This is a genomic window from Methanospirillum stamsii (assembly GCF_003173335.1).
GTDB lineage: Archaea > Halobacteriota > Methanomicrobia > Methanomicrobiales > Methanospirillaceae > Methanospirillum > Methanospirillum stamsii.
Genome location: NZ_QGMZ01000001.1, coordinates 57,672 through 147,779, shown reverse-complemented (window position 1 = coordinate 147,779; position 90,108 = coordinate 57,672). Strand labels below are relative to the sequence as shown.

The 90,108-nt window shown below is 42.1% G+C and carries 87 protein-coding genes and 1 pseudogene (1 of these 88 cut by a window edge); 43 read left to right on the top strand and 45 right to left on the bottom strand.

Annotated features, from left to right (window positions below; all coding sequences use genetic code 11):
- The first annotated feature begins 51 nt into the window (after positions 1-51).
- The 5 genes and pseudogenes from DLD82_RS00635 to DLD82_RS00615 all read left to right on the top strand — a co-directional run bounded on the left by DLD82_RS00635 (position 52) and on the right by DLD82_RS00615 (position 10,754).
- Positions 52-636 carry a hypothetical protein gene (locus DLD82_RS00635; RefSeq protein ID WP_109939167.1) on the top strand — a complete coding sequence of 195 codons (585 nt, stop codon included), beginning with the start codon at positions 52-54 and terminating at the stop codon, positions 634-636.
- A 244-nt stretch (positions 637-880) separates the two neighbouring features.
- On the top strand, positions 881-6,613 hold the full coding sequence (locus DLD82_RS00630; RefSeq protein ID WP_109939166.1) for a PAS domain S-box protein: 5,733 nt from the start codon (positions 881-883) through the stop codon (positions 6,611-6,613).
- A 90-nt stretch (positions 6,614-6,703) separates the two neighbouring features.
- Positions 6,704-7,072 (top strand): hypothetical protein, encoded by a 369-nt coding sequence (locus DLD82_RS00625; RefSeq protein WP_109939165.1) that lies wholly within the window; start codon positions 6,704-6,706, stop codon positions 7,070-7,072.
- Positions 7,069-9,504, top strand: a complete 2,436-nt coding sequence (locus tag DLD82_RS00620; RefSeq protein WP_109939164.1) for a PAS domain S-box protein — start codon at positions 7,069-7,071, stop codon at positions 9,502-9,504. The genes DLD82_RS00625 and DLD82_RS00620 overlap by 4 nt, the downstream gene beginning before the upstream one ends.
- Before the next feature lie 114 nt (positions 9,505-9,618).
- Positions 9,619-10,754, top strand: a pseudogene (locus tag DLD82_RS00615) (IS630 family transposase).
- A 49-nt stretch (positions 10,755-10,803) separates the two neighbouring features.
- Here DLD82_RS00615 and DLD82_RS00610 read toward each other — a convergent pair.
- Entirely contained in the window at positions 10,804-11,505 is a 702-nt protein-coding gene (locus DLD82_RS00610) for a hypothetical protein (RefSeq protein WP_146199644.1), read from the bottom strand.
- 357 nt (positions 11,506-11,862) lie between these two features.
- On the opposite strand from DLD82_RS00610, the gene DLD82_RS00605 reads away from it, so the two are divergent.
- From DLD82_RS00605 to DLD82_RS00595, 3 genes are all read left to right on the top strand, one after another.
- Positions 11,863-12,285 carry a hypothetical protein gene (locus DLD82_RS00605; protein ID WP_219968274.1) on the top strand — a complete coding sequence of 141 codons (423 nt, stop codon included), beginning with the start codon at positions 11,863-11,865 and terminating at the stop codon, positions 12,283-12,285.
- Between the two features lie 188 nt (positions 12,286-12,473).
- Positions 12,474-13,154 (top strand): hypothetical protein, encoded by a 681-nt coding sequence (locus tag DLD82_RS00600; protein WP_146199643.1) that lies wholly within the window; start codon positions 12,474-12,476, stop codon positions 13,152-13,154.
- Positions 13,155-13,237: 83 nt separating this feature from the next.
- Positions 13,238-15,955 carry an ATP-dependent helicase gene (locus DLD82_RS00595; protein ID WP_109939160.1) on the top strand — a complete coding sequence of 906 codons (2,718 nt, stop codon included), beginning with the start codon at positions 13,238-13,240 and terminating at the stop codon, positions 15,953-15,955.
- Between the two features lie 52 nt (positions 15,956-16,007).
- Here DLD82_RS00595 and DLD82_RS00590 read toward each other — a convergent pair whose 3' ends face one another.
- Entirely contained in the window at positions 16,008-16,316 is a 309-nt protein-coding gene (locus tag DLD82_RS00590) for a nucleotidyltransferase family protein (protein WP_109939159.1), read from the bottom strand.
- Between the two features lie 177 nt (positions 16,317-16,493).
- On the opposite strand from DLD82_RS00590, the gene DLD82_RS00585 reads away from it, so the two are divergent.
- A complete protein-coding gene (locus tag DLD82_RS00585) occupies positions 16,494-17,036 on the top strand; it encodes a hypothetical protein (protein ID WP_109939158.1) in 543 nt (180 codons plus the stop codon).
- An 18-nt stretch (positions 17,037-17,054) separates the two neighbouring features.
- Here DLD82_RS00585 and DLD82_RS00580 read toward each other — a convergent pair whose 3' ends face one another.
- The gene (locus DLD82_RS00580; protein WP_109939157.1) at positions 17,055-18,944 is read right to left on the bottom strand and encodes an SWIM zinc finger family protein; all 1,890 of its coding nucleotides are present in this window, start codon (positions 18,942-18,944) and stop codon (positions 17,055-17,057) included.
- 32 nt (positions 18,945-18,976) lie between these two features.
- Between DLD82_RS00580 and DLD82_RS00575 the strand changes: the two genes are divergently transcribed.
- The 5 genes from DLD82_RS00575 (at position 18,977) to DLD82_RS00560 (ending at position 24,612) form a co-directional block, all read left to right on the top strand.
- Entirely contained in the window at positions 18,977-19,264 is a 288-nt protein-coding gene (locus tag DLD82_RS00575) for a UPF0158 family protein (RefSeq protein ID WP_109939156.1), read from the top strand.
- 80 nt (positions 19,265-19,344) lie between these two features.
- Positions 19,345-22,500, top strand: coding sequence for a DEAD/DEAH box helicase (locus tag DLD82_RS00570; protein WP_245920325.1), 3,156 nt, complete (start codon positions 19,345-19,347; stop codon positions 22,498-22,500).
- Positions 22,497-23,381 (top strand): SWIM zinc finger family protein, encoded by an 885-nt coding sequence (locus DLD82_RS00565; RefSeq protein WP_109939154.1) that lies wholly within the window; start codon positions 22,497-22,499, stop codon positions 23,379-23,381. Before DLD82_RS00570 ends, DLD82_RS00565 begins: the two co-directional genes overlap by 4 nt.
- A gap of 174 nt (positions 23,382-23,555) precedes the next feature.
- The gene (locus DLD82_RS18335) at positions 23,556-23,693 is read left to right on the top strand and encodes a hypothetical protein (RefSeq protein WP_181391169.1); all 138 of its coding nucleotides are present in this window, start codon (positions 23,556-23,558) and stop codon (positions 23,691-23,693) included.
- 244 nt (positions 23,694-23,937) lie between these two features.
- Complete coding sequence (locus DLD82_RS00560; RefSeq protein ID WP_109939153.1) at positions 23,938-24,612, top strand: IS1096 element passenger TnpR family protein; 675 nt, start codon at positions 23,938-23,940, stop codon at positions 24,610-24,612.
- Positions 24,613-24,683: 71 nt separating this feature from the next.
- On the opposite strand, the gene DLD82_RS00555 is transcribed toward DLD82_RS00560, so the two are convergent.
- Both DLD82_RS00555 and DLD82_RS00550 read right to left on the bottom strand, forming a co-directional pair.
- Positions 24,684-26,468, bottom strand: coding sequence for a glycoside hydrolase family 3 protein (locus DLD82_RS00555; RefSeq protein ID WP_219968273.1), 1,785 nt, complete (start codon positions 26,466-26,468; stop codon positions 24,684-24,686).
- Between the two features lie 310 nt (positions 26,469-26,778).
- On the bottom strand, positions 26,779-27,030 hold the full coding sequence (locus DLD82_RS00550; RefSeq protein ID WP_109939151.1) for a hypothetical protein: 252 nt from the start codon (positions 27,028-27,030) through the stop codon (positions 26,779-26,781).
- Here DLD82_RS00550 and DLD82_RS00545 point away from each other — a divergent pair.
- Positions 27,029-28,015 carry a hypothetical protein gene (locus tag DLD82_RS00545; RefSeq protein WP_146199642.1) on the top strand — a complete coding sequence of 329 codons (987 nt, stop codon included), beginning with the start codon at positions 27,029-27,031 and terminating at the stop codon, positions 28,013-28,015. The two genes, DLD82_RS00550 and DLD82_RS00545, sit on opposite strands and share 2 nt — an antisense overlap.
- Positions 28,016-28,027: 12 nt before the next feature.
- Here the strand turns inward: DLD82_RS00545 and DLD82_RS00540 are convergent, their stop codons facing one another.
- From DLD82_RS00540 to DLD82_RS00505, 8 genes are all read right to left on the bottom strand, one after another.
- Positions 28,028-28,201 (bottom strand): type II toxin-antitoxin system RelE/ParE family toxin, encoded by a 174-nt coding sequence (locus DLD82_RS00540; protein WP_109939149.1) that lies wholly within the window; start codon positions 28,199-28,201, stop codon positions 28,028-28,030.
- Between the two features lie 7 nt (positions 28,202-28,208).
- The gene (locus DLD82_RS00535) at positions 28,209-28,490 is read right to left on the bottom strand and encodes a type II toxin-antitoxin system Phd/YefM family antitoxin (RefSeq protein ID WP_109939148.1); all 282 of its coding nucleotides are present in this window, start codon (positions 28,488-28,490) and stop codon (positions 28,209-28,211) included.
- Between the two features lie 83 nt (positions 28,491-28,573).
- A complete protein-coding gene (locus DLD82_RS00530) occupies positions 28,574-29,392 on the bottom strand; it encodes an ATP-binding protein (RefSeq protein ID WP_109939147.1) in 819 nt (272 codons plus the stop codon).
- A 38-nt stretch (positions 29,393-29,430) separates the two neighbouring features.
- Positions 29,431-30,255: a 2Fe-2S iron-sulfur cluster-binding protein gene (locus tag DLD82_RS00525; protein WP_109939146.1), complete on the bottom strand. Its 825-nt coding sequence runs from the start codon at positions 30,253-30,255 to the stop codon at positions 29,431-29,433.
- Between the two features lies 1 nt (position 30,256).
- Entirely contained in the window at positions 30,257-31,948 is a 1,692-nt protein-coding gene (locus DLD82_RS00520) for a NuoF family protein (RefSeq protein WP_109939145.1), read from the bottom strand.
- Positions 31,945-32,427: an NADH-quinone oxidoreductase subunit NuoE family protein gene (locus tag DLD82_RS00515; RefSeq protein WP_109939144.1), complete on the bottom strand. Its 483-nt coding sequence runs from the start codon at positions 32,425-32,427 to the stop codon at positions 31,945-31,947. Before DLD82_RS00515 ends, DLD82_RS00520 begins: the two co-directional genes overlap by 4 nt.
- Before the next feature lie 26 nt (positions 32,428-32,453).
- On the bottom strand, positions 32,454-34,340 hold the full coding sequence (gene cooS, locus DLD82_RS00510; RefSeq protein WP_109939143.1) for an anaerobic carbon-monoxide dehydrogenase catalytic subunit: 1,887 nt from the start codon (positions 34,338-34,340) through the stop codon (positions 32,454-32,456).
- 18 nt (positions 34,341-34,358) lie between these two features.
- Positions 34,359-34,964: a 4Fe-4S dicluster domain-containing protein gene (locus DLD82_RS00505; protein WP_109939142.1), complete on the bottom strand. Its 606-nt coding sequence runs from the start codon at positions 34,962-34,964 to the stop codon at positions 34,359-34,361.
- A gap of 186 nt (positions 34,965-35,150) precedes the next feature.
- Between DLD82_RS00505 and DLD82_RS00500 the strand changes: the two genes are divergently transcribed.
- Positions 35,151-36,218 (top strand): class I SAM-dependent methyltransferase, encoded by a 1,068-nt coding sequence (locus DLD82_RS00500; protein WP_109939141.1) that lies wholly within the window; start codon positions 35,151-35,153, stop codon positions 36,216-36,218.
- Between the two features lie 67 nt (positions 36,219-36,285).
- On the opposite strand, the gene DLD82_RS00495 is transcribed toward DLD82_RS00500, so the two are convergent.
- Complete coding sequence (locus tag DLD82_RS00495; protein ID WP_109939140.1) at positions 36,286-37,140, bottom strand: nitroreductase family protein; 855 nt, start codon at positions 37,138-37,140, stop codon at positions 36,286-36,288.
- Between the two features lie 82 nt (positions 37,141-37,222).
- On the opposite strand from DLD82_RS00495, the gene DLD82_RS00490 reads away from it, so the two are divergent.
- Complete coding sequence (locus DLD82_RS00490) at positions 37,223-37,630, top strand: winged helix-turn-helix transcriptional regulator (RefSeq protein WP_109939139.1); 408 nt, start codon at positions 37,223-37,225, stop codon at positions 37,628-37,630.
- A gap of 5 nt (positions 37,631-37,635) precedes the next feature.
- Here DLD82_RS00490 and DLD82_RS00485 read toward each other — a convergent pair whose 3' ends face one another.
- From DLD82_RS00485 to DLD82_RS00475, 3 genes are read right to left on the bottom strand one after another with little or no spacing between them, the layout of a single operon-like run.
- Entirely contained in the window at positions 37,636-38,310 is a 675-nt protein-coding gene (locus DLD82_RS00485; RefSeq protein ID WP_109939138.1) for an ABC transporter ATP-binding protein, read from the bottom strand.
- Positions 38,311-38,313: 3 nt separating this feature from the next.
- The gene (locus DLD82_RS00480) at positions 38,314-39,519 is read right to left on the bottom strand and encodes an ABC transporter permease (RefSeq protein ID WP_109939137.1); all 1,206 of its coding nucleotides are present in this window, start codon (positions 39,517-39,519) and stop codon (positions 38,314-38,316) included.
- Positions 39,520-40,737, bottom strand: coding sequence for a COG1361 S-layer family protein (locus tag DLD82_RS00475; RefSeq protein WP_109939136.1), 1,218 nt, complete (start codon positions 40,735-40,737; stop codon positions 39,520-39,522).
- A gap of 186 nt (positions 40,738-40,923) precedes the next feature.
- On the opposite strand from DLD82_RS00475, the gene DLD82_RS00470 reads away from it, so the two are divergent.
- The 4 genes from DLD82_RS00470 (at position 40,924) to DLD82_RS00455 (ending at position 43,877) form a co-directional block, all read left to right on the top strand.
- The gene (locus tag DLD82_RS00470) at positions 40,924-41,574 is read left to right on the top strand and encodes a helix-turn-helix domain-containing protein (RefSeq protein WP_181391167.1); all 651 of its coding nucleotides are present in this window, start codon (positions 40,924-40,926) and stop codon (positions 41,572-41,574) included.
- A 110-nt stretch (positions 41,575-41,684) separates the two neighbouring features.
- Positions 41,685-42,542 (top strand): metalloregulator ArsR/SmtB family transcription factor, encoded by an 858-nt coding sequence (locus tag DLD82_RS00465; protein ID WP_109939134.1) that lies wholly within the window; start codon positions 41,685-41,687, stop codon positions 42,540-42,542.
- Positions 42,543-42,582: 40 nt separating this feature from the next.
- Positions 42,583-43,074 (top strand): flavodoxin family protein, encoded by a 492-nt coding sequence (locus DLD82_RS00460; RefSeq protein ID WP_109939133.1) that lies wholly within the window; start codon positions 42,583-42,585, stop codon positions 43,072-43,074.
- Positions 43,071-43,877 carry an EFR1 family ferrodoxin gene (locus tag DLD82_RS00455; RefSeq protein ID WP_109939132.1) on the top strand — a complete coding sequence of 269 codons (807 nt, stop codon included), beginning with the start codon at positions 43,071-43,073 and terminating at the stop codon, positions 43,875-43,877. Before DLD82_RS00460 ends, DLD82_RS00455 begins: the two co-directional genes overlap by 4 nt.
- Positions 43,878-43,898: 21 nt before the next feature.
- Here the strand turns inward: DLD82_RS00455 and rsgA are convergent, their stop codons facing one another.
- Positions 43,899-45,002, bottom strand: a complete 1,104-nt coding sequence (gene rsgA, locus DLD82_RS00450) for a ribosome small subunit-dependent GTPase A (RefSeq protein WP_109939131.1) — start codon at positions 45,000-45,002, stop codon at positions 43,899-43,901.
- Between the two features lie 157 nt (positions 45,003-45,159).
- Here rsgA and DLD82_RS00445 point away from each other — a divergent pair, with 157 nt between their 5' ends.
- A complete protein-coding gene (locus tag DLD82_RS00445) occupies positions 45,160-45,909 on the top strand; it encodes a 4Fe-4S double cluster binding domain-containing protein (protein WP_109939174.1) in 750 nt (249 codons plus the stop codon).
- On the opposite strand, the gene DLD82_RS00440 is transcribed toward DLD82_RS00445, so the two are convergent.
- From DLD82_RS00440 to DLD82_RS00420, 5 genes are all read right to left on the bottom strand, one after another.
- Positions 45,884-47,182: a tetratricopeptide repeat protein gene (locus tag DLD82_RS00440; RefSeq protein ID WP_109939130.1), complete on the bottom strand. Its 1,299-nt coding sequence runs from the start codon at positions 47,180-47,182 to the stop codon at positions 45,884-45,886. The genes DLD82_RS00445 and DLD82_RS00440 overlap by 26 nt on opposite strands.
- A gap of 82 nt (positions 47,183-47,264) precedes the next feature.
- Positions 47,265-47,822, bottom strand: a complete 558-nt coding sequence (locus DLD82_RS00435; protein ID WP_109939129.1) for an HdeD family acid-resistance protein — start codon at positions 47,820-47,822, stop codon at positions 47,265-47,267.
- Positions 47,823-47,924: 102 nt separating this feature from the next.
- Positions 47,925-48,815 (bottom strand): glycine betaine ABC transporter substrate-binding protein, encoded by an 891-nt coding sequence (locus DLD82_RS00430; protein ID WP_109939173.1) that lies wholly within the window; start codon positions 48,813-48,815, stop codon positions 47,925-47,927.
- Positions 48,816-48,853: 38 nt separating this feature from the next.
- The gene (locus tag DLD82_RS00425) at positions 48,854-49,744 is read right to left on the bottom strand and encodes an ABC transporter permease (RefSeq protein WP_109939128.1); all 891 of its coding nucleotides are present in this window, start codon (positions 49,742-49,744) and stop codon (positions 48,854-48,856) included.
- Positions 49,741-50,949 (bottom strand): quaternary amine ABC transporter ATP-binding protein, encoded by a 1,209-nt coding sequence (locus DLD82_RS00420; RefSeq protein WP_245920324.1) that lies wholly within the window; start codon positions 50,947-50,949, stop codon positions 49,741-49,743. Before DLD82_RS00420 ends, DLD82_RS00425 begins: the two co-directional genes overlap by 4 nt.
- Positions 50,950-51,271: 322 nt before the next feature.
- Between DLD82_RS00420 and DLD82_RS00415 the strand changes: the two genes are divergently transcribed.
- Genes DLD82_RS00415 through DLD82_RS00405 form a run of 3 tightly spaced genes read left to right on the top strand, consistent with a single transcriptional unit; the run spans position 51,272 to position 52,544 of the window.
- Complete coding sequence (locus DLD82_RS00415; RefSeq protein WP_109939127.1) at positions 51,272-51,667, top strand: GerW family sporulation protein; 396 nt, start codon at positions 51,272-51,274, stop codon at positions 51,665-51,667.
- Positions 51,668-51,679: 12 nt separating this feature from the next.
- Positions 51,680-52,330 carry a DUF2953 domain-containing protein gene (locus DLD82_RS00410; RefSeq protein ID WP_109939126.1) on the top strand — a complete coding sequence of 217 codons (651 nt, stop codon included), beginning with the start codon at positions 51,680-51,682 and terminating at the stop codon, positions 52,328-52,330.
- Positions 52,311-52,544: a hypothetical protein gene (locus DLD82_RS00405; RefSeq protein WP_146199641.1), complete on the top strand. Its 234-nt coding sequence runs from the start codon at positions 52,311-52,313 to the stop codon at positions 52,542-52,544. Before DLD82_RS00410 ends, DLD82_RS00405 begins: the two co-directional genes overlap by 20 nt.
- A gap of 7 nt (positions 52,545-52,551) precedes the next feature.
- Here DLD82_RS00405 and DLD82_RS00400 read toward each other — a convergent pair whose 3' ends face one another.
- Positions 52,552-53,508, bottom strand: a complete 957-nt coding sequence (locus DLD82_RS00400) for a hypothetical protein (protein ID WP_146199640.1) — start codon at positions 53,506-53,508, stop codon at positions 52,552-52,554.
- Positions 53,509-53,742: 234 nt separating this feature from the next.
- On the opposite strand from DLD82_RS00400, the gene DLD82_RS00395 reads away from it, so the two are divergent.
- Positions 53,743-54,756, top strand: a complete 1,014-nt coding sequence (locus DLD82_RS00395) for an ABC transporter substrate-binding protein (protein ID WP_181391166.1) — start codon at positions 53,743-53,745, stop codon at positions 54,754-54,756.
- Here the strand turns inward: DLD82_RS00395 and DLD82_RS00390 are convergent.
- The 5 genes from DLD82_RS00390 to DLD82_RS00370 all read right to left on the bottom strand — a co-directional run bounded on the left by DLD82_RS00390 (position 54,749) and on the right by DLD82_RS00370 (position 59,916).
- The gene (locus DLD82_RS00390) at positions 54,749-55,795 is read right to left on the bottom strand and encodes an ABC transporter substrate-binding protein (protein WP_181391165.1); all 1,047 of its coding nucleotides are present in this window, start codon (positions 55,793-55,795) and stop codon (positions 54,749-54,751) included. The two genes, DLD82_RS00395 and DLD82_RS00390, sit on opposite strands and share 8 nt — an antisense overlap.
- Before the next feature lie 113 nt (positions 55,796-55,908).
- The gene (locus tag DLD82_RS00385) at positions 55,909-56,700 is read right to left on the bottom strand and encodes an ABC transporter ATP-binding protein (protein ID WP_245920323.1); all 792 of its coding nucleotides are present in this window, start codon (positions 56,698-56,700) and stop codon (positions 55,909-55,911) included.
- The gene (locus DLD82_RS00380; protein ID WP_109939120.1) at positions 56,700-57,764 is read right to left on the bottom strand and encodes a FecCD family ABC transporter permease; all 1,065 of its coding nucleotides are present in this window, start codon (positions 57,762-57,764) and stop codon (positions 56,700-56,702) included. Before DLD82_RS00380 ends, DLD82_RS00385 begins: the two co-directional genes overlap by 1 nt.
- Before the next feature lie 2 nt (positions 57,765-57,766).
- Positions 57,767-58,912: a hypothetical protein gene (locus DLD82_RS00375; protein ID WP_109939119.1), complete on the bottom strand. Its 1,146-nt coding sequence runs from the start codon at positions 58,910-58,912 to the stop codon at positions 57,767-57,769.
- Positions 58,909-59,916: a radical SAM protein gene (locus DLD82_RS00370; RefSeq protein WP_109939118.1), complete on the bottom strand. Its 1,008-nt coding sequence runs from the start codon at positions 59,914-59,916 to the stop codon at positions 58,909-58,911. The genes DLD82_RS00375 and DLD82_RS00370 overlap by 4 nt, the downstream gene beginning before the upstream one ends.
- 216 nt (positions 59,917-60,132) lie before the next feature.
- Between DLD82_RS00370 and DLD82_RS00365 the strand changes: the two genes are divergently transcribed.
- Positions 60,133-61,107 carry a BMP family ABC transporter substrate-binding protein gene (locus tag DLD82_RS00365; protein WP_109939117.1) on the top strand — a complete coding sequence of 325 codons (975 nt, stop codon included), beginning with the start codon at positions 60,133-60,135 and terminating at the stop codon, positions 61,105-61,107.
- Positions 61,108-61,374: 267 nt separating this feature from the next.
- Here DLD82_RS00365 and DLD82_RS00360 read toward each other — a convergent pair whose 3' ends face one another.
- From DLD82_RS00360 to DLD82_RS00320, 8 genes are all read right to left on the bottom strand, one after another.
- On the bottom strand, positions 61,375-66,504 hold the full coding sequence (locus DLD82_RS00360) for a PAS domain S-box protein (RefSeq protein ID WP_109939116.1): 5,130 nt from the start codon (positions 66,502-66,504) through the stop codon (positions 61,375-61,377).
- Between the two features lie 270 nt (positions 66,505-66,774).
- Positions 66,775-67,386 (bottom strand): DUF2115 domain-containing protein, encoded by a 612-nt coding sequence (locus DLD82_RS00355; protein WP_109939115.1) that lies wholly within the window; start codon positions 67,384-67,386, stop codon positions 66,775-66,777.
- Between the two features lie 251 nt (positions 67,387-67,637).
- Positions 67,638-68,201: a hypothetical protein gene (locus DLD82_RS00350; RefSeq protein WP_146199639.1), complete on the bottom strand. Its 564-nt coding sequence runs from the start codon at positions 68,199-68,201 to the stop codon at positions 67,638-67,640.
- A gap of 316 nt (positions 68,202-68,517) precedes the next feature.
- On the bottom strand, positions 68,518-70,320 hold the full coding sequence (locus DLD82_RS00345) for an ABC transporter ATP-binding protein (protein ID WP_109939113.1): 1,803 nt from the start codon (positions 70,318-70,320) through the stop codon (positions 68,518-68,520).
- Entirely contained in the window at positions 70,317-72,092 is a 1,776-nt protein-coding gene (locus DLD82_RS00340; RefSeq protein ID WP_109939112.1) for an ABC transporter ATP-binding protein, read from the bottom strand. Before DLD82_RS00340 ends, DLD82_RS00345 begins: the two co-directional genes overlap by 4 nt.
- A gap of 671 nt (positions 72,093-72,763) precedes the next feature.
- Entirely contained in the window at positions 72,764-73,489 is a 726-nt protein-coding gene (locus tag DLD82_RS00330) for a winged helix-turn-helix transcriptional regulator (RefSeq protein WP_181391164.1), read from the bottom strand.
- 1 nt (position 73,490) lies between these two features.
- Positions 73,491-74,066 carry a hypothetical protein gene (locus DLD82_RS00325; protein ID WP_109939109.1) on the bottom strand — a complete coding sequence of 192 codons (576 nt, stop codon included), beginning with the start codon at positions 74,064-74,066 and terminating at the stop codon, positions 73,491-73,493.
- A gap of 85 nt (positions 74,067-74,151) precedes the next feature.
- Positions 74,152-74,529, bottom strand: coding sequence for a hypothetical protein (locus tag DLD82_RS00320; protein ID WP_109939108.1), 378 nt, complete (start codon positions 74,527-74,529; stop codon positions 74,152-74,154).
- Positions 74,530-75,102: 573 nt separating this feature from the next.
- Between DLD82_RS00320 and DLD82_RS18815 the strand changes: the two genes are divergently transcribed.
- The 5 genes from DLD82_RS18815 (at position 75,103) to DLD82_RS00295 (ending at position 78,611) form a co-directional block, all read left to right on the top strand.
- Entirely contained in the window at positions 75,103-75,252 is a 150-nt protein-coding gene (locus DLD82_RS18815) for a hypothetical protein (protein WP_219968272.1), read from the top strand.
- Between the two features lie 31 nt (positions 75,253-75,283).
- Positions 75,284-75,559: a hypothetical protein gene (locus DLD82_RS00315; protein WP_109939107.1), complete on the top strand. Its 276-nt coding sequence runs from the start codon at positions 75,284-75,286 to the stop codon at positions 75,557-75,559.
- 146 nt (positions 75,560-75,705) lie between these two features.
- Complete coding sequence (locus tag DLD82_RS00310) at positions 75,706-75,906, top strand: hypothetical protein (protein WP_109939106.1); 201 nt, start codon at positions 75,706-75,708, stop codon at positions 75,904-75,906.
- Between the two features lie 295 nt (positions 75,907-76,201).
- Positions 76,202-77,632 carry a hypothetical protein gene (locus DLD82_RS00300; protein WP_146199637.1) on the top strand — a complete coding sequence of 477 codons (1,431 nt, stop codon included), beginning with the start codon at positions 76,202-76,204 and terminating at the stop codon, positions 77,630-77,632.
- A gap of 160 nt (positions 77,633-77,792) precedes the next feature.
- Positions 77,793-78,611, top strand: coding sequence for a hypothetical protein (locus tag DLD82_RS00295; protein ID WP_109939103.1), 819 nt, complete (start codon positions 77,793-77,795; stop codon positions 78,609-78,611).
- Between the two features lie 306 nt (positions 78,612-78,917).
- Here DLD82_RS00295 and DLD82_RS00290 read toward each other — a convergent pair whose 3' ends face one another.
- Together DLD82_RS00290 and DLD82_RS19275 are read right to left on the bottom strand one after the other, a co-directional pair.
- Positions 78,918-79,571, bottom strand: a complete 654-nt coding sequence (locus DLD82_RS00290; RefSeq protein WP_109939102.1) for a Shedu anti-phage system protein SduA domain-containing protein — start codon at positions 79,569-79,571, stop codon at positions 78,918-78,920.
- Between the two features lie 279 nt (positions 79,572-79,850).
- Positions 79,851-79,976, bottom strand: a complete 126-nt coding sequence (locus tag DLD82_RS19275) for a hypothetical protein (protein ID WP_281267949.1) — start codon at positions 79,974-79,976, stop codon at positions 79,851-79,853.
- A gap of 32 nt (positions 79,977-80,008) precedes the next feature.
- Here DLD82_RS19275 and DLD82_RS00285 point away from each other — a divergent pair, with 32 nt between their 5' ends.
- The gene (locus DLD82_RS00285; protein WP_109939101.1) at positions 80,009-80,287 is read left to right on the top strand and encodes a hypothetical protein; all 279 of its coding nucleotides are present in this window, start codon (positions 80,009-80,011) and stop codon (positions 80,285-80,287) included.
- Between the two features lie 123 nt (positions 80,288-80,410).
- On the top strand, positions 80,411-80,611 hold the full coding sequence (locus DLD82_RS18185) for a hypothetical protein (protein WP_146199636.1): 201 nt from the start codon (positions 80,411-80,413) through the stop codon (positions 80,609-80,611).
- A 131-nt stretch (positions 80,612-80,742) separates the two neighbouring features.
- Here DLD82_RS18185 and DLD82_RS19475 read toward each other — a convergent pair whose 3' ends face one another.
- Positions 80,743-80,862, bottom strand: coding sequence for a type II toxin-antitoxin system RelE family toxin (locus DLD82_RS19475; RefSeq protein ID WP_369333087.1), 120 nt, complete (start codon positions 80,860-80,862; stop codon positions 80,743-80,745).
- A 226-nt stretch (positions 80,863-81,088) separates the two neighbouring features.
- Between DLD82_RS19475 and DLD82_RS00270 the strand changes: the two genes are divergently transcribed.
- From DLD82_RS00270 to DLD82_RS18325, 3 genes are all read left to right on the top strand, one after another.
- Positions 81,089-82,141: an ATP-binding protein gene (locus tag DLD82_RS00270; RefSeq protein WP_219968271.1), complete on the top strand. Its 1,053-nt coding sequence runs from the start codon at positions 81,089-81,091 to the stop codon at positions 82,139-82,141.
- A gap of 230 nt (positions 82,142-82,371) precedes the next feature.
- Entirely contained in the window at positions 82,372-82,524 is a 153-nt protein-coding gene (locus DLD82_RS18330; protein ID WP_181391163.1) for a hypothetical protein, read from the top strand.
- Between the two features lie 110 nt (positions 82,525-82,634).
- Positions 82,635-82,784 carry a hypothetical protein gene (locus DLD82_RS18325; protein WP_181391162.1) on the top strand — a complete coding sequence of 50 codons (150 nt, stop codon included), beginning with the start codon at positions 82,635-82,637 and terminating at the stop codon, positions 82,782-82,784.
- A 537-nt stretch (positions 82,785-83,321) separates the two neighbouring features.
- Here the strand turns inward: DLD82_RS18325 and DLD82_RS00265 are convergent.
- Positions 83,322-83,786 carry a type II toxin-antitoxin system VapC family toxin gene (locus DLD82_RS00265; RefSeq protein WP_109939097.1) on the bottom strand — a complete coding sequence of 155 codons (465 nt, stop codon included), beginning with the start codon at positions 83,784-83,786 and terminating at the stop codon, positions 83,322-83,324.
- A gap of 30 nt (positions 83,787-83,816) precedes the next feature.
- On the bottom strand, positions 83,817-83,978 hold the full coding sequence (locus DLD82_RS18320) for a hypothetical protein (protein WP_181391160.1): 162 nt from the start codon (positions 83,976-83,978) through the stop codon (positions 83,817-83,819).
- Positions 83,979-84,123: 145 nt separating this feature from the next.
- Here DLD82_RS18320 and DLD82_RS19270 point away from each other — a divergent pair, with 145 nt between their 5' ends.
- Positions 84,124-84,246, top strand: coding sequence for a hypothetical protein (locus tag DLD82_RS19270; protein WP_281267948.1), 123 nt, complete (start codon positions 84,124-84,126; stop codon positions 84,244-84,246).
- A gap of 30 nt (positions 84,247-84,276) precedes the next feature.
- Here the strand turns inward: DLD82_RS19270 and DLD82_RS00260 are convergent, their stop codons facing one another.
- A complete protein-coding gene (locus DLD82_RS00260) occupies positions 84,277-84,567 on the bottom strand; it encodes a YkgJ family cysteine cluster protein (protein WP_109939096.1) in 291 nt (96 codons plus the stop codon).
- Positions 84,568-84,741: 174 nt separating this feature from the next.
- Between DLD82_RS00260 and DLD82_RS00255 the strand changes: the two genes are divergently transcribed.
- Both DLD82_RS00255 and ribB read left to right on the top strand, forming a co-directional pair.
- Positions 84,742-85,407, top strand: coding sequence for a DUF120 domain-containing protein (locus DLD82_RS00255; RefSeq protein ID WP_109939095.1), 666 nt, complete (start codon positions 84,742-84,744; stop codon positions 85,405-85,407).
- Positions 85,404-86,123, top strand: coding sequence for a 3,4-dihydroxy-2-butanone-4-phosphate synthase (gene ribB, locus DLD82_RS00250; protein WP_109939094.1), 720 nt, complete (start codon positions 85,404-85,406; stop codon positions 86,121-86,123). The genes DLD82_RS00255 and ribB overlap by 4 nt, the downstream gene beginning before the upstream one ends.
- An 18-nt stretch (positions 86,124-86,141) precedes the next feature.
- On the opposite strand, the gene DLD82_RS00245 is transcribed toward ribB, so the two are convergent.
- Positions 86,142-87,182, bottom strand: a complete 1,041-nt coding sequence (locus tag DLD82_RS00245; protein WP_281267953.1) for a flippase-like domain-containing protein — start codon at positions 87,180-87,182, stop codon at positions 86,142-86,144.
- 147 nt (positions 87,183-87,329) lie between these two features.
- Between DLD82_RS00245 and DLD82_RS00240 the strand changes: the two genes are divergently transcribed.
- Together DLD82_RS00240 and DLD82_RS00235 are read left to right on the top strand one after the other, a co-directional pair.
- Positions 87,330-88,064, top strand: coding sequence for a glycosyltransferase (locus DLD82_RS00240; RefSeq protein WP_109939092.1), 735 nt, complete (start codon positions 87,330-87,332; stop codon positions 88,062-88,064).
- Positions 88,065-88,106: 42 nt separating this feature from the next.
- The gene (locus DLD82_RS00235; RefSeq protein ID WP_109939171.1) at positions 88,107-88,550 is read left to right on the top strand and encodes a PPC domain-containing DNA-binding protein; all 444 of its coding nucleotides are present in this window, start codon (positions 88,107-88,109) and stop codon (positions 88,548-88,550) included.
- On the opposite strand, the gene cofC is transcribed toward DLD82_RS00235, so the two are convergent.
- On the bottom strand, positions 88,542-89,204 hold the full coding sequence (gene cofC / locus DLD82_RS00230) for a 2-phospho-L-lactate guanylyltransferase (protein WP_109939091.1): 663 nt from the start codon (positions 89,202-89,204) through the stop codon (positions 88,542-88,544). The genes DLD82_RS00235 and cofC overlap by 9 nt on opposite strands.
- A 79-nt stretch (positions 89,205-89,283) precedes the next feature.
- On the opposite strand from cofC, the gene cofG reads away from it, so the two are divergent.
- Positions 89,284-90,108: the start of a 7,8-didemethyl-8-hydroxy-5-deazariboflavin synthase CofG gene (cofG, locus tag DLD82_RS19645; protein ID WP_394339578.1), read on the top strand. 873 nt of this gene lie beyond the right edge of the window; the window shows 825 of its 1,698 coding nt (coding positions 1-825); its start codon is at positions 89,284-89,286; the stop codon falls past the right edge of the window.

Genomic DNA, 90,108 nt, shown 5'->3' with positions numbered 1-90,108 from the left:
AGATCCTGATCCGATTTGAGGGTTTTACCCTCTTAATGGATCCGGTTTTTCATGGAAAAAGAGAAAGAGAAAAGAGAAAGAGAAAATATTGAGATCTGGATAATTATTGTATACACTGCTTCATGTGCTGTTGTTTTTTCTGCAGTTCCGTTATATGCATTTCATCTCTCGGAAAATTGTTTTATCAGGCAGTTATTTTATATTGGTGCAGCCGGAGGTCTTGGGGGTGTCGTCTATAGTATCCAGGGCCTTATATATCACTATGAGAAAGATAATTTTAGCCTGAAATTTAAATGGTGGTACTTTTTCAGACCGATAACTTCGGTAATTCTTGGAATTATGGCGTATCTCTTTATAGCCGGAGGTTTGATGACATTTACCGGTATAACTCCGGATTATACATTATCTTCCTGTATACCGTCTAAAAGTGTTATGTTTTTCTGTGCCATGGCGTTTTTAGTGGGAATCTCAAACAATGCCTTTGTAAAGAAATTAAAAGACCTCGCCAAGGCCTTCTTCCTGAATGATACCGATGTAGAAAAGAAATTTAAAGAGAACCAGCCGTCTGTTCCTTCGTCAACTTCAACAGAAGAAGAGGAAATTGAATTCACTTCGGGTCAGTCAGAAAAAAATTGATGGAAATTATCAAATCAATTTTTCAATGTAATGGGATTAGGAGGTCATAGTCGGGGTCTTTTTCTTGCCTTTACGATAATTTTTCATCATAACCTGATCATATCCACTGCCTGATATCAATTACCTTTAAATATCTCTCCGCAGTATTCTGTACCATTGTAACTAGTAATATCGCAGTATTTTCAGCCGGATTACATTGATCAAACAGGTGATTTGAGTATGCTGTCACTTAGGTCTGAATGAGATGGAAGAAAAAATTCAGGTTTTGTATGTTGATGACGAGCCCGATATCTTACTCCTGGGAAAACGATTTTTGGAGAAAACCGGCATTTATACTGTTAAAACATCCAATAGTGCAACAAAAGCCATAAAACTCTTAAAAGACCATTCTTTTGATGTCATTGTATCAGATTATAAGATGCCCGGGATGGATGGCATCGCTTTTGAAAAATATTTAAAGTCAATAGACGATAAAACTCTTTTTATTCTTTTTACCGTTCGGGAACGGGAAGAAGTTATCATTGAAGCCCTGAATACCGGAGTGGATTTTTTTCTGCACAAAGGAACCGATACAGAAAAAATATTTGATGAATTATCATGTGCGATAAAAAATCTGGTTTCTCAACGATTAGAAGAACTAAAAAGGCTTGAAGAACAGAAAAGAATCGCAAATATTATAGAATACCTTCCTGATCCCATGTTTGCGATTAATAATGACGGGATTGTCATTGCCTGGAATCGAGCGATGGTCGAAATGACCGGGATTGAACAATCCGGGATGATAGGCCTGTGTGATCATGCATATTCTGTTCCTTTCTATGGGGATCGCAGAAAACTACTCATCGACCTTGAAGGTTTAAGTGATGATGAACTGGCATCACATAATCCCCCGGTACAGAAGAAAGGATATACCCTCTCATCAGAAGTTTTCACTCCTGCATTATACAATGGCAGAGGTGCATATGTTTGGGCGGTAGTAACTCCTCTCTTTGATGAAAAGGGGAACCGGGTTGGAACTGTCGAGTCCATCCGTGATATTACCGAGAGAAAAAACGCAGAATATGAACTCCTGGCAAAAAACAATGATCTTCAGGCAGCATATGAAGAAATTTCCGCTTCAGAAGAAGAACTCTGTTCAAATCTGGATGAACTGATAAAAAAAGATAAGCAGCTTCAGGAGAGCAGAGAGCGATATCTTGCATTGTACGTTCATATGGTCGAAGGGGCAGCCCTTCATGATATTATTTTCAATGAACGAGGAGTTCCGGAAGATTATCGTATCGTTGATGTAAATCCGTCTTTTGAAAAAATCCTGGGTCTTAACCGGGAACAGGTTATTGGTAAGACAAGTCGTGAGGCATATGGAGTATCTATTCCACCATACCTTGATATCTATGCAGGGGTTGCAATTTCCGGAGAACCCCTCACGTTTGAGGTATTTTTTCTTCCATTGCAAAAACATTTCTCAATTTCAGTGTACTCTCCCTACAAGGGAAGTTTTGCTACGATTTTTACTGATATTACTGAACAAAAACGATCAAATGAAGCGTTACAGAAGAGTGAAAAACGTCTGAAGGAGGCTCAACAACTTGCTTTAATCGGGAACTGGGAGTTTGATTACAGTAATAACCATCTGGAATGGTCTGATGTTATCTATAAGATTTTTGAGAGAAATCCGTCCGGTTTTAAACCCTCATATGAGGCGTTTTTGAGTATTGTTCATCCTGATGACCGTGAAGAAGTAGACCATGTCTATGCTCTGTCTCTTGAAACCCGAAAACCTTATTGTATAGAGCACCGGCTTTTAATGGATGATGGAAGAGTAAAATATGTGTTTGAACAGTGTGAAACCTTTTTTGATCCCATCGGAAAAGCGGTGTTCTCGTTAGGAACAATTCAGGATGTTACCGCCAGAAAAAAAATAGAAAATTCTCTGAAAGAGACGAATGAATACCTGGAAAACCTGATAAACATTGCAAATGTTCCAATTATTGTCTGGGATTCATCATTTCATATTACCCGTCTGAATCATGCTTTTGAGGAACTTATCGGAAGGTCAGGCAAGGAGATAATTGGTTCATCTGTTGAATTGTTATTTCCACCAGACAAAGCAGACCGTTCCATGCAACTGTTAAAAAGCACTCTTACAGGGGTCAGGTGGGATACAACAGAAATTTCCCTGCTTCATAATAACGGATCTATCCGGACGATTCAATGGAATTCAGCAACACTTTTTTCTTCAGACGGGAAAACCCCGGTGGCAACCATTGCCCAGGGTCATGATATTACTCGTGAGCGTCAGCTGGAACAGGAAAGAGATATTGCATTATCCCAGATAAAACACAATCTTGCCTGCCTTGCTATTCTGAATGATGGAATCAGAAATCCTCTCAATATAATTTTAGCATTCTCTGACTTATTAGGTGATCAAAGGCTCATTGAAGAGATTTCACTTCAGATAGAAAGAATAGATATGATGGTCAGTCAACTGGATAAAAGGTGGATTGAGTCTGAAAAAATTCTGGATTATCTGCGAAAACACCATCATCTCAGTTTTGAAGAGGAAGAGGGAATAAAGAACCACCGGACAGGAGAGATTGCAGTATTAATCCAGGAATCAGAAAAGACTCCAAAACCAGAAACAGAGTATTTCGTTGAAGATACGCAATCTTTACTGTATACCCTCCTGGATAGTATTGACTCTTGTATATATGTCGCAGATCCGGATACCTATGACCTCATTTTTATGAATCAGTGTGGTCGTGCAATTTTTGGAAATATCACGGGTAAAAAGTGTTATGATTATTTAAATTCCGGAGGAGATGGGCCATGCTCGTTTTGTTCAAATCACATCCTGAATGAACAAAGAAAAATAAATGAGTCGTTTGTATCACATCATGATGAATATAAAAACCCCTGGAATGGACGATGGTATAAATCGCATTCCAGACTTATTCGGTGGATTGATGGCAGGATAGTAAAAATCGGAGTGGCCCACGATATTACGACCGGTAAAGAGATGGAGACAGAACTCCTTATTGAAAAATCTCTCATCAGATTTATTGAAAAAGTTTTCCCATTGGGTGTCTGGCGATATTCGTTTGAAACCCGGAAATTTACCTGGTCTGAAGGGATGTACGCCCTTTTCGGTCTTGAAAAAAACAATCGTCATTTTGATGAAGACGCCCATATTTCCTCTTTTATTCATCCGGAAGACCGGGATCTGGTAAAAAAAGCCATTGATGAAATTTCCCAGGATAAAATCCCCCGAACGCTGGATTACCGTATCATTAAGGCTGATGGTTCAGTCTGTCTGATTCATTCAGAGAGCAGACGGGAATATGATGAATCCGGAAAGGTTACTGGTATAACAGGATTTTCTACGGATAATACCCGGGAAACTCTTGATAAATCAGCCTTACACGATACGGTACTAAAACTTGAGACTATTATGTCCGGATATCATCTTGGAAGCTGGGAATCAAATATCCTGACTGGTAACTGCGAAATAAGTGAAGGATGGGCTAAAATTTTAGGATATTCCATAGATGAACTGGCACCAGTTTCAATGAATGAATGGTTATCTTTCATTCATCCAGATGATAAAAAAACCGCAGTAGATACCTTTCATGATCATATATCCGGTAAAAATCCGTTCTTGGTATGTCAAGTCCGGATGAAGCATAAAGATGGAAGTTGGAGATGGATCGAGGTCCGGGGACGTGTCATATCATGGACTAAAGAAGGAGATCCTTTTATCCTGTTTGGAACTCACAAGGATATTTCGAGGCAGAAACTGGAAGATATCCGGCTCCGTGAGAGTGAGATGCGGTATAAATACATATCTGACTCAACTTCTGATTTTGTTTTCTCATGTACACGAAAAGAAGAATGCCCGTATGAGATTGATTGGGTTGCCGGGGCGGTTTTGTCTATCACCGGGTATTCTCTGGAAGAAATATTGTCTCTTGGATGCTGGAGAGTGATTGTCCATCCTGATGACCTCCCCTTATTTGATGAAGCCATTATAAATCTCATACCTGGTGCATCGAAAAAGACTACTCTCCGGCTCGTCAGGAAAGATGGAGAAATCAGATGGATTGATGTACATTGTACCCATGTTTCTCTGGAAAGTTCTGATCTTCATCATCGGATATACGGGGGATGCCGTGATGTTACTGATTATAAGATTGCTGAAGAAGAACTTGAAATCGTTCAGGAAAAGTACACGAAAGCGTTTCTTTCCAATCCAGAAATAATTACCATTAGTAATCTTAAAAGCGGACTTTTTATAGAGGTAAATGATGCCTCCACCCGGCATTATGGATATTCTCGACAAGAGATGATAGGAAAAAGTCCCCTTGACTTAAATCTCTGGCAAAGCAGGGAATATATGGAAAATTTTCTCAAAAACCTTCTCTCTCAAGGTAAAGTTACCTGGTATAAAGCGGTTCATTGTAGAAAATCAGGTGAACTGTTCGATGTTGCAATATCTGCAGATACTATCATGCTACAAGGAGAAACCTGTATAATATCTACGGTCAGGGATATTTCCATTTTGAAAAAGACCGAGTCATCACTTCGGGAAAGTGAGGAGCGGTATCACAACCTGGTCCAGAATCTCCCCGGATATGTACTAGTTCATCAAAACGGGATTATTCTTTTTGTTAACCAGAGTGGAGCAACTGCAATGGGGTATACCCCTGATGAGATTATCGGCACATATCTGTTCGACTATGTCCCTCCCGAATCACAACAGCAAATATCTGAAGCAATTTGTCATAGGATGAATGAATATTCTCTTATCCCCTTTGAGATAACTGTGAAGACTCGTCATGGCAGGTTATGTACTGTTGAAGTCAGAAGCGTTAAAATTGAATATGAGGGTTCAGCTGCAATATTAAGTGTATTTTCAGATATCTCCGAGCGAAAACAGATAGAAGAAGCATTACGAAAAAGTGAGACTAAATATCGTCAATTCGTCGAATATGCAAATGATGCGATTATTGTAGCTCAGAACGGGTATCTGACACTTGTCAATCCCCGTATGGCTGAGATGGCAGGATATTCTGTTGATGAGCTTCTATCAGTTCCGTTTTCAAATTTCATACATCCTGATGATCGTGAAAAGGTTGTAGAAATGCACATGAAACGATTGAAAGGGGAACATCCTCCTTCACGATACCAGTTCAGGATGCTCAAAAAGAACGGGGAGATAATGTGGGTTGAAATTAGTGCTGTTCTTTTTGAATGGGAGGGTGCTCCGGCGACATTGAATTTTCTGGTGGATGTTACTGAGAGAATTCAGGCTGAAGAAGCGATTCGTGAATCCAATCGAAAACTTCGTCTTCTTACCGGACTTACCCGCCATGATGTCTTCAATCAGCTCTCCACGATAGATCTTTTCCAGACGATGGCTCTGGAGTCATTAGACATTGGGAAAATTCATGAATATGTTACTCATGCACGCGCAGCAGGGAAGAGAATTGAGAATATTATCAGTTTCACCCGGGAATATGAGGATTTTGGGATTGTTGCAAGCGGGTGGAAACATCCGTATGACATAATCGAATCAGCTCTCTCTGAAGTAACCCCCGGATCAATTTTGGTAGAAAATCATGTTCCCGGATCCCTGGAAATATATGTTGATCCAATCATCCGGAAAGTATTCACAACCATTTTGGAAAATGCAGTGAGGCATGGGAAAACACTCTCCAAAATAAAATTTTATTGTGAAACAAGCGAAGAATTTTTAATAATAGTCTGCGAGGATGATGGGATTGGCATTCCTCCGGAAGAAAAAGACATGATTTTTGAACATGGATTTGGGACACATACTGGTATAGGTCTTTTTCTAGCAAAAGAGATTTTATCGATTACTGGTCTTTCAATCCGTGAACAGGGCATCTTCGGGAAGGGGGCACGGTTTGAAATTATCGTGCCTGCCGGAAAATTTAGGTCATGCAATCTTATTTAAATTGATTCATTACTGTCCGGAAAAACTCAAAGGGCAGATTTATCTCCTATAAGTTTTTAATGGTAGTTCTATTAACCAGCCGGAGCTTCCATGAACCGAACCGATTCATTACGTGATGTCAGCGATAATGAGGATTCGTCAGCAGATACTCAAAAAATTTCTGGAGTACAGCAGTTCATTGGAAGATTCCGGTTACAAACGGTTTTAATAATCTCCCTGGTAATTGTTGTTGTCCTGGCAATGGGGATAACCGGCTTTTTAAGTTTCTTCAATGGACAATTGGCCGTAAATGATATGGCCAACCAGGTCCAGAATCAGGTGTCAGACCGGATTTTTTTCATCTTTATACCTATCTGGATGTTCCTCATCATATCAACCGTCTTTGTTCTGATTGTATTCATCGTGGGGAGATATCTGTCCGGAATAATTCGGCTCTTCAAAACCATTTTCAGGGAATGATATCCCGGTATCGTCACGCAGAGGCAATATGTTATGGAAATGAAGCAGAGGGAAATTATACCATCATTTCCAAAGTGGGAGCTCCGGGTATTGCCAACGGGACCGATCTTTATTTAGGGTATTCACGAAAAGAGACGAACTTCTCTTTTGAGGAGTATCTCATCTCCCATGACGGGCAGAAAAATAAGCAGACTGTATCATTGGAACATTATGATCCCAGAACAAGACCCTGGTATAAATCTGCAACTGAGGCCCGTGGCCCTGTCTGGACTCCCATTTACATGTGGCTTGAGGGTGTTGTTGGAATTGATGCAGTACTTCCGGTTTATTCACAAAACGGAGAATTACTGGGAGTATTAGATACCGCCCTTACTTTGACCGGAATTGGTGACTTTTTACAGGATTTAGACATAACAGAAAACGGGCAGGCATTTATCATCGATGAAGAGGGATATCTTGTCGCTTCATCGATTATTAAAGAACCCTATATTCGTAAGAATGATGAACTGGTCCGTTTTTCAGCTCGGGAAATGAATAATGCGGTAATCAGAAGTGCAGCAGAGTATATTTCCACTCATAATCTGACCGGAAATCAACCGATAGACCGGTGGCAGTTTACACTTGATATTCCAGAAGAAGGGGGAAGACAACTGGTTCAGGTCACTCCTTTTCAGGACCGTTACGGACTTGAATGGCTGATTGTTGTCGTTGTTCCGGAATCTGATTTCATGGAGGGAATTAATAATAATAATAAGACAACCGGAATCTTGATTATTTCCTCTATTATTTTTACGATAATTATCTGCATATTACTCGCCCGATGGGTTACAAAACCACTTGCATCAATGAATAAATCTGCAAAAGCATTTGCAAATGGAGACTGGTCTGCCTGGAAAGAACTGAACCGGCGTGATGAACTGGGTCAGTTATCTCATTCATTCAAACAGATGGCAGATCAGTTAAAGAGTAGTTTTTCCTCACTTAAATCCAGTGAAGAACGGTATATGGGTCTTTTCCATTCGTCTGCAGATGCAATACTGGTATTTAAATTTCATAATCTCGATAAAATCAATCATGCCGGAGAAAAAATGTTCGGTGTCACAGAAGCTGAGGCAACAGGAAAAGAGGCCCGGACACTTTTCGGAAATATCGGAACAGCCATTGCTGATATGATAGATGAATCTACCTCAACTCAAAATGGCGGGTACCTTGATAATACTGTTTCTGTAGTTCGTGATGGAAAAGAACGGTTTATGAATATCCGTTTAACACGGTTTTTTGAAAAAGATTCTGTTATGAGTCTTGTCCATATCCGGGATATCACTGATCAACGACTTGCAATAATTGCCCATGCAGAACAGGAGGCTCTTCGTGAATCTTATGTCAAGATCCAGATGATCCTCCAGCATCTCCCTGATTCAACTTTTGTTGTGGATAAAAAAGGTGATATTTTATTCTGGAACCAGGCATTTGAGAATCTGACCGGTATTACTGCAAAGGATATTATTGGAAAAGGATATGATGATTATTCTGTTGCAATTTTTAATGAAAAAAGGCCCCTTCTGGCAAATCTGTTATTAGATGATTCTCTTTCCGCAAATGGGCTATATGATGATATCACCCGGTCCGGGGATACAATAAAGACGAGTTACTGGATAAACTTTTCAGGTGAGATGAAATACATATCGGTGATGGCTTCTCTTTTGTATGATTCAAATGGAGAAGTCATCGGTGCAATTGAGTCTCTCCGGGATATAACCTCTCATAAACAGGCCGAAGAAGCCCTGCTCATCGCAAATAAAAAATTAAATCTACTCTCAAGTATTACCCGCCATGACATTATCAATAAAATTATGGTTTCAAAGGGATTCATGGCTTTGTTAAAAGATACTAAACTGGGCTCAGATCAAATCAGCCTTATTGATGGAGTACTCCGTTCGATGGAAGACATTGATCACTTTGTGGCATTTACTCGGATGTACCAGGAAATTGGTATGAAGGTGCCGGTCTGGCAGGATGTGAGGGATGTCTGCGATCATGCAATTGCCGGAGTAAATGCAGGTCCGGTGCAGATCAATAATAGTATCTCTGACATCTCTATTCTGGTTGATCCATTGTTTGAGAAGGTATGTTACAATCTGGTAGAGAATGCAATCCGTCATGGTGAAGGTCTGACCCGGATAGATATCAGAGCTCATGAGATAGATAACGGTTTACGGATTTCAATTGAAGATAACGGAGTCGGAGTTCCTGATGATCAGAAAGAACTAATTTTCGAGAGAGGCTTTGGTAAAAATACCGGATATGGATTATTTTTGGTCCGGGAGATCCTCTCAATTTCCGGGATCTCAATTGCTGAGCATGGACAATATGGAACAGGAAGCAGGTTTGATATTGATGTCCCTACTGGCAGGTATCGGAAAAATGAATAATACTAACAGTCAATAAAAAATAATCTTTAGGTTTTTCTAGTGTTTAGGGACCGTTAAATTTATAAGTTGAAGTTAATCAAAAGTACTTTATAATAGTACATACTATAAAAATCAATGAATAAGAAATATATCGTTGATTTATCAGATAATGAAAGAGAAATGCTCCTTTCAATAGTAAATAAAGGTAAAGGGCCCTCTTATCGCATAAAACATGCATAAATTCTTTTAAATTCGAATATTAATGATAAAAATTTGAGTGATCAAGAAATATCTGAATTATTACATTGTCATAGTCAAACAGTTGTAAATGTCCGAAAGCGATTCGTAGAATTTGGGCTAGAATCTGCATTAGAAAGAAAAAAACGAGAAAATTCACCGATTCCTAGAAAATTAGATGGTGATAAAGAAACTCGTTTATTTGCAATTGCATGCAGTCAACCTCCGGAGGGAAGGCGTAGATGGACTCTGCAGTTACTCGCAGATGAACTCGTCATTCTTAATATTGTAGATGATATCTCCGCAAAAACCGTGGGACGCACTTTAAAAAAACAGAAATAAAACCCCATATAAAGAAGTGTTGGGTTATCCCACCATCTCAAAACGAAGAATTCGTTGCACATATGGAGGATATTTTAGATTTATATCATCGACCATATGATCCTGATTTTCCTCTTATCTGTATGGATGAACAACCGATTCAGTTAATTGGAGAAACTCGAATTCCAATCCCTGCAACAATAAACCATCCAGAAATAATCGATTATGAATATAAGAGAAATGGGACTGCAAATATTTTCATGTTTACAGAGCCTTTAAACTCTTGGAGAAATGCTACTGTTCGAATCACTAAAACGAAAACTGATTGGGCATTAGAAATTAAAGAACTTCTGAATGTCTATTACCCAAATGCCAATAAGGTAATTCTGGTATGTGATAACTATTCAACACATACCATGGGAGCACTTTACGCAACATTTCCTCCTGAAGAGGCTTCAAGATTATTGAAACGTCTGGAAATTCATTATACTCCCAAACATGGGAGTTGGTTAAATATTGCAGAATGCGAACTCAGTGCTTTGACTAGACAATGTTTAGATAGAAGAATGGGCGATCTTGAAACTCTTAAAAGAGAAGTGAATTTTTGGAAGGTAAATAGAAATACATTACAGAAAGGAGTTGATTGGCAATTTACAACTGCTGATGCACGGATAAAACTGAAGCGACTTTACCCACAAATTAAGATGTCTTGAACCACTAGGTACTATAAGACCGAAAACCCGGGTATTAGGAAAAAAAGAATTAAGATGTCTTCCTGCCAACCCAGGGTTTTATTACCGGAGATTCAGTAAAGTTTGTCCCTTGTGTTCCTTCAATGGTTTTCAGGTCATCAGAGATGACAAATGAAAATTTACCTGTTTCTACCCATTTTCCAGAAATTTTGGTTCCATCTTCGGAAGCCTGGGCTTCGATAATACCGGGTTCATCTTCAATGTCTTTTAGAGGTGTATATGATCCGGTAACAACTGTTCCATTCTGAATGATGGTATAATCCGCTTTTTTTGTTTTATATGATCCAGTCCAGGGATAATTTGGATCTACCGCACTGCCTATCCTTGTTCCATTTGCCGTGAAAGGGTCTGATTCGGTTACCTTTAATTCGGGACGGTTTTTTGACACTCCGGTAAAAGTCATTTTGTCCGGAGACAAGACCAGCAAAAAATTGCCCGCTTCTGTCCAGATTCCAGAAAATTCTCTTCCATCTTCAGAGAGTTGTCCTTTTAAGAGTCCTGGATCATGGATTTTCGGATCCTTTGGCTCATAGCTTCCGGCGATAGACTTTCCATTCTGGATTATGGAAATTGAATAGTTATCTGATTCCCATGTTCCATTCCAGAGGTTTCCAGTAATGATAGAGTTATCAGAAGATTTTTCAGCTGTACATAATCCAATGCTAAACAAGGTGAGGGTGATGATGATTCCGGTCAGAATAATTCTCTGCAATTCCAATCCTCCTGATAGGTAATTCTTTTTCCGGAAAAGATAATGATTTCGGTATTTCTTTAATTCGGAACCTGAAAAGTATGAGTATTTTTCCATACTTCCAATACATTTCATCAGACTTCAGATAAAGAATGTCAGAATCACTACTAAAAGTTACTCTGCAATTAATGGATAATATGAGACACTTTTCTATCTATTCTGAAAAGAAAGAATTATTGTAATTTTTGATAGGAAAATCATATATGATAATTGCACAACAATTATTTTGGACATCCAGATGTAACACTCCGGGTGTTGGTGTTATTTATGAGTCTGAATAAAAAAATTCACATTATAATTTTAAGTTTCATTATCGGCATGCTTTCATTGGGTGTTTTCTGTGGGGTGGCCGCTGCAGAAGAATCAGTAGTAAATGTCCAGGGTTCAAGTGATGTCGTTACTGTAGCGGTTACTGATCTTAAAACTATTGAAAATACCGATGAGGTAATCTTCACTGAGGATGAAGAAGTAGAGGAATCAAATGACTTTTCTCCATCATCTCAGTTAGCAAAATTACAGGCAGCAATAGAGGCAGCGAATGCAGTAGCATCTGAACAGTATGATACACTTATTAATACTCTGGCAGATTCTGAAGAGATCAATGCAAACATCTCAGCAACAATTGCCAAAATTGAAAACGTTACTGTGCAGGCAGCAGAAGATAAAGCCGCTCTTGATGCTGCACTCTCCGGAACGGTAACTGAGGAAGTCTCCTCTGATGAAATAAATCCTATTGTGTAGTTGCGTAATTGCACCGATACAATTATATCTCTTTTTTCGTTCAGAATATTTTTCAGATAACAAACCTGAACTATTCTGGTTTTGAATCATTCATAGACGGGTTTCTTTACCGGGAAAGGAAGGCATAGTTAAATCGAAATATTCATCAGTCATTGCCTGTGATTATTCTATGCATCTGGAGTTTTTCCATGAAAATAATTACGTATATAACCATGGTAATGGTTCTTTTTCTTTCCTGTGTCTTTGTTTGCGTGGCTGAAGAAGAGATGGATACAAGTTCTGACATTATCTCCGACTGGTCCGGAACCTGGAATTGCGATGTAAATACGTTAAATCTGACTCAGGACGGGAATGTGGTCATAGGTACATATGAAAAACCAGAAGATATGGTAGTCCTGAAGATGGAAGGAAACGTATCAGAGGATGGAAAGGTATTCTCCGGCAGTTGGTCTGACACCGGGAAAATTGAGTTTATCCTTTCTGATGATGGGAAATCCTTTAACGGCACCTATGTTTCCTCAGGTTTGAATAATGTTGATTATGATTCTGACAGCACCTGGAACGGAACACTTTTAGATGAGGCAGATCCTGAACATCCATGGTCCGGTTCCTGGGATTCTGGCATGAATTCCATTACAAATCTTACCCAGGACGATAATGCCGTCTATGGTTCATATGTCACCCCGGGAGATGTCCTTCTTACTATTGATGGATTACTTTCAGAGGATGGAAAAATTCTGACCGGAACCTATTCTGATGGGGGGTTGTTTATATTTACTCTTTCAGAAGATGGGAATTCCTTTAACGGCACATTCGGCTATGGATCAGAGGATTCGACGAGCAACTGGAACGGGACACGGGCTTTATAATTTTCTACCCCGTTTTTTTCTTTTTTATAATCGTAACATTGCCTTTCGCTGGAAGTTCATATCTTTCGAAAAAATCCTCTATCATGTCTGAAGAGTATACAAGGAGAATTCTCCATGAACCGTTTACTCTTTCTCCGTCCCAGGAGGAGGCAGTCCTCTCCCCGGCTCGTTATACCCGGATTATTTCCGGAGCAGGATCTGGAAAGACTGAAACATTGACCCGGAGAATCCTGTATCTTCTCTTCTGCCGGAAAGTTCTCCCAAAGGAAATTGTTGCATTCACGTTTACCGAAAAAGCAGCGACAGCCATGAAAACCCGGATATATGACCGGGTTCTTGCCTTAGGGGATACTTCCCTCTATCACCAGCTTGGTGAGATGTTTATCGGGACCATCCATGGGTATTGTCACCGGCTTTTAGAAGAAAAGTGCGGGTATGAAAACTGGACAGTCCTTGATGAAAACCAGGAGATGGCATATCTTATCCGGGTGGCTGACCCTATCCAGATAATTAAGGGAAATACCCCTACTCAAAAGGCAACTCTCTTCAAGCAGAGCCTGTCGGTGATGTATAATGATCTTCTTGACCGGAATGTCTTAAATGAGAAGGCCCCGTTTTTTTATGAATCGGTCCAGCGGTATGAAAAAATTTTACAAACCGGTCATCTCCTGACCTTCGATAGGATGGTGGCCCTTGCCCTTTCCCACCTGCAGAGAGAGCCTGAACTCTCCGGCGATGTCAGGCATTTGATCGTTGATGAGTACCAGGATATCAACCTCGCACAGGAAGGCCTCATCCGGGCAGCCGGGGCACTATCTTCGATATTTGTTGTCGGAGATCCAAGGCAGACAATCTACCAGTGGCGGGGTTCGGATGAAGGATGTTTTGAGCGGTTTTCAGAGGTATATCCGGATGTCCGGGACATTTCCCTTGCCGATAACCGGAGAAGTACAAAAAAGATTGTCCGGCTTGCAAATATACTGGCCGGACATTTTAAAAGACACGAGTATGAATCCATGGAAGGAGTCCGGACTGATGAAGGTTCATCGGTCCTCATTCTCTTCCCGGACCCGGTAAATGAAGCGGAAGGAATTGCAGAGGTCATAGTATCCCTTGTTTCGTCCGGGTGTTGTCGGTATTCTGATATCGGTATCCTGCTCCGTACCGTCCAGGGGTCTGGAACACCGTTTATCAACCAGTTCAGATTATTTCATATTCCCTTTACCCTCTCCGGACAGGTTGGCCTTTTCAAACGACGGGAGATCCTCTCACTTGGTAAGTTCTTTGCCTGGCTTTATGAAAAGGGATTCTTTCCCCGGACGGTTCACTCCCGGAAAGATACTGTCTCCGGAGAGGAACTTCTCCGGTCCGGAATTGATGACTGGCTGCCTGTGGTCCCGTCCGGACAGACCGAGGCAGTTCTCCTTGAAAATATTCATAACTGGAAAGAACGGGTACTTGCCCGGGAATATGTGTCCATTACCACTGCATATTATAACCTCCTCTCCATTCTTGGATTTCAGTCCCTTGACCCGGAAAATCCTGAACATTCAGTGATGATGGGAAACATGGCAAGTTTCGGGAAAGTGCTCGTCGATTTTGAGAGTTCCCAGCATATTGGCGGGAGAACAAGTTCTGACCCGGACTTTTTCTCATCGCTTTTCTGGTACCTGTATCTCTATGCATTCCGGAGGTACGAGGAGGTAGCAGGAGAGCGAAATACCCATGTTGATGCAGTTACCCTCTCCACCGTTCACCAGGCAAAAGGTCTTGAATGGCCGGTTGTTTTTATTCCGGCGATGGTAGACGGGAAATTCCCGTCGTTTCTGACCGGAAAGATTAATGAATGGCTCATTCCCCGGGAACTTTTTGATGCTTCCCGGTACGAGGGGAATGTGGAAGGTGAGAGACAGCTCTTCTATGTTGCAGTAACCCGGGCCAGAGATCAGGTTATTCTGAGTTATTATGATGAAGACCGGGATTTTTTGACTCTTCCTTCACTCTTTGTGGAAGATGAGATCGGAAGCGGTGAAGTGACACTGGTTTCAAATCCCGGTAGCGTTCCCAGAATGAAGTGTAACGCTCTTGCCAGGGAAAAAGAACTCCTCTCATTTTCTGCAAAGGATTTGGTACTCTTCCGGCAGTGTCCGTACCGGTACAGGCTCAACAAGGAGTGGGGATTTCTCCCCGGCCTTTCTCCGGACCTTGGATATGGTAATGCCCTTCACAAATGTCTCGGAGAGATTTCGGTCCGGCTCAAGAATAACTATCCGGTGGAATCTGCCGTTGACGAGGTGGTAGATACCTGCTTTTTCCTTCCCTATGCAGAAAAAAACCGTTTTGAGGGGCTGAAAAAAGTAGCCCGGGAACGTCTTTTGTCTTTTGCAAAGGAACGTGAGGCGGATCTCCGGTCGGTCAGGGGGACTGAATACCGCATCGAATATCCGGTTAGGAATGGGACAATTATCGGAAAGATTGATGTGATGCTTGAGCATCCGGAAGGGTGTGAGATTCGGGATTACAAGACATCTGACGATGTAATTTCCCCATCTGATGCAGCCATGCAGATCCAGATTTATGCCTTTGGAATGAAAATTCTTGGAAAACCGGTTTCTTCCGGTTCGATTGCATATGTCGAGGATGCCCGGGTGGATCCGGTCCCGGTCTGTCCGGAAGAAGTTGACCGTGTCCGGGGAGTGGTCGAAGGAATAATTGATGAGATAGCCGAAGGAAAGTTTCCGGCAAAGCCCGGGAAGCAGTGTGAGCGGTGTGATTATTTCCAGTTGTGCCGGTATCGGTAATTTTTTTGTTTATTTGGTATTCATTCATCAGGGTAGGATAATACCCATCATCTTATAGAGGAATTGCCTCCTGCATAATGGCATCCTTAATGTACCAATGAAGACAACCCGGTTCTACAAGATCCACCTTGATATTCAGGAGTCCTTCCAATTCCCTGATAATTGCTGCCTGATCGAGTAGACTTTTGTCCGGATCAATATCAGCAAGGAGGTCCAGGTCACTGTCCGGGTTTTGCTCTCCCCTGATGAATGAACCAAAAACCCGAATATTATGTGCTCCATGAGATTGAGCGATTGTAACTATTGTATCTCTTAAAGCCTGAATGTCCTCTAATTTCTCTACTTTCTGAATATCTACCATAGTATCATGTACTGATTATAGAAAAATAACAGGTTTTTTATTCGATCGTTTTCTTTGTCCTGGATAGATATGGTTAATTATTTTTTTTATATTCTTTATGTTTCTTTAAAATAAAACCCACTCGCTTCGAAGAGAATTATCCGGACTTTTTTCTTCTTTGATAACCAATATTCTCTGATGACAAAAAAAGATGATCTCTTATTCCTTTCCACCATTACTGATGACCAGGCACGGAGAGTTCTCACTCTTCTTCTCCAGGAAAACCCCAAACTTATTTCAAAAGCCACTGCGATTGCAAAGGACCTTCTATCCGGAACCGATGAAGAAGAGATATCAGAGAGTGTTTGTGACGCTTTGTCTGATCTGGATGTCCATGTTCTCTGGGAAGAATCCGGAAAAACCTATCATGGATATGTAGATCCCTATGAACATTCCTATGAAATGATGGAAGACAAAATAGAACCTTTTTTAGATGATATGGAGCGGTACCTTGACCGGAACATGGTTGATGATGCATTTTCATACTGCAAAGGGATAATGAAAGGAATCTGTGTTTACATGTCAGAAGAAGCCGGAGAATTTGCTGACTGGGCTGTGGACAGTGATGATGGGCTGACATATGATGTTATTGAACGGTGGAAAACAAAAAATAATAATCCGGATATCATCACCGGGCTTGAAGCATGGCGAAAAGAATGTCTGAAGATGAAATCCAGGTAAAATGATTCTCAATAAAATTCATATATCTTCGAGTATGGTCCTGCCTTCAAGGACAGAAAGCTCCTGAATGAATCTTTTTTTCCGTGCGTGTTCTGTCTTAATGTTTTGTAAATATTCAGAGAATTCAGCGGTTTTACCGGTTTTTACTGATATATCCCGGATTTTCATAAGGTATTGAACTGCAAAATGATAATGGTCCGGGACTTTCATATTTATTATCTGGGTCGCCTGTTTTTTCCAGATATCAATAGCATTCTCCGGATATTTTTCTGCAAGTACATCTGCAATCCTATCATCCGGACTAGTTATTGAGCCATACCTGATTCTACTCTCATTCGGATCATACCATTCCAATACCCCATCAGGATCATTACTATCCAATGCTATTTCAAGAAGGATTGGCTTTACCGGAGGGTTTACACGAGCATACCGATTCCCTAACACAACACCGGTTTCCGGGAGTACTCCCGGGATGATACTCCCATTTTTCGCAGAAGATGGAATAGTACCTTCTTTTAGATAATCTTGGATATATGGCATGAGTGAGTCTGCAATATCTGCTTTCTTTGCTGATGCTATCATTTGTTTATAACCGCCGATCCTTGGATCACGGAAAAAATCTTCAGTATCCAGAGCGGTCATCATGAGCCAATCACCTGACTCTTCAAATATTTTTTTCATCTTATGAAGGAATAGGACAACTCTATGTGGATCTTGAGGCTTTTGGTTAACCGTTTTTTTGATCCATTCAATTGCTTCTCTCTTATGGTTCGTATGGTCAAGTAATTCGATAAATTCAAGAATTCTACCCTCTTTTTCAGCAAGAATCCTAGAAAAACCAATCGCCTCATTAGTTCTTCCGGATTTCTCAAGTGCCATTTCTATCCAGTCAGCCTGAGATTTTTTTCGATAACTGGGCGGGTATCCTTCCTTTATTTTTTTAGAATTCTGCTCTTTCAGGAGTTTATCAGCAACCTTTGACCACTCTGATTCCGGATGCGAACGATTGAAAAAATCCCTGATGTCATCTGCCAGGGAATATTCATCTGCCTGAAGAAACTCAATCGCATATAATAATTTTTGATATTGAGGAAGATCTGATGATTCAATTGCTTCTGCGACTACTGCAATACAATCATAAATCCGGGAACTAATAGTTCCATTTTCATCATCCATCTCAACCTGATGATTGGCTTTTTGAAGAAGAATCAGTCCGAGTCTGATGAGATCAGCATATCGTTTCTCTTCTAACAGAACATTGAAACTTTCCAGGATCCCGGAATAATCAGGTGCATCATCTTCATCCATATCATACCAGTCAGAATAATCCAATTCCTCCGATGTCACTTCATCTATCTCTGCGATAATCGCATCGATTGAAGATTCCGGAGAACTTTTTTCCATCTTCTGTCTCCGGTCAAGATACACTTCAATATTCCGGGATCCCTCGATACTTGATAGAATGATATCAATTAGTTTATCCTTTGAGAGTGTTTTTAAATAATCCTTTGTTACCGGTTTTTCATGTTGGAAAGATAGAATGGGAAGATCATGGCTCTCCGATTCAGATGAAAGAAGAGGTTTATATTTTTTGGCATATTCGTTAGAAGGCGGTTTTGATATCGTGGTTCCCTGCTTTATCTGGTTTAGATATTCAAGGATCAATGCTACTCCATGCTTGCAATCAATCTCCACCGGACATGAACAGGTTGAGGTACGATTGCCTGATAAAGAAACTACTGTATGATATAATTCGCTGCCCTGAACTTCCCCGCAAAGTACGTCATCCGCAATCTGATATACATTTACCACCTGTCCGCCTTTCTGGTATGATTTCCCTCTTGAAACAGTCTTTTGCCCAAACCATGTGTTGAGATCTTCATACGTGAGATCCCTGAAATGTTTCATATAAGAGGATCAATACCGTGATATAAGAATAGATTGATCATGACACCGGGAGATATGTATTGTTTCCAATCCGGACCAACTCACAGGATGGGTATACAAACATGGAACTCTTTATTGATGAGATAAAAGATCCGGTTATCCAAAACCTCGCTTCCCAGACCATCAAGGGTTCAGGAGCCTTTCGAAGATTCAAAGATTTTATCCGGGCATATCTAAATCTCGAACAAGAATGGTATACCTGGAAAGATGACCGGTCTCAAAGCAGAGCCTGGGATTGGCTGGAGGAAGAAGGATTAGTCCTGGTAAAAATTAAACCCTGAATTTTCACGTTATTCCATCTCATAACAATTCTATTATGAGAGCAGGAGGATACCTTGCTATACCAACTGAGGGCCAAGGTGTGAGTTACAAATCCCTATCACCAGTTCAATATAAGCATAAAGAAGAATCATCAATATCTTCACTCCCTGTTCTACATGCCCTGACAAATCCGGCGGTCAGAGAAGTTGCGCTATTTGCAGAATATATTACCGATAATCCGGAAGCGTTCCGGAAAAAACCAAAGAATGATCCGGACAAACCGGGTGAATATCCTCATGCCCTTGATCATCTCTCTTTAGAGACACTTATCCGTGAAAGTTTTGATACCACTGAAGAGTATAAGAAAACCAGGTGGATCCTTTACCTCCCTGTATCAGATAAGGTTCCTCCTTCATCGGTGTTCTTAACAAGCGGCAAAAATTCAAAAAAAGTTGAAAAATTACCTCTGGTTCCGGTGTATGTGCCTGTAATTCTATTTTCCTATGATTCATTCTTTGATCTCTGGAAAAATCACCAATCCGGACAGGACCGGTTTATCGCAGGTGATTCGTTTCATTATCTTACCGTTCTAACTGAAAGTGCCGTAAACCTTGTAAAAGGAGGAAAGTTCAAACCAACTAGTGACCGGACTTTCTATGGATATCATGCATCCTGGATTCCTGCACTCTCTCCTGAAGATTTCGCATGGGTAACTGAGATATCAGGTCGTATGCCAAAAGTATGCAGGTATTCTCTGCCTCGTCTCTCGAAAGAACCCTCGTTTCCAAAGCCGGGAGAAAGAGTCCAGAATGTGCTTTTGGAGATGATGCAGGTAATCATTCGTCGTGCTTTTACAAATTTTTCTTTGGATGAAGAGCAGGAACCACGGTATCAATCAGAACTGAACTGTTTGCGATTTATTTCGGACCTTACCGGATGTACCTATTCCGGACAGGAAACCGGGTATGATAGAAATTTTTCCCGTGAGTTAAGGGAATGGCTGACATATGCCCGTGTAGACAGGTTTCCAGAATTTCAATGCTGCATTCTTGTCAGAGATCCCCCGGAGGGAGAAACAGAACCCTGGGAGGTCAGTCTCTTTCTGATATCTGAGGTAGATTCATCCCTTATCATCCCTGCTGAAACAATATGGAATTTACCAAACGAACATGGAGGATTACTTCCGCCGGCGGCATATCTCCGGAATATGCTCATTGCAGGAATAGGCAAAGCAGCCGCATCTTCCTCGGTACTCTGGAAATATCTCTCCATCGAAAAACCCACCGGAGCCAAGTTAACCCTCACTGAAGCAGCAGAATTTTTAGGGTCAGACCTCGAAAAAATCCGCAGAAAAGGAGTAATTGTTCTTCTTCCTGCCTGGTGGACAGATAAAACATATACACCACGGCTTGAACTCCATGCCGGAAGGAAAAATCCTGGTTATCAGACCGGAATGCTGGGCTTTCATGAACTTTTATCATTTGATTACCGGATTGCAATCGGCGAAGAATCATATTCTTCGGAGGAATTCTGGGAAGCAGTGAAACTGAAAGCTCCCTTTGTCAGAATAGGTGGCAGATGGATAACTTTTGATACAGATGCAATACAGCGTGCTCTTGACTATTTTCATAAACGAACTACAAAAGGTGCGAATTCAACCGAAGATTTGCTTCGTCTCTCGCTGATTGGGATACAGGATCCGGATTTGTCAGTTTCAGTTCATGCTAAAGATGACTGGGTCGCAGACCTTTTGAATTTTATTAGAAATGACAGGAAAGAGCATTCATGTATTGTTCCAGACACCTTTCATGGAATTCTCCGGCCATATCAGGAGGAAGGCTTTTCTTTTTTGTTTAACTGCAACCGGAGAGGCTTTGGTGCCTGTCTGGCAGATGACATGGGGCTTGGAAAGACCCCCCAGACACTTGCCTGGCTACTCTATCTCCGGGAACTTGATCCCGGAATGAATACGGCACTTCTTGTCTGTCCTATGTCTGTTGTTGGAAATTGGGAACGTGAAATTAACCGGTTTGCTCCATCACTGAAGACATGGGTTCATCATGGAACTGACCGGTGCAAGGGAGATGAATTTGTCAGACTCATAAATTCATATGATCTGGTCCTGACAACCTATCACCTGGCAGCCCGGGATCTTGATCATGTAAGCCAGGTTACATGGTCTGCAATTATTCTTGACGAAGCACAAAATATCAAAAATCCCCATACAAACCAGACAAAAGCGGTTAAATCTCTCTCCGGGGAGAGGCGGGTTGCACTTACCGGCACTCCGGTAGAAAACCGGTTACTTGAACTATGGTCAATCATGGACTTTTTAAACCCCGGATATCTTGGAACAGAGCATGCGTTTACGTCCCGGTATATCCGGGCTATTGAGCAGGAAAAAGATCCTGAATTGACAAAAGAACTTCGCTCTCTTATCAGTCCTTTTATTTTACGGAGAATGAAGACTGACAAGAATGTTATCTCCGACCTTCCGGAAAAAATGGAGTCTCGGGAGTACTGTACTCTTACAAAGGAACAGGCAACCCTGTATCAGGCCGTAGTCGTGGAACTTGCAGAAAATGTCGATAAGGTAGAAGGTATTGCCCGGAGAGGAGCCATACTTGCTGCAATAACCCGCCTTAAACAGATATGTAATCATCCCGGACTTGTTACCGGGGATAACAAGAAAAAGTCAGATCGTTCCGGAAAGGTCCGGCGATTATTTGAGATGCTTGACGAGATTCTTGCAGAAGGAGATTCTACTCTCATTTTCAGTCAGTATGCAACTTTTGCACAGGAACTGGCGGAGATGATTAAAAAACACACCGGTGTTCCTGTTTTACTTCTTACCGGATCAGTAACGCGAAAAAATCGTGAACAACTGATAGATGAGTTTCAAAATACTGATGAACCATCCGTTTTTGTAATCTCACTAAAAGCTGGAGGGACTGGTCTCAATCTGACTCGTGCAACTCATGTATTTCATATTGACCGGTGGTGGAATCCGGCAGTGGAAGACCAGGCAACTGACCGGACGTACCGGATTGGTCAGAAAAGGAAAGTCCAGGTTCATCTCATGATTGCAGCCGGAACACTTGAAGAACGTATTGATGTGATGAATCAGGAAAAACGAACACTTGCCCGGGAAGTGCTGGCTCATGGAGATGAGTATCTGACAAATCTTTCAACACAGGAACTGCTGGAGATTGTTTCACTTCGTGATAGTGTTTTTTCCGATGAGGAGGATAAATGAGACGGAAAAACCGCTGGTGGATTAAAACCATCAATGATGTTCCTCCTGAAAGAAAACTTAAACTCAAAGCTCAGATTGAACCGGTAGGTAAAACATGGTGTTCACGGGAATTTATCCGGATAATGGAGTCTTCAGCTGAGAACAAAAGACTTTCAAAGGGGCTTTTATGTGCAAGGAAAAGAGAAGCATGCAGACTGATTATTGAGCCCGGACGGATTAAGATCGGTATCAGTTGTTCCGGATATACTATTCGTGACGTTGATTTTGTAGTATCTCAGTTAAAAGACGCAGAGTGGGTAAATCTGGTTAGAATCATCGCTGCAGATACGGCACTTAGCGGGGCATTGATCTCCGGAGAGTTATCAGAGACTTTTGTCCGGATATTACAAGATCACAAATTTTATTTTATTCCCTCAATCTCTACCGGTTTTTATGCCTATTGTAGTTGTGGTGATGTGAATAACTCCTGTATTCATGTCATCGCTGCATGTTACTTTATTGCAGAGGCCCTGGATGAAAATCCCTGGCTTCTTTTTTATATCCGGGGGAAAAGCAGGGAAGAGATAATCCAGGCGGTGAAAAAGATCCGTCCCGGATCTGATTTGCCAAAGATAAGTGTTCCTCAAACTGTGCAATCCGGGTTCCTTTCTTCAGGAATCACGATACCAAAAACAGAAAATCCTGTAGGATTTTTTACTTTTGAAGGAGATGGGCCGGTTGAGCCAGTTCAATGTAATGGTCAGGAGGTTATTCCGATAAGCCTGCTTGGGAAAGCTCCCTACTCGTATGGACAGAAAAACCTAGCAGATATAATCTCCGGACTGTATCCTCGTATTGTTTCATATGCCAATTCTGTTTGTAATAGTGATGAAAGAAAATGAGTAATATTGGTCTTTATATGTTCACTCCATTTTTCTGAATGGTTGAAGTCAATTCCGGATCAGGAAGTGATAGGTGAATCAGAGAAACTGATTTCATCTGATTCCATAACCCGAATATATTGTGAAGAGGGATAAAACCAAATACGATCAGCCTAAATCCTAGTGAGAAGTAATATGCCAACAAGTAAAAAACAACTGGTTAAGCTCAATAGAGAGAAAAAGGTTAAGGCAGAAGAACTTGCGAAGCAGGCGGCAGCAGGTAGTGATTCAGCTAAGAAAAAACTCAAAAAGCTCGAGAAAAAATTAAAGTAAACTGCTTTCCATTACTTAACTTTTTTTACTCTCCTATTTATGGTCAGAATTGCATCAATCTTGCGTCTCTCCATATTCAGCGGTTCAGTTCACCGTACTGAAAAAGTTTAGATATGAGCTTTTAAAGGACAATAGCAACGGGGAGCGATTTTCCGGGTTATGATGTCAGAGGTCGTGACGGCCAGGAGAATCAATGATAAGAAATCTCGAAAATTCAAATAACTTATCAGCCATATAATTTACTATGGCAAAACAGATCCCGACACCCGGAAGATGTTATCTCTGTGAGGAGCCATTAACGAAACGAACTTCTGCGACACATCTGAAGAAAAAACATGCGGTGACATCAGGTGAAGAACGGTTCATCATTCTGGTTGATACTCCTTATTCATCTCCCTATTGGATGATTCTTCTCGCAAAACCCAATGCAATCCTTGCAGATCTGGACGAGGCATTACGTGACATATGGGTAGAATGTTGTGGTCACCTTAGTGCTTTTACTATTGAGGGAATTGAATACCAGGCACCATCTTCAGATCCGGATGATTCATTTTACCCGACAAAATCTACAAAAGTAAAACTCGAGAAGGTTCTCTGTCCGGGGATGTTTTTTTCCTATGAGTATGATTTTGGCACTACAACTGAACTCAGGCTGAAAGTTGCCGATATTATTCTCTGGGAAAAGGATCCGAAAAAAATGCTCATGTTAGCCATGAACATTAAGCCGGAAATCGCCTGTTCTGAATGTGGAAAACCTGCGGTTTATCACTATCTTGAAAACGATGATGATACGGTCCTGTGTCTTGATTGCAGCTCTGACGAAGATCTTGATGAATGCTATCTGCTCCCGATATGTAATTCTCCCCGGACAGGTATGTGTGCATATGAAGGTGGGTCATATGATGAGGACCTGGAATAGTCTTTTTTTAAACAATTCATATGTCAGATTATCCAGCTGTATTATACCTCGACCGAATCCAAAAAAAGAATTTATTCAATGATTCCGGAGTTCATTGGATAAATTATGGTCCCATTTTCCTCTGAAATATCAACCGGAAGAGTGCCGGTTATTGGGATCTCACCAAATATTGCCCTGACTGCAGACCGGACATTCTGACCTCCGGTTCTTCCTGCATAGGTAGCAAAATACACCGGGATGTCCTGCATATACATGATATCATAAGGCTGGTTTAATGAAAGGCCTATTACCGGAAGATCATAGTCTCTGGCGAAGTCAAGTAAATCACGTGAAAACAGTGGGATGAAATAGTTATCAGTCCGTTGTGTTGCATTGGATGAACTTGTTCCAAGAATTATTAGTGAAGCATTCGTCACAGCAATTTTCTGGTCAGTTGAAAGATTTACCTGGTTCTGGTATGTAAATGAGAATATTTCCGGGGAATAACCCTGACGTTGTAAAGTTTCATTCACAGCCTCTGATGTTTCATTAGTAAATGAGGTTGTCGGAGAGAATATGATGATACTTCGGAGATTCTCTCCGGAAAGGGGGATGAGATTATTTTTGTCTGAAACGAGGGTGACGGTTTTATCTGCTTCCTCCTGTTCGACCATAAAGGCCTCTTCTCCCAGACATATCTTCTGTGCATATGCAATTCGTGAATCGTTATTCAAATCACTGGTATTGCCGGAACGTGAGAGATCAATAATTCCATATTTCTCTTTCATGGCAAGGATTCGTTTTACCGAATCATCTACTCTGGTCCGTATCTCCGGATCTGATTTATATGATGTAAGAACTGCAGTATATGCCTCAATAGCCGGGTCCGGGAAGAGGATGATATCTGCTCCGGCCCGGATGGCCCGCACTGCTGCATCTCCGGTTTTGAAATTATCTACGATGGCCTTCATCATCATGGCATCGGTGATGATAAGTCCGTCAAAAGAGAGTTCATCCCTGAGCAGTCCGGTAAGGATGGGTTTTGAAAGAGTTGCCGGAGTTTTGGCTTCTGTGCCGTCTTCGAGAATGTTGGTGGAATTATCATACGCCGGGAATATGATATGGGCGGTCATGATGGCATCCACTCCTGATCCAATGGCAGATTTGAACGGGACCAGTTCTACCTCGTTCATCCTGGCTTTTGTATGGTTCTCAAGTGGAAGTCCGAGATGGCTGTCGATATCAACGTCACCATGACCGGGAAAATGTTTTCCACTGCAGATGATTCCTGCATCATGCATTCCAGTGATGTATGCATCTCCAAGTGTTGAGACCAACTCCGGGTCAGCACCAAATGATCTGATCCCGATAACCGGGTTGTTCTGGTTTGTTTCAACATCAAGGACCGGAGCAAAGTTCATATTGATTCCTAGTGAAGAGATTTCATCCCCAATGGTCCGGGCAACTTCCCTGGTGGTTTCTGCCGACCGGCTGGCACCAAGGGCCATGTTTCCGGGCATCCGGGGACCAAAGGGAAGTCTGGTAATCTGTCCTCCTTCCTGGTCAATTGAAATGAATAACGGAACCTCTTCTCCGCTTTCAAGAAGTGATCCAGCATTCTGGAGATTATCGGTGAGAGTTACCAGTTGTTCTACTGAAGAGATGTCCCGTGCAAACAGGATAACTCCTCCGGGATGGACTTGGCTTAGCATTTCTTCTAATTCCGGAGTCATCTCCTGTGTTCCGTTTGAGGATCCGGATGATATTGCTGGCATGAAGAGTTGTCCTACTCTCTCTTCCGGGGTCATATTCTGGAATATTTGTTCTGTTTCGGGTGAAACCACTGATACGCCCAGTACCGGAGATAAAAAAACCATATAAAAAATGAGTGATATTATTCCTATCCAGGAGTGCCATTTCATGATAGAGAATAACCGGGGTAATAGATAATTGTGTATGTTTTTGGTAAGGTTTCAGAGATTTTGGAATAAAAGCGATAATAAGAGGAATTTTATTTTAAGCAATATTTGAATTTGAGGTAGATATTTTCTGTAAGTATTCGATAATGAAGAGCAAAAATTAGTAATATATATAACTTGTGGCTGCAATGCTCTATCTATGTGTTGTGATCTTTTGTCCGGCTTTTATTTTCATTTTTTAAAATCTGTAGTGCATTCATTGCTTTTTTTAGGAAATTTCCCTGATATGATGAATTAAGATCAGGATGATGGTTATCGGTGTTTTTTGAGGCACATTTATGATATCAAAAAAGATTACCGTGATTATTATTATGTTATTCCTGTTTGTGGGTATGACCATAAACGTAGCGACTGCCACGGATACTGGATCATCTTCACCAATTTCCACCAGTGTTTCATTAAACATACCAAAACCCTCGATACCTTCTTCACAAACACCAACTATTTCAAAACCCTCCATGGATAAGTCCGTTCCGGTAGTATCTCAGCCACTTGTGAGTGATCTTATTACAGATCCGGTTTCACCGACAATAACTGATACAAATCAGGTAACTGCTTTCAGCACAACTTCCGGACCATCAATTCAGGGAGTTTCGATATTTCCAAGTGACAATATCTGGAATGTTCCGATTGACACTCTTCCGGTCGATGATCGTTCGGTAGATTATATCCGGACTATGGGAGGAGAAGACCAGACGGTAAAACCACAATTTTATTCAGGATTCAAAAATGGTGTCCCCTGGGGAATACCCTATAATGTAGTATCAGGAGATCAGCCAAAGGTCGATGTCAGTATTCATTATTATACTGAAAGTGATTGTGGGCCATACCCGATCCCGGAAAACCCGCTCATTCAACAGGATCATGATTATCATATGCTCATTATTGACAAGGATAATGCAATCCTGTATGAACTCTATAAAGCAATTCAAAATCCTGACGGTACCTGGACCGCAGGAGCCGGAGCAGTCTACGATCTCTTAAGTAATACGCTCCGGCCGATCTGTTACACTTCGGCGGATGCTGCTGGTCTGCCCATTCTCCCGGGCCTTGTAAAATATGATGAAGTAGCTTCCGGAGAGATCAGACATGCTATTAGAACAACAGCAATATCAACACAGAAAGCCTTTGTCTGGCCGGCCAGACATTATGCTTCTGACATTACAAGTCCCGAATACCCGCCTATGGGACAGAGATTCAGATTGAAGTCATCATTTGATACCTCCGGTTATCCGGACCAGGCAAAAGTCATCATGGAGGCAATGAAGAAATACGGAGTCATTGTTGCTGATAATGCAGGTGGATCATGGGATTTATCTGGTACTCCGGATGAACGGTGGGATAATGAAGCATTAAAGACACTCCGGGATATCAAAGGGACGGATTTTGAAGCAGTCGATGTTTCTTCACTGATGATTAATCCGGATTCCGGCCAGACAAGCTAAGTTTCACCTGTTTTAACAGTCACTCTGACGAGTCTTTACCGGAATCTGTTGACACCGGAAAGGAAATTGCTCTAATGAAGAAATATGCTTTTCAAGGGTATGGATGAAGATTAGTGCTGCTTCTGGATCAGTCTGTTGGATGTATTCCCAGATATTTTCCAAATCAGTCTTTGTTGATTGAGTGATTTCAACATTAAATGTTTTTCAGACATTTGAACTCTTGGATAAAGGATTTAAACGGCCTGGTTTTATCCTGTTCAATATCTTCTTCAGCAGCTTTGAGTAATCCGGCAATAGTTCCTGCCTGGACTAATTTTTCGTATTGCTTTACATCAAGTAGTACTGAGTCGGCACGGCCGTTTACGGTAAGAAAAATTGGGCGGCCTGTTTTATGGATTTGGTCTAAAATTTCACGGGTATGATGTTTTAGATCTGTAATTGATCGAATGTCATCCGATGGAGAGATGAAGGACATAAGGTATCAAATATAATACCTCTCATGATATATGATTTCATCTCATTTAGAATTCCATTTAATCCACAATCTGAAATCGATTTTTAATTTCTCATCAGCCCATGCATCTCAAGCGTCATCTGGAGTTCCCTGACTCCGTCCACAAATTCAGACTGCTCGCTGAGCATGGGACGGACATCCGGATCATACATAATCATCATCTCATCATAGGGTATGAAGTATTTTCCTGAAAATAACTCTTCGAAGCCTGTTAATAACTGGTTCACTTTCCTGATATCACCCGGAGACCTGACCCGGTTTATGACAAGGTGAATATCCGGAATACCAAGTTCCCTGGCAAGTTCTGCGGCATGTTTCACGACCTGTAATGAATTAAATGTCGGGTCGGCAACCAGTATCGCCTGGTTAAATCCTTTTGCAAGTGCTCTTCCAAAATGCTCAACCCCTGCCTGGGTGTCCATCAGAATAATCTCTCCTTCCCGGAGGTTGATATGCCTCATGACTGCATCCAGAAGGGTGTTTTCCGGACAAAGACAACCGGTTGCAGCTTTTACCACCGTGCCCATCACCAGGATATTCACCCCGTCCGGACCTTTCATGCCAAATCTCTCCACTACGTCTGATACGTCCGGGTTTAGGGAGAGCATCAGGCCATACCCGGAATCAGGTCTTGCTCCCGTTTTTTCTTCAATGTAGTCAAGGTTCTTTGAGAGCGGAACAATTAATTCAGTATCTTCAGCAGGAACACCAAGAGCATAGGGAAGGTTCATCTGGGGATCTTCGTCCACTGCAAGGACTGAATATCCTCTTTGTGCAAAAAGATGAGAGAGGAGCGAGGTGATTGTGGTTTTACCGACTCCTCCTTTTCCGGTAATCACTACCCTGAATCCCTGTCCGCTCATCTATATTTGTCTCCAAGTAGTGGTTGAATCGTCAATCTTCATGCCTGACCTCCATTTGTTGGTATCTTCCGGATTTCTCTTAATGTAAAATATTTTCTCCTGCATTCAGGACACAGGTCTTTTATTTCTTCGATCAATCCGGATTCAGGTTTTGTCAGAACCTTTTCCATCAGCCGTTGTGGTGCAAAGGGTTTTCCACATTCCGGACAGATCATCAGGGGAACCGTGGTATCTGACCAGGATTGCATGACCCGGTTTGTTCCGATGTCTTCAAAAACGATTGCATTCGTGGGGCAAACTTTGGCACAGGCAGCACACCCTTCACAGTCCGGATTATGTTCATAAAACGGGGTGTTTATTACCGTGTATGGCCCCCGGTTAATGAAACTAATGGCACTCGCTCCCATTATCTCCTCACAGACCCGGACACAAAGCCCGCAAAGGATACATTTTCCCTGTAGAGGATCATCATGGACGATTTTTTTCAGGAACCGTGTTTTTGTGACACCATATTTTGCAGCCATCTCTTTGATGACTTCTGACTTTGGAGCCTCTGCCAGGTAGAGTTCGAAAAGCAGATTTCTATGTTTTATGATCTGCGGGGTGTCGGTAAGAATCTCAAGGCCGTTTTGGACACGAATCGTACATGCCGGAGTCATATCGGTCTTTCCACAGGTCACCACATCAACCATGCAGAGCCGGCAGGCTCCATAGGGTTCAAGGGCTTTTTCATAGCAGAGGTGAGGAATGTCAATACCAAGTCGATTAGCAGTGAGCAGGAATATTTCGCCCTCCTCTGCCAGGTACTGGTTTTTATTGATGGTTACCGTAACCATTCGTTTGCCATTTCCGAGCAGTGACATGTTACTTCCCCTCCGGTGCAATGAGTTTTTCATACTCTTCTCCAAAATACTGGAGCGTTGTCAGGACCGGGTTTGGTGCGGTCTGGCCTAATCCGCAGAGGGATGTTTTTTGAACGGTATCAGACAATTCTTTCAATATTTCGATATCATCACGTGTTCCTTTTCCGGATACGATCCGGTTCAGGATGAGGAGCAGATGCTTTAATCCTTCACGGCATGGGACGCATTTACCGCATGATTCACTTGAAGCAAAGTTGATAAAATACCGGGCAATATCAACCATGTTGGTATCCTCGTCCATAACAACGAGGCCACCGGAACCCATCATAGTACCCACCATGTTCAGGTTTTCAAAATCAACCGGGGTATCAAAGAGCCTGACCGGGATACATCCTCCAGACGGCCCTCCGGTCTGGACCGCTTTTACTTCTTTACCTCCTGCACCCCCGCTTCCAATATCATAAATGATAGTCCGAAGAGAAGTACCAAGAGGCACTTCAACCATGCCGATATTTTCAACCTTCCCAACAAGGGAAAAGACCTTGGTACCGGTGTTCCCTTTTGCCCCGATATCAGAATACCAGGTTGCTCCTTTGGTGATGATAACCGGAACATTGCACCATGTCTCAACATTATTGAGATCAGTGGGTCTCCCAAAGACTCCTTTCTCGGTAAGTCTTGGGGGACGGAGCCTTGGTCTGCCGGTTTTTCCTTCGATGGATGCTGCAAGGGCTGTCGATTCGCCACATACAAATGCTCCTGCACCGGTTGCGATCTGGATATCAAAATCAAACCCTGAATTCAGGATATTTTTTCCAAGCAGTCCGTATGCCCGTGCCTGGTCAAGAGCAAGGGTGAGTCGCTCGATAGCAAGCGGGTATTCTGCCCGGATATAGATAAGTCCCTCATGGACATCCATCCCGTATGCCCCGATCAGCATACCTTCAAGGAGCATGTGGGGATCACTCTCCATCTCGTTCCGGTTCATGTAAGCACCGGGATCTCCTTCGTCGGCATTGCACACGATGAATTTTTCAGTTCCGGGGGCCTTTTTTGTGATCTCCCATTTCAGACCTGCAGGAAAACCTGCACCTCCCCGTCCCCGAAGCCCGGATTTTTTCACTTCTTCGATGATAGTATCCGGATCCATACTGTTGAGGGCTTTAAAGGCAGCAGAATATCCGCCAATGCCGATATATTCATCGATATCCTCAGGGTTAATGAGCCCGGAATCCCGGAGAATTACTTTTTTCTGGTGGGAAAAGAATCGTATCTCTCCATAGTCCGGAACTGATTCAAACCCGTCTCCATATACCAGGTTTCCGGTGATATGATCCCAGTCAGGAATTCTGCAAAGAGCAAGATCTTCCGGGATTTCTCCTTTTAGTGCAAGGGCGATTATCCGTTCAGCATCATCCGGCCGGACTTTGTGAAGCAGTACCTGTGATTTTCCCGGGATAGTGACCGAGACAATCGGTTCCTCTTTGCAAAAACCGATGCATCCGGTCTTTACAAGCGTGATATCATAGCCTTCTTTTTGTATTAACTCCTGCATCCGGTCAAAGATTTGCATGCCTCCGACTGCTATCCCGCATGATGAAGTGCCGACTCCTATTCTCGGGTGTTTGGGCTGAATTTTTGTAAGTCCTCTCTTCCGGACAGATTCGAGGTCTTCATGTGATGTGATGATCATCGTTTCCACCCGTATTTTTCCAGGATTTTCGGGATCATCTCGGGTGTTACATACCCGTGGAGTTCTCCGTCTACCCGGAGGACCGGAGCCATGCTGCATGCACCAAAACATCGTGCAATCTCGACCGTGAACTTGTTATCCGGCGTCGTCTGCAGATACTTACCATCCTGTGTATCTTCGGATATCCCAAGATGCTCCTCCAGGGACTCCAGGATTTTTTCTGCTCCTTTCACATGACAGGGAGTGCCCATGCAGACGGTAATCAGGTGTTCACCGACCGGTTTGAGACTGAAGAATGAGTAAAAGGTAACAAGTGCGTAGAGCCTGGATAGCGGAACATCGATTTTTCCTGAAAGCAGTTTCAGGGTGTCCATCGGAATATGTTTCTCCCTGATCTGGATTTCCCGTAATATTCCGAGGGTTTTCCCGGATTGGGATGGATAGTGTGCAATAATCTCGTCAAGGATCTTTTCATCCATTATTTTCTCCAAAAGGGGAGAGAAGGTCAGATGTTCAGTGCCTTTCTCTTCCGGTTGATCTCAGCTTCAAGCAGGTCTGCAGCTTTTACCGGGTCCGGTTCCACCGCAAAGGCAGAGTTGGTGATTCCTTTAAGCCCGTCTGCAAGCAGGTTCAATACATTGCTGCTTCCGAAGATCTTTGGAGGGATTCCAAGGACCGTGTACACTCCGGAAGAGACAAAGTAGGTCCCGATTGATACGGCTTTTTGTGAATACCATTCCGGAGCGGCTCCGCCAATGGGGAGATCCCCGATTCCTACTCCGAGTTCTTTTGCAATATTTGCAGCAAGCACCAGGATTCTTGAACAGTCAACACAGGATCCCATGTGAAGGACCGGTGGAATTCCCAGGAGTTTACATACCGATGCAAGCCCTTCTCCTGCAAGGGAAGCAGCTTCAGGGACTAAGAGGCCTGCTTTTCCACAGGCAATTGCAGAACATCCGGTCTCAACAACCAGAATATTTCGCTTAATAAGTTCTTTTGCAAGGGTAATGTGTCCATAGTCCTGTTTAATCCGTGGATTGTTACAGCCGACAATTCCGACACATCCCTTGATGGTTCCGGCAACAATGGCATCAATCAGTGCTTTATATGAACCTCCGAGAGCTTTCCTGATAGTCTCTTCGGAGAATCCTGCCATCAGTTTCATGGGCCGTTCCGGGATCCTGACCCGGTCCGGATTTCTGTTCGGGAAGTTCTCAATAGCCAGCTTTATGATACTCTTTGCAGTATCCACGGCATTTTCCGGGTTGAACTCCATGTAACTGGCCCCGATTATCTTGGCCTTGGAACTGGTGGTAATCACTTTTGTATGGTAACAGCTTGCAGTAGCCGGAACCGAGGGGAAAATACACTGGTAATCAACGATCATTGCCTCGACTGCACCGGTTGCAATTGCAAGTTCCTGGTCCAGGAAACTTCCGGCAATAGGGATACCACTTCTCATCAGGAGTTCATTGCCCGTGCAGCACATGCCGACAAGATTGATGCCTTTTGCACCTTTTTCTTCGGCAAGTCGCTTCAGCTCAGCATCCTCTGCAGTGTTAACAATTATCTGAGAGAGCAGGGGATTGTGGCCATGAAGGACAATATTGACTTTATCCTTGCTGAGTGTTGCAAGGTTTGTGATGGATGTAATGGGTGTAGGTGTTCCAAAGAGGATGTCTGAACACTCTGTTGCAGCCATTGATCCCCCCCATCCGTCGGAAAGTGAGGTTCTCATGGCGTGAAGGAGGATGTTTACATAATCAGCATCGACTCCCATGTGAATCCTGTGCATTGCCTCCACGATTTCTCGGTCAATACTCCGGGGCATGACTCCTGCTTTTTTCCAGATTTCCCTGGTCGGTTCTGGAGCTCTCTCGGAGAGCTGGAGCCTGTTTTTAACCGTTCCAAACTCTTCCAGTATTCCGATTGCAAGATCTTTTGCAACATCCTTTGGATCTCTGCCATCGGTTTTTATGCCATATTCTTTTGCCAGTACCGTTAGTTTTTCAACATCGGTAATTTGGTATCCTTGTGCTTTTCCTTCAGCAGTCTCAAGTAAAACCTCCACAACTTCTCTTCCATGGTCGGAGTGAGCAGCAGCTCCGACACAGAGATCATCGAGCAGGTTTCTTGCAACAATGGTATCGACATCTGCACCACAGACTCCCCGTGATGTTTTTCCTCCGAAAGGATCAATCCTGCATGGTCCCATGGCACAATTGTTACAGCAGACACCAAGTTGTCCGAATCCACACTGGGGTTGTTGTAATGCAAACCGGTCCCATGCAGTTTCCACTCCTTCTTCAATCGTCTTTGTGATGATCTCCTGGTCGGTTCTGTCCATTGCTCTCTGCTGTGCTATCTCAATACTCTCCTTTCCAGTCATGTTTTTTCCCTCCCCTGATTATGATAATGTTGCAAGTTTTTCCATTACTGCCTGAAATGCCTTGATATTTTCCGGAATTACGGGAACTTCGGTTTCAGCTCCCCGTGAGGTAATAATCCGGGTGGTAAAATCAGTTCTGGCTACCCGGATTAGGTCATTTACCTCGCCAAATTCAAGTGCAGATGTTTTACATGCCTCTGCACATGCCGGAATTTGTCCTTCCTCAAGTCTGCCGATGCAGTTGTCACATTTTGCATTGACTTCCCGGGAAAGTTCCAGTCCCGGGACTTTTCGAAACTGGATGATACCAAAGGGACATGCCATTGCACAGACGGCACATCCGATACATTTCAGGTAATCTACAAGGACAGAACCGGTATTTTCGTCCCGGTGTAGTGATCCGGTCGGACAGACCTGCATACAGGGGGCAGGGTCGCAATGTCTGCACCGATTTGGGAATTTTTGGTAATTGTCGATGACCTCTACAAAGATGCGTGGGTTTGACTTTGTTTCTTCATGGATTGCTGAAAGCAAACTCTTTCCATGAGAGTGTTCAATAGCACAGGCTACTTCACAATGTCTGCACCCGACACACCGTTCCTGCCGGACATAGATGGTTTTCATTCATGATCCCTCGATACTCGCCCTATAAAATGTACAGAAACCTAGAAATCCCATTTTTTACGTGAGAATATGTTCAATCTGTTATGAGGCACTATAAAGTTTTTTGCATATAGAAAATCATGATTGTGAAAACCGGATCTTTGATATCGGTGATAATTCATATTCTGAAATGGGAATGAATACATCATGTTATTCTTATCAGATCGTGAAAGAACTCTCTGGAATGAATATGCACAGGGCATTCTTCAAAATTCCAAAGCCCCATCGGATTATGAATCGTTGATCCGGTCAAATCTTCGTTCTGCATTTTATTATTATATCGGAACTCTGCTTGCAAGTAAGGGACAATATGACCGGACCGGAGATTGGCTGTATGCCGGAACATTGTGTGAAGAGGCCGGGCTTTATTCGTCTACCTTTTTGCTCGGGTTTTTAAAACGTCATAATGGGATGATGAAAAAACCTGCCGTGGCATTTGAAGATCCACGTCCGTTTATTCATTTTTCTACTGTTCCGGTCATGGAACTGGCCCGGACTAACATGATAAAACAATTCGCTCATTCATTGCCGGAATATTCTGAGAAAACCCGGTATATGGATATCGGGTGTGGGGATGGAGCCCTTACGGTCCGGCTTTTAAAACATCTTTTAGAAACAGGAAAAGTTCCTGGTTTTTTAGAAATTCTGCTTATCGATCCCTCATCAGCCATGATTTCAATGGCACGGGAAAAAGTATCCGCTGCATTTCCTGATGTTTTAATTACAACTGATAATGCACGAATTCAGGACTGTTCAGAATCAATAGACCGGCATTTTGATATTGCGATGAGTTCTCTTGCCTATCACCATATGCCCATAGAAGACAAAAAGGTCCATCTTTCAAGACTTAAACCCTGGATTGATAATTTTCTTCTTTTTGAAATGGATGCAAATAATGACACTCCGGATTTAGATTCTCCTGAACTTGCATTATCTGTATACCAATCGTATGGCAGAATCATGGATTTTGTTTTCTCCTATGATGCTCCGGTAGAAATCGTGATTGATTGCATTGATTCGTTCCTGATGACAGAACTGGTTTCACTATTGACTGAACCACGGGGCACAAGAACTGAATATCACATGCTCCGTTCACAATGGATTGAGTTATTTAAAAATGTCTTATGTCCTGATTTTACACTCCGGTCTGATTCAACCTGTTATGCGGATGAGTATTGTGGGCTTTTCACCCTGCATTATGGTAGGGAAATGTAAATCTTCCTTTAAAGGCTTTTTTCCTTTCAATGCATTCCTGGCATAAAATGGAATCTAAAAGGGTATGTTATTTCCAAGTTATTGATACTGGTTTTCGCTTTGGAATATTCACAGGCTTTAAACGGGGATATCCCAGCATCATGATGGTGTGAGGAATGTTATCTTGTGGAAGTCCCAGGGATTTCAGGACATCAGGGGAATTATCTGCTGCTCTTTTTATGAGTCCGGCCCAGCATGTCCCTAAATGAAAGACCGGAGCTATGAGATCAAGATAACTGGTCGCAATAACTGCATCCTGGAACGCGGTTGTGATTTCCTGTGGTGAATGTGTAACAAGGAGATGAGGTGCATTATGGGTTACTATGTTCTCTCCCCTGTCATACCTCTCTACAAATTTTGAGAATAATTCTCCGGCTTTGAAATCACCTGTTCGTTCCTCTGAAATGAGTTTTCTCATCCAGTTGACTGTATGAGAAATAATTTCATCCTTTGTTTCCTGCTCTGAAATCACGTGCCATCTGACTTCCTGCAGATTCATTGCTGTTGGGGCATACCGGACGATATCAAGTATAGATTCTATGGTCTCTTTTGGAACCTGTTTATTCATGTAATGTCTGATGGAACGTCTGTTTTGCACAAGTTCCCGGATCTCTTTTTCTTTTGGTAAAAGGGCATAATCTGTTCTTCTTATTTTTTCATCAGGAGAATCAGAGATTATTATAGCGGAATTTGGACAAAATGCTTCACATTGCCCACACCTGTTACAAGCCTTATCAATCGGTGAGGTTACTTCCGGAAGATGAGTATCCGGATTCATGGTGATAATCTGAAACAGACATACGGTGCTGCATATTCCGCACCCATTACAAAGATCTGTTGAAATTTTTACCAGTTTTTCTTTATCCGGTACGTTGTTTATCATTACTTATTATGTGTGAAGCGGTATGAAAAATTGAGTGGTCTGCAATTTCATATATACACTGCAATATCATACTAATTATAGTATGAGTTCATTTCTTCCAAAAGATGAATCTCCTATCAGAATTTCTTTGTCAGTAATCGGTGGGAAATGGAAACCGCTGATCCTTTGGCATATCAGAGATAATCCTCAGCGTTTTTCAGAATTGCAGCGGTGTATCCCAGGTATTACTCAGATGATGCTGACAAAACAGCTCCGGGAACTGGAATCAGATATGATAATTATCAGAACCATGTATCCGGAGATCCCTCCACGGGTGGACTACCGTCTTACTGATTTGGGAAAAACGGTGTTTCCGGTATTATGTGCTCTTTTTAGCTGGGGTAAAACCTACCAGGATGAAATAGAAAAAATTGCTTCAGAAGAAAAGAGTAAAACTGGTCCGGTTGATCAACGGGTGAAAGAGCCTGTTAAAAGAAAGAAAAAAACCTAAAAATTTTATCTTTCTCGGTTTTTCCCGTCAAATATCCGGATTACCCGGTCAAAATACTCAATATCTTCATCTTCATGTGAGATCATGACAATAGTCTGACCGTTTTCCTGGTTGAGTTCTTTGAACAACTCAAGAATTCGCTTTGAATTCACACTGTCAAGATTTGCACAGGGTTCATCAGCAAAAATAATATCCGGTTTATTTACCATGGCACGGGCAATCGCAACCCGCTGCTGCTCTCCGCCGGAAAGTTCACGAGGCAGATGTGACAGCCGGTTTGAAAGTCCGACCTTTCCAAGTATTTCCCTGGCTGTATCAATACTTTCAGTATCCGGTTTTCCCTGGGCCATGGGGAGGAGGTACACATTTTCTTCGGTTGTCAGTTCCGGAACAAGGGCATAATCCTGGAATACATACCCGCAATGGTTTAAGCGGAATCGCGTTCTCTGGTGATCAGTAAGTCCTCCGACATTCTTGCCCTGTATGGTAACTAAGCCTGATGTCGGCCTGTCAAGCAGACTCATCTGGTAGAGAAGGGTGGATTTTCCGCTTCCGGAAGGCCCCATAATTCCGACGAATTCGCCTTCTGTTATGTCAAGGGTAACTCCGTTTAATGCATGTACATCCACTTTTCCAAGTTTATACACCCGGTAGAGATCTTTAACAGATATTACTGCCATTCTCTATCCCCTCATGGCGGTAAGTATCTCTTCTTTGGCAATCCGTGAAGCCGGAAGATATCCGGCGATAATAGAAGCTATGATAAGCAGGACAGCACTTTCAATCATGATCCCGGTTTCAACATAGAGTGATACATTTCCGTCCGGAAATTCTATAGGGTAGGCAAGGAAATATGCAATAAGTGTCTGGATGATACAAAACCCAATGGTAATGCCTAGTATTCCGATGATTAGTGTCTGTATTACATAACTCTGGATGATGATGTCTTCATCAATTCCGATTGCCTTGAGCACTCCTATCTCTCTTTTGTTGTGGAGTGTTTTTATCATGATGATGATAAAGAGGACAATAATTGCAATGATAAGGCTGACAATCAGGGTAATATTATTTATTATCTGGAAACTTTCAATAGATTCATCAAAAAGACCACCTGCCTGTTCTTTCCAGGTTTTCACTTGTTCCTGTATCCCATAGGAAAGCATGGTCCTTTTTACTTCCTTTTCAGTTGTTCCTGCTTCGGTTTTTACCAATAGTTCGTTTGACTGGTCAAGGGGATACCCAAGGACTTCTTCCATTTCATTCCAGGAGATGAATACCTTGTAGTCGGTCTGGTATGATTTTGTCTGGAATATTCCTTTAATCCGGTAATCCTTCGACACTCCGTTCACAAAACTGACTGTAATCGAATCTCCGGTTTTTACTCCTCCGAGTGATTCAAAAAAGTCTTTGCTTTCATCCACGTTTCCGGCGACATAGTTCCCGATGATTACCTGACCCCTGTCTTCCCTGGTCAGGAACTGGCCTTCTTTCATCATCTCATGGATTTTAGTTACCAGTTTCTCATCATCCGGATTAAATGCTATGACAGGAAGAGCTATCTCGTTTGACTTATGGTTTAATGATGCACCAAGTTCATACCTGGCAGATGCATGAGAAACTCCCGGAATCCGGTTCACTTTTGATACAAGACTTGATGTATTGTCAATGAACCGGATATCTTCTTTTGGTTTGATAATAATATTTGAAATATAGAAATCTACTGTCTGTTCGTTCATGAGTTCAATAGAACCTCCGATCACCGAGGACAGGAAGATCATGTTGGTAAAGACCATCGCGATAATAAAAATGGTAAGCAGGGTGCCGGTCTTACTTGAACGCCTGAGCATCCGGACAGCCAGAAAAAAAGAAATTTTGAAGTCGGTGAGCATTCACACGTCTCCTCTCCGTGACCAGAACCGGTACCCGACAAGGCATGTGATAACCAGAATGAGGAAAATTATATACGATACTGTGTTGTCCGGGGGCTTTATGACCGCTAGTGTCAGGTTTTCTGTTCTCTGGTGTTCTCCCCAGTCGTCTTTATACTCAATATTCAGGTTATAGGTATAATCTCCGGGTTCTCCGGATTCGAGGACAAATACCGCCGGAGCATCATTGTATGGTTCAATTCTTCCTACAAACGCTTCTTTTGTTCCCTGAAACGGAAGGTCAAGAGAGGCACGAACCGACTCTGCATCTCCTGTCCCTGAATTGTCCAGCCTGATTACCAGATCGAATGGAGAGTTTTCCTGTATTCTTTCCGGGTCGGTCTCCAGTGACATGATGGAGACATCAGCTTCTCCCCTGATATCAAGGGATATGGTTTCGGTGACCTGGGTTTCACCTTTATCCGGAGTGGTGAATGCAATTTCAACTGGAATCTTGTGTATACCTGATGTAGTTTTTTTATCTGTGTTAAAGGTAATTTCTCCGGAAGATTCTTCTCCCTGACGGAGTTTTGCAATATGAAATGCATTTGTCTGCAGGGGAGCGATATTTAAACCGGTTTCTTTGACCCGGAGGGTGATATCTTCTGCCTGACTGATGCCCATATTTGTCAGGGTAATTTTCACCGGAAATGATTCTCCTGGTTTAATAGGTCCTGAAGATGATTGAGAAAGGATGAGTGCCGGTTGCCTTACAGTGGAAATCGGAGTATTGACATTTATTGCAATTGGATATTTTATGTATTCATGGTCTCTGATCCTAATCAGGAGCTGAGTAAAATAAAGGCCACTTTGTGGTGGTGCCCGTATCACAAAAGATATCTTAATTGATTGTCCTTCTCCTATCTTACCTTCAAACTGGCCGTTTCCGGCAAGAACATCAATATCTTTTTTTCCATCAAGAAATACGCTGTCAATTATCGAAGATGAAGTAAGATAACTAAAATCCGAATCTGATTCATCTGGTGATAAAACCGGAGTGGTTCCGGTGACTTGGGTGTTTGAAAGTGTTACTGTAACAATACCTTTTTCATCCGGCATAAGAACCGAAGGAGTCACTTCGTAATCGGTGATGACAATAGCAGGGTCTGCTGCCTGCACCGGAAAAACTCCCATGAGGAAGAGGAGAGCAATACTGATTATACAAATTTTGATATACATTTTAAATGTCATACTCCTGGTCGTTTTGGGGTGGTTATTCGATAAATGGAAGTATCAGCACCAGTATACAAGAATCTATGCTCCGGATACATAGGGGCTTTGCCATACATGTATGGTTCAATTACCATGAGGTACAATGAACATAGTATATCCGTGAGGAAACCCTGAAGGGATTTTATGAGGAAGATGATAGTAGAATGCCAGTTATCCGGCATTGTAAGAAGATTTTATAATAAAAAATTTTTCGAGGTGGTAAAATCAGTTGAACTTATCAGAATCATAAGACTTGATGTAGAAAAAGGAACCAAACTTGGCATTGCAAAATTTATCTGTAATCCGGGATACTCCTTAAATGATATTGAATTTCCTCCCGGAGCTGATATTCTTTCGGTATTTCAGGAATCAGGAGAAGAATCCATCCTCCTGTTTCGTGGAACCGCCCCTTCTTCATATCAGTATTTCAGCGGTTTTTTACTCCATGAAATTATCTGGACAACTCCAACAATCCTGACGAATGATAGAATTATTTACAGCGTGATTGGTGATGAAAAATCTTTGAATCATATGCTCCGGCTTACAAAAACATTACTCGGTGAGATCAGGGATATTTCTTATGAAAAGGCAACATTCGGTCCCTATGATCTCATGCAGACACTCACAAAAAAACAACAGGAAGTAATTATGCTCGCAAAGAAACAGGGATATTATCAAAATCCCCGGAAAATTACCCTGGAAGATATTTCCCGCCTATCCGGTCTTTCAAAGGCAACGGTTGCCGAGCATCTTCGTAAAGCTGAAAACCGGATCATGAATTCCTTACTGGCCGGATATTCATAATTTTTCAGAGGATATTTCAAAATTTTGTATTGGCTGGTTTTACCTGAATTTTTTTCTGTTTTAGATCAAAAACATATTATAAGATTATAAGTAATTAGCTATAAGCCTTTATGACTGAGTTACCATATCCGGAATCATGTCCTGATGAATGCCGGGTAGCAAAAAAAATGGCACCGGTATTCAAAGCCCTCGGTGATTACAACCGACTCTGTATTGTGTATCTTCTGGCGATGGATGAGACCGGAAGACTTGGTGTCGGGGACCTTGCCAGAGAGCTTGGGATCTCCCAACCTGCGGTATCCCAGCATTTGAAAATTCTAAAAAATGAAGGTATCGTGGAATCGGAGAGGATAGGATTTCATGTCTTCTTCTCATTTAACCGGAGTCGTCTGGCAGAGATTGACGGTCTTTTTCATGACATGCAGTCGCTGGTGCAGTCCAGGTGTGATAAACAGATTATTCTGGAGAAGAAGATTGAAAATCCTTTGAACATTGTGTTTATCTGTTTCTCTTATACCGGGACAACAAAAGCCTTGATGGAGGGATTTCATGCAGTCTGTGGAGGTGATTTTGTTCTTGTTAAAACAAAGAAAAAGTATGGGACTTTTACTGCTTATACCACCGGATGTATCAGTTCACGAAAAGAAGAGCCGGATCCGGTTACTCCGGAATCAATCGATGTCTCGGATTACGATCTTTTAGTTCTTGGAGTTCCGGTATGGGCATGGAAACCGGCCCCTGCTTCCTATAGCATTATTTCAGGCCTTATCGGATGTGAAGGAAAAAAAGTGGTGATATGTACAACCTGTTGCAATAATCCAGGTGATTGTCTTCCTATCCTGAGAAGAAGTTTAGAAGAACGGGGAGTTACGGTTGTGGATGAAGAGGTGTTTCTTGGAAAAGATGCCTTTGATCATGAAAAGCGTAATGAATTTGTAAGCCGGATTCTTGATGTATACAAATTTTGACGAAAAAATCTTATGAATAATTTGCTGTGCAGGTGACTATATGAAAACGATTATAATTTATCATTCCTATTCAGGAATTACAAAAGCTGTTGTGGAAAAAATTAAGAGCATTCTTTCTGCTGACTCTATTGAAATAGTGCCAAAACATCCCTATTCATCCTTAATGGTTTATCCGAAAGGGTGCTATCGGGCTATGAAAGGAGAGGTGGATGAAGTGACTCCTGAAAAAATTGATGTCTCCGGGTATGACATGGTGGTAATGGCATCTCCGGTCTGGGCAGGAAAACCAACTCCGGTAATAAACGGAGCTATCCGTGCTCTTAATGGGTGTAAAGGGTCACAGGCATTTCTTTTTTTGACATGTGGGGCAAAAAATAGCGGACTGGAAGCAGTTTCTTCATTCAGAGAACGAATGAATGATATGGGTCTTCAGGTATCAGGAGATGCAGTTCTTGATAAAAAAGATGTTCAGAATCCTGAAATGATAGAAAATCTGAGTTCCCTTATTCGGTCTGCCGGTGAAAAGACATGAACACCACTCTTTATTACTTTTCAGGCACCGGAAATTCTTTTTCAGTTGCCAAAAACCTTGCGTCAATTCTTGGAGATACCAATATTATTTCCATTCCGTCGGTAATGAAAGAGAGTTCTGAAGTTATTCCTCCTTCCGGGAAAGTTGGTATTATCTGTCCGGTATATGATGCTGGAATACCTGTTCTGGTGAGAGAATTTTTATCCCGTCTGAATATCCGGAATTCATCCTATGTCTTTGGCATTGCAACATTTGCAGGAACAGGGGGTTCTGCTCTTAAGATGATGAATAACGACCTTCTCGAACATAATACAAAAGGTCTTGATGCAGGGTTTCTTGTAAAAATGCCAGGGAATTTTCCGCCGCTCTATGTTCCTCCATCCGGACTAAAAGTTACAAAGATCCTTCAGGATGCAGATATCCGGATCAAACGAATTGCAGAAAGCATCCGTGAAGAGAAACATCAGAAGATTGGGATGTTTATTCTTTCGTCACTCATGCAGGCTGCATTATACGGAGGTTTTGCAAAAAGTGTTCACACCCTGGATGAGAAATTTTCAGTGTCAGATGCATGTACCGGATGTGGAGCCTGCGTGAAAGTCTGTCCGGTGAAAAATATTTCATTTGAGAATGAACGGCCGGTTTACCATCATCATTGTGAACTTTGTTGTGCATGCCTCAATTATTGTCCGGTCCAGGCAATTGATCTCTCACTCCTCCGGGGAACAAAAGGAAGGGGAAGATATCACCATCCGGAGGTGAGTGTTACTGATATGAATCAGGGACAAGGTGAATTTCTCTAAAAGCCTTGAAAGTCCCTGAATTTACCTGTTTTGAATCCATCTTTTTTTCTCACGATAATTTTTCCCTAGTTCACAAATTCCCTGCCATCTTTCTTTTTCCATCCGTTTTAATCCGATATTGGCCTTGTCCTTTTCAAAAGCAATCTCTTTTTGTATCTTCAGATATTGTTCCAGGCGACCGGGCATCAGAGTTCCTTCTGTTATTGCCTGAATAACCGCACACCCCGGTTCATTCTGATGAGTGCAGTCAGAAAATTTACATCCGACTGCAATACTTTCAATATCTGAAAATTCTTCACTCAGATGTTCTCCGGCAGTCCATACCCTGATTTCCCGCATACCTGGTGTATCCACGATGCAGCATCCGGAGGGAAGTGTTGTCAGATGTCTTACCGTCGTGGTATGTCTTCCTTTCCCGTCATCTTCACGAATTTCTCCGGTTTTCTGATCCGTGGATCCGGTCAGGGCATTCATAAGGGTGGATTTTCCAACTCCGGATGAACCAAGGAATATCACGGTTTTTTGTGAACCCAGGTAGGGCTTTAGTACATCAAGACCCGAGGACTGTAGGGCACTGACCGGAAAAACAGAGACATCTCCTATTTCCCGTTGAATTTGATTAATAAAGGGTGAGATATCATCACAGGTATCGGCTTTATTAAGGAGAATCACCGGGTGTGCTCCTGATGCCCTGACGATGAGCATGTACCGAAGCAGTCGGGGAATACTGAAATCATGTCCGGGATCAGTAATGATAAAAACCATGTCTATATTTGCAGCGATTACCTGTTCTCCGGTATGTTCACCAGAGCCGCCTCGTGAGATTGTAGTTCTTCGCTCCAATATCGAGACAATCATCTTTGTTCCGGTATCCGGGTCCGAGAGTACCACGACGAAGTCCCCTACAACGGGAATCATCTTTTTGGTCTTCATCGCTCCTGATATGGGAAGTGATATGATGCCATCAGGAGTTATAACATCATACCTCGTTTTATGGGCAGTGACTACTCTTCCGGGAATATATGGCCCTTTAAAGGAAGAGAAAAGAAAATTCCAGTCTTCATCCCATCCCAGATCTTTTAAAGTAATTGGTGGGTTTTCAATAATTTCTGATGATTTATTCATATAAGTGGTTTCATAAAAAAACTATAACAGATTTTGGGAATTTAGTTCCTTTCTTGCACCAGATGAAAGGAATGGGTAATAAGAACCGCGGGTTAATCATCCGGGTATTACCAATAGAATGATTTTACTTAAAAACAATAGTTCTTTTAGGGATATTATGGAAGAACTACATGATCAAATATTATCCCTTTGCAGGGATCATGACGCAACATATAGTGGAATTGCGGATCTTGTTCCTCTCCGTGATGAAGTAATAAGACAGGGAGGGGAGATACTCCGGGCATATTCAAAGGCTGTGGTCTTTGGTATCGTCCTGCAGAATAGCCTTGTGGATATGCTGCCCCTGAAAAATCCGGGGTTGAAAAATCTCTATAGTCATCACGGATATCAGGTAATCAACAACCGGATTGATCTTCTGAGTTCACGAATCGCCGATATAATACAGAATAATGGATATACTGCATTCCCTCTTCCTGCATCCCAAAGGTATGACAAAGAAAATATCTCTTCAATATTTTCCCATAAATTAGCAGCTAGGCAGGCCGGATTTGGATGGATTGGGAAAAGTTGTATGCTTATCACTCCCGAACATGGTCCGCGAGTCCGGTGGGGAAGTGTTCTGACAGATGCACCGCTTCCTGCAATTTCTGCACCAATGAAAGAAAAATGCGGGAAATGCCGGGCATGTGTTGATATCTGTCCGGTCGGGGCATATACCGGAGAACCATTCCGGGAGCGAGAACCAAGGGAAGTCAGATTTAACGCACAGTTGTGTGATAAATACTTTGATGATCTGAAAATCCGGAATGAAAAACCCGTCTGCGGTTTGTGTATGTATATCTGTCCATATGGACGAAAAAAACGAGGAAAATCTATCTCTTCTAAAAACCTTGAGATTCAAAGGTAATATTGCCTTTTTCATCTCTCTTCTCTTTAAAACTAACTCTATTTGGTCTTTTCTGCAAAGAAAGATCCGGCATCTGGTTTTCAGATCCCTGAGCTGCCATATTACTACCCGCAATTATACGATCGATGAAAGAGGGATTAATTTTTGCAATAGTTTCCATTAACTTAATACCTTCATCTTTTTTCCCTAATTGGCTTAAAGCAATAGCTTCCCCAAGCAGAGCTCCAAAATGAACGGGATCATTCGCTAATATTTTTGTATAAATCTGATGAGCTTCTTCATATTGATGCAATTCCATGAGTATTGTTGCTTTTTGCAGAAGGAACGTATTGTCCTCAGACATGATAGCCTCTGCTTTTTTGACAAATGAAAGAGCTTCATCATATTTCTTGTTTTTTACCAGTAACTCAGCCATAGCAAGGGTTGCGTAAACATGATTGGGATTTTTTTGAAGAATATGTGTAATGGCTGATTCCAGTTCATGTATTTCATCAGATTCAAACGTTCTTTTTCTCAGTAACGTAAGGACAATACGATAATATGACGCAATTAATTGTTCTTGATCATCTCCGGAGTACTCTCCGATATGATCGTAATTCATACTATCATCAACGATTGGGAAATGAAGGCCGAATTTCTGAGTTTCCTCTTTTAAACGAATGATTACATCCGAATATAATGTACGTGCCCTGGAAAAATTACCAACTTCAAAATAGCAATCAGCAAGACAGTGAAGGAGATTAATTTCAGGTTCGATAAGTTCAAAAGCCTGCTCTCCTGCGGATATTGCTTTATCATATCTCTCTTTTTGGTGATGCATTGTAAACAATGTGACATACCCAATCTGATAATCCGGCCTGATTTTTACTGATTGTTCAAGGAGCGAAATTGCTTCATCATCTTTTCCAGATTGAAAAACAAGGGATCCAAGATTGTGGAGTGCACGATAATTATCCGGTTCTAATTTAATGCATTTTTTGTATGCATGTTCTGCTTTGTCATATTCACCGGCCTGAGAACATACAATACCATGGCTCATCCAGAAATCTGCATTTTCCGGAATTAATTTTACCAGTTCATCACCTTCTTTAATAGCATATTTGGGTGGGTTTGTGGCAATAAGGCATTTGTATCGGTTTAAAAGGGCTGTTTCATGGTTCGGTTCAAGCCGGAGAACATGTTCGTAGAGAGTCAGGGCACGGTCATGGTGTCCCCTGCTTTGAAATTTCTCTGCGTCCTGAATCCTTCGTTTTATTAACTTATCCTTATTCATTCCATGTCTCCGGAGAGTCTCTTATAATTATATTTTATGGTAAATAAGGGTGCAGAGCTTTAAAAAAAGAAAAATGGTAAAATTAAGCCTGAGCTTTTTTAATCTGGAATGACATAACCGCTGCACTAATTCCGCCAAGAAGTGCAAATACACCGGCAACAAGTGGCAGGGCTAATGCCGCTCCATAGGGGAAGATGAGCAGGATAATACCGAAAATGATACTCAGTATACCCAGTATACCTGAACCTGCATCCTTTGACCGGTATGCTTCATAGAGCTTTGTTCCTCCGATCAAAAGACCCCAGAACCCGATGAGGAATACGAGCATGGTCAGGACAATTACCTCACCCCATAATGGATATGACATAATGGCAATTCCGGCAAGGATACTGATAACCGCCAGAAATATCTTCCATCCCATGTTTGATTTGTCCTGGAATAAACTGACCAGAGTGAAAATTCCTCCGACAAACCAGTAAGCCCCCATGAACAGGACCAGGTAATATGTTGTAATCACCGGAGTTGTGATAAGCATGATTCCGATGATAATTGCCATAAGGCCCCAGACAAGTACAAGCCACCAGGGCATACTTCCTACTGAAGCAGCGATTTCTGCATTCGATGGTACTTCATTACTCATAATATCATGGAAATATCCATGAGCGAATGGATAATAGTTTCCATTTTTTTTGTTACCGCAAGGTTTCTGAAACAGTTTTTCAGATCAAAAAAGAGAGAAAAATTACTGGAATTTATCCTTTACACTATTCAGTTCATCAATGGAACTGATGGTCACATAATCAGGAACAACAAGCCCTATCTTTGCTCCTTCAAGAGTTTTACCTACTTCAACCAGGTCATCACCATATTTATCCATGTAATTTGCCTGGGTTTTGGGAAGCCATGCTGATATAGTGCAGTCTATATCTCCGGTTGAAACTGCCTGGTAAAGTGGTCCGGCATCAACTGCGATGAGTTCTGTTTTGTATCCTGCCTGTTCATAAACTTTTTTGAGGACATTGGTACTTGCGATTTCTGAATCCCACAGGACATATCCGATCTTCACGAGTGAACCGTCTCCGGTAACATTACCTATCCAATTGGATACCTGGTCAGGGTGAGTAGTAATATATTCATTTGCTGCTTCTTCATCGGTTTTTCCATCTTCGATAGCAAGCATTACTGATTCCATTTCATCCGGAGTCCATTTAAATCTAAACAATATCTCGTATGCACCCGGATTATCAGCTTCAAATCCTTTTCTTGCAAGAGCCCCGATGTATTCCTCACCGCCGTAGATACCTTTTGGATCGTCTAAATACTTGAGATTAAATCGTGCAAACTTCCAATGCGGTGTCCATCCGGTAACGACTATCCATTTGTTGTCTTTGATTGCCTTTGTCAGTTCGGATGCCATTCCGGCACTGCTGCTTGAGACAAGGGTGTAATCAAGATCATAATCGGTGATGGCATCTTCGGTGTTCTGCATGATGCCGGCACCTGGTTCAATCCCAATGATTTTTCCTTTCTGCATTGATGCTGATTGTTCACTCCCGGTACATCCTGCCAAAAAGATAAATCCGGCAAGGAATATTCCTGTTAATAACAAAATTGCCTGGTTTGTAAATTTCATGTTTTTCCTCCTATAATATAATTTTTTCCTAAATTCATTCATCTCTCTCTGACCGGCACGAGATTCTGACTCAGCCGGTCAAGAATTATTGCAATAATTACAATGGCAAGGCCTGCCTCAAATCCGGAACCAATGTCCACACGCTGTATTCCATAAAGCACCTGGTATCCAAGACCTCCTGCTCCAATCATGGAAGCAATAACCGTCATGGATAACGCTAACATAATACACTGGTTTACCCCGGCCATAATGGTGGGAAGGGCAACCGGAAGTTCAACTTTTACAAGTTTCTGGATTGGTGTAGCTCCGAAAGCATCTGATACTTCAATAAGTTCTACCGGGATCTGCCTGATGCCAAGGTTCGTGAGCCTGATTGCAGGAGGCATCGCAAACACCACGGTGGCGATAATTCCCGGAACATTTCCAAGCCCAAAGAAGATAACCGCGGGGATAAGATAGACAAATGAAGGCATTGTCTGCATCAAATCCAGAAAAACCCTTATAATCTGGTTAAATCTGTTTGAATGTGAAGCAATAATTCCTAAGGGTATTCCAATGATAAGGGCCACCACAGTTGACACAATAACAAGTGACAGTGTCTCCATTGAATGGTCCCATAAATCCAGGTCCCAGATTAATAAAAGGCCGGCAATACAGAGAATGGGAAGGTCCAGAGATCCCAGGATTCTCTTTTTAATATGTTTTTTCTTTGAAATTGCCTTGAATTTAAGGGCAAATGCAATAATTGAAATGAGAATGATGAGCACAGTTGGTGGAATCGCACTAAGAAGTCCATATAATGTGCTTACCATTGCACTGAGAATATCAGTAATGGCATCAAGCAGCCAGCCCAGATTATCACTAATCCATTCTACCAGTTCTTCGATAAACGAACCAATTGGAAGACGTGGGAAAGGCGAAGGTGTCATAGCGATGCTCCTGTCCGGCCAAGAGCTGCAAGAACTGATCCTCTTACAATAACCCCTTTCAGTCGTTTTTCTTCATTAATTACGGCAATTGGGAATTTACTGTCAGCAATAACCGGAATGATATCTGCCACCGGTGTGTCAAGAGAAAGTGTTACAACATCCGGAATGATAATGTCCTGAAGTGTCAGTCCTTCTTTTCCTGCACGTAATGCATCATCTGCAGTTATGATACCTTTTAGTTCACGATTTTTTGCAACTACGAAAATCGTTGAAATTCCGGCTTCCTTCATCATTCTTAAGGCAACATGTGGTCCTGATGATGCATGGATCATGGGATCCGGAACTTTCATGACATCTTTCGCCGTAAGGACACGTGATAAATCCACGTCCTCAACAAATCGTTCAACAAATTCATTTTTCGGCTGAGTTAAAATTTCTTCAGGCGTTCCTATCTGAACAATTTCTCCAGCCTTCATAAGACCGATTCGTGTTCCCAGTTTTAGTGCTTCGTCAAGATCATGGGAGACAAAGATAATGGTTTTTTCAAGACGATCCTGAATGTCAAGAAGTTCATTCTGCATATCTCTTCTGATCATGGGATCGAGTGCTGAGAAAGCCTCATCCATTAGAAGGATATCCGGTGAACTTGCAATAGCTCGTGCAAGACCCACCCGTTGTTTCATTCCGCCTGATAACTGGTCCGGGTACGAATTCTCATATCCTGAAAGTCCGACAAGGTCTAATGTCTCTTTTGCAATACCGGCCCTCTCTTCTGCTGAAATTCCCTGGATCTCAAGGCCAAAAGCAACATTATCCTGGATATTTTTATGAGGGAGAAGTGCAAAACTCTGGAAAACCATTCCCATCCGGGATCTCCTGATGGTTCTCATCCGCTCGGTTGATACTGAAGCGATATCTTCACCATCAAGAAGAATTGATCCGGCTGTAGGGCTGATTAGCCGGTTCAGGCATCTGAGTAGTGTGGATTTTCCACAACCGGAAAGCCCCATTAATACAAATATCTCGCCCTTTTTTACAGAAAATGAGATATTTTTTAATGCTACGACATGACCTGTTCTTTCCCGGATCTCTTTTGTTGTACATCCTTTCTGCAAGTGAGTCAACATTTTCTGGGGTCTTGGACCGAATATCTTTGTAAGGTTTCTTACTTCGATAATTTCTTCTGATGTATCATCAGTCTCCACGTTATCTTACCGTCCATGTTAAGAATCTTCCCATTCCTGTTACACTTAAGGGTTGAGGTGATATAACTGTTTTGTAGGCTCATTTTTGCAAATAATCTCTTTAAAATGAAATTTTAGGGGTGTGGGGCTTTAAAATCAAAATTGAAATCCTCTTGACTTCTTAATCTCAATTTTAATCTCATATTTTTTAAAAATAGAGATTTAAAGGGGTAATTAGGATTTTTAAGATAGATGTCTGTGTTCAGTTTTTTCTCTATTCTATCTTTTCATCTGCTTTTTGGAGAGACAACTTTATGTAATAAGAAATATACTCATCTCTTATATGACAACGGAAGAAATTCTTCACGAGGCAGCAGATGAGCTGAGTAAACTCATGAATGCAAATAATATTCTTGGAGAGCCTGTGGATCTTGGTAATAAGGTAGTGATTCCTGTCACCCGGTTTGGCGTAGGTTTTGGAGTTGGAAGCGGGAAGGGCAAAGATGGCGATGGGAGCGGGGCAGGTGTTGGTGGTGGCCTTGAACCGATTGCATTGTTGGTATCTCATAAAGAGATCACCGGAGCAGAAGGGGTTCAGGTCTTTTCATTACGGAAGGAAAACCCGGTGGCACAGGTGATTACTGCTCTGAGTGAATCACTGGTTCCCCAGGTAATCGGTCTTATCAAGGACAAAGATTTTGCTGGCAATGAAACAAGCAAAGAAGAAAAAAGTGAATAACAGGAATATCATATGATCCAGACGACTGGTGCAATACTTATACCGGTCGGTATTGTTTTTTTCTTTATTTTTATATTTTGGTTTTTGTTTACGATTCCTATTGCGTTGTCGTTATTTTTCAGTCGTGATAATCTTCACCTGGCTGGAAATGTTGCGATAAAGTTTGGTGTTATCCGGTTTATTTTACCGATAAATAGATCCATGGAAGGGACAATTGAGTTTTTTTCCAAACCTCTCTGGTCTTTTCCTGTGAGTTCACCGGAAGTTCCGGAGAAAGAAGAAAAATCTGAAACCAGTATGTTTGATAACTCTGTTGGTGATGTAATTGATTGGTTACCTCTTTTTATCAGATACATCCGAAGGATTATCCGGTTTATCTCCATTGACCGGTTATCCTGTCATGTTTGTTTTGGATGTGGAGACCCGTTTACAACCGGAATTACCTATGGATATATCCAGGCATTCGTTCCGATACTTGGGCAAAAAGGCCATGATATTTCTATTTTCCCGGATTTTGAAAAGCCTGCTCTTCGAGGTGAGGTTGGAATGAATATTCTGATACGAACTCCTGTTTCTTTGATAATTTTTGCCTGTCGTTTATTTATCCCAGCAATAATCAGGACTCGAGTAAATGGTAAATCAGATGAAAAATGTTTGTCATGAAATCAGGATAATACAACATCCTGTTTTTCTTGGTGAAAGGGAGATCTATCCGGTTGTCAGAACCACTGTGTGGTCTTTAGAGAATGGATTTTTCTTGTCAGGAAATCCTCTTGCATTAATTATTAAAGAAAAAGAAAATTGGTTTTTTGTTTCAATGGATCAGGACATTCCTGATATTTTCACATTATTGTCGGTGATGAAAAAAGAGAAGTAAAATGGTGTTACAACACTGTTAATTCTACAATTTTAATTCCGTTCTCTAAAGTGACCGGGGGAACTCCGACAAGATATGTAACGACATCTCCGCTCATAAGTGGTAACATGTTGTAAAACTTTTCAGTATCTGTTCCCCAATCTTCTACGATTTCTCCATTAATTGCAACAACAAGGTCAGATGTATCCTTTTCCCATCGGTTATCGTTGATGGCATCTAAGAGAAGAATTTCCCGGTCTTCATAGGAATGATCTGCAACCTCAAAGGTATATCCTCCATCCTGGGCTGCTTTAGCAAGGGCTCCAAGAGGAGTTTTTTCATTTACATCATAGGTTTTTCCGGATCCCGTAATTATTGCAATGGTTCCATCAGATAATTCGATCTCTCCTGCAAACATTGTGCTGTTATCTTCTGAAACATCTTCTTCATCATTCAGTTCAGGTTCAGAAACTGATATGCCTTTTAATTCGATAACCGCAATATTTCCAACGCTTTGTCCCATGGTGATATCAGCGCCATACACTTTAAGGGGATATGGAGGTACATCACTTGAGGCAAAGGATTCGTTGTTCTGGAGATTGCATACAATTATTTCTGCTTCTTCAGAGATGTTTGCACTTTCAATTTCTGCAGAATATCCGTCTCCCCCAATAATTTCCACGGTATATCCTGTTTTTGCAGCGTCACTGTTAAATGATGCATCTCCTTCTCCATCATCAACAAGACCAATCAGAGTGATCAATGGAACTCCTGAAAAAATGTCTCCTGCTTCATCGGTGAATGACGCTGATGATGTAGCAGCCAGTTCTTCGAAATCTGATTTGGATAATGTCTTATTAATCACTCCTATAAGATCAATTGTCCATTCTTCATTCTCATCTGCAATAACCGGTGAGATAAGAAATACACCTAATGTGACAAGGAAAAGTAATTTCGTGGTCACACTCCAAAACACTTCGTACATACATGGTATTGTTATCCTTTCTTAAATCTAAAAATATCTATTTCATTGTAAAAGTCACAAAGATTCATTAGATTGATATATCATCTGGTATATCAGATAATTCGCAGAACCTTTTTCATATCATAGATAAATTCAGAGTGCATATTGGATCATATGAATTCTCAAGGAAGGGTATTTGTGTACCCCTTCTCTATCAAATCATTGATTTCATTTTTACTTCTGTTGAGTATAGTGATGGGAGTTTCCTGTTGCTTCGCTGATAAGACGGTAACAGATCTGGGCGGCACTGAGGTTTTTCTTCCGGATTCCATCGAAAGAATTGCGACTATTGAACCGGTTGGTTATCAGTTTTTAATTATTATTGATGAGGAGGATAAACTCACCGGTGCCTGTACCGGATGGGCGAACCGGACACTTCTGAAAAAAATAAATCCGGTTTTTTCAAAATTGCCCTGGCCTGGTGATCCAAATAGTGTTAATCTTGAAGAACTGTTAAAGGAGAACCCGGATCTTGTCATATCAAAAGTCGGGTACGATGAAAGTACTCAATCAATGCGGGATATCGGTTTAGATGTAGTGGAAATTTATCCGGAAAATCCTGAAGAACTGTTAAAAAGTGTCTCTTTATTAGGAGAAGCATTGGATAAGGAAGATAAAGCCAATGAGTATATCTCTTATTTTGAAAAAACCTTGAATCAAATCCGGGAGAAAACAGAAAAAATCCCCGAGAACGATAAAAAGAAAATATATCTTATGGGCAGCAGCCCTCTTGATACCGCGGGTTCTGATTATTATCAGCATTACATGGTTACCGCAGCCGGAGGTATCAATGTTGCTGGCTACCTTACCGGAGGATGGAATAGTATATCACTAGAAGAAGTCTATTCCTGGGATCCGGATGTAATAATCATGATGCCTTATACCAGTGCAAACCCTGAAGAAATTGCACAGGATCCTGCCTGGCAAAAGGTTGATGCAGTAAAAAATAATCAGATTTACCGGTTACCTGAATATATTATGGCATATGATATGCCTGGACCTGAGTCGATACTGGGAATTATGTGGATGGCAACCATTCTCTATCCGGATAATGTTCAATATGATTTGAATGAGGAGTTTAAAGATTTTTATTCCACATTTTATGGATTAGATTTAACAAATGCAGATATCAAACAAATTATTACCGATCAGTCCAAAATGCAAAATTTTTTTGAAGAAATTCCAGGACTAGGAGAAAAAATTAATTGATGATGGTTGGATTTACATCCAACAGATCCTGTTTTTCAAGTATGGATGCGATTGTTGCATCTGCAATATCGTACCCATAGTATTTCTTATAAAAAGATCGCATTTCATCTTCAATTTCAAAATTTACTTTCTCCGGATAAATTTTTTCAGAAAGCCACATCATTCCGAGAACTGATTCGGGTGCTGGAACATCCCATGATGAGATATATTTGGGCATCCGGTACACCTTTCCTTCTTTTACTGCACTCAGTTTCTGCCATGACGGATCAGCCTGGAGATCGTCAACAGAAATTTTTGAATACGGAGCAAAAAGAATTACATCCGGATTCCAGGTATATAACTGTTCTAATGATACATCATTCCAGCCTCCTGAAAATTCTCCGGCAATATTTTTTCCACCAGCATTTTCAATTAAATAGTGCTGATAATAATCTGCTCCAACCGTTGAGAGAGGTTCAAGCCCCCCAATATAGACCGTCTTAAGTTCTTCTTTTGGAATATCTGCTGTCTGGTTTTGTATGTACTCCATCTTTTCAGAATACCATGAAATGAAATCATCGGCCTGCTCTTCTTTTCCAATCGCATCTCCGATAAGTCTGATGCCCTCAATCAGTTTGTCCGGTGATTCTGAATCTATCTCAATAACTGAATAACCAAGATCACGGATATTCTGATTCATCTCATCACTCCCAACCTGGGAGATTACCAGGTCTGGTTTTATTGCGGTGAGTGATTCAAGATTTGTCCCAGAAGGGCCTCCAACACTTTTCAGTTCGGCAACTTTTGCATTTACTTCATGCAGGATTTTTTTATCCGCAGGGCCTAAAAATATCGAAGATAAGAGTTCTCCGCCATTAATTGTAAGAACCATCTGGGTGGCAAAGGGATCCAGACATACAACAGATGAGACCGATTCAGGAATTTTGACCTCGTTCCCACTCATATCAACAACAAATTTTTCCGGATTATCAGAAGAAGAAACCGGAAAACTGAGAAGAATAAAGCATAATATGACACACAAACCAACTTTCATTTTCATATTCATTCCCTCGAAATATCCAGCAGTAAAGTATAATCTGCTGGTATAGCATCATCACATTTTACACATATTTAAATATTGAATTGAATGACGATTCCAATTGGTATAACAGGTCAATTCATTACCTGATTGTTTTTCCTGACCGGAAGACAGACAGTGCGCCCGCATTCTGAAACGGTGCTGATTACTACATCAATACCATACGCTTGTTCCATCAATTCCTTTGTAATTACTTCGTCTGCAGTTCCAATACCAATAAACCTGGTCTCCTGCATAACTGCTACAAGGTGGGATATCAGAAATGCATGGTCCGGAAAATGAGAACTCATAACAACTGACAATCCTTCTCCGGCTAATTCCTCAATAATTGATAAAACTTTAAACTGGTTTCCAAAATCAAGATGAGAGGTAGGTTCATCAAGAATCAACAAGGATGGACTCTGAGTAAGAGCCCGTGCGATGGAAACCAGTTGGAATTCTCCTCCGGAAATTTCTGATATTGGCCGGTCTGCCAGATAATCTACACCAACCTTTTTTAATGCCTGCATTGCCTTCAGGTAGTCTTTTGATCCAGGCTGTCCAAAGACCGGTAAATGAGGTGATCTTCCCATCAGTACATAATCCAGGACTGGAAATGGAAAAATTATCTGATGAGCCTGGGGAACATAGGCCATTATTCGTGCCTGTTTACGATGTGATATTGATTCCTTTTTTTCACCTGAAAGGTGAATATCTCCGGATTCAGGTGAAAGAAGTCCCACCAGACATTTTATCAGGGTGGATTTTCCAGTTCCATTCGGTCCAAGAATCGTAAATATCTTCCCTGGTTGAAGATGAAAGGAAATATCTGAAAATACTGGTTTATCTTTTTCATATGCGAAAGAGAGATGATTTACCTCAATCATCAGGCCCACCCTACTTTTTTTCGGCTTAGCAAGTATGCAAAAAAAGGAACTCCGATGACTGATGTAAGAATTCCAAGTGGTATCTCCTGAGTGGTGAGTGTTCTGGCTAAATCATCAATTACAACCAGGTATGAAGCTCCAAGGATTACTGATACTGGTAGGAGATGTCGGTAATCCGGTCCGACTATCATTCTGCCAAGATGGGGAATAACCAATCCTACCCATCCGATTATTCCGCTGATACATACTCCAGATGCAGTAATTACTGTACAGATGATGATAATAATCTGGGCCATTCTGGTGGTATTTATGCCAAGTGAATGAGCTTCCTCTTCTCCGGATGCAAGAATTGTTATCCGCCACCGAAGGAGAATCAGAATTATCAATCCACTGATGATAGGAATTGAAACGGCATACACATCCTTCCAGTTAGTTGATGACATACTGCCCATCAGCCAGAAAACAATAGCAGGTAGTTTCTGATAGGGATCTGCCACATATTTCACGAGTGATATCATGGCTGAAAAAAACGATCCGACAATTATTCCTGCCAGTACCAGAATCAGGGATGATCCTCCCTTGTACACTCTGCTCAGTCCATATGCAATACCAACTGCAATAACACCCCATACAAATGCCAGTAATTGGATAATTATCGGATCTCCGGAGATCAATATACCGAGTGCTGCACCAAAACCGGCTCCCGCTGCAACTCCCAGAATATCTGATGAGACCAGAGGGTTACGAAATAATCCCTGAAAGGCTGATCCAGATGCAGCAAGTCCTGCTCCGACAAGCATAACTGCTATCACTCTTGGCAATCGGATCTGAAGCAGAACAGTCTCCTGCACATCGGTCCATGTGACCGGAAGAGAACAGATCTGCGATATCATTATCATTGCAGCAGTACAGGGTGATATGTCATATCTTCCAAGTGAGAGGGAAACAAAAAAAAGAGCCGCAGGAATCAGACAGAGGATTAATAATTGTTTTTTTTGAGATTTTTTTATATGTTCAATATGATTTGTGAATGTTTCTTCGTTTGTATGTGGCAATTTTTTCATGGTTATTCCTGTTGGGATATTCCTTTTTCAGAGAAGATTGCCATGGTACCGTGGTTATATTGATTACATACCTTACATTCAATTGTTATATCCGCTCCGGAACTGACATGAGTAAATACACTTCTGGTTCCAACAGCTGCACTTTTTCCTGGCCAAATTTCTCCGATGGTTCCATGAGGAATTTGATCTATTATGCCGGAGAATGGATAGGCTTTTTTCATTCCGTCGTGAATGAATCCCCTGTATCCCGGAGGCCAGGGCTGGCTACTTATATGTTTACCCGTCGTTATTGCCAGGTATTGCTCACAGGACATGGTGTACCGGTACCAATGATCGGAGTTAGATACCATTCTGCAGGGAAGATCATCGGTACCTAATCCTTCGATTATGATAAGAGCAGTTTTTTCTGATTCAAGTGATCGTAATACCCCTCCGGAAATATCCGTGATATCATGCACAGAAGAATCAAGTCCAGATATCGGAATTTTTTCATTCTGTCCGGGTAGAAAATGATATGGCCTGATGCAGGATCCAAGAGCTCTGAACGTATATCCCGGTTTTGCAATTACGAGAAGGTCAGGGATGTCTTTTTTATTTTCCAAGGACATTTGGAATGTTTCCAAAATTTCTTCTCTTGAGTATACTCCGGAAACATGTGGATGAGCATGGAGATAATTCAGGTCCTTACCAGAGGGTTCCATGATCGTTGCCAGGTGATGAACTGGTCCTCCTGCGTCTGCTAGTCCGGATAATCCCGTCAGATCAATAATTCCCTGGTGCTTTATCATCGCTCCGGTACCTACAATTACCGGGTTATATCCATTTATTTCGCAAAAACCAGACACATGATCCAGAAGTCCGGAAATCATTTCATTCCATTCATTTCCCTCCATACCTTCATTAAACCGGAGAAAATAAGGGGTAGCATAATCGAGCATGAGGAATTCTGGTTCATAGGCATTCACGATCTCTTGAGCAACATCGGTTACCCAAGGGATGGCACCAGAATCCCTGTCTCCCGGATACCGGTGAGATTCCAAAATAGGGCTGAGAAGTGAAGGCAGATACCCGGATAATGATATTTGCCTGCCGGATTTCATATCTACATGAGTCTGCCACCCTCCTGCATTGATAATTCCTGCTCTCATGAACCATTCTCCAAATGTTCCCAATCTACATAATTTCCGGTTATGGGGATTTTGGTATTACAATGAGGACATTTTCCATTCGATAAATTATACCCGATAAGTCTTCCACCACAGGTTCCGGTGTTTATCCGTTCTATGACAATATTTCCACATACCGGACATATCGTAGAGAGACCCTGAGCCCCTACATAATTTCCAAAATAGGTGTAGGGGAGCATTTTTCTAAGATCATGCAAAATTTGTTCAATTTTTTGAATGTCTGGCGGTGGAGCATCTTTAAGCATATACTCCGGAAGGAGACGCAATACATGCCATGGTATTTCCGGATTAATTTGTGCGATGAAACGGCAGATTTTCCCGAGTTTTTCTGATGAGATCGGCTCTAATACCGGGGTTGTAATTTCCAGATGGCAGACAGAGGATGCATATGTAATTGAATTACAAATTGGTGATATTGATGTAACGCCTGTTAAATCAGCATATTCCTGGTCTGTTAAAGCTTTTAGGCTGATATTCAGAAAATCACATGCTTCACATAATTTTTGCAATGAAGTATTAGTCAGGTACCCATTTGTAAGGCATCCTACCAGAATTCCCTCTTTTTTTGCGGTAGCTGCAAGTTCGAGAAAGGAGGGAAGACTTACTGTAGGTTCATTTATTGCAAAAACAATACTTTGACAGCCTGACTTTTTTGCGATGGTCACAACCTTTTCCGGAAAGAGGTTCATTAATGGAACTTCTTCAACCGGACATTTGGCGATGTATGCATTGGAGCAATATTTACAATCCATGGTGCATCCTGCCGTTCCAATCATGAGTGACCGGCTTCCCGGATAGACATGAAAAAATGGGAATTGTTCAATATGACTCTGGTTTAGCCCTGACCATGAATAAGGAAACCGCTCAATGATTACTCCGTTCTGAACGGTATACATCTGACAATATCCGGTTTTATTTTCTGAAATACTGCATCCTCTTGGACAGTATTCACATTGTATTGTCATGTGACACCTTTAGAAATAGTGATGCATGGATCGGAAGATATCTGCTGCTATATCAATTGTGTTTTCAAAATAAGGTGGATACTTACTCATCTCTACTTATTTCATCTTGGGGATTGATTATACCTGTCGATTGTATTAAATTGCCATGAAGAAAAATCCGTTCCATTTTTCTCTTTATATCACTGATTATATGTACAATTTCAGGAGCATATTTCCATGACAGTACGGTATTACTCTTTTTCTGTTTTCCTCATGTGCCTTTTCCTATCTATATTTATCATTTTCCCGGTATCCGGGTCAGACCCAACAATTGTCTCCATGGTCTATGTCGGAGATAAAGGTGATTACAGTTATCTCTCGAAGGCGTTTTCAGGTCTTGAAAAAGCGAGGGATGGTTTTAATCTCACCGTCAGAGAGATTCTTTGGAATTCTTCAGCCCCGGAAGATCCGGTTATCGATAGGGCCGGAAACAGATCCTCAATGGTTCTTGTTATGGGGGACATCATGAACGGGTATGAACAGGAAATCTCACAAATAAACCCTGATGTTCCTGTTGTAATGATAGACGGGCCGGAGATTTTAGATTCGTCAGTTAAATCTATATCCTTTTCTATGTACGGGGCTAGTTATCTTGCCGGAGTTCTCGCTGCAAATCAGACAACAACCGGAAATGTCGGAGTGATTGCTGGTGTGAATGCTCCGGTCATTCAGAGTTTTACCGAAGGATTTCAGGATGGAGTCAGGGCTGAAGATCCTGATGTGAATGTTACAATATCCTATATTGCTGATGATTATTCCGGATTTTCCATGCCGGAAAAGGCCGGAGAAATTACCCGTGAAATGTATCGGAATAATACCGATGTGATATATGCTGTTTCCGGAGGTTCCGGACTTGGAATAATCAGCACGGCACAAAATCTCTCCGGTCTTTTCATCATTGCAACCGATGCCGACCAGTCCGGACTTGCATCTGATACGGTGATTGCCTCTGCAGTAAAAAGTCTTGACACCGTAGTATACAATGAGATAGAAGAATGTGTATCCGGGAAATTCTCTCCGGGATCAGAGGCTCTATCACTGGTTGATGAGGGTACATCTCTGGTGCCAAATATTCGGTTCGAAAATGTAAGTTCCCTGATAGATGTCCGGATAAATGAGGCGATAGAGAAAGAAAAAATATATAGTGATTAAATTTTCTATCTCTAAATGTCAAGTAAAAAAACGTATTCAGATTTATATCTGGTGGGTTACTCGAAGAAAAATTACAGTTTTTATGGAAAATCCATTAAACCATTTTTTTATTCAATTGTTACCCACGCGATGAAATTGCCTGTGATACTGCTACTCAGTTCAACAATTGTGTGAATTTAAGATCTGCCTGATATCATCAACAGGTATCTTTCGGATCATCAGATGAAAAATATGGTGACCTATTGTATGAGGAGTAATATCCTGGGTTCATACCCCATTTCCCGGACTGTGGTATGATGGAGTATCCGGATCAGAAAACCTGAACTTATCTGCTGGAACGAAAATCTCAAATCTGGCACCTTTTCCAAAAACTCCTCTCTCACGAATAGCGAGCCGTGTAATTGAGAGAATTTCCTGTGAAAGGAAAAGACCAATTCCGGTATTCATCCCGTATCCATGATCAAATATCAATTCTTTCTCTTCTTTTGGAATTCCGATTCCGTCATCTTCACAGACAATAATAAGATTTCCTGATTCCAGGACACAGGAAATAGAAATACGGGTGATTTTTCCTCCATGACGGATTGCATTCTCAAGAAGCGTAGTAAATACTTTTCGTACGATCGGGTCTGCATAGATGGTAAGGCCTTTTGGAATCTGGTTATCGATAAAAATGTCACCAGGAGTAACCTCTTTTTTTGCTGATTCGATAATCGGCCTTACATGATACCACCCTGCAGAGACAGTTCCAAACTCTTCATATTCCCGGGTAAATCCGATAGTCTTCTCAATTATTTCCTCAGCTTCAAGAGCATATGATATGTTCTTATGAATGAAGGCAATATCCGATGATTGAAGAGCCATATCCAAAAGGAGCTGTACTGCAGAGAGTTTGTTTAAAATATCGTGACGCGTCAGCCCGGTCAGAAGACGAAGTTTCTGATTTGATTCACGAAGAGATTCTTCAACCCGTTTTTGATCGGTAATATCAATAATGGTCCCGACAAGTCCGGATACCTGGCCGGTATCGTCAAAAAACGGTGCCTTGTAAAACATCACCTGGTGAACTGATCCGTCAGCGTACTGCATCTCCGTCTCATACTGTTGAATATGGGGGGAATTAAAAACAGACATATCTGCTTTATAAAAAACATCTGCTTCACGTTTAGGCCAGAATTCATAAACCGTTCTACCGATTACCTGATCTCGCGTTCTTCCGAAATATTTTTCAAAAGCAGCATTGCATCCGGAATACACACCATCACGGTTTTTGTAAAAAATTGGTACCGGGAGAGTATCTATGAGAACCTGAAGGAAGGAAGACTGCTGCTCAAGTGCCGATTGGGCAAGCTTCCAATCAGTAATATCAATCCCGATTATGGCATATCCGGTAATATCTTCGGTATCATCACGAATCGCATTCAGATTCCAGGAAATTATCTTTCGATCTCCATCAATTGTCCGGATAGCAGCCTCAAATTGATCCACACCCCTTTCAGAGTCAATGCTCTCTTTTGCAATCTGAATAATCTGTTGTAAATTTTCTTTATCCGGATTCAGGAGAACCCATATCTTATCATTTCCCACTACCTCATCTGAAGAATACCCGCTTATCTCTTCTGCAGCAGCGTTCCATAAGAGGACTACTCCTTTTTTATCTACCGCCATGATCCAGACCCGTGCATCAGAAATAACCGCATTCTGAAACTCATGTAATTCCTGAAGTTTTTTATCAGAACGTTTTCGTGGGGTAATATCTGTTGCTATCACCAGTCTGACCATCCTGCCGTCATTCCACCGGATTATCCGGTTTCGGCAGTCATACCATAATTTATTGTGAGGATTGAAAAATTCACATTGGTGAATCTTATCCGGAGCATCTAATTCATCTGATGAAGAGTTCATACACGAAAGAAAAGATTTCTCACGACCTATGGTGATATCTGAATAATAAGGAAGATCGGAGAATTTTCGAAGATGATCCTTCCCATATGAATTGATATACAGGATCTCATTGGTATCCATATCCGCAATATAAATCACCGAAACAAAACTATCAAGAATTGTGTACAGTTGTGCCTGGACTTCTTTTACCCCTCTCTCATCCAACTTACCCGATTTCAGAAAAGTTTCAGGAGAAATCCATCTGTTATCAACCTGAGCGTTGACATTTTTATCATCCAAAAAAGGGATATGAAGATTATAATGTTTACGAATTGCATTCAGAACCTTTTCAGATTCCATCCAGCGTTGGTCCAGATGTCCAACAATCTGATCAATCCGGTGGACTTGTTCGGTTATAAGATCAAGGCTCTTCGAATCATCCAGCATTTCTGTATACGCAACAATAATAGAGAGAGGATTTCGAATCTCGTCATTGAGGATTGCAAGGTATGCAAGATTTTTCTGAATCTGTTTTAATGCCGTATTTTTTTCCTGTTCAAGCAGTATTTCCTCAGTGATGTCATGACCCTGAGCAATGGTTGCCACCGGAGTTTTTCCATCCGGAGAAAACAAAGTGGCTGAATTCCAGATCAATGTCCGGAGCGTTCCATCCTTACATATGACATCTATCTTTGTGGTATCCCAGCGAACTCCTTTAAGAGTGGAACGTAAAAGTTCCATGATATGGTCTGCCTGGTCAGGAGGAAAGAGAACCCGGATAGACTGACCGATTACTTCTTCTGCGGTTCTGCCGGTAAGAAGTTCAAAGGCATGATTAAAACGGGTAATACGGAATGAGGGATCCCAGATAACAATCGGAACATTTGCAATAGCGAACAGGTTTTCAAGATAGGCATTTGTCTGACGCAGGTTCTCTTCAGATATGGCTAAGGCATCATACTGGTTTTTGAGTTCCTGCTCTGTTCCAAGCAATGATTCATATGTTGCACTGAGTTCTTCGTTTGTTTCCCCGAGATCTTCGATGAGCCGTTCTCGTTCCTGTGCCACTTGTTTCTGTTCGGTTACATCCTGACAAACGCCGATTATTCGAAGTGCCGTACCATCTGCATCCATCTCAACCGAACCATTTGCATTTACAAAGTGAATGGAATTGTCAGGATATATCACCCGGTACTCTTCAGGCCTGAATAATCCTGTCCTGATAGCATGTTCAAGCACAATTTCATGATCTTTTTGATCGTCCGGATGAATTCGTGCCCTGATGATTTTAAGATCAAGAACAATTTCTCCCGGTTCAAAACCGAATATCCGGTATAACTCATCTGAACAGGTAAGGGTACCGGATTTCAGGTTCCAAATCCAGCTACCCACCCGGGCAATCTTCTGAGCCTGGATAAATGCTTCATTGATCTCTTTCAGAACCAGTTCTCTCTTTTTCCTCTCGGTAATATCCTGGATAACTCCCATCACCCGGATGATATGATCATCTGAATCTTTCTCGAGTCTTGCCACCGAATGAATAAACCGGGGAGGAGAACCGTCTGCAGGGTTTATTTCATATTCAAGATCATAGGGTTTTTCCCGAATGAGAAGGTCTACCAGGGCCTGGTGAACCCGTTTTCGATCAGGAATGCAATCTTCTATCTCCTCAATAGGAAAATCGCCGGCTACTCCGGGAAATCCAAAAATAGAGAGTCCTTTTGCAGAACCCCAGATCTTATCAGTTTGTAAATTATACTCCCAACATCCGGTATTTCCGATATCCTGGGCCATGAGAAGTCTGGTCTCATGTATCCGGATGGTCTGCTCACGTTCCACGAGTTCATCAAACTGGGCTTTCAGTTCTTCTTCAGAAGCTGCCAGTTGTTCATATGATGCAACAAGATCCTGGTTTTTTTGTTCCAGTTCACGAGCTGCCTGCCTTCGTTCAGTAATGTCCCTGAAAAACCAAACTCTCCCAAAATTGGCCTCGTCCTCTCCTGTCATCGGGGAAGAAAACCGTTCCAGGGTCCTTCCATCAGTGAGAAGTATCTCCTCGAAACTTTTTTCCTCTGGATGTGAATAGAGATACCTGACTCGTGAGAGGAATGCTTCATAATTGAGTGTTTGAGAAGCAACGAACAAAAGCACTGTTTCATCTTCACCTGATGCCAAAATTTCTTCAGGAATGTTCCATATCGTAACAAAATTCCGGTTATATCCAAGAATAATTCCGTTTTTGTCAACAATGAGAATAGCATCCGGAGAGACCTCCTGCTGGGTAGTAAGGATGAGATTTTTAAATGCTAATTCATCTTCAGCTTGTTTTCGTTTGGTGATATCCTGGATAACTCCGATTATCCGGGTGGCATTTCCCTGTTCATCCCTTTCAACACGGGCAAGGGAGTGAACAATCCGGGGAGGTGAACCATCAGCCGGAACCACAGTGTATTCAAGATCGTACTCCGAATTCTCTCTGATGAGATCTACTAATGCCATGTTCAATTTTTCATGGTCCGGAATACAACGATAGATTTCATCAAGCTGATTCTCTTTTATATTGGGAGGAAATCCAAATATGCTGAGAGCTTCGACAGAACCACGGTAAACCTCTGTTGCAGGATTATATTCCCAGGATCCAATATGACTGATCTCCTGAGCAAGGGCGAGTTCATGGACCGTTTTCCTGAGCTCTTTCTCGGCTTTTTTTAGTTCGGTGATGTCACGTATGGATTCTATGGCACCAGAGACCTCACCGTTTTCATCATAGAGCCTGCTGACCTTAATGAATACACTTATCCGGTTTCCTTTTACTATGATCAAATCGGTCTCTGCCATGAGAGCGTTGTCAGTCCTTCTGACATTTGAATAGTATTTCTGAATATGCTCTTCTGATTCATCAATGAGGTTAATCAGTAGCGGACGGTGTGAATTATAAAAAATAGAAGCTACATCTCCACTATTTTTCAGAAGGACTTCATCGGGAGATATACCGGTCATTTCAACCATTGCCTTATTCCAGGAGATGATTTTTCCTGATGTATCAATAACAAAAGTAGGGTCCGGGAGAAAATCAATGATATCGTAGAGGCGTTTTTCTGATTTACGGACGGCTCGTTCTGCCTGCTTTCTCCGTACTGCCTGCCGGATTTTATGGGCTAACTCGGCAAACTGAGACTTTGGTTCCCCTCCTTTCTGGAGATAAAAGTCAGCACCATTATTTATTGCCTGGATTACGACTTCTTCCCGCCCACGCCCCGTAAACAAAATAAAAGGGATATCACCAGGCATTCTTCTAACTTCCTGTAAAAATGCAATGCCATCCATTCCGGGCATGTGGTAATCAGATATAATGGCATCATATGATCCGGACTGTAAAAGTTTCAAGGCATCTTTGGCAGAAGGCGAAATATCAACACGGATATCTTCATTTTTTTCCAAAAAAATCTTCCCGATACGCAGAAGGTCAGATTCGTCATCTACATATAATACTGATATTGGGCTGATTTCCATAATAATTCGCTGAATTTTTTCTTCTCACGGAGAGGAGATTTAGGTTCTAGATAGTGAATATCCCTATGTATCTGGAACGGTAAAATATTTCTGAAAATCTATTTACTGGAAAGGTCCATATGAGGGGAGACCTATTTCTGTTACTTATAAAGAAAAACTGATGTTTCATTGAGTCAGGAAATATCACTGATAATTATGGTTTTTGCAGATGAAAATCAAATTTCCCTCTTAATTATATTTTTATCCGGCCATTATTATGTGTGCCTGGTTTTATCCGTTAAAATGGTGATAATCGTACATATCTTTTATGTACTCCTGTTTTCTATGTTTACTTCCCTTTACCGGAGGTTTCAGATACCCAACCTCCGGAGTCTGCTTTGCCGGACAAAAAGGACAGAGGGCTGCATCAACATCATGGGCTTTTGTTCTGACCGGACAATAATATACCCCGTCGATGTAATTTACCTTGTCTCCTCCGGGAAAAGGCATACCAACCGGATGACCGGGTATCTCCTGGACAAACATACAAAACCCGGAGAGCAGATATTTTAAAAACCGAATCCTGGATCCGATATCATCACCCGGACATTTAATAGCCACCATCCCCCAGTACTTTTTTGCATGCTCTGAAACTGCTGTATCAAGTGTAGAAAAACTACCCTGTTGCTTCATGAGCCGGATCTTCTGATATGTGCCGTCTAAAAAAGATGCTATTGTTTCTTCCAGTTCTCTTTTATAATCATCCGGAAAAGAATCAATCTTATCAGAAAAATTTACCTTCATTTTTGTCAGGTATCTTGGGGAGTAATCAAGAACCAGATCTGCAATTGCCTCTCCAAGGTCACGTCTGGACTCTAAACCTGAAAGCATGTCACAGGTCATCGGTATTAAAATTTTATCAGGTTTTTTTCCGGTAACTGATGAGAATATGCTAATAATACTCACGTCTTTTGTCTGGTTTGTATATCATTATCCTGGAACAGATTTATCATCATTCTTTGAACCGGATGATAAGTGAAAATATACCCCTCCTTCATCTATAATTATTGCTGGATATATTAGGATTTTTTTTAGTCCCATCAGGAAAAAACTTTGCCATTTCGAGAAGATGAGGTTTATTCTCTCCTCTGGCCTTAACCACATTCTCCTAAACAAGCTTTCATATCATCGGCGTTCAGACATGCAATTTCCTGAGCCAGACAGTTATTATTTTCAGGTCCTGTCTCGATTATTTCAAGATAAAAACCAGTGGTTTCAAACTTTTCGACATTGATAGCATCAAGTTCATTCTTTTCACTAGCAAAAGATTTCAGAGCCTCTCCTTCGTAAAAACCGAGCGGATTTACGCGAAGTGTAAGATCCTTGTTTTCATAAGACAACGACAGATTAGATATCCCTATAAGAGATACTGATTCACCGCCAGCACCGGAAAAGACAACCGCTGCATTTACCGGACAGGTGATATACCGTAATAGTTTATCAGGAATCAAAAGACTTTTCTTTCCATCTGAAAAATGGGCATATGGAATGATATCCTTCACAATAATATCCGTTATCCCTTCTGATCCATGAATGATGGAACTTTCACCGCCCTGAACGTATATTACGTACCGGGGAGATTCATCAGCTGTACAGACTCCTGCCAGTAAAACCAGGATGAATAAACATATGAATCCAGATGATAGGTAACGATTCATTATTCTTCTCGCTCTGTATACGATATGTTTTTTTCGATATGAATCCATGTTAGATCCTCCGTTTGCCACTTTGACAATAGACTCTCAACGAGATCATCCACAATCGTGCTATTATTTTTTATTTTGCTCGATTCATACGTCACGAAGAACACATTAATTTTTTGTTAGTGGCAATGTTGGGTTCTATTTATTTAGTAGAAATAGAATGAATCTCAAGAAAGTATCTATTTTTGAATTATTAGGGTTCAAATAACCTTTAACGGTTTTTGATTCCCTTAATCGTATGAAGGCGATGATAAAAAGATATGCTGGGAAATTATGAGATACCGGTAATAATACTCAGTTTCCCTCTGAACTGACTCATGAAAAGGTTATAATAAAACCCTTCTTTTTTCATGAGTTCATCATGGGTTCCCTGTTCGATAATTTCTCCCTGGTTAATAACAAGGATACAGTCTGCATGCCGGATTGTTGAAAGACGGTGAGCAATGATGAATGACGTTTTTCCCTCCTGCAGGTGCAATAGTCCATTCTGGATTATCTTTTCGGTTCTGGTATCCACATTACTGGTTGCTTCATCAAGAATGAGAAGTCGTGGATGGGCTACCATGGCCCTTGCAATGGTCAGCATCTGCCGTTGACCCTGAGAAAGATTAGCACCGCCATCACTGAGAAATGTATCAAAACATTCAGGTTGAGCCATGATGAACTCGTATGCCCCGGCTTTTGTTGCAGCAGAAATACATTCATCGTCCGTTGCACCCTCCCGGGCATATCGGAGGTTTTCCATGATTGTCCCTGAGAATAGGAACGGTTCCTGAAGGACCTGGGCAATCTGGGACCGAAGACTGTCCTGTTTCACCGAATCTATACTGGTTCCATCAACCGTTATGGATCCGGACATGATATCGTAATACCGGGTCAGGATATTAATAATGGTACTTTTTCCTGCTCCGGTAGGTCCGCATAGGCCGAAAATTTGTCCGGGAAGAGCATTGAATGTGTTGTTTCGGAGAATGGTCCGGCCAGGAACATATGCAAAATCAACGTTATCAAATCTGACATCTCCCGTGATTGATGGCATTGGTCCTGCTTCAGGTTTATCTGCAACCACGGGTTTTTCATCAAGGATTTTAAATACCCGCACTGCTCCGGCGGATGCATTCATGATGACTGCATATGATGAGAAGATCTGGGAGAGAGGCGAAGATATACTTGATGACAATCCAAGAAATGCAACTAGTTCACCAAGAGTGATATTTCCATGAATGATCATGGCTCCACCTACTATCAAAAGAATGATCATCTGGAGGTTTGCCATGATGGTTGCAGCAGGCATGGAGGTAAGTGCAACAAATTCAGCCCTGCCTCCGGTCCTCGCAACATGTGCAGAAAGAACTGAAAAAGCGCTGACAGATGACTGTTCCTGCCTATACGCAATAGCCACCTTCTGTCCGGCCAGGTGCTCTTCTGCATAGCCATTCATTTCACCGAGTTGTTCCTGCATGTGTTCAAATGCCGGGCCGGAAACCCTGGCGATGGTTGTAGAGATCCAGATAATACAAAAAACCGCCAGATATACAAGTAAGGCCAGGAACGGGTTTATGATAAGCATTACAACCGTCAGAACGGTTATCGTGGTTAGGGATTGGAGGACCTGCTGGATACCGTTTGAGAAGAACTGATCAATAACATCAGTATCATTGGATATCCGGCTCATCAATTCTCCGATTGGCTGACGATCAAAAAATCCCAGGGATAATATCTGTAAATGGGTAAACAGATCATTTCGCAGGTTATAGAGGGCATCCTGGGATATGTCGGAGAGGAGTTTTTGTGAAAAATGACCACAAATCAATAGTGCTACGGCATCAAGGATAAATAACAGGAAAACCTTCTGAAGGTCAGCAATGGACTGTTTTTGGGTGATAATATCGGTTGCAGTTCCCATTAATGTCGGAAGAAGACCCATGGCGATGGAAAAACCAAGCATCAGAATGAGGGCATAGATAAGTCGATACCGGTAATAGGTGAGATATGAGAGCATTCGCTTTAGTGTCTTTATCATGGAACCGGATTCTGATTCGGTTTTGTCCGCTGTTCCAGCATATGTTTTCATGAAGCACCTCCGGCACGAAAACCCCTGCCCAGTTGTGATTCATAGATCTCCTGGTAGAGGGCATTACTCTCTAGTAACTCTGCATGTGTTCCGGTGGCAATGATTCTGCCATGCTCCATCAGGACAATCTTATCTGCCGTGATGACCGAGCTAATCCGCTGGGCAACGATGAACTTTGTTGCGGTTTTCATCATGTCTACAATTGCATCCTGAATCCTGGCTTCTGTAGCTACATCACAGGCACTGGTACTGTCATCCATGATGAGTATTTTTGGCTTTGTTGCCAGAGATCGTGCAATGGCAAGTCTTTGTCTCTGCCCTCCGGAAAAATTCGATCCCCTTCTGGCGACCTTTCCGTCATATTCTTCCGGTATATTTTTTACAAACCCATCCACATCTGCAGCCATTGATGCAACAAGCATATCATCATCGGTCATTTCCCGGTTTCCGAATGTGATGGTATCTCTGATGGTTCCGGAAAAGAGAACTGGTTCCTGCAGGCAGATTCCCACGATTTTTCTGAGAACACTTTGTGTAATGTCCCTGACATCAACTCCGTCTATAGTGACTTTTCCTTCAGTTACGTCATAGAACCGGGGAATGAGTGATATGAGTGATGATTTCCCAGAGCCGGTAGCACCGAGAAAACCTATTGTCTCTCCGGGGTTTACCACCAGGTTGATATCTTTGAGTACTTCTCCTTCAGGCTCACCAGCATTATTCCGGTATGAAAGAGATACATGCTCAAAGACCACTCTCCCCTTTACTGTTTCGGGATTAAGCAAGGCAGGGTTTTCCGGATCCCTGATCTCCGGAGTTGAGTCCAGTACTTCGAAAATCCTAACCAATGAAGCATTTGCCTGGGTGATAAACGGCAGCACGATTGCAATGATTAGGAGCGGCATCATCAGGATAAGGATGTACTGGGCTGCAGATGTTACATTCCCTATCTGAAGGCCGGTTCCGGTAATAACTTCCATTCCACCAAAATAATACACCGCTCCAAAACCCATGATGGAGATGGCAATGATGGCCGGCATCAGGTACGCCATGACATGCTGGGGGCGAAGGGCTGCAGTCCGTAATTCTTTTGTTGCATTTTGGAATTTTTCGATTTCATAATTCTGCCGGACAAATGCCTTTACTACCCTGATTCCGGTGAGTGTTTCCCGGAGGGCATTATTAACGCCATCTATCTTCTTTTGTTTCTGTGAAAATGCAGGCTCCACGATTACAAAATAGATGAGAAGTGATATGGTGAGAAGGATAAGGAGGGTTATCATGATCCACATAAGGCTTGGTGCCATGAAGTGCAGGATGATAATGGTCCCGATAAGGAGAAGTGGTGCCTGCATCAGTTGCATAATAGACTGCATGACCGCTGTTTTCACGTTCATGATGTCGGTTGTCAGTCTGACCAGGAGATCACTTGCCCTGAACCGGTCAATATTCCCAAACGAAAGGGTCTGGATCTTTTCAAATGTCTGTTTTCGCAAAATGTGAGAACAATATCCTGCAAACCACACTGCAATGGATGCGTTTGCAATCTGGCAAATTCCGGCGATGATTGCCGCTATCAGCATGAGAAACCCTATGTCCAGGACATTTTCAAAATCTCCGGTGAGGATTCCATAATCTATCAAGGCAGCACTGAGGGCAGGAATTGCCAGGGTGCCTCCGGCAACGATGATATTCAAAATAATGGATAGAAGCAGCCATCGCCTGTATCCATAAAAAATTGTGAATAATCGTTTGTAATTTGATATCGTCATACGATCACAAAACTCTGTGAATCTTTCCGGTTCAATAGGAGATAAATGGATCTGAAAAATCGTCAGTGTAACTTTATGGAATCTGATTTATTGAAAACCACAATTCGGAAACTGGCGAGAAGGAAATTTAGGTTATTATCATAATCAACTGGTGAATGAAACAGTAATAAATTAAGAAGAGTATGGTCAATATGTGGTCAGAGGTACATATCTGAAATACCCTAAATTTACCTTAATTTGTGAAAATACCTAAATTTTCTACCTATCTGTCGGGAGGAAATATTTATCTTACTATTTTGGGCTTCATTTTCGGATTAGGTGTTAAAAATCGATTTCTCAAGGGGTCGCTATTAATGCCTGTAGATGAGGCAATGGATGGCATGATGATTACAATGATAGGCTCTTTTAGGGGGTATATTAGAGACATCTCTATCTATTTAAACTGGGGGAAAGTACGTCGAAAAATGTTGTGAAATCATGGAGATCCTGGAAAGAAGGGCGGGTGTGTCGATTCTGATTGAATATTTCGCAGCAGGTCTGACAAAAATTGGAGGTGTGAAATCAATTGATATTTTTCGGGGTGTAATTCTCCGTATCTTTGTGGTATCATTGCTGGTTTACGTAAACAATCAGCAATTAATATTCCTCTTTGCGTATCACCATATATTCTGTCATATGGTCTGTGGTGGGCACACTTTTCCGTCTTCTCTTTTTGTCCGGAACGCAGGATCTGATCCTTCTGTTACCTGGTATTTCACGGTTCTACCGGTTTTTTGTGTCCGTATTAATTCTTCATCCAAAAGTTGTGAAAGGTGCCAGCCTGCAGCCTGGGCTGAAATTTTTAATCTCTCTCCTATCTCCTGCCTGGTAAGACCCGGACTCTCCTTTAACATCAACATAATCCGGTGCCTTGATGGGGAAGCGGTAAGGTTTAAGGATCTTTTCTCATCCGCAGAGTATCCGGGTGGATAATATCTTGCAAACCCTCCGGAGTGGAGTTTTGTCACCTTGGAAAACCGTGTCAGTTGATCAAGATGATACCGGACAGTTCCAAGTTCCATTTCCATAGTTGTAGCAATTCCCCGAAGGTGAATTCCCGGGTTCTGAACGATAAATTCATAAATCTCTCTTCTCGACCTGGATTCAAACAGGGTATTTCTACTGATTACCCGGTACCCAAGAAAGAGGATCTGTTTCATTAACATAAAGATGGGACTTAAGAGCACAACCTGGGTAATAAATAACCAGAGGGGAAGCTCCCATATCTGAACCTTATCCGGATTTTTTGACTGTGTATCCGGCAAATCCTCGTATGCACTGGTAACGATGTACCGGTCTGCCATGACCTGGACCGGAAGGAGAAGAAGTATGAACAGAAAAATGGGTAAAATTCTCATGTTACTCATCCCATGATTCTATCTGAAAGGATGCCGGGCTTGCATCATCCGGCAGATGAACCTGGTAATACCATCTTCCCGGATCAAGGCCGGTTTCTGAATAAATTCTCATGAATATTGCGTTGTCTTCGATACCATCATCGATATCAGAGTATGTTCCGTACTCACCATCCGGGGTTAAAATCTGCAGTGATACCGGTGCAGGTTTGTCATATGTCACCCGGACATATTGTTTAGTCTGATCCTTTGATATGATATCAGAAAAAAACCTGGTTTCTCCGGGATTTAGTAGTTCATACACGGGAGATATGTTTCCGGTTGAGAAAGGTTCATCTGATATAATTGTTATAACAATATTCTCTGTTCCAAAAGAGGTTGCCTGAATGGTCCCATATTTTATTTGCGAATTGTTATCTTTGTCTCCTATTGCAATGACGGTTACTTCATTACTATTAGTATCTTTAGAGGCAAAAGCATAGTTTGAATCAGAATTAGCATGAACAGGAGAGATAACGGCCAAACTGATAAGGATCAGGAGTATGAGGAAAGATAATGTTTGCCGGTTCCTGAACATCATGTTTAACTAATTTGTCCTATTTATATTGAATTGTTCTGGCACATCTCTTTTCCCTGAAAAAAAAGGGGGAGGGCTATTAAGGGAATTACCCTTTATATCCATAACCAACCGGTTTTCCAGTTTGTTTATCGTAAAATGTGAATTTTCCGCTTGCATCCGGACCTTCTATCCGGAAATCTTTTTTTGTTTCAACTACCTGAATTTCTAACTCGGCAGGAGTCATCGTTTCCAGAATTTCTCCGGTGTCAGCATTGCTGACGGTGCACAATGAATCAGTACATTCGAGCTTGGTTGTTGCTGTTATAGTAATCTCTTCTTCTACTGTAGCCATTGCAACGCCTGTAAGTGCTGCTCCAATGGTTAAAAGAATTCCAAGAATTATGATCCTGGTAATCTGTGGGGTTGTTTTTGTTTTCATATCAATCCGGGGATGATGGGGTTTACTGGTTTCATCCCCGCTCATAAGGTCAGTGTCCGGATAAAAGCTGTTTTTGGCACAATCATTTTCTGTTTGACAAATTCTCTATTGATGTTTGAAATTGATGGATCATGGTTTAATATTCAGGACAATTTGTTTAGAATTTTAGAAATAAACAGTATTCATTATGTCCGGACAAGTTTCTCTGATGTCTTCCAAGACGTAAAAGATCAAACTATTTCATTATAAATCCGGTTCATATGCCTATTCCATTTCGAACGCTTAACCTCCATATTATTTAATGAGAAAGATGCGAAGGGATCCGCTCATTCTCCATATTCTGCTCTCATAGATCCTTCTTCTTCAAAAGCAGAACAAAGGAAGCCTGAGCCATATGAGGTAGATTCGGTTGATTTTAAGAAGCTTGATGTTCCTATCCGGGAGCCATGTGACCGGTGCAATGCCCGGTATGTCGAGTATATTGAACGGATAACTCCCGGAAGGCTTGCCAGGAAGAACGAACCATCCCGGCGAATCTGTAAAAAGTGCTACAAGAACGCTGAGAAGAAGAAGGAGAGATCATTCCGGACTCTTCCAGGAACCCTGAACACCGCCGGGATGGAGCGGATCTTCGTGGATGTAGGTCGGTGTTCTGTTTGTAATACCGGGAAAGCTGTCTGGAAAGATCCCGAGAACCAGATCTCGATCTGTGATTCCTGTTATGCAAATGCCGGAGGAACCGGGACCATCCCGGAGGAGTCTCCATGAGTACCTCTGCTATTTTCGGGAGGATGTGAGTATGGCACGAGATGTTTCGGTGTATTCATACGAGATTGATGAAGCGATACGGAGTGTTCAGACCATGAACCGGACGATTATCCCCCGGTATGTGATCGAGGAGGAGATCCGTGAGAACCGGCATAAGTACCCGAGAGCCGGAGAACTTCCGGAGATTCCACTTCGGATGGTGATCTCTGAACTGGTGAACCGGCGACCTGGCACCAAAGTTTTTGGAAAGTATCCGGTTTCGTGGGCATTTGATTATATTTCCTCTGCCCAGGGGGCCACATCATGAGTGAGGTACAACGGCCCCGACCTTGATATTGAAATCCAGAATTGACAAAATTTTTCATGTTACCATAATTCGGGGAAAAATATGAGTTCTATAATTGTGAACACGATGGATAACTGTCCAAACTGTGATAAATTGAAGGCAACCTGATGGAAGTGGATATCCCATTTGAGGAACTGAACCTTGAAACAAAAGAGGCTATTGTTGATCTCCGGTGTCTCGGGTGTTTCACCCAGGAAGCCCTGGTACTTCGGTACATGAATACTTGTTTTGAATCTCATGTGATCTTCGGTGAAGATGGTGCCGTGAACCGTCATATTATTCACTGGATTTCCGGTAAGGCGGTATAGAATGGGATCGCCAACAACAGACCTCAAATATATTTTATGAACCGCGTCAATTCCTCTACCTTTTAATGAATCCCCTGGAGATATTGCCGCATATATTATTGCTGAAAATCCATGGGGGTGTATTCCTTATACAGATGGTACCGGACCACAAGAAGCGATAAAAATTCTTTCTGATTCGAATGACCTATATGCAGAAATTAGTAAAAAAATATTAGAGGCCACAACCGGAGCGAAGAGGGCTTCTGCTACAACAAAACGGAAGTTTCGAGCACAACAGACAGATCTTGAAAAGAAAATGAACTCCGGGCTCGTAGTGCTTCGATGCAATGATCCGACATCCGGAATGTATTATGCCGATATTTCTCCGACCGAAATACGATTAAGAGGGTATTCCTGGAGTTCTCCCGTAGCCGCTGCAGCTTCCCAGGTAACAACATTATCGGCACTCCCCCCAACGATATCGGGAGTTTCCCCTAATATCGTGACAGAAAATGAGACCTCAACTCTTGAGATATCAGGAACTAATTTTAAATCCGGTGTTGTCACTCAAATTATTCATGATACAAAGCCGCCTTTAATGCCAAATTATGTTGAGATCGTTTCACCAGGCAAAATGAGCGCAAACTTTAGTTATCCTGCCGGGTATGCGGGAGTTTGTGATATCAAAGTAAAAAACAAGAACAACGGACAATCGATACTTTCTGATGGATTTACGATTCTTCCTCCGGCAAATCCGGCAGTAGGGTTTCTCTTAAAGCGAACCATCACCATAAACGGTGTTCCAGGTGCAACCTTAAAAAATCATCTTGTACCGTTTAAAATTTATTTAGGATGGCAGACTGGATACGATTTAGATCCAAAGAAGGGAGTCTCAACAATTTTTGTGAATACCGGTAATATGAAAGCGAGTTTTGACGATATCAGAATTGTCGGTCCTGGTAATACACTATTTAAAATTGAACGGGAAGAGTTTAGCTCTTCCTATTGGGGAAGGTTTTCCGTTGTGGTCCCCTCCCTCCCTCCGGAAGGAATCACTGCAACCCTGTACTACAATAATCCAAGTGCTCCGGCGTTGTGGAGCGATGCCGATACTAGTCAGTGCGGGATAACAACGATATTTACCCAACCGCTCCCGGATTGGGATCTCTCGGGTGTTGCATCTACAACGATAAATGGGGATAGATTGGATCTCATCCCGAAAGAAGGAAGCATTAATTATCCGTGGATAAATGGAATTTCTAAAAATCTTCTACTTCCAGATAATTTTCTTCTTGAATTTGTATCGGGATATTCATCCTCGAATGCAAATCAGAATATGGGCGAAGCCTTCGTCATGTTAGGGGATGGGACCGGAGCGAAGATTATTGTAGGCATGCAGGATTACGCGGTAGGAAGTGGAAGCCCTACTGGCCCGCTCTTAATCACAAATATCGAAGGAAGAAAGAATACTGCAATGAGATTAACCGGAAGCTGGAGCAGGAATCAGTACTATATCACCCGGTTAAACGGAACCGTGAAAATCTATCTTACTAACTCAGCATCACAAGATGTTGATCACAAGTTGATCTGTACTGATACCTATTCGGGAAATCTGAATAAGATCGTTCTCTCAACAACAAAGAGCGGAGCGAATCCCCCACTTATTCACAAACTAAAATTTATGCGATTATTTGAATGGTATGGAAATTTTCCATCCCTGGCCTTTGGTCCAGAAACAGTTGTATAATTGATTAAAAAATGAGTGCAAGTTAAGTTACTGTAGCTGCGAACCTGAACATTGCCCGGCAGAGGGTTTCCCGGCATGTCGCCCGGTTGCTTGAAGATGGGAGGCTGGAGAAAGATGGGAATCAGTTTGTTATCCCGGATCGGGATGGCAGGGGGTATGCATGAAAACAGTATTGCGTCTTATTTTTATTAATCAAAAAAGGAATAATGTTATGCACCTTTCTAATATATGGATGAAATCCTCTGCAATATGGAATTTAATTATCTATCTAATTGTGATATTCATTATTTTGGGATTGTACTATTTCATTACATATCATTTATTTACGATAGATCAAAATGCTCGCGAAATTCCTAATTTAGTAATCCAGGTTCTCATTACCGTTACTTTGTCGCTTGCATTCATAAACTATACTTTTTCTAAAAACCAAGAAAAAGAATTTTTTGAAGCTTTGTCTAATCTTGTCGATGAATTATTCGATAATTTAGAACGGTTATCTGATGAGGGATTAAATCATCAGTTTGAAAGAGTTAGGGATAGAGCAACAAATCGCGATTGGATTGGATTTGATAAATTATCATCGTTCACTAATTGGGGGTCTGGCAATAATTTCTATCTTAAATATCTCCCAAATACCGCGTATTACTATTTTATCACTAAGGGATTCTTTGGATCTGATATGTCTGAAGGGTTTAATGAAGGAATGCGGGAGATTGTTGCTAAAACGTATTTCAAGTTTGATTTACTTAACATTAAAATTCAGGAGTTAGAGAATCAGTATTTAGGATATGGTCGAGAATTACCTGATAATTACAGAGAAATCTATATTGAGAGAATAACTCCAGTCTTAAAAATTTATCATACTGAAAATTTCTTTTTAGAATCGTTAAATCTGGTTAAATTGATACAAAATGCCTATCCATCTCTAAAGAATCAAGAAAAAATTCTAAATTTAGAAAGAAAAATTCAACCTACTTAAAGAATCCAAAAATTAGGAATAAAATAATTGCCCTATGGAATTGGTCAAGCGATTTTACTCTTCTTCAAATCCATAGACACTTGGATTTTTTGACCATTCATTCCAATAATCAAGTCTTTGAATTAAGAACTCCTTTCGTGCTTCTGGTATGTGGATATTATCAGAAATTGCAGAATCTAAATTTGAATAGTATGATCGTTCTTGAGCGAGTCCAGGAGACCATGTTAAGGTAGCGGGAACAGATATCGTTTTGTAGATTTTCTTCCCGTTTACCTCAAGTACTTTAAGACAGACACATTGACGAGTTTAATAATGTGGTGTTAATCTATCAAATGTCATAATCTTGAGATCATCCTTTTCTTTTTCGTGACGCTTTTTATTCCAATTTGGATTCGATGTGGCTTCCTCCCTCCGCCCATATATTAATACGAAATATGGGACAAAAGCTCTCTCATTATATGGATATTTATCTAATCCATAAAATGATTTGAAAGAAATCTGGTTAATGGGTTCTTTTATCCACACTCTCCAATCTTCTAATTGACCTAATGCTTGATTAAAATCCTGTGAAAAAGTCCCACTGTTTGTGAACCATCTTTTTTTAGGGGATTCAATTTCAATAAAAACAGGCTCAACACATGAGCTATTATGAGATATCCACAGAAAATCAGGTATGTAACTATGATAGGATGGAAGCGTTGGTTGAGAAATTAATCCATGAGGGGTAGGTGGGTGTCCGCTTTCACCACCAACAATATTGTATGCACCAGGGACCAAAGAAGGATATTGTTCTAAAAATGATTGTATTTCTATTTCTGATGGTTTAGGATTATGATTGAGTAATTCTTGCCATTGAGTGAAAATAAGGTTTTCATATTCTTCCCATCTCATTGCCATTTCCGGAGGAGTAGCCATGTTATATGTTTTACTTAATAAATTTCGTTGATTATCATTTTGCATAATATCTTTTCAATTTCACATTCAATATAAATACCTCATTCTTCAACAATATCGTTCAATTTCAATGGGAAAGCAAAGAATTGAATTTGTGAGATGAATATGACGAAACACCCCAAACTATCGTGACACAAAAATGGGATCACTTTCTGTTGCATGTTCAATTATCTCAGCTACCCACACATACACGCTATCCGTTCTCTAAATTAAAAACAAACTCTCCTCCTTTCTCTCTTCTTTTTTAGGTATTTAAATACTTAAACCAAATCTACTATCACCGGTTTATCCGGATGGAGGAAGGCAAAAAGGGTCAGACTTTGTTGCAAAGAGCACCGTAAAGAGTTCTGTACGGATGCTCACCGCACCGATTGAGAACATGACCACGTTCCAGAATCTCATCACTGACATTATCACCAACAACCCCTGGGGTTGTATGGATTATGTCATACGGGGCAACCATTGATGGTTGTCTGAAAAGAACCGAGCGGTATTCCGGAAAAGTGGTCTATGAAAATGCCCTGGCCAAGACGGTTGGAGGGATCAGTGTCACTGACAATACTTTGGCAGGTTTAAACACTCATATCAGAACCGTCTTCAGGACCGCAGTCCTGAACTCGGCAATGGTTTATTCCATCCATGACAATTATGAGGATGGGTTCAGTGTTCAGATCAAGTTCAATCACCCGAGCGGGGAGAAATATACCGTTACGGATACGTGATTCTATCACCGTCTACTTACGAAGCAGATGCAATTGTCACTGCTATCGAAACCTGTGCCAATACCTGACAACGGTGGTATTCTCGCATAATCCCTTTTCTTTTTTCAGAGCCGAGGCGGGAAAATGAATTGGAAATTTGTTGTTTCCGGGGGTTTGCTCCTGGTTCTCGCCGGTCTGTTCGATGCTGCTGATTATGTCTCTACTATTCACCACCGATGGATCTTTCCTGTTTGCGAGTTCAGGGCAGACCGACAACGGGACATATGCCTCTCGGGTTATGGCTGCGGATGCTTAAGAGATCACTCGGTCTATGAGGGGAGATGATTCTCTTACTGCCGATATCTCTGTAACAAGTTCCGGTCCCATACTGGTCTCGGATTTATACCCGGAAATAAGGTCAATTTACCTCGTATCAGAGAGTATGAAGATTACAAGAGATAAGAAAGATTGTCCAATCAACTCTGGTATTTACGGTATATCGTCTTCCGGCGATCTGCTTCGATGACCAGGAGCACCAGTTTCTCGTCTATAATCTCTAATATCGCTCGGTATTCACCGGTCCGGATTGAGTACAATCCTTTTCCTTTCCCTTTCAACGGTCCCAGTTTTTCTCTGGAATTGTCTAATTAGTTCCAGTTCCGCAAGGGTTGATTAGAGGGTCTTCGTGCAGGTCCAAGGAAGCTTTGCCAGGTCGTGCTTTGCTCCGGGAGAGATAAAAACCGTGAACTTACTCAAAAGAGTCTCCAAGTTCTGCCATTACTTCCGAAAGTGTCTGACATTTCCCTTCCTTGTAATCCTTTCGTGCTTGATTCACCCGGATCAGGGTTTCATCTCCATGATGGGCAACGGGTGGAAGATACCCCGGCAGAGGCAGCCATCCGGGAAGCATTAGTAAATGCTCTCATTCATGCAGACTATTCAAGTTCAGTCTCTATCCTTGTTGAAAAGCGGGTGGACCGGATCATATTCAGAAATCCTGGAACAATGCGGATCCCTCTCGAACTGGCAGCTCATGGTGGTACAAGTGACTGCCGGAACCGTGCATTGCAGGTCATGTTCCGGATGGTAGGATTTGGGGACCAGGCAGGATCAGGTATTCCCAGTATCTTTTCAAACTGGGCACAGGAGCAGTACCGCAATCCTCATTATGTCGAGTCATTCGGACCGGATACGACGACCCTGACCCTCTGCATGATACACCTCTTCCCAGAGAATATTCTGTCATATCTTGATTCTACTTATGGAGTATTATTTCATGCACTCTCCCATGAGCAGAAGATCGCTCTTGCATTGGCCTATTCTGATGGTGAAGTAACTCATAAGCGGATCCGGAAGATGTCAGGGATCCATCCTTCTGATCTGACAAAAGATCTGAAGATTCTGGTGGATCAGGGGTTTCTCGTTCCGGAAGGAGAGTCACGAGGAAGAGTCTATTATCCGAAGAAACGGCCTCAGGGTACCATCACCATGAGTCATCTTACCGATGATAAAGGGGAGTCCGGCTTGTCACATTCAGAGGGGAGCTTGTCACATTTGGATCCCAGCTTGTCACATTCAGAGAATGCCCTGTCTCTTTCGCTCATAAGTACCGGTTCTGTTCCCTTGGCAGAGAGGATTGAAAAAGGAATGAGGGGGCGGAAAAATATCCCCAAGGAAGAGATGGAATTATTCATTCTTGATATCTGCTCTGATCATTTTCAGACCCTTGGTGATATTGCATTGATATTAAACCGGAGTGAAAGAGTGATTCGGAATAATTATATCCGGACCATGGTGCAAAGGGGCCTTCTGGTTCCCCGGTATCCTGAAAAGAAGACTCATCCGGATCAGGCGTATATTCGTAAGTCATCGTGATATGTGTATTAATTAACTGATATCCTGGGAGATTGCATGTTATATGGCCCATGCCTGTCTTTTCCCTTTTCTGTCAGGACTTGGTTTTCCATCCACGTATCCAATTGCCCGAATTGACCTAAAATTCTTCATCTATCAAAAGGATGAGAGGAATGAATTAATGTATTACAATACATAAATAATGTAAATTTCAGGTTTTTCGAAATTTCATATCTGTTAGGAGGTAGAAAATGGCAGAACCTTTCAATACATTAATAATTCTCACAAAGGATGATGCCCGGCGTTTTCATGAATACGATAGTGATCCGTTTAAATATGAAAATGACCGGAGCAAAGCTGCAGCCAGACGGGCCCGACAAATTGCTCAAAATCTCAAAATCTAATAAATGGATCTTGATTCTACTGGGATTGTTTTAATATATTTCTCCTTTCCTTATCAGATCAATTATTTATTCTTACAATTCCTATCATATCTTACAGGGGGTGAGTATTTATGGCAAAACCAATAGATATCGGCCTTGTCCTGGAAGGGGATGATGCGAAAAAGTTCTATAGATACATGGAAAATCCAACAATAACCAATAAGGGCCGTGAACTCATCAGAGAAGCGATCCGCCTGTATCGGTCACATCCAAGCGAATGAGTCAGATAACTTATCGGGAACTTTGTTTATCACACATACTGTCTGATATTTTCAATGTCAGGCCTGTTGAGATTTTTCAAGATTTAAATTAAATATTGACCCTGACATCCGAAGGAGAAGGAATTGGTCAGGTTCTATAATTCTTGTACTAAACTGTTTCATCGAACACGGAGTTCTGGATGGGCTCGATAATGGGCTGTTAGAGTGGGATTATAGGTCCAGCAGAGAAGTCCCTGGTTATCAATAATCATTTTATTGGTCCGGATTAGTTCATTTAGGGTATTGAACAAGGGACAACTCTCAACCCCTGCTGAAATCAGATACTCGGATATCTGGGTGATGGTAACCTCACCACTCTGTTTTTTTCGGCTTCAATTACCCTGGTTTTTTGTTTATCCGTCATAGGTATATCCATTACACTCACAATTGCATTTTTCAGGAAAAGCGGGTATGAGATTTACTGATCAGTAGGGTGAGTTTGAGGCGAGTGACATTTTTTTATCAGGATATTTCATTGAAATCTTTTCTCCGTTGGATTCAGGGTCTCCATACGGTTAAAAATGGAACTCTTGTAAAATCGAGATCATTTGTCGCAATGTTGCATATTCCTGTTTCCTGTGCAATCGCTGCGATTGCAGCATCTTTCGCAAGGAGCTGACAGGTACGTGAGAGATGGAAGGTGCGATCCGGCGTGGTCGGGCTATCGGGTATCAGTTCAAATCCGATACTCCTCAGGACAGAGAATACATCCCATGCCAGGGTCATGTGTTGAATCGCTTCAGGTTTATTTTTCAGGTATCTCACCGCTGAAATACCTTCAGGTGCCTCTCCTGACCTGATTATCTCTTCTATCATCAGGCGGTGCAGGATTTCATACACAACCGGATGAGGAATGTACCCTTGAATATCTCCGGTTTCAACACGATAGACGAGATCTCTGCAAACTGGTCCCAACCGTGGGTGAGGAGCCGTGAGGTACACAAAAATGTTGGTATCAACAATTACCCTGGGCCGGAGGGCAAGTCTCTGATATTATTCAAGGATGTCACTTTCAGCAATCTCTTCAATTACTGATTCGTCCTGAATCTGAAATACCCCATAAATCCGGTTGGTAAGGCTTGAACTGGGAGGTATCGGGTACGAGACTGGATCTTTTAGGGCAGCGGGGGCGTTCGTAATTCCTTCGCCAGTCATAGTATATTCCTATTAGTTCTGATATGTTATCAATCTCCTGTGAATCTGATCTCTGCAAAAGGAGATTTCGGTATCCTCATCCGGATTCTCGGGCAATAGCATTATAGTATGGAGTAGGGATTCTCTCCGTCCGGATGAATTTCTGATGGATCCGGAGCAGAAGAAGATCCGCTGCCCGCTCTGTCTGAACCTTTGGCATATTCTTGAAGGATATTATGATGCTGACGATGTCTGGCATGCTGGAGATCTGGAGCAGCAGCTCAACTGACTCGGGGTCGGGTGGGAGTAAGAATTTAGATTATCTCCCACAAAAATACATCCGGCAGAGATCCGTTCTTGTTTGATGAACGGTGCAGACAGCAAGGTTATCACCATCAAATCGGAGAAAGGGACATGCAAGTGGACGTTTATCGTGGATGGTCGTATTGGTAAAAAGATCTTTTTTATCCGGATCGATGGTGACAATCTGCTCTACTCCGGTTATAAGATACTGTATCCGGTATTCAAAGGGGCCCGTCTGCTCCACAATACCAAAAACATCGGCCATGTAACTGCAGCAATACCCACATCTATTGCAAATATCTTTCATTATTATCCCGGATCAGCGTTTTTATCCAGACGTTTACAACTACTCCATATCTATTATCTTTTCAAAGTAAAATCTGAATCTCCCCGATGACCAGTGATACCTCACCTTCCATTTGTGGGATCTCTTCCATATATGGAAACACATTAATAGGATCCATCCCAGATATGATATTATATGGTTGCTCCGGAGGATCTGGAATGTATCAAACGGATTGCCCTCATGGGTGGTCTGAATGCTCCTGTTTTCCTCAAAACATTAAGTCTTGGATCCGAATTAGGCTTTAGTCCCCAGACCGCATCCCGAAGATTACGCTCGTTAGAGCAGCAGCAACTGATAACCCGGGTGCTTGGAACCGACGGACAACAGGTAACCATTACAAATACCGGAGAAGATGCACTCCGGCAGGAATACTGTGATTATTACCGGCTGTTTGGCAGACAGGAAAAGACCATTATTCTTTGCGGGATAGTCCAGTCCGGACTTGGTGAAGGTGCATATTATATGAGCCTTCCTAAGTACACTGATCAGTTTCAGGGATTACTTGGGTTTACTCCCTTTCCCGGAACCCTGAACGTCAGACTACATCAGACTTCAACACTCCAGCGAAAACGACTCTCCGGAGCTGACTGGAAGATAGCCCAGGGGTTTGAATCAGAAGGCAGGACATTTGGGAATGTTAAATGTCTGCCCTGTTTTTTTCGGGATGTTCCGTGTGGAATTGTCATTCCTGGCCGGACTCATTACCCGGAAGAACTCCTTGAAATTATCTCCCCTGAAGGGCTTCGAAAGAGGTTCTCTCTTGAAGACGGGGATGAAGTATCAATAGAGGTGACATTATGAATATTGACGCATATTCTGCACTCAGGCAGGGTGAAATGGTCCTGCTGTATGATTTTGATGACCGTGAACGTGAAACAGATCTCGCCATCCGTTCGGATATGATAACCGCTCCGGATATCTGCCGGATGAGAAATGAAGCCGGTGGGCTTATCTGCACTGCAATTCCGTTCCTTGCAGCACAAACCTTAGGTCTTCCCTTTGCACGGGAAGTCCTCCGGAATTGTGCCATGGTCGAAAAACTCGGAGACATCCCGTACGATCCTTCTAATAATTCGTCCTTCTCACTATGGGTAAATCACCGCGATACCTTTACCGGAATTACTGACCGTGACCGGACAAAGACGGTGACCTCTATCGCAGAAATAGTTCAGGCGGTTCTGAGTGGAGAACGACCATCTTTCAAGGAGCAGTTCCGGACTCCCGGACACATGCCCATCCTGATTGCAGCAGAAAAGCTCCTTTCCCAGCGGCATGGTCAGACCGAACTCTCAGTTGCCATGGCCGAAATGGCGGGAATTAACCCAACCATAACAATTTGTGAGATGCTTGACGATGAATCCGGGTATGCCCTCTCCAAGGAAGATGCAATGAGATATGCACACCGGCACAATCTTGCATTCATTGAGGGTTCTGAAGTCCTTGACCGGTGGGAAAAGGCATCGTTCCCGGTATCAGAATCCCCTGTTTCTGCATCTGTGGCAGCAAACCGGATTTAAATTTCTTCGTCACCTCTTTTACTTAGTCTCTGGTTCTGCTTCTTCCTGTTCTTCTTCATTATTATCTGCCCTGGTTTTAATCTCCCGGTGGACGATAAACATGCCTGCTATCGTCCCCAGGATAATATTCAGGTAAAATGTAACAAACCGCCAGAGCAGGACAAATATTCCGAGCATTCCGGCCGGAACGATAAGAGCATAGAGGGATGATGTGGATAATTCTGTGATACCTGATGATCCGGGTGTTGTTGGTATCATCATGATAATTGCTATCAGGATCTGGAAGAAGAATGAGAGGACGATATACGGCTCAAGTCCAAGGCCCATCAGGATGACTGAGGCTACCAAAAATTCGGTAATCCAGAAGAGAGCCGTTGCTCCTCCCCCTGCAATAAGCCCCCATCCGGATGATCCGGTAAACCGGGTGATGCTCTCAAAAAAATTATCAATTTCTGTATCGGCACAGGCACAGATCCTGGATGATGAAAGTCTTGTCTTTGAAAGTTTTCCGGTTATCCATGAAATGAAACGGAGGATGAGGTATTTCATTTTGGATGGGTACCTGATTGCAAGGAAGGGGATAAAGAGAAAACTCATGAGAAATACCCAGGCAACAATGATGAGGATGATAAGACTGGTGCTAAAAGTGCTCCACATCTCTCTTGTCATGAGCATGATGATAATTCCCATGATGGTGAGAATAATTCCATCAAGAACCCGTTCCATAATGACAACCGCAGTTGCATCCCCAATCTTTACTCCGGCCCTGAAGAGTTCATGCACCCTCACCGGTTCACCGCCAGCCTGACCCGGAGTAATCGTTCCTGCAAGGAGCCCAGCTAATACCATATTCAGAGAATATAAGAGACCTACTCGGTAACCAAGTGACCGGGACATCAGAACAATCCTTAGTCCCCAGAGTATCAGGGCCAGAATTCGGAATCCTATCGCTAAAAGGAGAAAGAAAATATTAAACGAAAGGATGTAACCGATGGTCTCTTCGGTAAATGTTGTCGCAAAAACCAGCACTATTACAGAGAAACTAAAGAGTAATGAGATAGCAAACAGGGTGCGGGATGAGAGTTTCAGGATTTTTCAGCTCCAGATGATAAATTTATGTTCAGAAATGGTATTATTGGTAAACCTTCTATGTAAGGGGATATCAGTATATAAGTATTCTATCTGACTTAGGTAATTTTCTGCTTTATGATATCGATTGTAATTCCCGCATATAACGAAGAAAAACGTATCGAAAGAAGCCTTATTGCACTGACAAACCAGACCATTCCCCGTGACCGGTATGAACTCATAGTCGTGGATGGAGGTTCAAAGGATAAAACCCGCGATATTGCAGAAAAATATGCAGACCAGGTCTTTATCCAGGAGTCCTCCCGGGTGGCTGGAGCAAGAAATGACGGGTTTCTCCGGGCACAGTACGACCTGGTTGCAACAACCGATGCTGACAGCATTGTTGCGCCGAACTGGGTGGAAGAAGCAATCGGGGCATTCTCAAATCCGGATGTGGTCCTTTCTTTCGGTCCGGTAATTCCCATTGAAAAAACTGAAACTGACCGGAGATATGCCCTTCTTTTTAACGGTCTGATTCGGCTTGGTGCCCATTCACGATTGTATTACTATACACTCGGATGTAATACTGCTTTTAGAAAAGCTGCACTCCTGCGTGCCGGGATGTATCGGATCATGGATGCCGGTGATGACCTTGAGATTGCAGTCCGGATGCGAAAAGAAGGTGCAGTGAAATTTGCCCCGGATATGAAAGTCGGATTTGATTTTCGGCGGTATCACGAATTCGGATTCTGGAAGACAATTTACGAGTGGTATTATATTGTGCTTCAGGGAGGCATTTCTGATAAATATTCATATACCCGGAGGGATTATGGGATTGATCCGGCAATTCCGGGTGATGGGAAAAAGACCTGACCTACCACATCCCTGATGTACCTTAAGGGTCAACCTGTGGGTATGAAATATGCAGCCGGAACAGCAGGCCGGGTATTTTACCTGCACATTGAACATGGTGAAGATCCGATAAAAATTATCAATTCATTTGTCCGGGAAAATGAGATCCGGTCAGGTGTTATTCATCTTATCGGAGCGGTAAAGAAGGGAACTCTTGTCACCGGGCCAAAAGAAGATGTTCTGCCTCCGGATCCTCATCGTGAAGATATTGGTCTGGCCCATGAAGTAATCGGGACCGGATTTATCCGGTCAGGAGATGATGGCCCGGCAATTCACCTTCATGTATCTGCCGGAAGGGGAGGAAAAGCCCTTACCGGATGCCTTCGGGAGACTGCTGAAGTTTATATTATTATTGAAGCGGTCATCATGGAATTTCTCGGAATCGATATTCCGGTTGTTCCTGATGAAAAGACTGCGATGATGCTTCCTGACCCTGTATCAGTCTGAAAGAGAAAAACCGGGCCTTTTTACCCCGATTCTGCTTTTTTTCATGGCAATTTCAAAACCATGCCCGACAAGCCAGTCCCTGGAATGGCCCTGATTATGGATAAACACCTCGATGAGATCGTCCTGCTCATCAATATCACAGTACAGCCTGAATGAATCGATAATTTTTATCATCAGGCTGTTGTCATTACCATATTTTACATGTTTTTCATAACTCATTCCATAATACTGGGCCTTGAATGTCTTTGCTGACCTGACATAGATAGCGTTGGTTCCTCCTCCCCGGCCGGGAGCAATCGCGAGATCCCCTCCTGAAGTGAGAAGGGAGATGATAGATGACCGGTCTGCAAGAGCAAGATCTGCCATGACAATAGCAAGAGGGTCATCATTTCCCTCACAAAATCCGTTTATAGTTTCATTGAGCCCTTCTTCAAGGATCTGAACCGGTACATCATCAAGCTCTACTGGTGCGGTTGCGAGGATGAGCGGAAAGCACCCGGCATCTTTCACCGCATCAACGACATCGCGGAGCATCATATATGCAAAGTTCTGTCGTTCTTCATCTGTCAGGATACAGGAAAGACGGGTCTTTGGGTTTATTGGTTTATATGGTATAACTACAGGTATTCGCATCTTTGAAACAAACGTTGCCATCAGGAATGGAAAAAAGGATCGACATCAACTGTCTGACTCAAAACCACCATATGGATCCCATGCATAAAGCACTGGTACGATGTCACCGGTAATCACGTATTCGCGGAATGTTTTTCTGCCGCTTACCTTTGTCTGCAGAAATGCGTGCGGGTACTGTATCTTCCGTCGCCCGCCCGGAGAGGGGTGTGTTCTTTCACCTGAAGAGGTTATGAGAATACTAAAGCGCGGAGCTGAGGCCGGGTGCACGGAAGCACTCTTCACTTTCGGAGAACATCCTGAAGAAGTGGCAGGATTTATGCCTTTTCTTGAGAGGTACGGGTACTCATCCATCCTTGAATACTGTCATAACATGGCTGAAGAGGCCCTTCGTCTGGGTCTTCTCCCTCATACCAATGCCGGAATTATGACCGCTGATGAGATGAGGTATCTGTCTGATGTGAATGCCAGTATGGGTCTGATGCTGGAGACAACCGCAGATATTCCTGCTCACCGGAACTGTCCGGGAAAAGTCCCAAGCCGGCGGATTGCCATGATAGAGGATGCCGGAAGACTGAAAATTCCGTTTACTACCGGAATTTTACTTGGAATCGGGGAGACTATCGCTGACCGGAGGGAATCGTTAGAGGTTATTGCTGCCCTGCACCGGAAGTATGGACATATTCAGGAGATTATTATCCAGAATTTCTGTCCAAAACCCGGAACAGATATGAGTTCTTTTCCGGGTGCAACCCTTCAGGATATGCAGGATACGGTTCGGATGGCAAAAGAAATTCTTCCTTCTGATATCGCGATTCAGATTCCTCCCAATCTTGCAGATGCTGCAGAAATTCTGCCATGTGGAGTTACTGATCTTGGCGGGATTTCCCCGGTGACAATTGACTATGTAAATCCTGAGCACCCATGG

Coding starts and splice junctions, on each gene's coding strand:
- DLD82_RS00635 (WP_109939167.1), top strand. CDS start 52: ATGGAAAAAGAGAAAGAGAAAAGAGAAAGAGAAAATATTGAGATCTGG.
- DLD82_RS00630 (WP_109939166.1), top strand. CDS start 881: ATGGAAGAAAAAATTCAGGTTTTGTATGTTGATGACGAGCCCGATATC.
- DLD82_RS00625 (WP_109939165.1), top strand. CDS start 6,704: ATGAACCGAACCGATTCATTACGTGATGTCAGCGATAATGAGGATTCG.
- DLD82_RS00620 (WP_109939164.1), top strand. CDS start 7,069: ATGATATCCCGGTATCGTCACGCAGAGGCAATATGTTATGGAAATGAA.
- DLD82_RS00605 (WP_219968274.1), top strand. CDS start 11,863: ATGCTTTCATTGGGTGTTTTCTGTGGGGTGGCCGCTGCAGAAGAATCA.
- DLD82_RS00600 (WP_146199643.1), top strand. CDS start 12,474: ATGAAAATAATTACGTATATAACCATGGTAATGGTTCTTTTTCTTTCC.
- DLD82_RS00595 (WP_109939160.1), top strand. CDS start 13,238: ATGTCTGAAGAGTATACAAGGAGAATTCTCCATGAACCGTTTACTCTT.
- DLD82_RS00590 (WP_109939159.1), bottom strand. CDS start 16,316: ATGGTAGATATTCAGAAAGTAGAGAAATTAGAGGACATTCAGGCTTTA.
- DLD82_RS00585 (WP_109939158.1), top strand. CDS start 16,494: ATGACAAAAAAAGATGATCTCTTATTCCTTTCCACCATTACTGATGAC.
- DLD82_RS00580 (WP_109939157.1), bottom strand. CDS start 18,944: ATGAAACATTTCAGGGATCTCACGTATGAAGATCTCAACACATGGTTT.
- DLD82_RS00565 (WP_109939154.1), top strand. CDS start 22,497: ATGAGACGGAAAAACCGCTGGTGGATTAAAACCATCAATGATGTTCCT.
- DLD82_RS18335 (WP_181391169.1), top strand. CDS start 23,556: ATGCCAACAAGTAAAAAACAACTGGTTAAGCTCAATAGAGAGAAAAAG.
- DLD82_RS00560 (WP_109939153.1), top strand. CDS start 23,938: ATGGCAAAACAGATCCCGACACCCGGAAGATGTTATCTCTGTGAGGAG.
- DLD82_RS00555 (WP_219968273.1), bottom strand. CDS start 26,468: ATGGTTTTTTTATCTCCGGTACTGGGCGTATCAGTGGTTTCACCCGAA.
- DLD82_RS00545 (WP_146199642.1), top strand. CDS start 27,029: ATGGATAAGTCCGTTCCGGTAGTATCTCAGCCACTTGTGAGTGATCTT.
- DLD82_RS00550 (WP_109939151.1), bottom strand. CDS start 27,030: ATGGAGGGTTTTGAAATAGTTGGTGTTTGTGAAGAAGGTATCGAGGGT.
- DLD82_RS00535 (WP_109939148.1), bottom strand. CDS start 28,490: ATGTCCTTCATCTCTCCATCGGATGACATTCGATCAATTACAGATCTA.
- DLD82_RS00530 (WP_109939147.1), bottom strand. CDS start 29,392: ATGAGCGGACAGGGATTCAGGGTAGTGATTACCGGAAAAGGAGGAGTC.
- DLD82_RS00525 (WP_109939146.1), bottom strand. CDS start 30,255: ATGTCACTGCTCGGAAATGGCAAACGAATGGTTACGGTAACCATCAAT.
- DLD82_RS00520 (WP_109939145.1), bottom strand. CDS start 31,948: ATGATCATCACATCACATGAAGACCTCGAATCTGTCCGGAAGAGAGGA.
- DLD82_RS00515 (WP_109939144.1), bottom strand. CDS start 32,427: ATGGATGAAAAGATCCTTGACGAGATTATTGCACACTATCCATCCCAA.
- cooS (WP_109939143.1), bottom strand. CDS start 34,340: ATGACTGGAAAGGAGAGTATTGAGATAGCACAGCAGAGAGCAATGGAC.
- DLD82_RS00505 (WP_109939142.1), bottom strand. CDS start 34,964: ATGAAAACCATCTATGTCCGGCAGGAACGGTGTGTCGGGTGCAGACAT.
- DLD82_RS00500 (WP_109939141.1), top strand. CDS start 35,151: ATGTTATTCTTATCAGATCGTGAAAGAACTCTCTGGAATGAATATGCA.
- DLD82_RS00495 (WP_109939140.1), bottom strand. CDS start 37,140: ATGATAAACAACGTACCGGATAAAGAAAAACTGGTAAAAATTTCAACA.
- DLD82_RS00490 (WP_109939139.1), top strand. CDS start 37,223: ATGAGTTCATTTCTTCCAAAAGATGAATCTCCTATCAGAATTTCTTTG.
- DLD82_RS00485 (WP_109939138.1), bottom strand. CDS start 38,310: ATGGCAGTAATATCTGTTAAAGATCTCTACCGGGTGTATAAACTTGGA.
- DLD82_RS00480 (WP_109939137.1), bottom strand. CDS start 39,519: ATGCTCACCGACTTCAAAATTTCTTTTTTTCTGGCTGTCCGGATGCTC.
- DLD82_RS00475 (WP_109939136.1), bottom strand. CDS start 40,737: ATGTATATCAAAATTTGTATAATCAGTATTGCTCTCCTCTTCCTCATG.
- DLD82_RS00470 (WP_181391167.1), top strand. CDS start 40,924: ATGATAGTAGAATGCCAGTTATCCGGCATTGTAAGAAGATTTTATAAT.
- DLD82_RS00465 (WP_109939134.1), top strand. CDS start 41,685: ATGACTGAGTTACCATATCCGGAATCATGTCCTGATGAATGCCGGGTA.
- DLD82_RS00460 (WP_109939133.1), top strand. CDS start 42,583: ATGAAAACGATTATAATTTATCATTCCTATTCAGGAATTACAAAAGCT.
- DLD82_RS00455 (WP_109939132.1), top strand. CDS start 43,071: ATGAACACCACTCTTTATTACTTTTCAGGCACCGGAAATTCTTTTTCA.
- rsgA (WP_109939131.1), bottom strand. CDS start 45,002: ATGAATAAATCATCAGAAATTATTGAAAACCCACCAATTACTTTAAAA.
- DLD82_RS00445 (WP_109939174.1), top strand. CDS start 45,160: ATGGAAGAACTACATGATCAAATATTATCCCTTTGCAGGGATCATGAC.
- DLD82_RS00440 (WP_109939130.1), bottom strand. CDS start 47,182: ATGAATAAGGATAAGTTAATAAAACGAAGGATTCAGGACGCAGAGAAA.
- DLD82_RS00435 (WP_109939129.1), bottom strand. CDS start 47,822: ATGAGTAATGAAGTACCATCGAATGCAGAAATCGCTGCTTCAGTAGGA.
- DLD82_RS00430 (WP_109939173.1), bottom strand. CDS start 48,815: ATGAAATTTACAAACCAGGCAATTTTGTTATTAACAGGAATATTCCTT.
- DLD82_RS00425 (WP_109939128.1), bottom strand. CDS start 49,744: ATGACACCTTCGCCTTTCCCACGTCTTCCAATTGGTTCGTTTATCGAA.
- DLD82_RS00415 (WP_109939127.1), top strand. CDS start 51,272: ATGACAACGGAAGAAATTCTTCACGAGGCAGCAGATGAGCTGAGTAAA.
- DLD82_RS00410 (WP_109939126.1), top strand. CDS start 51,680: ATGATCCAGACGACTGGTGCAATACTTATACCGGTCGGTATTGTTTTT.
- DLD82_RS00405 (WP_146199641.1), top strand. CDS start 52,311: ATGAAAAATGTTTGTCATGAAATCAGGATAATACAACATCCTGTTTTT.
- DLD82_RS00400 (WP_146199640.1), bottom strand. CDS start 53,508: ATGTACGAAGTGTTTTGGAGTGTGACCACGAAATTACTTTTCCTTGTC.
- DLD82_RS00395 (WP_181391166.1), top strand. CDS start 53,743: ATGGGAGTTTCCTGTTGCTTCGCTGATAAGACGGTAACAGATCTGGGC.
- DLD82_RS00390 (WP_181391165.1), bottom strand. CDS start 55,795: ATGAAAATGAAAGTTGGTTTGTGTGTCATATTATGCTTTATTCTTCTC.
- DLD82_RS00385 (WP_245920323.1), bottom strand. CDS start 56,700: ATGATTGAGGTAAATCATCTCTCTTTCGCATATGAAAAAGATAAACCA.
- DLD82_RS00380 (WP_109939120.1), bottom strand. CDS start 57,764: ATGAAAAAATTGCCACATACAAACGAAGAAACATTCACAAATCATATT.
- DLD82_RS00375 (WP_109939119.1), bottom strand. CDS start 58,912: ATGAGAGCAGGAATTATCAATGCAGGAGGGTGGCAGACTCATGTAGAT.
- DLD82_RS00370 (WP_109939118.1), bottom strand. CDS start 59,916: ATGACAATACAATGTGAATACTGTCCAAGAGGATGCAGTATTTCAGAA.
- DLD82_RS00365 (WP_109939117.1), top strand. CDS start 60,133: ATGACAGTACGGTATTACTCTTTTTCTGTTTTCCTCATGTGCCTTTTC.
- DLD82_RS00360 (WP_109939116.1), bottom strand. CDS start 66,504: ATGGAAATCAGCCCAATATCAGTATTATATGTAGATGACGAATCTGAC.
- DLD82_RS00355 (WP_109939115.1), bottom strand. CDS start 67,386: ATGACCTGTGACATGCTTTCAGGTTTAGAGTCCAGACGTGACCTTGGA.
- DLD82_RS00350 (WP_146199639.1), bottom strand. CDS start 68,201: ATGAATCGTTACCTATCATCTGGATTCATATGTTTATTCATCCTGGTT.
- DLD82_RS00345 (WP_109939113.1), bottom strand. CDS start 70,320: ATGAAAACATATGCTGGAACAGCGGACAAAACCGAATCAGAATCCGGT.
- DLD82_RS00340 (WP_109939112.1), bottom strand. CDS start 72,092: ATGACGATATCAAATTACAAACGATTATTCACAATTTTTTATGGATAC.
- DLD82_RS00330 (WP_181391164.1), bottom strand. CDS start 73,489: ATGAGAATTTTACCCATTTTTCTGTTCATACTTCTTCTCCTTCCGGTC.
- DLD82_RS00325 (WP_109939109.1), bottom strand. CDS start 74,066: ATGATGTTCAGGAACCGGCAAACATTATCTTTCCTCATACTCCTGATC.
- DLD82_RS00320 (WP_109939108.1), bottom strand. CDS start 74,529: ATGAGCGGGGATGAAACCAGTAAACCCCATCATCCCCGGATTGATATG.
- DLD82_RS18815 (WP_219968272.1), top strand. CDS start 75,103: ATGGAGCGGATCTTCGTGGATGTAGGTCGGTGTTCTGTTTGTAATACC.
- DLD82_RS00315 (WP_109939107.1), top strand. CDS start 75,284: ATGGCACGAGATGTTTCGGTGTATTCATACGAGATTGATGAAGCGATA.
- DLD82_RS00310 (WP_109939106.1), top strand. CDS start 75,706: ATGGAAGTGGATATCCCATTTGAGGAACTGAACCTTGAAACAAAAGAG.
- DLD82_RS00300 (WP_146199637.1), top strand. CDS start 76,202: ATGAACTCCGGGCTCGTAGTGCTTCGATGCAATGATCCGACATCCGGA.
- DLD82_RS00295 (WP_109939103.1), top strand. CDS start 77,793: ATGAAAACAGTATTGCGTCTTATTTTTATTAATCAAAAAAGGAATAAT.
- DLD82_RS00290 (WP_109939102.1), bottom strand. CDS start 79,571: ATGCAAAATGATAATCAACGAAATTTATTAAGTAAAACATATAACATG.
- DLD82_RS19275 (WP_281267949.1), bottom strand. CDS start 79,976: ATGTCAGTGATGAGATTCTGGAACGTGGTCATGTTCTCAATCGGTGCG.
- DLD82_RS00285 (WP_109939101.1), top strand. CDS start 80,009: ATGTCATACGGGGCAACCATTGATGGTTGTCTGAAAAGAACCGAGCGG.
- DLD82_RS18185 (WP_146199636.1), top strand. CDS start 80,411: ATGAATTGGAAATTTGTTGTTTCCGGGGGTTTGCTCCTGGTTCTCGCC.
- DLD82_RS18330 (WP_181391163.1), top strand. CDS start 82,372: ATGGCAGAACCTTTCAATACATTAATAATTCTCACAAAGGATGATGCC.
- DLD82_RS18325 (WP_181391162.1), top strand. CDS start 82,635: ATGGCAAAACCAATAGATATCGGCCTTGTCCTGGAAGGGGATGATGCG.
- DLD82_RS18320 (WP_181391160.1), bottom strand. CDS start 83,978: ATGACTGGCGAAGGAATTACGAACGCCCCCGCTGCCCTAAAAGATCCA.
- DLD82_RS19270 (WP_281267948.1), top strand. CDS start 84,124: ATGGATCCGGAGCAGAAGAAGATCCGCTGCCCGCTCTGTCTGAACCTT.
- DLD82_RS00260 (WP_109939096.1), bottom strand. CDS start 84,567: ATGAAAGATATTTGCAATAGATGTGGGTATTGCTGCAGTTACATGGCC.
- DLD82_RS00255 (WP_109939095.1), top strand. CDS start 84,742: ATGGTTGCTCCGGAGGATCTGGAATGTATCAAACGGATTGCCCTCATG.
- ribB (WP_109939094.1), top strand. CDS start 85,404: ATGAATATTGACGCATATTCTGCACTCAGGCAGGGTGAAATGGTCCTG.
- DLD82_RS00240 (WP_109939092.1), top strand. CDS start 87,330: ATGATATCGATTGTAATTCCCGCATATAACGAAGAAAAACGTATCGAA.
- DLD82_RS00235 (WP_109939171.1), top strand. CDS start 88,107: ATGAAATATGCAGCCGGAACAGCAGGCCGGGTATTTTACCTGCACATT.
- cofC (WP_109939091.1), bottom strand. CDS start 89,204: ATGGCAACGTTTGTTTCAAAGATGCGAATACCTGTAGTTATACCATAT.